Origin of the sequence: Pseudomonas sp. FGI182 (assembly GCF_000511325.1) — a bacterium.
In the GTDB taxonomy this organism is placed as follows: domain Bacteria; phylum Pseudomonadota; class Gammaproteobacteria; order Pseudomonadales; family Pseudomonadaceae; genus Aquipseudomonas; species Aquipseudomonas putida_Z.
The window spans coordinates 536304-648760 of sequence record NZ_CP007012.1; the positions used below are offsets into that span (position 1 = coordinate 536304).

114 protein-coding genes, 1 tRNA gene and 1 riboswitch (2 of these 116 cut by a window edge) are annotated in these 112457 nt (G+C 63.6%); of the genes, 63 read left to right on the forward strand and 52 right to left on the reverse strand.

The features are described from left to right. The 23 genes from rpsC to bfr all read left to right on the forward strand — a co-directional run. Positions 1-227 carry the 3' end of a 30S ribosomal protein S3 gene (gene rpsC / locus C163_RS02320; RefSeq protein WP_003255481.1) on the forward strand. It extends 460 nt beyond the left edge of the window, so the window shows 227 of its 687 coding nt (coding positions 461-687); its start codon lies off the left edge, out of view; its stop codon occupies positions 225-227. Positions 228-239: 12 nt separating this feature from the next. Next, positions 240-653: a 50S ribosomal protein L16 gene (gene rplP, locus C163_RS02325; RefSeq protein ID WP_003255479.1), complete on the forward strand. Its 414-nt coding sequence runs from the start codon at positions 240-242 to the stop codon at positions 651-653. Then, positions 653-844, forward strand: coding sequence for a 50S ribosomal protein L29 (gene rpmC, locus C163_RS02330; RefSeq protein WP_002555481.1), 192 nt, complete (start codon positions 653-655; stop codon positions 842-844). The genes rplP and rpmC overlap by 1 nt, the downstream gene beginning before the upstream one ends. A 2-nt stretch (positions 845-846) precedes the next feature. After that, a complete protein-coding gene (gene rpsQ / locus C163_RS02335; RefSeq protein ID WP_003255478.1) occupies positions 847-1113 on the forward strand; it encodes a 30S ribosomal protein S17 in 267 nt (88 codons plus the stop codon). 23 nt (positions 1114-1136) lie between these two features. Further along, entirely contained in the window at positions 1137-1505 is a 369-nt protein-coding gene (gene rplN / locus C163_RS02340) for a 50S ribosomal protein L14 (protein WP_002555479.1), read from the forward strand. An 11-nt stretch (positions 1506-1516) separates the two neighbouring features. Further along, entirely contained in the window at positions 1517-1831 is a 315-nt protein-coding gene (gene rplX, locus C163_RS02345) for a 50S ribosomal protein L24 (protein ID WP_016715319.1), read from the forward strand. Between the two features lie 20 nt (positions 1832-1851). After that, entirely contained in the window at positions 1852-2391 is a 540-nt protein-coding gene (gene rplE, locus C163_RS02350) for a 50S ribosomal protein L5 (protein ID WP_003257095.1), read from the forward strand. Positions 2392-2404: 13 nt separating this feature from the next. Continuing rightward, positions 2405-2710 carry a 30S ribosomal protein S14 gene (rpsN, locus tag C163_RS02355; RefSeq protein WP_013970638.1) on the forward strand — a complete coding sequence of 102 codons (306 nt, stop codon included), beginning with the start codon at positions 2405-2407 and terminating at the stop codon, positions 2708-2710. Between the two features lie 209 nt (positions 2711-2919). Next, positions 2920-3312: a 30S ribosomal protein S8 gene (gene rpsH / locus C163_RS02360; RefSeq protein WP_009681971.1), complete on the forward strand. Its 393-nt coding sequence runs from the start codon at positions 2920-2922 to the stop codon at positions 3310-3312. A gap of 12 nt (positions 3313-3324) precedes the next feature. Beyond that, entirely contained in the window at positions 3325-3858 is a 534-nt protein-coding gene (gene rplF / locus C163_RS02365) for a 50S ribosomal protein L6 (RefSeq protein WP_009681972.1), read from the forward strand. A gap of 10 nt (positions 3859-3868) precedes the next feature. Continuing rightward, on the forward strand, positions 3869-4219 hold the full coding sequence (rplR, locus tag C163_RS02370) for a 50S ribosomal protein L18 (RefSeq protein ID WP_009397496.1): 351 nt from the start codon (positions 3869-3871) through the stop codon (positions 4217-4219). Between the two features lie 3 nt (positions 4220-4222). Further along, positions 4223-4723 (forward strand): 30S ribosomal protein S5, encoded by a 501-nt coding sequence (gene rpsE, locus C163_RS02375; protein WP_003255465.1) that lies wholly within the window; start codon positions 4223-4225, stop codon positions 4721-4723. A gap of 2 nt (positions 4724-4725) precedes the next feature. Further along, complete coding sequence (gene rpmD / locus C163_RS02380) at positions 4726-4902, forward strand: 50S ribosomal protein L30 (RefSeq protein WP_003255463.1); 177 nt, start codon at positions 4726-4728, stop codon at positions 4900-4902. A 3-nt stretch (positions 4903-4905) separates the two neighbouring features. Then, on the forward strand, positions 4906-5340 hold the full coding sequence (rplO, locus tag C163_RS02385) for a 50S ribosomal protein L15 (RefSeq protein ID WP_003257107.1): 435 nt from the start codon (positions 4906-4908) through the stop codon (positions 5338-5340). Then, complete coding sequence (gene secY / locus C163_RS02390; protein ID WP_003257108.1) at positions 5341-6672, forward strand: preprotein translocase subunit SecY; 1332 nt, start codon at positions 5341-5343, stop codon at positions 6670-6672. A gap of 28 nt (positions 6673-6700) precedes the next feature. Beyond that, a complete protein-coding gene (rpmJ, locus tag C163_RS02395; protein ID WP_002555468.1) occupies positions 6701-6817 on the forward strand; it encodes a 50S ribosomal protein L36 in 117 nt (38 codons plus the stop codon). Positions 6818-6948: 131 nt separating this feature from the next. Further along, positions 6949-7305: a 30S ribosomal protein S13 gene (gene rpsM, locus C163_RS02400; RefSeq protein WP_003257112.1), complete on the forward strand. Its 357-nt coding sequence runs from the start codon at positions 6949-6951 to the stop codon at positions 7303-7305. Between the two features lie 18 nt (positions 7306-7323). Continuing rightward, positions 7324-7713: a 30S ribosomal protein S11 gene (rpsK, locus tag C163_RS02405; RefSeq protein WP_003255454.1), complete on the forward strand. Its 390-nt coding sequence runs from the start codon at positions 7324-7326 to the stop codon at positions 7711-7713. A 15-nt stretch (positions 7714-7728) separates the two neighbouring features. Continuing rightward, the gene (gene rpsD / locus C163_RS02410; RefSeq protein ID WP_003257114.1) at positions 7729-8349 is read left to right on the forward strand and encodes a 30S ribosomal protein S4; all 621 of its coding nucleotides are present in this window, start codon (positions 7729-7731) and stop codon (positions 8347-8349) included. A gap of 22 nt (positions 8350-8371) precedes the next feature. After that, positions 8372-9373 (forward strand): DNA-directed RNA polymerase subunit alpha, encoded by a 1002-nt coding sequence (rpoA, locus tag C163_RS02415; protein WP_003255452.1) that lies wholly within the window; start codon positions 8372-8374, stop codon positions 9371-9373. Between the two features lie 42 nt (positions 9374-9415). Beyond that, complete coding sequence (rplQ, locus tag C163_RS02420; protein ID WP_003255451.1) at positions 9416-9802, forward strand: 50S ribosomal protein L17; 387 nt, start codon at positions 9416-9418, stop codon at positions 9800-9802. A 172-nt stretch (positions 9803-9974) separates the two neighbouring features. After that, a complete protein-coding gene (locus C163_RS02425) occupies positions 9975-11414 on the forward strand; it encodes a catalase (protein WP_025337491.1) in 1440 nt (479 codons plus the stop codon). A gap of 163 nt (positions 11415-11577) precedes the next feature. Further along, a complete protein-coding gene (gene bfr / locus C163_RS02430) occupies positions 11578-12042 on the forward strand; it encodes a bacterioferritin (RefSeq protein ID WP_003257116.1) in 465 nt (154 codons plus the stop codon). Between the two features lie 135 nt (positions 12043-12177). Here the strand turns inward: bfr and uvrA are convergent, their stop codons facing one another. Next, positions 12178-15012, reverse strand: a complete 2835-nt coding sequence (gene uvrA, locus C163_RS02435) for an excinuclease ABC subunit UvrA (RefSeq protein ID WP_025337492.1) — start codon at positions 15010-15012, stop codon at positions 12178-12180. 129 nt (positions 15013-15141) lie between these two features. Here uvrA and C163_RS02440 point away from each other — a divergent pair, with 129 nt between their 5' ends. Together C163_RS02440 and C163_RS02445 are read left to right on the forward strand one after the other, a co-directional pair. Beyond that, positions 15142-16536, forward strand: a complete 1395-nt coding sequence (locus C163_RS02440; RefSeq protein WP_025337493.1) for an MFS transporter — start codon at positions 15142-15144, stop codon at positions 16534-16536. 9 nt (positions 16537-16545) lie between these two features. Further along, the gene (locus C163_RS02445; protein WP_025337494.1) at positions 16546-17091 is read left to right on the forward strand and encodes a single-stranded DNA-binding protein; all 546 of its coding nucleotides are present in this window, start codon (positions 16546-16548) and stop codon (positions 17089-17091) included. Positions 17092-17385: 294 nt separating this feature from the next. Here C163_RS02445 and C163_RS02450 read toward each other — a convergent pair whose 3' ends face one another. Further along, positions 17386-18768: a PLP-dependent aminotransferase family protein gene (locus C163_RS02450; RefSeq protein WP_025337495.1), complete on the reverse strand. Its 1383-nt coding sequence runs from the start codon at positions 18766-18768 to the stop codon at positions 17386-17388. A 199-nt stretch (positions 18769-18967) separates the two neighbouring features. On the opposite strand from C163_RS02450, the gene C163_RS02455 reads away from it, so the two are divergent. The 9 genes from C163_RS02455 (at position 18968) to C163_RS02500 (ending at position 30013) form a co-directional block, all read left to right on the forward strand. Then, on the forward strand, positions 18968-19753 hold the full coding sequence (locus C163_RS02455; protein ID WP_025337496.1) for a TSUP family transporter: 786 nt from the start codon (positions 18968-18970) through the stop codon (positions 19751-19753). Between the two features lie 21 nt (positions 19754-19774). Continuing rightward, entirely contained in the window at positions 19775-20536 is a 762-nt protein-coding gene (locus tag C163_RS02460; protein ID WP_025337497.1) for an SDR family NAD(P)-dependent oxidoreductase, read from the forward strand. Positions 20537-20808: 272 nt separating this feature from the next. Beyond that, complete coding sequence (gene fdnG, locus C163_RS02470) at positions 20809-23877, forward strand: formate dehydrogenase-N subunit alpha (protein WP_143516518.1); 3069 nt, start codon at positions 20809-20811, stop codon at positions 23875-23877. Beyond that, complete coding sequence (gene fdxH / locus C163_RS02475; protein WP_025337500.1) at positions 23877-24827, forward strand: formate dehydrogenase subunit beta; 951 nt, start codon at positions 23877-23879, stop codon at positions 24825-24827. Before fdnG ends, fdxH begins: the two co-directional genes overlap by 1 nt. Further along, entirely contained in the window at positions 24824-25480 is a 657-nt protein-coding gene (locus C163_RS02480; protein WP_025337501.1) for a formate dehydrogenase subunit gamma, read from the forward strand. The genes fdxH and C163_RS02480 overlap by 4 nt, the downstream gene beginning before the upstream one ends. Positions 25481-25484: 4 nt before the next feature. Continuing rightward, positions 25485-26405, forward strand: coding sequence for a formate dehydrogenase accessory protein FdhE (fdhE, locus tag C163_RS02485; RefSeq protein ID WP_025337502.1), 921 nt, complete (start codon positions 25485-25487; stop codon positions 26403-26405). Positions 26406-26564: 159 nt separating this feature from the next. Then, positions 26565-27992, forward strand: a complete 1428-nt coding sequence (selA, locus tag C163_RS02490; protein WP_025337503.1) for an L-seryl-tRNA(Sec) selenium transferase — start codon at positions 26565-26567, stop codon at positions 27990-27992. Beyond that, positions 27989-29911 carry a selenocysteine-specific translation elongation factor gene (gene selB, locus C163_RS02495; protein WP_025337504.1) on the forward strand — a complete coding sequence of 641 codons (1923 nt, stop codon included), beginning with the start codon at positions 27989-27991 and terminating at the stop codon, positions 29909-29911. Before selA ends, selB begins: the two co-directional genes overlap by 4 nt. A 6-nt stretch (positions 29912-29917) precedes the next feature. After that, positions 29918-30013, forward strand: a tRNA-Sec gene (locus tag C163_RS02500). Positions 30014-30134: 121 nt separating this feature from the next. Here the strand turns inward: C163_RS02500 and C163_RS02505 are convergent. Both C163_RS02505 and C163_RS02510 read right to left on the reverse strand, forming a co-directional pair. Further along, the gene (locus C163_RS02505; RefSeq protein ID WP_025337505.1) at positions 30135-31124 is read right to left on the reverse strand and encodes an asparaginase; all 990 of its coding nucleotides are present in this window, start codon (positions 31122-31124) and stop codon (positions 30135-30137) included. Between the two features lie 72 nt (positions 31125-31196). Further along, the gene (locus C163_RS02510; RefSeq protein ID WP_025337506.1) at positions 31197-32639 is read right to left on the reverse strand and encodes a sodium:alanine symporter family protein; all 1443 of its coding nucleotides are present in this window, start codon (positions 32637-32639) and stop codon (positions 31197-31199) included. Between the two features lie 178 nt (positions 32640-32817). Here C163_RS02510 and C163_RS02515 point away from each other — a divergent pair, with 178 nt between their 5' ends. After that, a complete protein-coding gene (locus tag C163_RS02515) occupies positions 32818-33627 on the forward strand; it encodes a helix-turn-helix transcriptional regulator (RefSeq protein WP_025337507.1) in 810 nt (269 codons plus the stop codon). 8 nt (positions 33628-33635) lie between these two features. On the opposite strand, the gene C163_RS02520 is transcribed toward C163_RS02515, so the two are convergent. After that, positions 33636-34430, reverse strand: coding sequence for a TSUP family transporter (locus tag C163_RS02520; RefSeq protein WP_025337508.1), 795 nt, complete (start codon positions 34428-34430; stop codon positions 33636-33638). Between the two features lie 446 nt (positions 34431-34876). On the opposite strand from C163_RS02520, the gene C163_RS02525 reads away from it, so the two are divergent. Together C163_RS02525 and C163_RS02530 are read left to right on the forward strand one after the other, a co-directional pair. Beyond that, a complete protein-coding gene (locus tag C163_RS02525) occupies positions 34877-35761 on the forward strand; it encodes a sugar nucleotide-binding protein (RefSeq protein ID WP_038407862.1) in 885 nt (294 codons plus the stop codon). Continuing rightward, complete coding sequence (locus C163_RS02530) at positions 35754-36686, forward strand: NAD-dependent epimerase/dehydratase family protein (RefSeq protein ID WP_025337510.1); 933 nt, start codon at positions 35754-35756, stop codon at positions 36684-36686. Before C163_RS02525 ends, C163_RS02530 begins: the two co-directional genes overlap by 8 nt. Before the next feature lie 129 nt (positions 36687-36815). On the opposite strand, the gene C163_RS02535 is transcribed toward C163_RS02530, so the two are convergent. Next, the gene (locus C163_RS02535) at positions 36816-37259 is read right to left on the reverse strand and encodes a helix-turn-helix domain-containing protein (RefSeq protein WP_025337511.1); all 444 of its coding nucleotides are present in this window, start codon (positions 37257-37259) and stop codon (positions 36816-36818) included. 102 nt (positions 37260-37361) lie between these two features. Between C163_RS02535 and C163_RS02540 the strand changes: the two genes are divergently transcribed. After that, on the forward strand, positions 37362-38567 hold the full coding sequence (locus tag C163_RS02540; protein ID WP_025337512.1) for an MFS transporter: 1206 nt from the start codon (positions 37362-37364) through the stop codon (positions 38565-38567). On the opposite strand, the gene C163_RS02545 is transcribed toward C163_RS02540, so the two are convergent. From C163_RS02545 to C163_RS02565, 5 genes are all read right to left on the reverse strand, one after another. Beyond that, positions 38555-39238: an OmpW family protein gene (locus C163_RS02545; RefSeq protein WP_025337513.1), complete on the reverse strand. Its 684-nt coding sequence runs from the start codon at positions 39236-39238 to the stop codon at positions 38555-38557. The genes C163_RS02540 and C163_RS02545 overlap by 13 nt on opposite strands. Positions 39239-39347: 109 nt before the next feature. Next, positions 39348-39860 (reverse strand): DUF3299 domain-containing protein, encoded by a 513-nt coding sequence (locus C163_RS02550; protein WP_025337514.1) that lies wholly within the window; start codon positions 39858-39860, stop codon positions 39348-39350. A gap of 126 nt (positions 39861-39986) precedes the next feature. Further along, positions 39987-41252 (reverse strand): ABC transporter permease, encoded by a 1266-nt coding sequence (locus C163_RS02555; protein ID WP_025337515.1) that lies wholly within the window; start codon positions 41250-41252, stop codon positions 39987-39989. Continuing rightward, entirely contained in the window at positions 41252-41962 is a 711-nt protein-coding gene (locus C163_RS02560; RefSeq protein ID WP_025337516.1) for an ABC transporter ATP-binding protein, read from the reverse strand. Before C163_RS02560 ends, C163_RS02555 begins: the two co-directional genes overlap by 1 nt. After that, the gene (locus C163_RS02565; RefSeq protein WP_025337517.1) at positions 41963-42535 is read right to left on the reverse strand and encodes a DUF2796 domain-containing protein; all 573 of its coding nucleotides are present in this window, start codon (positions 42533-42535) and stop codon (positions 41963-41965) included. It lies immediately after the preceding gene. A 130-nt stretch (positions 42536-42665) separates the two neighbouring features. On the opposite strand from C163_RS02565, the gene C163_RS02570 reads away from it, so the two are divergent. After that, positions 42666-43010, forward strand: a complete 345-nt coding sequence (locus C163_RS02570; RefSeq protein WP_025337518.1) for a hypothetical protein — start codon at positions 42666-42668, stop codon at positions 43008-43010. A 58-nt stretch (positions 43011-43068) separates the two neighbouring features. On the opposite strand, the gene trxA is transcribed toward C163_RS02570, so the two are convergent. The 3 genes from trxA to C163_RS02585 are packed head-to-tail and all read right to left on the reverse strand — an operon-like array spanning position 43069 to position 45097. Beyond that, a complete protein-coding gene (trxA, locus tag C163_RS02575; protein ID WP_025337519.1) occupies positions 43069-43941 on the reverse strand; it encodes a thioredoxin in 873 nt (290 codons plus the stop codon). A 31-nt stretch (positions 43942-43972) separates the two neighbouring features. Then, positions 43973-44644, reverse strand: a complete 672-nt coding sequence (locus C163_RS02580) for a methyltransferase (protein ID WP_025337520.1) — start codon at positions 44642-44644, stop codon at positions 43973-43975. Then, positions 44645-45097 (reverse strand): YbaY family lipoprotein, encoded by a 453-nt coding sequence (locus C163_RS02585; RefSeq protein ID WP_025337521.1) that lies wholly within the window; start codon positions 45095-45097, stop codon positions 44645-44647. A 106-nt stretch (positions 45098-45203) separates the two neighbouring features. Between C163_RS02585 and nrdR the strand changes: the two genes are divergently transcribed. The 12 genes from nrdR (at position 45204) to C163_RS02645 (ending at position 53997) form a co-directional block, all read left to right on the forward strand. After that, complete coding sequence (gene nrdR / locus C163_RS02590; RefSeq protein WP_003255402.1) at positions 45204-45668, forward strand: transcriptional regulator NrdR; 465 nt, start codon at positions 45204-45206, stop codon at positions 45666-45668. 2 nt (positions 45669-45670) lie between these two features. Then, positions 45671-46801 carry a bifunctional diaminohydroxyphosphoribosylaminopyrimidine deaminase/5-amino-6-(5-phosphoribosylamino)uracil reductase RibD gene (gene ribD / locus C163_RS02595; protein WP_025337522.1) on the forward strand — a complete coding sequence of 377 codons (1131 nt, stop codon included), beginning with the start codon at positions 45671-45673 and terminating at the stop codon, positions 46799-46801. A gap of 42 nt (positions 46802-46843) precedes the next feature. After that, on the forward strand, positions 46844-47509 hold the full coding sequence (locus tag C163_RS02600) for a riboflavin synthase (RefSeq protein WP_003255399.1): 666 nt from the start codon (positions 46844-46846) through the stop codon (positions 47507-47509). A gap of 18 nt (positions 47510-47527) precedes the next feature. After that, positions 47528-48619: a bifunctional 3,4-dihydroxy-2-butanone-4-phosphate synthase/GTP cyclohydrolase II gene (gene ribBA, locus C163_RS02605; protein ID WP_016484697.1), complete on the forward strand. Its 1092-nt coding sequence runs from the start codon at positions 47528-47530 to the stop codon at positions 48617-48619. A gap of 92 nt (positions 48620-48711) precedes the next feature. Beyond that, positions 48712-49188: a 6,7-dimethyl-8-ribityllumazine synthase gene (gene ribE, locus C163_RS02610; RefSeq protein WP_003255395.1), complete on the forward strand. Its 477-nt coding sequence runs from the start codon at positions 48712-48714 to the stop codon at positions 49186-49188. Then, on the forward strand, positions 49185-49685 hold the full coding sequence (nusB, locus tag C163_RS02615; RefSeq protein ID WP_003255393.1) for a transcription antitermination factor NusB: 501 nt from the start codon (positions 49185-49187) through the stop codon (positions 49683-49685). The genes ribE and nusB overlap by 4 nt, the downstream gene beginning before the upstream one ends. Positions 49686-49703: 18 nt before the next feature. Further along, positions 49704-50672, forward strand: coding sequence for a thiamine-phosphate kinase (thiL, locus tag C163_RS02620; RefSeq protein ID WP_025337523.1), 969 nt, complete (start codon positions 49704-49706; stop codon positions 50670-50672). Further along, positions 50669-51172 (forward strand): phosphatidylglycerophosphatase A, encoded by a 504-nt coding sequence (locus C163_RS02625; RefSeq protein ID WP_004376077.1) that lies wholly within the window; start codon positions 50669-50671, stop codon positions 51170-51172. The genes thiL and C163_RS02625 overlap by 4 nt, the downstream gene beginning before the upstream one ends. 16 nt (positions 51173-51188) lie before the next feature. Continuing rightward, complete coding sequence (locus C163_RS02630) at positions 51189-51932, forward strand: ABC transporter substrate-binding protein (RefSeq protein WP_025337524.1); 744 nt, start codon at positions 51189-51191, stop codon at positions 51930-51932. A 219-nt stretch (positions 51933-52151) separates the two neighbouring features. Beyond that, entirely contained in the window at positions 52152-52769 is a 618-nt protein-coding gene (gene ribA, locus C163_RS02635) for a GTP cyclohydrolase II (protein ID WP_003260612.1), read from the forward strand. Then, complete coding sequence (locus C163_RS02640; RefSeq protein WP_025337525.1) at positions 52766-53185, forward strand: hypothetical protein; 420 nt, start codon at positions 52766-52768, stop codon at positions 53183-53185. The genes ribA and C163_RS02640 overlap by 4 nt, the downstream gene beginning before the upstream one ends. Beyond that, positions 53185-53997 (forward strand): cobalamin-binding protein, encoded by an 813-nt coding sequence (locus C163_RS02645; protein ID WP_025337526.1) that lies wholly within the window; start codon positions 53185-53187, stop codon positions 53995-53997. The genes C163_RS02640 and C163_RS02645 overlap by 1 nt, the downstream gene beginning before the upstream one ends. Positions 53998-54112: 115 nt before the next feature. On the opposite strand, the gene dxs is transcribed toward C163_RS02645, so the two are convergent. From dxs to ribB, 4 genes are all read right to left on the reverse strand, one after another. Continuing rightward, positions 54113-56008 (reverse strand): 1-deoxy-D-xylulose-5-phosphate synthase, encoded by a 1896-nt coding sequence (gene dxs, locus C163_RS02650; RefSeq protein WP_025337527.1) that lies wholly within the window; start codon positions 56006-56008, stop codon positions 54113-54115. A 188-nt stretch (positions 56009-56196) separates the two neighbouring features. Next, positions 56197-57084: a (2E,6E)-farnesyl diphosphate synthase gene (ispA, locus tag C163_RS02655; RefSeq protein ID WP_025337528.1), complete on the reverse strand. Its 888-nt coding sequence runs from the start codon at positions 57082-57084 to the stop codon at positions 56197-56199. Then, positions 57081-57323 carry an exodeoxyribonuclease VII small subunit gene (locus C163_RS02660; RefSeq protein ID WP_003255380.1) on the reverse strand — a complete coding sequence of 81 codons (243 nt, stop codon included), beginning with the start codon at positions 57321-57323 and terminating at the stop codon, positions 57081-57083. The genes ispA and C163_RS02660 overlap by 4 nt, the downstream gene beginning before the upstream one ends. A 245-nt stretch (positions 57324-57568) precedes the next feature. Next, positions 57569-58219: a 3,4-dihydroxy-2-butanone-4-phosphate synthase gene (gene ribB / locus C163_RS02665; protein WP_025337529.1), complete on the reverse strand. Its 651-nt coding sequence runs from the start codon at positions 58217-58219 to the stop codon at positions 57569-57571. A gap of 80 nt (positions 58220-58299) precedes the next feature. Further along, positions 58300-58441, reverse strand: a riboswitch (FMN riboswitch). A gap of 91 nt (positions 58442-58532) precedes the next feature. On the opposite strand from ribB, the gene C163_RS02670 reads away from it, so the two are divergent. Further along, positions 58533-59738, forward strand: coding sequence for an RtcB family protein (locus C163_RS02670; protein ID WP_025337530.1), 1206 nt, complete (start codon positions 58533-58535; stop codon positions 59736-59738). 181 nt (positions 59739-59919) lie between these two features. On the opposite strand, the gene C163_RS02675 is transcribed toward C163_RS02670, so the two are convergent. The 3 genes from C163_RS02675 to C163_RS02685 all read right to left on the reverse strand — a co-directional run bounded on the left by C163_RS02675 (position 59920) and on the right by C163_RS02685 (position 62930). Further along, positions 59920-60810: an alpha/beta hydrolase gene (locus C163_RS02675; protein ID WP_025337531.1), complete on the reverse strand. Its 891-nt coding sequence runs from the start codon at positions 60808-60810 to the stop codon at positions 59920-59922. A 90-nt stretch (positions 60811-60900) separates the two neighbouring features. Continuing rightward, on the reverse strand, positions 60901-62238 hold the full coding sequence (locus C163_RS02680; RefSeq protein WP_025337532.1) for a sensor histidine kinase: 1338 nt from the start codon (positions 62236-62238) through the stop codon (positions 60901-60903). After that, entirely contained in the window at positions 62238-62930 is a 693-nt protein-coding gene (locus C163_RS02685; protein WP_025337533.1) for a response regulator transcription factor, read from the reverse strand. The genes C163_RS02680 and C163_RS02685 overlap by 1 nt, the downstream gene beginning before the upstream one ends. Positions 62931-63112: 182 nt before the next feature. Between C163_RS02685 and C163_RS02690 the strand changes: the two genes are divergently transcribed. Both C163_RS02690 and C163_RS02695 read left to right on the forward strand, forming a co-directional pair. Next, positions 63113-65290 (forward strand): TonB-dependent siderophore receptor, encoded by a 2178-nt coding sequence (locus C163_RS02690; protein ID WP_025337534.1) that lies wholly within the window; start codon positions 63113-63115, stop codon positions 65288-65290. Between the two features lie 327 nt (positions 65291-65617). Continuing rightward, positions 65618-65860, forward strand: coding sequence for a hypothetical protein (locus C163_RS02695; protein ID WP_025337535.1), 243 nt, complete (start codon positions 65618-65620; stop codon positions 65858-65860). 340 nt (positions 65861-66200) lie between these two features. Here the strand turns inward: C163_RS02695 and C163_RS02700 are convergent, their stop codons facing one another. After that, entirely contained in the window at positions 66201-67151 is a 951-nt protein-coding gene (locus C163_RS02700; RefSeq protein ID WP_025337292.1) for an IS110 family transposase, read from the reverse strand. Between the two features lie 272 nt (positions 67152-67423). On the opposite strand from C163_RS02700, the gene C163_RS02705 reads away from it, so the two are divergent. Both C163_RS02705 and C163_RS02710 read left to right on the forward strand, forming a co-directional pair. Next, entirely contained in the window at positions 67424-67687 is a 264-nt protein-coding gene (locus tag C163_RS02705; protein ID WP_015268787.1) for a DUF3077 domain-containing protein, read from the forward strand. A 392-nt stretch (positions 67688-68079) separates the two neighbouring features. Beyond that, entirely contained in the window at positions 68080-69189 is a 1110-nt protein-coding gene (locus tag C163_RS02710) for an NAD(P)/FAD-dependent oxidoreductase (protein ID WP_025337536.1), read from the forward strand. Between the two features lie 19 nt (positions 69190-69208). Here the strand turns inward: C163_RS02710 and C163_RS02715 are convergent, their stop codons facing one another. The 17 genes from C163_RS02715 to C163_RS02795 form a co-directional block, all read right to left on the reverse strand. Further along, positions 69209-69886 carry a c-type cytochrome gene (locus C163_RS02715; RefSeq protein ID WP_025337537.1) on the reverse strand — a complete coding sequence of 226 codons (678 nt, stop codon included), beginning with the start codon at positions 69884-69886 and terminating at the stop codon, positions 69209-69211. Positions 69887-69895: 9 nt separating this feature from the next. After that, positions 69896-70843: a copper resistance protein B gene (locus tag C163_RS02720; RefSeq protein WP_025337538.1), complete on the reverse strand. Its 948-nt coding sequence runs from the start codon at positions 70841-70843 to the stop codon at positions 69896-69898. Beyond that, positions 70833-71156 carry a hypothetical protein gene (locus tag C163_RS02725; protein ID WP_038407869.1) on the reverse strand — a complete coding sequence of 108 codons (324 nt, stop codon included), beginning with the start codon at positions 71154-71156 and terminating at the stop codon, positions 70833-70835. Before C163_RS02725 ends, C163_RS02720 begins: the two co-directional genes overlap by 11 nt. Further along, on the reverse strand, positions 71153-72898 hold the full coding sequence (locus C163_RS02730; RefSeq protein ID WP_025337540.1) for a copper resistance system multicopper oxidase: 1746 nt from the start codon (positions 72896-72898) through the stop codon (positions 71153-71155). The genes C163_RS02725 and C163_RS02730 overlap by 4 nt, the downstream gene beginning before the upstream one ends. 367 nt (positions 72899-73265) lie before the next feature. Continuing rightward, entirely contained in the window at positions 73266-74462 is a 1197-nt protein-coding gene (locus C163_RS02735; RefSeq protein WP_025337541.1) for an ABC transporter permease, read from the reverse strand. After that, on the reverse strand, positions 74462-75673 hold the full coding sequence (locus tag C163_RS02740; RefSeq protein WP_025337542.1) for an ABC transporter permease: 1212 nt from the start codon (positions 75671-75673) through the stop codon (positions 74462-74464). Before C163_RS02740 ends, C163_RS02735 begins: the two co-directional genes overlap by 1 nt. Next, positions 75673-76359 (reverse strand): ABC transporter ATP-binding protein, encoded by a 687-nt coding sequence (locus C163_RS02745; protein ID WP_025337543.1) that lies wholly within the window; start codon positions 76357-76359, stop codon positions 75673-75675. The genes C163_RS02740 and C163_RS02745 overlap by 1 nt, the downstream gene beginning before the upstream one ends. After that, a complete protein-coding gene (locus tag C163_RS02750; protein ID WP_025337544.1) occupies positions 76356-77507 on the reverse strand; it encodes an efflux RND transporter periplasmic adaptor subunit in 1152 nt (383 codons plus the stop codon). The genes C163_RS02745 and C163_RS02750 overlap by 4 nt, the downstream gene beginning before the upstream one ends. Before the next feature lie 433 nt (positions 77508-77940). Next, complete coding sequence (locus C163_RS02755) at positions 77941-78642, reverse strand: XRE family transcriptional regulator (RefSeq protein ID WP_025337545.1); 702 nt, start codon at positions 78640-78642, stop codon at positions 77941-77943. Between the two features lie 378 nt (positions 78643-79020). After that, positions 79021-79548 (reverse strand): inorganic diphosphatase, encoded by a 528-nt coding sequence (gene ppa / locus C163_RS02760; protein WP_003255365.1) that lies wholly within the window; start codon positions 79546-79548, stop codon positions 79021-79023. 93 nt (positions 79549-79641) lie between these two features. Then, positions 79642-80457 (reverse strand): zinc-dependent peptidase, encoded by an 816-nt coding sequence (locus C163_RS02765; RefSeq protein WP_025337546.1) that lies wholly within the window; start codon positions 80455-80457, stop codon positions 79642-79644. 9 nt (positions 80458-80466) lie between these two features. Then, the gene (locus C163_RS02770) at positions 80467-81114 is read right to left on the reverse strand and encodes a DedA family protein (RefSeq protein ID WP_025337547.1); all 648 of its coding nucleotides are present in this window, start codon (positions 81112-81114) and stop codon (positions 80467-80469) included. Positions 81115-81365: 251 nt separating this feature from the next. Further along, the gene (locus tag C163_RS02775; RefSeq protein ID WP_003257044.1) at positions 81366-81824 is read right to left on the reverse strand and encodes a GNAT family N-acetyltransferase; all 459 of its coding nucleotides are present in this window, start codon (positions 81822-81824) and stop codon (positions 81366-81368) included. A gap of 108 nt (positions 81825-81932) precedes the next feature. Beyond that, positions 81933-82751: an ethanolamine ammonia-lyase subunit EutC gene (gene eutC / locus C163_RS02780; protein ID WP_025337548.1), complete on the reverse strand. Its 819-nt coding sequence runs from the start codon at positions 82749-82751 to the stop codon at positions 81933-81935. Between the two features lie 8 nt (positions 82752-82759). Then, positions 82760-84154 (reverse strand): ethanolamine ammonia-lyase subunit EutB, encoded by a 1395-nt coding sequence (locus tag C163_RS02785; RefSeq protein ID WP_025337549.1) that lies wholly within the window; start codon positions 84152-84154, stop codon positions 82760-82762. Between the two features lie 46 nt (positions 84155-84200). Continuing rightward, positions 84201-85649, reverse strand: a complete 1449-nt coding sequence (gene eat / locus C163_RS02790) for an ethanolamine permease (RefSeq protein ID WP_025337550.1) — start codon at positions 85647-85649, stop codon at positions 84201-84203. A 197-nt stretch (positions 85650-85846) separates the two neighbouring features. After that, positions 85847-87367: an aldehyde dehydrogenase family protein gene (locus tag C163_RS02795; protein WP_025337551.1), complete on the reverse strand. Its 1521-nt coding sequence runs from the start codon at positions 87365-87367 to the stop codon at positions 85847-85849. Between the two features lie 255 nt (positions 87368-87622). Between C163_RS02795 and C163_RS02800 the strand changes: the two genes are divergently transcribed. The 4 genes from C163_RS02800 (at position 87623) to C163_RS02815 (ending at position 91937) form a co-directional block, all read left to right on the forward strand. Continuing rightward, positions 87623-89611, forward strand: coding sequence for a sigma-54-dependent Fis family transcriptional regulator (locus C163_RS02800; protein ID WP_025337552.1), 1989 nt, complete (start codon positions 87623-87625; stop codon positions 89609-89611). A 66-nt stretch (positions 89612-89677) separates the two neighbouring features. Continuing rightward, complete coding sequence (gene mpl / locus C163_RS02805) at positions 89678-91027, forward strand: UDP-N-acetylmuramate:L-alanyl-gamma-D-glutamyl-meso-diaminopimelate ligase (RefSeq protein ID WP_025337553.1); 1350 nt, start codon at positions 89678-89680, stop codon at positions 91025-91027. Continuing rightward, entirely contained in the window at positions 91024-91653 is a 630-nt protein-coding gene (gene ubiX, locus C163_RS02810) for a flavin prenyltransferase UbiX (protein WP_013970698.1), read from the forward strand. Before mpl ends, ubiX begins: the two co-directional genes overlap by 4 nt. Continuing rightward, positions 91650-91937, forward strand: coding sequence for a YceK/YidQ family lipoprotein (locus C163_RS02815; RefSeq protein WP_025337554.1), 288 nt, complete (start codon positions 91650-91652; stop codon positions 91935-91937). Before ubiX ends, C163_RS02815 begins: the two co-directional genes overlap by 4 nt. A gap of 109 nt (positions 91938-92046) precedes the next feature. Here the strand turns inward: C163_RS02815 and C163_RS02820 are convergent, their stop codons facing one another. The 7 genes from C163_RS02820 to C163_RS02850 all read right to left on the reverse strand — a co-directional run bounded on the left by C163_RS02820 (position 92047) and on the right by C163_RS02850 (position 100284). Then, a complete protein-coding gene (locus C163_RS02820; protein ID WP_025337555.1) occupies positions 92047-92691 on the reverse strand; it encodes an oxidoreductase in 645 nt (214 codons plus the stop codon). A 27-nt stretch (positions 92692-92718) separates the two neighbouring features. Continuing rightward, entirely contained in the window at positions 92719-94452 is a 1734-nt protein-coding gene (locus tag C163_RS02825) for a C13 family peptidase (protein ID WP_025337556.1), read from the reverse strand. Positions 94453-94952: 500 nt separating this feature from the next. Then, positions 94953-96017, reverse strand: a complete 1065-nt coding sequence (locus tag C163_RS02830) for a 2,3-butanediol dehydrogenase (RefSeq protein ID WP_230386520.1) — start codon at positions 96015-96017, stop codon at positions 94953-94955. Between the two features lie 52 nt (positions 96018-96069). Next, positions 96070-97176 carry an acetoin dehydrogenase dihydrolipoyllysine-residue acetyltransferase subunit gene (locus tag C163_RS02835; RefSeq protein WP_025337558.1) on the reverse strand — a complete coding sequence of 369 codons (1107 nt, stop codon included), beginning with the start codon at positions 97174-97176 and terminating at the stop codon, positions 96070-96072. Further along, on the reverse strand, positions 97173-98195 hold the full coding sequence (locus C163_RS02840) for an alpha-ketoacid dehydrogenase subunit beta (protein WP_013970705.1): 1023 nt from the start codon (positions 98193-98195) through the stop codon (positions 97173-97175). Before C163_RS02840 ends, C163_RS02835 begins: the two co-directional genes overlap by 4 nt. A gap of 33 nt (positions 98196-98228) precedes the next feature. Continuing rightward, the gene (locus C163_RS02845) at positions 98229-99206 is read right to left on the reverse strand and encodes a thiamine pyrophosphate-dependent dehydrogenase E1 component subunit alpha (protein WP_025337559.1); all 978 of its coding nucleotides are present in this window, start codon (positions 99204-99206) and stop codon (positions 98229-98231) included. A gap of 22 nt (positions 99207-99228) precedes the next feature. Continuing rightward, on the reverse strand, positions 99229-100284 hold the full coding sequence (locus tag C163_RS02850; protein WP_025337560.1) for an ATP-NAD kinase family protein: 1056 nt from the start codon (positions 100282-100284) through the stop codon (positions 99229-99231). 283 nt (positions 100285-100567) lie between these two features. Here C163_RS02850 and C163_RS02855 point away from each other — a divergent pair, with 283 nt between their 5' ends. Next, a complete protein-coding gene (locus C163_RS02855; protein ID WP_025337561.1) occupies positions 100568-102421 on the forward strand; it encodes a sigma-54-dependent Fis family transcriptional regulator in 1854 nt (617 codons plus the stop codon). Positions 102422-102613: 192 nt separating this feature from the next. On the opposite strand, the gene accC is transcribed toward C163_RS02855, so the two are convergent. The 6 genes from accC to C163_RS02885 form a co-directional block, all read right to left on the reverse strand. After that, positions 102614-103969, reverse strand: a complete 1356-nt coding sequence (gene accC, locus C163_RS02860; RefSeq protein ID WP_003257054.1) for an acetyl-CoA carboxylase biotin carboxylase subunit — start codon at positions 103967-103969, stop codon at positions 102614-102616. Positions 103970-103986: 17 nt separating this feature from the next. Next, positions 103987-104448, reverse strand: a complete 462-nt coding sequence (gene accB, locus C163_RS02865) for an acetyl-CoA carboxylase biotin carboxyl carrier protein (protein ID WP_025337562.1) — start codon at positions 104446-104448, stop codon at positions 103987-103989. 100 nt (positions 104449-104548) lie between these two features. Then, complete coding sequence (gene aroQ, locus C163_RS02870; RefSeq protein WP_003255330.1) at positions 104549-105004, reverse strand: type II 3-dehydroquinate dehydratase; 456 nt, start codon at positions 105002-105004, stop codon at positions 104549-104551. 179 nt (positions 105005-105183) lie between these two features. Next, positions 105184-106956 (reverse strand): protein-disulfide reductase DsbD, encoded by a 1773-nt coding sequence (locus tag C163_RS02875; protein WP_025337563.1) that lies wholly within the window; start codon positions 106954-106956, stop codon positions 105184-105186. 275 nt (positions 106957-107231) lie between these two features. Beyond that, entirely contained in the window at positions 107232-109193 is a 1962-nt protein-coding gene (locus tag C163_RS02880) for a methyl-accepting chemotaxis protein (protein ID WP_025337564.1), read from the reverse strand. Positions 109194-109436: 243 nt separating this feature from the next. Continuing rightward, positions 109437-110795 (reverse strand): diguanylate cyclase, encoded by a 1359-nt coding sequence (locus tag C163_RS02885; RefSeq protein ID WP_025337565.1) that lies wholly within the window; start codon positions 110793-110795, stop codon positions 109437-109439. A 248-nt stretch (positions 110796-111043) separates the two neighbouring features. Between C163_RS02885 and C163_RS02890 the strand changes: the two genes are divergently transcribed. Beyond that, positions 111044-112111: a DUF2333 family protein gene (locus C163_RS02890; protein WP_013970713.1), complete on the forward strand. Its 1068-nt coding sequence runs from the start codon at positions 111044-111046 to the stop codon at positions 112109-112111. 2 nt (positions 112112-112113) lie between these two features. Continuing rightward, a protein-coding gene (locus C163_RS02895; protein ID WP_025337566.1) for an NUDIX hydrolase crosses the window boundary here: on the forward strand, positions 112114-112457 show its 5' portion. The gene runs 193 nt beyond the window's last position; the window shows 344 of its 537 coding nt (coding positions 1-344); the start codon lies at positions 112114-112116; its stop codon lies off the right edge, out of view.

Below are 112457 nucleotides of genomic sequence, written 5' to 3' on the forward strand. Positions count from 1 at the left end.
GCGGTCGTCTCGGCGGTGCTGAGATTGCTCGTACCGAGTGGTATCGCGAAGGTCGTGTGCCTCTGCACACCCTGCGTGCCGATATCGACTACAACACCTACGAAGCTCACACCACTTACGGTGTGATCGGTGTGAAGGTTTGGATCTTCAAAGGCGAAGTTATTGGTGGTCGCCAAGAAGAACTGAAACCACAAGCACCAGCGCCTCGTAAAAAAGCTGCTAAGTAAGGGGTACGCCAAATGTTGCAACCAAAGCGTACAAAATTCCGCAAGCAGATGACTGGCCACAACCGTGGTCTGGCACTGCGCGGTAGCAAAGTCAGCTTCGGCGAATTCGCCCTGAAAGCTGTTGCTCGCGGTCGCCTCACCGCTCGCCAGATCGAGTCCGCACGTCGTGCGCTGACCCGTCACGTAAAACGTGGCGGTAAGATTTGGATCCGTGTGTTCCCGGACAAGCCGATCTCCAAGAAGCCTCTCGAGGTTCGTATGGGTAAAGGTAAGGGTTCCGTGGAATACTGGGTTGCCCAGATTCAGCCAGGCAAAGTCCTGTATGAAATCGAGGGTGTTTCTGAAGAGCTGGCGCGCGAAGCTTTCGCCCTGGCTGCTGCAAAGCTGCCTCTCGCCACCTCCTTTGTTAAGCGGACGGTGATGTGATGAAAGCGAATGAACTTCGTGAAAAATCGGCACAGCAACTGAATGAGCAACTGCTCGGCTTGCTGCGCGACCAGTTCAATCTGCGTATGCAGAAAGCAACTGGCCAGTTGGGGCAGTCGCACCTGCTCTCGCAAGTTAAGCGTGACATCGCTCGCGTGAAAACTGTGCTCAACCAGCAGGCAGGTAAGTGATCATGGCTGAAGCTGAAAAAACCGTCCGTACGCTGACTGGCCGTGTCGTCAGCGACAAAATGGACAAGACCATCACCGTTCTGATCGAGCGTCGCGTAAAGCACCCGATCTACGGTAAATACGTTAAGCGTTCGACTAAGCTGCACGCGCACGACGAAGCCAACCAGTGCAAGATCGGCGACAAGGTTTCCATCCGTGAAACCCGTCCGCTGGCCAAGACCAAGTCCTGGGCACTGGTTGAAGTCCTCGAACGCGCTGTTGAAGTCTAAGGGCTAGGGGTCGGAGAAATTTTATGATTCAGACTCAATCCATGCTCGATGTGGCCGATAACAGCGGCGCTCGTCGCGTCATGTGCATCAAGGTGCTCGGCGGTTCGCACCGCCGTTACGCCGGCATCGGTGACATCATCAAGGTAACCGTCAAGGAAGCAATTCCGCGCGGTAAGGTCAAGAAAGGCCAAGTGATGACCGCTGTTGTAGTGCGCACCCGTCACGGTGTTCGTCGCGCTGACGGTTCCATCATTCGTTTCGACGGCAACGCTGCTGTTCTGCTGAACAACAAGCAAGAGCCGATCGGCACTCGCATCTTCGGGCCAGTGACCCGTGAACTTCGTACTGAGAAGTTCATGAAGATCGTCTCGCTCGCCCCTGAAGTGCTGTAAGGAGATCCGACATGCAAAAGATTCGTCGTGACGACGAGATCATCGTGATCGCCGGCAAAGACAAAGGTAAGCGCGGTAAGGTGCTGAAGGTTCTGGCTGATGACCGTCTGGTCGTTGGTGGTGTGAACCTGGTCAAGCGTCATACCAAGCCTAACCCGATGGCGGGCGTACAGGGCGGTATCGTCGAAAAAGAAGCGCCTCTGCACGCTTCCAACGTTGCCATCTTCAACGGCGAAACCAACAAGGCTGACCGCGTTGGTTTCAAAGTAGAAGACGGTAAAAAAATTCGTGTCTTCAAGTCGACCCAAAAAGCGGTTGATGCTTGAACACTGCTAGGTAGAAGACCATGGCACGACTGAAAGAGATTTACCGGAACGAAATCGCTCCTAAGCTTAAGGAAGAACTTAAGCTGTCGAACGTGATGGAAGTTCCGCGCGTTACCAAGATCACCCTGAACATGGGTCTGGGCGAAGCGATCGGCGACAAGAAAGTCATCGAGCACGCTGTTGCCGACCTGGAAAAGATCACCGGTCAAAAGCCGGTCGTGACTTTCGCTCGTAAATCCATCGCGGGCTTCAAAGTCCGTGAAGGCTGGCCGATCGGTGTCAAGGTGACCCTGCGTCGCGACAAGATGTACGAATTCCTGGACCGCCTGCTGGCGATCTCCCTGCCTCGGGTTCGCGACTTCCGCGGCCTGAATGCCAAGTCCTTCGATGGCCGTGGCAACTACAGCATGGGCGTGAAAGAGCAGATCATCTTCCCGGAAATCGACTACGACAAGATCGATGCTCTGCGCGGTTTGGACATCACCCTGACCACCACTGCTCGTTCGGACGACGAAGGCCGCGCTCTGCTGCGTGCTTTCAAGTTCCCGTTCCGCAACTGATTGGAGTAGGAAAATGGCCAAGAAGAGCATGAAAAACCGCGAGCTGAAGCGTCAGCTCACGGTAGCCAAGTACGCCAAAAAGCGTGCCGAGCTGAAAGCGACCATCGTCAACCTGAACGCCTCTCCTGAAGAGCGTTTCGCTGCCGTTGTCGCCCTGCAGAAGCAGCCACGTGATGCCTCCGCTTCGCGTCTGCGCAACCGTTGCCGCCTGACCGGTCGTCCTCACGGTGTATACCGTAAGTTCGGCCTGGGCCGTAACATGCTGCGTCAAGCTGCAATGCGCGGTGACGTACCAGGTCTGGTCAAGGCCTCCTGGTAATCGCTGCAGGCTGGATCCCGGCGGAAGGGGAGCAATCTTCCGACCGCCGGTGACCTCGCCAACAAACAAGCCCCTATATGGGGCTTGTTTCGTTTCTACCTTGTGTCTAGAATGACCGGCTCACCTGAGCCTGGGTTTTTTGCCCTGTCCGCTCGGGTGGTTGTGATAGCCGCAAGGCTAATAATTCTTGTATCAGGAGCATCTAGCCCATGAGTATGCAGGACCCGTTAGCGGACATGCTAACTCGCATCCGTAATGCCCAGATGGCTGAAAAGTCCGTCGTAAGCATGCCTTCCTCCACCCTGAAGGTCGCGGTTGCCAAAGTTCTGAAAGACGAAGGTTACATCGCCGGCTACCAGGTAACTGGTGAGGCCAAGCCTTCCCTGTCGATCGAACTGAAGTACTTCGAAGGCCGTCCGGTCATCGAGGAACTGAAGCGCTCCAGCCGTCCAGGCCTGCGCCAGTACAAGTCCGTCGCAGAACTGCCGAAAGTACGTGGCGGTCTGGGCGTGTCTATCGTCTCCACCAACAAAGGTGTGATGACTGATCGCGCTGCACGCGCTGCCGGTGTCGGCGGCGAAGTTCTGTGCACAGTGTTCTAAGGGGAGATAGGCATGTCTCGCGTCGCTAAGAACCCCGTTAAGCTGCCAGCAGGCGTCGAAGTCAAATTCGCCGGCCAGCAGCTTTCGGTGAAGGGTGCCAAAGGCACTCTCGAACTGAACGTTCACTCGTCTGTTGAAGTTACCGAAGAGTCTGGCGAGCTGCGTTTCGTCGCTCGCAACGGTGACCAGCAAGCTCGCGCCATGGCCGGTACCACCCGCGCTCTGGTGAACAACATGGTCCAGGGCGTAAGCCAAGGCTTCGAGCGCAAGCTCCAGCTGGTCGGTGTTGGTTACAAGGCACAGGCCAAGGGCACCGTCCTGAACCTGGCCCTGGGCTTCTCGCACCCAGTGGACTACGAACTGCCAGCAGGTATCACCGCTGAAACCCCAAGCCAGACCGACATCCTGATCAAGGGTATCGACAAGCAGCTGGTGGGTCAGGTGGCCGCTGAAATCCGCGACTTCCGTCCGCCAGAGCCTTACAAAGGCAAGGGTGTGCGTTACGCGGACGAAGTAGTCCGTCGTAAAGAAGCCAAGAAGAAGTAGGGCCTAGCAAATGACCGACAAAAAAGTTACTCGACTGCGTCGCGCTCGCAAAGCACGTCTCAAGATGCACGAACTCGAAGTCGTGCGCCTGTGCGTGTTCCGCTCCTCGCAGCACATCTACGCCCAGGTCATTTCGGCCGACGGCAGCAAGGTTCTGGCAAGCGCCTCGACCTTGGACAAAGAACTGCGTGATGGCGCCACTGGCAACATCGACGCGGCCACTAAGGTTGGCAAGCTGGTAGCTGAGCGTGCGAAAGCCGCCGGTGTATCTCAAGTTGCCTTTGACCGTTCCGGCTTCAAGTACCATGGCCGCGTCAAAGCGCTGGCTGATGCTGCTCGTGAAGGCGGGCTGGAGTTCTAAGTTATGGCAAATAACGATCAAAAGCGCGACGAAGGCTACATCGAGAAGCTGGTTCAAGTTAACCGCGTTGCCAAAACCGTAAAAGGCGGCCGTATCTTCACCTTCACCGCGCTGACCGTGGTAGGTGATGGTAAAGGTCGTGTTGGCTTCGGCCGTGGCAAGTCGCGCGAAGTACCTGCCGCGATCCAGAAAGCCATGGAAGCTGCTCGCCGCAACATGATCCAGGTTGACCTGAAGGGCACCACCCTGCAGTACGCCACCAAGGCTGCCCACGGCGCCTCGAAGGTTTACATGCAGCCTGCCTCCGAAGGTACCGGTATCATCGCCGGTGGCGCAATGCGTGCTGTCCTGGAAGTTGCTGGTGTTCAGAACGTTCTGGCCAAGTGCTACGGTTCGACCAACCCAGTGAACGTGGTTTACGCCACCTTCAAGGGTCTGAAAGCCATGCAATCTCCTGAATCCATTGCTGCCAAGCGCGGCAAGAGCGTCGAGGAGATCTTCTGATCATGGCAACCGTAAAAGTAACGCTGATCAAGAGCGTCTCGGGCCGTCTGCCTAACCACAAGCTGTGCGTTAAGGGCCTGGGTCTGCGTCGCATCGGTCACACTGTAGAAGTCCAGGATACTCCCGAAAACCGCGGGATGATCAACAAGGCTTACTACATGCTGAAGGTCGAGGGTTAATCGATGAAACTCAATGATCTGAGTCCAGCGCCGGGTTCCCGTCGCGAGAAGCATCGTCCAGGTCGTGGTATCGGTAGCGGTCTGGGTAAGACCGGCGGCCGTGGCCACAAAGGTCAGACTTCCCGTTCGGGTGGTTCGATCGCTCCTGGCTTCGAAGGCGGTCAACAGCCGCTGCACCGTCGTCTGCCGAAGTTCGGCTTCGTTTCCCTGAAAGCCATGGACCGCGCCGAAGTGCGTCTGTCCGAGCTGGCCAAGGTGGAAGGCGACGTGATCTCCGTGCAATCCCTGAAGGATGCCAACGTGATCGGCCAGAACGTACAGCGCGTGAAAATCATGCTGTCTGGCGAAGTCACTCGCGCAGTCACCATCAAGGGTATCGCAGCCACCAAGGGTGCGCGTGCGGCTATCGAAGCAGCTGGCGGCAAGTTCGAGGAATAAATGGCTAAGCAAGGTGCTCTCTCTTCGCTCGGTAAGGGCGGGATGTCGGAACTCTGGGCTCGTCTGCGCTTTCTGTTCATGGCGATCATCGTCTATCGGATAGGTGCGCATATCCCGGTTCCTGGCATCAATCCAGACCGTCTGGCGGATCTGTTTCGGCAGAATGAGGGGACCATTCTTAGCTTGTTCAACATGTTTTCCGGTGGCGCGCTCGAGCGCATGAGCATCTTTGCACTGGGGATCATGCCGTACATCTCGGCATCGATCATCATGCAGCTGATGACGGCGGTCAGCCCGCAACTGGAGCAGTTGAAGAAGGAAGGTGAAGCTGGCCGTCGCAAGATCAGCCAGTACACCCGCTACGGCACCGTTATCCTGGCACTGGTTCAAGCCATTGGCATGTCCATTGGCCTGGCCAACCAGGGCGTGGCGTTTTCTGTAGGCCTGGGCTTCCATGTCGTCGCCGTCTCCACCTTCGTGGCGGGCGCGATGTTCATGATGTGGCTGGGCGAGCAGATCACCGAGCGCGGTGTGGGCAACGGTATCTCGATGTTGATCTTCGCGGGTATCGTTGCCGGTCTTCCGAGAGCAATCGGGCAGTCTTTCGAGTCTGCACGCACAGGCGATATCAACATTTTCGCCCTGGTCGCTATCGGTTTGCTGGCAGTAGCGATTATCGGCTTCGTGGTGTTCATTGAGCGTGGTCAGCGTCGTATCGCCGTTCACTACGCCAAGCGTCAGCAGGGCCGCAAGGTCTTCGCTGCGCAGACCAGCCACTTGCCGCTGAAGGTGAACATGGCGGGGGTTATCCCGGCCATTTTCGCGAGCAGCATTCTGCTGTTCCCGGCTTCGCTGGGTGCCTGGTTCGGTCAGTCCGAAGGTATGGGCTGGCTGCAGGACATCTCGCAGTCGATCGCTCCTGGTCAGCCGTTGAACATTCTGCTGTTTAGTGCAGGGATCATTTTCTTCTGCTTCTTCTACACAGCGCTGATGTTCAACCCGAAAGACGTAGCGGAAAACCTGAAGAAGTCCGGTGCCTTTATTCCGGGTATCCGTCCTGGTGAGCAGTCGGCACGCTACATTGATGGCGTTCTGACCCGTCTGACCATGTTCGGTGCTCTTTACATGATGGCCGTCTGCCTTCTGCCCCAGTTCCTGGTGGTGGCAGCAAATGTGCCGTTCTACCTTGGCGGGACCTCGTTGCTGATTGTGGTAGTGGTTGTGATGGACTTCATGTCCCAAGTACAATCGCACCTCGTTTCGCACCAGTACGAATCCCTGATGAAGAAAGCCAACCTGAAAGGCTACGGTGGCAGCGGTCTGCTGCGCTGATACGCCCCTAAGGTTCGAGGAGTCGGTAATGAAAGTTCGTGCATCGGTGAAAAAGCTGTGCCGTAACTGCAAGATCATCCGTCGCGAAGGCGTCGTACGAGTGATCTGCAGCGCGGAACCGCGTCACAAACAGCGCCAAGGCTGAGTGTGATCTGCGCTTCAAACCCAGCAGCTAGTGTGCTGCTGGGTTGATTATTCGTTTCTACAGCGATATTATCTCGCGCCCTATTTCTTGGCTTCCGGGGCGTAGGTAGCTGTCAATTGGAGTCCCACTGAATGGCCCGTATTGCAGGCGTCAACATTCCAGATAACAAGCATGCTGTTATCTCGCTGACCTACATCTATGGTGTCGGTCGCACTACTGCGCAGAAGATCTGTGCAGACGCTGGTGTAAACCCAGCCGCTAAGATCAAGGATCTGAGCGACGAGCAAATCGAAACCCTGCGTGGCGAAGTCGCGAAGTTCACCACCGAAGGTGACCTGCGTCGTGACATCAACATGAAGATCAAGCGCTTGATGGACCTGGGTTGCTACCGCGGCCTGCGTCATCGTAAAGGTCTGCCGGTTCGCGGTCAGCGCACCAAGACCAACGCACGCACCCGTAAGGGCCCGCGTAAGCCGATCCGCAAGTAATCGCCCAGGAATATAGACATGGCAAAACCTGCTGCTCGTCCTCGTAAGAAAGTCAAAAAGACAGTGGTTGATGGCATCGCCCACATCCATGCCTCTTTCAACAACACCATCGTGACCATCACCGACCGTCAGGGCAACGCTTTGTCCTGGGCGACCTCCGGTGGTTCGGGTTTCCGTGGTTCGCGCAAATCCACCCCGTTCGCAGCCCAGATCGCTGCTGAGCGTGCTGGTCAAGCTGCGCTGGAATACGGTCTGAAGAACCTCGACGTAAACGTCAAGGGTCCAGGTCCAGGTCGTGAGTCCGCCGTTCGTGCACTGAACAGCTGCGGCTACAAGATCGCCAGCATCACCGACGTGACGCCAATCCCGCACAACGGGTGCCGTCCGCCGAAGAAGCGTCGCGTGTAATCAGGAGACAGATAAATGGCACGTTACATTGGTCCAAAATGCAAACTGTCTCGTCGTGAAGGCACTGACCTGTTCCTGAAGAGCGGCGTTCGCGCTCTGGAATCGAAGTGCAACATCGAAGCAGCCCCAGGTATCCACGGCCAGCGCCGTGGCCGTCAGTCCGACTACGGTACCCAGCTGCGCGAGAAGCAAAAAGTTCGTCGTATCTACGGTGTTCTGGAGCGTCAGTTCCGCGGTTACTACCAGGCTGCAGCCTCGAAAAAAGGCGCAACCGGTGAAAACCTGCTGCAACTGCTCGAGTGCCGTCTGGATAACGTCGTCTACCGTATGGGCTTCGGCTCGACTCGTTCCGAGTCCCGTCAGCTGGTTTCGCACAAAGCGATCAGCGTCAACGGTAAGACTGTAAACATTCCATCCTACCAAGTTCGTCCGGGTGACGTGGTCGCGGTTCGCGAGAAGTCGCTGAACCAGCTGCGCATTGTTCAAGCCCTTGAACTGTGCGCCCAGCGTGGCCGCGTTGAGTGGGTTGACGTGGATGCTGCTAAAAAGTCGGGCGTTTTCAAGAACGTTCCTGCTCGCAGCGACCTGTCTGCCGACATCAACGAGAACCTGATTGTCGAGCTCTACTCCAAGTAAGGGCTAGAAAATAGGTGCATCCATGCAGATTTCGGTAAATGAGTTCCTGACTCCCCGCCACATTGATGTGCAGGTAGTCAGTCCGACCCGCGCCAAGATTACGCTCGAGCCTCTCGAGCGTGGTTTCGGCCATACCCTGGGCAACGCGCTGCGCCGCATCCTGTTGTCCTCCATGCCTGGCTGTGCAGTAGTCGAGGCCGAGATCGACGGCGTACTCCACGAGTACTCCGCGATCGAAGGTGTTCAGGAAGACGTCATTGAAATCCTGTTGAACCTGAAAGGCCTGGCTATCAAACTGCACGGTCGTGACGAAGTTACGCTGACCTTGTCGAAAAAGGGTTCGGGGGTGGTTACCGCTGCCGATATTCAGCTGGATCACGATGTCGAGATCGTCAACCCCGATCACGTAATCGCGAACCTGGCGTCGAACGGCGCCCTGAACATGAAGCTCACTGTAGCTCGTGGTCGTGGTTACGAGCCGGCCGACTCCCGTCAAACCGACGAAGACGAAAGCCGTAGCATTGGCCGTCTGCAGTTGGACGCTTCGTTCAGCCCGGTGCGTCGTATCGCCTATGTGGTCGAGAACGCCCGTGTTGAACAGCGTACCAACCTGGACAAGCTGGTCATTGATCTGGAAACCAACGGCACCCTGGATCCTGAAGAGGCTATCCGCCGCGCTGCGACCATCCTGCAACAGCAGCTGGCCGCGTTCGTCGACCTCAAAGGTGACAGCGAGCCTGTCGTAGTCGAGCAGGAAGACGAGATCGATCCGATCCTGCTGCGTCCGGTTGACGACCTGGAACTGACTGTACGTTCGGCCAACTGCCTCAAGGCGGAGAACATCTACTACATCGGCGACCTGATTCAGCGTACCGAAGTAGAGCTGTTGAAGACTCCTAACCTGGGCAAGAAGTCCCTGACTGAAATCAAGGACGTCCTGGCCTCTCGTGGTCTGTCTCTCGGCATGCGCCTCGACAACTGGCCGCCTGCAAGTCTTAAGAAAGACGACAAGGCGACCGCCTGATCGTCGTAATCACCGAACGTAGTGTTTGGTAAGGAATGAATCATGCGTCATCGTAAAAGTGGACGTCACCTGAGCCGTACCAGCTCTCACCGCAAGGCTATGTTCCAGAACATGGCAGTGTCGCTGATCGAGCACGAGCTGATCAAAACCACCCTGCCGAAAGCCAAGGAACTGCGCCGCGTTGCCGAGCCGCTGATCACCCTGGCCAAGGAAGACAGCGTAGCTAACCGCCGTCTGGCCTTCGATCGTACCCGTTCGAAGTCCGCTGTTGGCAAGCTGTTCAACGACCTGGGCAAGCGTTACGCCACCCGTCAGGGCGGCTACCTGCGCATCCTGAAGTGCGGTTTCCGCGCTGGCGACAACGCTCCTATGGCGTACGTCGAGCTGGTTGATCGTCCGGTCGGCGGTGCTGTAGAAGCTGCTGAGTAAGACGTTCTGTCTGCTACAAAGAACCGGGCCTAGTGCCCGGTTTTTTGTTTCAAGACGTATTGTTTATTTCTATTGATACAAGTCATGTAATGCATTTGTTCTTGTAACCTTGCTCGTCAATACTCTCTCCAGAGCCGATTAGCCGGCGCTTGAAGACCGATAAGGAGAGCCCATGAGCAAGATTCTCACCACCGCCAGCGGTGCACCTGTAGCAGACAACCAGAATTCCCGTTCCGCCGGCCCGCGCGGCCCGCTGCTGCTCGACGACTTCCACCTGATCGAGAAGCTCGCCCACTTCAACCGCGAGAACATTCCTGAGCGCCGCGTACACGCAAAAGGCTCGGGCGCCTACGGCACCTTTACCGTCACCCGCGATATCACTGAATACACCAGTGCCAAGTTGTTTGAACAGGTTGGCAAGCAGACCGAAACCTTCCTGCGCTTCTCCACCGTTGGTGGTGAGCGTGGCTCCGCTGATACCGAGCGCGACCCCCGTGGTTTTGCCGTCAAGTTCTACACCGAGGAAGGCAACTGGGACATCGTTGGCAACAACACGCCGGTGTTCTTCATCCGCGACCCACTGAAGTTCCCGGACTTTATCCACACCCAGAAGCGTCACCCGCAATCCAACCTGAAGAACGCTCAGATGATGTGGGACTTCTGGTCGCACTCTCCCGAGGCGCTGCATCAGGTCACCATTCTGTTCTCCGATCGCGGCATTCCGGACGGCTACCGCCACATGCACGGCTTCGGTAGCCATACCTACAGCCTGATCAATGCCAAGGGTGAACGCACCTGGGTCAAATGGCACTTCAAGACCCAGCAAGGCATCAAGAACCTCGCACCGGCAGATGCCGCGCGCCTGGCAGGTACTGACCCGGACTACGCCCAGCGCGACCTGTTCGAAGCCATCGAGCGGGGCGATTACCCACGCTGGACCGTATGCATCCAAGTGATGAGCGAAGCCGAGGCTGCCAGCCGCGACGAGAACCCCTTCGACGTGACCAAGACCTGGTCGCAGAAGGACTACCCGCTGATTGAAGTGGGCGTGCTGGAGCTCAACCGTAACCCGCTCAACTACTTTGCCGAGGTCGAGCAGGCTGCGTTTGGCCCGAGCAACATGGTGCCGGGTGTTGGCCTGTCGCCGGACCGCATGCTGCAAGGGCGGGTATTCGCCTACGCCGATGCGCACCGCTACCGGGTGGGTACCAACCACCAGCAGCTGCCGGTGAACGCACCACGCTGCCCGGTCAACAGCTACCAGCGTGATGGTTCCATGGCCGCTGGCAGTTACGGCAGCGCGCCGAACTATGAGCCCAACAGCTACAGCGATGCACCGAAGCAGTCGCCACGCCACGCCGAGCCTGCACTGGCCCTGAATGGTTCCGCAGACCGTTACGACCACCGCGAAGACACCGACTACTACAGCCACGCCGGCGCGCTGTTCCGCCTGATGAACGATGAGCAGAAAGCCCTGCTGATAAACAACATTGCCGGCACCATGGCAGGCGTCAGCGAAGACGTGGTCCAGCGTCAGTTGCAATACTTCTTCAAGGCCGATCCGGCCTATGGCGAAGGGGTTGCCAAGGCCTTGGGCATCAATCTCGCCTAAGTCGAAGTGATAAGAAGAACCGCCCTCATTTGGGCGGTTTTTCAATGAATATCACTACTGTTTAACCGATTTTTTGCTTCTAATTGCGCGGTTTTCAGTGACCGCAGGCAAAAGCTGGTTCACACTATGTGGCATAGACGTTTTCACATGGAGAAGCAGGGCGATGCAAGGTCACCCGGACGTAATCAACTACCTCGTTACGCTGCTGAAGGGCGAACTGGCGGCGCGTGACCAGTACTTCATTCACTCGCGTATGTACGAAGACTGGGGCCTGTCCAAGCTCTACGAGCGCATCAACCACGAAATGGAAGAAGAGACGCAGCACGCAGATGCCCTGATGCGTCGCATCCTCATGCTCGAAGGCACCCCTGACATGCGCGCGGACGACCTGGAAGTGGGCAGCACCGTGCCGGAAATGATCGAGGCTGACCTCAAGCTCGAGTACAAGGTACGCGGCGCGCTGTGCAAAGGCATCGAGCTGTGCGAGCTGCACAAGGACTACATCAGCCGCGACATCCTGCGCGCTCAGTTGGCTGATACCGAAGAAGATCACACCTACTGGCTGGAGAAGCAGCAGGGGCTGATCAAGGCCATTGGCCTCGAGAACTACCTGCAGTCGCAGATGTAAAAGCCTGGGGCTGCTTTGCAGCCCTATCGCGACACAAGGCCGCTCCTACATTTGAACGCGTCAATCCAGAGATTACGCGATCGGCTGTAGGAGCGGCCTTGTGTCGCGAAAGGGGCGCAAAGCGCCCCCAGGGCCTTACGCCCGATCCCGCTCCAGCAACGGTTTCAGGTAGTGCCCGGTGTACGACTGTTTCATCGTACTCAGTTCTTCCGGCGTACCGCAGGCAATGATCTGCCCACCTTTCGAGCCACCCTCCGGCCCCAGATCCACCAGCCAGTCCGCGGTCTTGATCACATCCAGGTTGTGCTCGATCACCACCACGGTATTGCCGTGGTCGCGCAGGCGATGCAGCACGTCCAGCAACTGCTGGATATCGGCAAAGTGCAGGCCCGTGGTCGGCTCATCGAGGATGTACAGGGTCTTGCCGGTGTCACGCTTGGACAGTTCGCGCGATAGCTTGACTCGCTGGGCCTCACCACCCGACAGGGTGGTCGCCGACTGCCCCAGCTTGATGTACGACAGCCCCACATCCATCAACGTCTGCAGCTTGCGCGCCAGCGCCGGCACTGCGTCGAAGAACTCGCGGGCATCCTCGATGGTCATCTCCAGCACCTCGTGGATGTTCTTGCCCTTGTACTTGATCTCCAGAGTTTCGCGGTTGTAGCGCTTGCTCTTGCACACGTCGCACGGCACGTAGATGTCCGGCAGGAAGTGCATCTCCACCTTGATCAGGCCATCGCCCTGGCAGGCCTCGCAACGGCCCCCCTTGACGTTGAACGAGAAACGCCCCGGACCATAGCCGCGCGAACGCGATTCCGGCACGCCGGAGAACAGCTCGCGGATCGGCGTGAAGATGCCGGTGTAGGTCGCCGGGTTCGAGCGAGGGGTGCGGCCGATCGGGCTCTGGTCGATATCCACCACCTTGTCCAGGTGCTGCAGACCATCCATGCTGGCATGCGGCGCCGCTTCCAGGCTGCTTGCGCCATTCAGGGCGGTGGCGGCCAGTGGGAACAGGGTGTTGTTGATCAGCGTCGACTTGCCCGAGCCGGACACCCCGGTCACGCAGGTCAGCAGGCCGATCGGGACTTCCAGGTCGACGTTTTGCAGGTTGTTGCCACGCGCGCCCTTGAGCTTGAGTTGCAGCTTCTTGTTGCGCGGCGTGCGCTTGGCCGGCACGACAATCTTCTTGCGCCCGGACAGGTACTTGCCGGTCAGCGAGTCGGGGTGCTCCATGACCTCCTGCGGCGAGCCCTCGGCAACGATCTGCCCACCGTGCACCCCGGCTCCCGGGCCGATGTCCACCACGTAGTCGGCCAGGCGGATGGCGTCCTCGTCGTGTTCCACCACGATCACCGTGTTGCCCAGGTCGCGCAGGTGGTTGAGGGTGGCCAGCAGGCGGTCATTGTCACGCTGATGAAGGCCGATGGACGGCTCATCGAGGATGTACATCACTCCCACCAGGCCAGCGCCGATCTGGCTGGCCAGGCGGATACGCTGCGCTTCGCCACCGGACAGGGTGTCGGCGCTGCGGTCCAGGGTGAGATAGTCGAGACCGACGTTGACCAGGAACTGCAGGCGCTCGCAGATTTCCTTGAGGATCTTCGCCGCAATCTCGCCGCGGCGACCGGTCAGGGTCAGCTCGCCGAAATAGTTGCTGGCTTCACCGATCGGCAGATTGGTCACCGCCGGCAGGGTTTTTTCGCCCACCCACACGTGCCGTGCCTCACGGCGCAGGCGGGTGCCGCGGCAATCCGGGCAGGGTTGGGTGCCGAGGAACTTGGCCAGTTCTTCGCGCACGGTGGCCGACTCGGTCTCGCGGTAGCGGCGCTCCAGGTTCGGCACGATGCCTTCGAACGGGTGCGAGCGCTTGACGATGTCGCCACGGTCGTTGAGGTACTTGAAGTCGACGCTCTGCTTGCCGCTGCCCTGAAGGATCACCTTCTGGTGCTCGGCCGAAAGCTGGCCGAATGGTTCCTCCAGGCTGAAGCCGTAATGCGCGGCCAGCGAGCCGAGCATCTGGAAGTAGTACACGTTGCGCCGGTCCCAGCCGCGGATCGCGCCTTCGGCCAAGGTGAGCTCGGCATTGACCAGGCGCTTGGTGTCGAAGAACTGCTTCACCCCCAGGCCATCGCAGGTCGGGCAGGCGCCGGCGGGGTTGTTGAAGGAGAACAGCTTCGGCTCCAGCTCGCTGATGGCATGACCACAGACCGGGCAGGCGAAACGCGCGGAGAAGATCGTCTCTTCGCCTTGTTCGTCATCCATCGGTGCCACCAGGGCGATGCCGTCGGCCAGCTTTAGCGCGGTCTCGAACGACTCGGCCAGGCGTTGTTGCAGGTCGGCGCGGACCTTGAAACGGTCCACCACCACATCGATGCTGTGTTTTTTCTGCTTGTCCAGCTTGGGCAGTTCGTCGAGTTCGTAGAGCTTGCCGTTTACCCGGGCGCGCACAAAGCCCTGGGCGCGCAGCTCGTCGAACACTGCCAGGTGCTCGCCCTTGCGCTCGCGCACCACCGGCGCCAGCAGCATCAGCTTGCTGCCTTCCGGGCGCTCCAGCACCAGGTCGACCATCTGGCTGATCGTTTGCGCTTCCAGCGGGATATCGTGATCCGGGCAGCGTGGGGTGCCGACGCGGGCGTACAGCAGGCGCAGATAGTCGTAGATTTCGGTGATGGTGCCGACCGTGGAGCGGGGGTTGTGCGAGGTCGACTTCTGCTCGATGGAAATGGCTGGCGACAGGCCTTCGATGGTATCGACGTCGGGCTTTTCCATCATCGACAGGAACTGCCGGGCGTAGGCCGACAGCGATTCCACATAGCGGCGCTGGCCTTCGGCGTACAGGGTGTCGAACGCCAGGGACGACTTGCCGGAACCGGACAGGCCGGTGATCACGATCAGCTTGTCCCGGGGCAGGGTCAGGTCGATGTTCTTCAGGTTGTGGGTACGTGCCCCACGAATCAGGATCTTGTCCACTGCGGCCTCGCTCGGCGGGCATAAACAAGGAAGTATACGGCGCGCTGCCAGTACGCGGCAAAGCGTCGCGTAGATGCCGTCAAGCTGTCGGACTGATAGAATCGCCGCCGGTTCACACGAGATTAATCCATGCACGACACCCACAACGAGCGCATGAGTGGCAGCGAAACCCGCGCCGCTGGCGGCCTGGCCCTGGTCTTTGCCTTTCGTATGCTGGGCATGTTCATGGTCTTGCCGGTGCTGGCCACCTACGGCATGGACCTGGCCGGTGCCACGCCTGCGCTGATCGGCCTGGCCATTGGTGCCTATGGCCTGACGCAGGCGGTATTGCAGATCCCGTTCGGGATGATTTCCGATCGTATCGGCCGCCGGCCGGTGATTTACCTGGGGTTGGTCATCTTTGCCCTGGGTAGTGTATTGGCGGCCCAGGCCGACTCCATCTGGGGAGTGATCGCCGGGCGTATCCTGCAGGGCGCCGGGGCGATTTCCGCTGCGGTCATGGCGCTGCTGTCCGACCTCACGCGCGAGCAGCACCGGACCAAGGCCATGGCCATGATCGGCATGAGCATCGGCCTGTCGTTTGCTGTCGCCATGGTCGTTGGCCCATTGCTGACTCGTGCCTTTGGCTTGTCAGGATTGTTCCTCGCCACGGCAGGACTTGCCCTGGTCGGCATCCTGCTGATCGCCTTTGTGGTGCCCAATACCCACAGCATCCTGCAGCACCGTGAGTCGGGTGTGGCGCGCCAAGCCATCGGCCCGACCCTGCGCCATCCGGACCTTCTGCGCCTGGATGTGGGCATTTTCATCCTCCACGCCATCCTCATGGCCAGCTTCGTCGCATTGCCACTGGCCTTTGTCGAGCGCGGCGGTCTACCGAAGGAGCAGCACTGGTGGGTGTACCTGACCGCGTTGTTCATCTCATTTTTTGCAATGGTCCCGTTCATCATCTATGGCGAAAAAAAGCGCAAGATGAAACGCGTGCTGGCCGGGGCGGTCAGTGTGTTGCTGCTGGTGGAGGTGTTCTTCTGGCAGTGGGCTGACGGTTTGCGCGGACTGGTGATCGGCACCGTGGTATTCTTTACTGCATTCAACCTGCTGGAGGCATCGCTGCCTTCGCTGGTGAGCAAGGTGTCGCCTGCAGGTGGCAAGGGGACGGCAATGGGGGTCTACTCCACCAGCCAGTTCCTCGGCGCTGCCCTGGGAGGAATCCTCGGCGGCTGGTTGTTCCAGCACGGCGGGCTGAACATGGTGTTCCTCGGTTGTGCGGTGCTGTGTGCCATCTGGTTGGTCGTCGCCTTGCGCATGAACGAGCCGCCCTATGTGACCAGCCTGCGCATGCCGCTGACGCCAGAGGCAGTCCGGGAAGCCGGCCTGACCGAGCGCCTGATGGCTGTGCCAGGTGTGACCGACGCCGTCGTGGTGGCGGAAGAAGCCGCCATCTATATCAAACTGGATACGAAAATTTTGGACCGTACGACCCTCGAGCGCCTGGTGAACCCGGCCTCTTCGGCGTGCGAAGCCTAGGAGAACGTTATGGCCCGTGGGGTTAACAAAGTCATTCTGGTCGGCACCTGTGGCCAGGATCCCGAAGTCCGCTACCTGCCCAACGGTAACGCCGTGACCAACCTGAGCCTGGCTACCAGCGAGCAGTGGACCGACAAGCAGTCGGGCCAGAAGGTCGAGCGTACCGAGTGGCACCGTGTGTCGCTGTTCGGCAAGGTTGCCGAAATCGCCGGCGAATACCTGCGCAAGGGTTCGCAGTGCTACATCGAAGGCAAGCTGCAGACCCGCGAGTGGGAAAAAGACGGCATCAAGCGCTACACCACCGAGATCATCGTCGACATCAACGGCACCATGCAGCTGCTCGGCGGTCGTCCGCAGGGCCAGCAGCAGGGCGGTGACCCGTACAACCAGGGTGGCGGCAACTACGGTGGCGGCCAGCAGCAACAGTACAACCAGGCCCCGCCACGTCAACAGGCCCCGCGCCCGCAGCAGGCCCCTCAGCGCCCGGCGCCACAGCAGCCAGCCCCGCAGCCGGCGGCTGACTTCGACAGCTTCGATGACGATATTCCGTTCTGATCGGAGCGATCAGGCGTCTAGCAAGACCAGAAGCCCAGGGCAGTTGCCCTGGGTTTTTTTGTGGGCAGTGCGGTGCCATTCTGCTGCACCTGTTTGGCTGATCCCGATAAGCTCAGGTGCTAGTGCGAACGAGTTCGCAAGCGATCCGCTTATCCTGTGGGAGCGGCTTTAGCCGCGAAGAATCCAGCGCGGTGCATGGCACCGGCTGTGCCGGTGTTCGCGGCTAAAGCCGCTCCCACAGGGTCCCTGCTAATTCACAGGGTTAGGTGAGAGCGGGTCCAATAAGCCAGCGCTTCAATAAAACAACCGCGGCTCCGGCGAGTCCAGCAAGCTGACCAGCTTGGTCAGGGCAAAGCCCAGTTCCTGGCGGCTGGGGGCCATCAGGGCGATGCGCACGCCGCAGCTGGCGTGGCTACGTTCTGGCAGGAACTGGCTGCCACTGACAACCGTGACGCCGTTGTTACGCGCCAGGTTGGCGAATTCGTCGCTGGTCCACGGCTCGGGCAACTCCAGCCAGATGTGGAAGCTGTTGGGCTGGCTGCGGATCTTGTACTTGCCAAGGATCTCCCGGGCCATTTGCTGGCGCGCGGCCGCCTCTTCCTGTTGTTCTCGCACCAACTGGTCGGCCATGCCGCTGTTGATCAGGTTGCTGGCCAGTTGTGCCATCAACGGCGATGGCATCCAGACGCTGCTGCGTACCATCGACGAAAGCCGCGAGAGGGTTTGCGGTGGGGCATACAGGTAACCGATGCGCAGTGCCGGCAGCACACTTTTGGACAGGCTGGTGAGGTACACCGAGCGTTCGGGCGCATACGCCGCCAGTGGCTGGTAATCCGGTGCGGGTTCGAGGAAACCGTAGATATCGTCATCGACGATGAACAGGTCGAACTCGCGGGCGATCTCGGCGATGGCCTGGCGCCGTGCATGGGGCATGATCGAGTTGGTCGGGTTCTGGTGGGTGGTGACGCACACCAGCAGGGAAGGGCGGTGCTCCAGGCACGCCGCGCGCAATGCCTCGGGAATCAGGCCGTGCTCGTCCATGGCCACGCCGCGCAGGCGGCGGCCCATGCTGTGGGCCAGGGAGATGATCCCTGGGTAGCAGAACGACTCGCACAGCACCACATCGTCGCTCTTCGACAGGCTGCTGATGGCCACCAATAGCCCATGCTGGGCGCCAGAGGTCAGTACAACCTGTTGCCAGCGAGCATCAGGCAGCCAGCGCTGAATCCAGGCTGCCCCTGCTTGTTTGTGGGAGGTGTGACCACCCTCTGTCACATAGTCGAGTACCTGCCCCAGGTCCGAAGAGGTGGCCAGCTCGCTGACTGCCGCACCCAGCCACTCACTCATGTGGGCGTCGTTGGGTTTGATGATCGAGAGATCGATCTGGCTGCTTTCGCCAGTAACGGGGGCGGGCGCCGAGGGGGTGGATAACCGCTGTCGCAACTGTCTGACAAATGTGCCACGGCCCACCTCTCCAACCACCAGGCCGCGCTTGGCCGCTTCGTCGTAGGCTCTTCCAACGGTGCCGGGGGTTACATTCAGTGCCTCGGCAAGGTCTTTGAGGGTGGGCAAGCGATCGCCTGCTGCAAGCCGACCACTTTCGATGTCCTGTTCAAGGGCATTAGCGATCATCAGGTAAACCGGCTGGGTTTGATCGCCGTATTGAGGGACCCACATGGAAATGGCACCAGATTCTGCAAGTGCGCGCAGCCTAGCATGAAAGCCAAGATACGGGTAATGATGGTAATCCTCGCTATTGAGTCGATTTAATTTATGATTGAATCGATTCAATTGCTGTAATTACAATCACCGCATTGATTGGGGCAAGCGCACTCGCGTTGTGCTTGGCATGACACTCCACTGGATGGACTTTGCTATGGAAATTCTGGGCGCTTTCTGGGCGGAACACTGGTTGCTGGCGATCCTCATGCTCGGGGCGATTGCCTTCGTTGCCGGCTTCGTCGACAGCATTGCCGGTGGCGGCGGGCTGTTCCTGGTTCCGGGCTTTCTGCTGGTTGGCATGCCACCCCAGGTTGCCCTTGGCCAGGAAAAACTCGTCAGTACCCTCGGCACGCTGGCGGCCATCCGCAACTTCCTGGCCAACAGCAAGATGGTCTGGAAGGTGGCGCTGGTCGGCGTGCCATTCTCGCTGCTCGGTGCCTACCTGGGGGCGCACCTGATCGTGTCGATCTCCCAGGAAACCGTAGGCAAGATCATCCTGGCGCTGATCCCCTTCGGCATCCTCATCTTCCTCACCCCCAAGGACCGCCCGGTCGAGGAGCGCGAACTGTCATCGCGCATGCTGTTCACCGTGGTCCCGCTGACCTGCCTGGCCATCGGTTTCTATGACGGCTTCTTCGGCCCCGGTACCGGCAGCATGTTCATCATCGCTTTTCATTACCTGCTGCGCATGGACCTGGTCTCCAGCTCGGCCAACTCCAAAACCTTCAACTTCGCGTCCAACATCGGCGCCCTGGTGGCCTTCGTCATTGCCGGCAAGGTCGTCTACCTGCTGGCGTTGCCGCTGGTGGCCTGCAACATCCTCGGTAACCACCTGGGCAGCGCACTGGCCCTACGCAAGGGCAACGAAGTGGTGCGCAAGGCGCTGGTGTTCTCGATGCTCTGCCTGTTCACCAGCCTGGGCGTGAAGTACCTGGCCTGACCCTTCCATAGGAGACAACTGATGAAAACCGCATTCGTAACCGGCGCCTCCTCGGGCTTTGGCCGCGCCATCTGCCGTACCTTGATCGGCAAAGGCTACCGCGTGATCGGTGGCGCCCGGCGCATGGACAAGCTGCAAGCGCTGGAGGCCGAGCTGGGCGTCAATTTCATTCCGCTGGCGCTGGACGTCACCGACCCGGTGTCGCTCGAGACGGCGGTCGAGCAGATTCGTGATGCTTCGCTGCAGATCGACCTGCTGGTCAACAATGCCGGGCTGGCGCTGGGCGTGGACCGTGCCCAGGCCAGCAGTGCGGAAAACTGGCAGCGGATGATCGACACCAACATCACCGGCCTGGCCATGGTCACCCACAAGATTCTGCCGCAGATGGTGGAAGCCGACAGTGGCATGATCATCAACATCGGCTCGATCGCCGGCACCTACCCCTACCCGGGCGGTAACGTGTATGGCGCCAGCAAGGCCTTTGTCCGCCAGTTCAGCCTCAACCTGCGCGCCGACCTGGCGGGCACCCGCGTGCGAGTGAGCAACATCGAGCCAGGGCTGTGCTCGGGGACCGATTTCTCGGTGGTGCGCCTGAACGGTGACCTGGATGCCGTGCAGGCGCTGTATCGGGATGTGGAGGCCATCCTGCCCGAGGACATCGCGGCCACGGTGGCCTGGATTGCCGAGCAGCCGGCGCATGTGAACATCAATACCATCGAGATCATGCCGGTGGCCCAGAGCAGTGCGGCGCTGAACGTGGTGCGCAACCTGCCGGCTTGCTGATCGGCTGGTGGTGGATGGCACCGGCGTTGCCGGTGTTCGCGGGCACGCCCGCTCCCACAGGAATAGCGCCCTGCTTCGGGCATGTGCAGTAACTGTGGGAGCGGGTTTACCCGCGAATCAGGCAACACAGCGCCCTCAGCTGACCCATGTCATCGCACCTTCTCGATTCTTGGCTAGTCTTAACTGTTGGCGGCCATCAATTGGCCGCCACCGTGACTACCAAGAGGCGCCGGCCATGTTCCGTGCGTCCACCACCTGATCAGGAGTGCACGATGGACCTGAACCGTCGGCAGTTCTTCAAGGTCGCCGCCGTCGGCCTTGGAGGCTCGAGCCTTGCGGCGTTGGGCATGGCCCCGACACCAGCATTCGCCGAGCAGGTGCGTCACTTCAAGCTGGCGCATACCAAAGAAACCCGTAACACCTGCCCCTACTGCTCGGTCGGCTGCGGCCTGATCATGTACAGCCAGGGCGATGCGGGCAAGAACGTCAAACAGAACATCATCCATATCGAAGGTGACGCCGACCACCCGGTCAACCGCGGCACCCTCTGCCCGAAAGGCGCTGGCCTGCTGGACTTCATCCACAGCCCGAGCCGCCTGCAGTACCCCGAGGTACGCAAGCCTGGCAGCAAGGAGTGGGTGCGGGTCAGCTGGGACGAGGCGCTCGATCGCGTCGCCGACCTGATGAAGCAGGACCGCGACGCCAACTTCATCGAAAAGAACGCCCAGGGGCAAACGGTCAACCGCTGGCTCACCACCGGTTTTCTCGCTGCTTCCGCCGCCTCCAGCGAGGCTGGCTACCTGACCCACAAGGTCGTCCGCGCAACAGGCATGCTGGGGTTCGATAACCAGGCTCGTGTCTGACATGGCCCGACGGTGGCAAGTCTTGCCCCGACGTACGGCCGTGGCGCCATGACCAACCACTGGTCCGATATCGCCAACGCGAATCTGGTCCTGGTGATGGGTGGCAACGCAGCAGAAGCGCATCCGTGCGGCTTCAAGTGGGTGACCGAGGCCAAGGCGCACAACAAGGCGCGGCTGATCGTGGTCGACCCGCGGTTTACCCGTACCGCTTCGGTGGCGGATTACTACGCACCGATCCGTACCGGTACCGACATCGCCTTCATGGGCGGGCTGATCAATTACCTGCTGAGCAACGACAAGATCCAGCACGAGTACGTGCGCAACTACACCGACGTGTCGTTCATCGTCAAAGAGAACTATGGCTTCGAGGATGGCCTGTTCAGCGGCTACGACGAGGCCAAGCGCGTGTATGCCGACAAGTCCGGCTGGGGTTACGAGCTGGGTGAGGACGGTTTTGCCAAGGTCGACCCGACACTGCAGCACCCGCGCTGCGTGTTCCAGCTGATGAAGCAGCACTACAGCCGCTATACCCCGGAACTGGCGAGCATGACCTGTGGCATGCCGCAGGACGCCATGTTGAAGATCTGGGAAGAGATCGCTACCTGCTCGGTACCGGGCAAGACCATGACGATCCTCTATGCGCTTGGCTGGACGCAGCACTCGATCGGCGCACAGATCATCCGCAGTGCGGCCATGGTGCAGTTGCTGCTGGGTAACGTCGGCATGCCGGGTGGCGGGGTCAACGCCTTGCGCGGGCACTCCAACATCCAGGGCCTGACCGACCTCGGCCTGCTGTCCAACTCGTTGCCGGGTTACCTGACCCTGGCCGGCGATGCCGAGCAGGACTATGCCGCTTATATCGACAAGCGTGCCTCCAAGCCGCTGCGCCCGGGGCAACTGTCGTACTGGCAGAACTACGGCAAGTTCCACGTCAGTCTGATGAAAGCCTGGTACGGCGCCAATGCCACCGCAGAGAACAACTGGGGCTACGACTGGCTGCCCAAGCTCGACGTGCCGGCCTACGATGTGCTGCGCATGTTCGAGATGATGGGCCAGGGCAAGGTCAACGGCTACATGTGCCAGGGCTTCAACCCGATTGCCGCGCTGCCGGACAAGAACCGCGTCACCGCGGCCCTGGGCAAGCTCAAGTGGCTGGTAATCATGGATCCGCTGGCCACCGAGACCTCGGAGTTCTGGCGCAACGCCGGGCCGTTCAATGATGTAGACACGGCCAACATCCAGACCGAAGTGATCCGCCTGCCCACCACCTGCTTCGCCGAGGAAGACGGCTCGCTGGTCAACAGCAGCCGCTGGCTGCAGTGGCACTGGAAGGGCGCCGACGGCCCGGGCGAGACCCGCACCGACGTTCACATCATGAGCGAGCTGTTCCTGCGCCTGCGCCAACGCTACCAGGCCGAGGGCGGCGCCTACCCTGATGCGCTGATGAACATCAACTGGCCATACAAGGTCCCTGAAGAGCCATCCCCGGAGGAACTGGCCAAGGAAATGAACGGCTGGGCGGTGGCCGACGTCACCGACCCGACTGGCGCAGTGCTCAAGGCCGGCCAGCAACTGGCGGGCTTTGGCCAGCTCAAGGACGACGGCAGCACCGCGTCCGGCTGCTGGATCTTCGCCGGCAGCTGGACCGAGCAGGGTAACCAGATGGCTCGCCGTGACAACAGCGACCCGTACGGCATGCACCAGGTGCAGAACTGGGCCTGGGCCTGGCCGGCCAACCGCCGCATCCTCTACAACCGTGCCTCCAGCGACCCGCAAGGCAAGCCGTGGGACCCGGAGAAGAAGCGCCTGGTGTGGTGGAACGGCAAGGCCTGGACCGGCACCGACGTGCCCGACTTCAAGGTCGACTCGCCGCCCGAGGCGGGGATGAACCCGTTCATCATGAACCCCGAAGGCGTGGCGCGCTTCTTCGCCATCGACAAGATGGCCGAAGGCCCGTTCCCCGAGCACTACGAGCCGTTCGAGACGCCGATTGGCATCAACCCGCTGCACCCGCAGAACAAGAAGGCCACCAGCAACCCGGCCGGGCGGGTATTCGACTCGGTGTGGGACAGCCTCGGCAAGCACGACGAGTTCCCGTACGCGGCGACCACGTACCGGCTGACCGAGCACTTCCACTTCTGGAGCAAGCATTGCCGGCTCAACGCGATTGCCCAGCCCGAGCAGTTCGTCGAAATCGGCGAGGTGCTGGCCAACGAGAAAGGTATCAAGGCCGGTGACCGGGTGCGGGTGTCGAGCAAGCGCGGGCACATCGAGGCGGTGGCAGTGGTGACCAAGCGGATTCGCCCGCTCAAGGTCAACAACCAGACTGTGCACCAAATCGGCATACCGCTGCACTGGGGCTTCACCGGGGCTACGCGGCATGGCTACCTGACCAACACCCTGGTGCCTTTCCTGGGTGACGGCAATACCCAGACGCCAGAGTCCAAGTCGTTCCTCGTCAAAGTGGAGAAACTCTGATGGCCAGCCAAGACATCATCGCCCGCTCGGCCACCACCACCGTACCGCCTTCGGTACGCCAGCAGCAGGAAGTCGCCAAGCTGATCGACACCACCAAGTGCATCGGCTGCAAGGCCTGCCAGGTGGCGTGTTCGGAGTGGAACGAACTGCGTGACGAGGTCGGCCACAACCACGGCACCTACGACAACCCCCAGGACCTCACCGCCGAGACCTGGACCCTGATGCGCTTCACCGAGCACGAGCGCGACGACGGCAACCTGGAGTGGTTGATTCGCAAGGACGGCTGCATGCACTGCGCCGAGCCAGGTTGCCTGAAGGCCTGCCCGAGCCCGGGGGCGATCATCAAGCACGCCAACGGCATCGTCGACTTCAACCAGGACCACTGCATCGGTTGCGGCTACTGCATCACCGGTTGCCCGTTCAACATCCCGCGCATCTCGCAGAAGGACCACAAGGCGTACAAGTGCACCCTGTGTTCCGACCGCGTGACCGTGGGCCTGGAGCCGGCCTGCGTGAAAACCTGCCCGACCGGGGCCATCGTGTTCGGCACCAAGGACGAGATGAAGGTGCATGCCGCCGAGCGCATCGTCGACCTCAAGTCGCGGGGTTACGACAAGGCCGGGCTGTACGACCCGGACGGCGTCGGCGGCACTCACGTGATGTATGTGCTGCACCATGCCGACACGCCGAAGCTGTACGCCGGCCTGCCGGACCAGCCGGTGATCAGCCCGCTGGTGGGGTTGTGGAAGGGCTTCACCAAGCCGCTGGCGCTGCTGGCCATGGGCGCGGCGGTGCTGGCCGGGTTCTTCCACTATGTGCGGGTCGGGCCACAGCGGGTGGAGGAGGACGAACACCCGGCACCTGCGGATGAAAGCGTGCACCAGGTGGACCCGTCGGTCCATGTCTATGATCCGACCAAGCCCGGTGGGCAAGGGGAGCAGCGACCATGAACGACAACAAACCCATCCTGCGCTACAACGCCAACGAGCGCAGCAACCACTGGGTCGTCGCGATCCTGTTCGTCCTGGCTGGTCTGTCGGGGCTGGCGCTGTTCCATCCGGCGCTGTTCTGGCTCAGCAACCTGTTCGGCGGTGGGCCGTGGACACGCATCCTGCACCCCTTCATCGGGGTGGCGATGTTCGTGTTCTTCCTCGGCCTGGTGCTGCGTTTCTGGCGGGCCAACTTCATCACTGCCAACGACCGCCTGTGGCTGCGCCGCGTGGACCGGGTGATGCTCAACAAGGAGGAGGGTGTGCCACCGATCGGCAAGTACAACGCCGGGCAGAAGCTGTTGTTCTGGACCCTGCTGGTGTGCATGCTGGTTCTGCTGGTCAGCGGCGTGGTGATCTGGCGCGCATACTTCAGCCATTTGTTCGGCATCGAGGTCATTCGGCTGTCCGCTCTGCTCCACGCCCTGGCGGCGTTCGTGCTGACCCTCAGCATCATCGTGCACATCTACGCCGGCATCTGGATCAAGGGCTCGATCGGCGCCATGCTGCATGGCTGGGTCAGCCGCGCCTGGGCGCGCAAGCACCATGAGTTGTGGTACCGCGAAGTGACCGGTGACAAGACGCCGGGCAATCACGGACGAAAAGAAGGATGAGCGCTTGAGCACGATACTCGAACCCGGGCAGATCGAAGCGTCGGCAGTGATGCCGCCGTTTCTGCACCTGCCCCCCGCCAACCTGTTCGAACTGCGCGCCGCGCGCCTGGAGCAGCTGGCCGAGGGCAATGCCCTTGGCGAATACCTGAAGCTGGTGGCTCGTTTGTGCCATATCCAGCAGCAGCTTGTGGATAACCCGCCCGCAGGCATGCCGGTGGCCGAGGCGCGTCAGCGCCTGTGCATAAGTCATGGTTTGCCGCCACTGGCGGCGGACAGCCTGGTGCGTGAAGGGCCGTGGCTGGTCTGGTTGCAGGCTTTGCTCGAGCACCTCGACGCGGACACCAGCGGTCCGTTGGGGGAGGCGCTGCAAGCCCTGCGCAGCAGTGACGACCATCAACGCAAGGGTTGGGGGATCGCCTTGCTCGCCGGCCAGTACGACGCAGTGCCCGCGGCACTGGTGCCGTTCATTGGCGCGGCCTTGCAGGCGGCCTGGTCCAGCTGGTTGCTGGCGCTGCCCGCGCCAGAGCTCAAGCCCGCCGGCAGCCTGGCCCAGTGCCCGGCCTGCGGTTCGCCGGCGATGGCCGGGGTGGTGCGCAACCGCGGCAAGCACAATGGCCTGCGCTACCTGGCTTGTTCGCTGTGTGCCTGCGAATGGCATGTTGTGCGGGTCAAATGCGTGTACTGCGAGTCGAGCAAGGACCTGCGCTATACCAGCCTTGACGATGACCGCCATGCACCGGGCAAGGCGCCGCTACGGGCGGAGTGCTGCCCGGAGTGCGAGAGCTACCTGAAGCAGAACTACCTGGAAAACGATGCGGCGGCCGAGCCGCTGGCCGATGACCTGGCCAGCCTGGCACTGGACATTCGCCTGGACGAGGAGGGCTTCCATCGGTTGGCACCGAACCTGATGCTCGCACCCGGGTAATGGAGAGTGTCTACACTGTAAGACCGAGTCGCCTTCTTCGCGGGTAAACCCGCTCCCACAGGGCCCGCGCAGCTTTTGAGGCTTGCGCGGCCCTTGTAGGAGCGGGTTTACCCGCGAAGAGGCCAGTACAGACAACGGATCAGTCCAAGGTAGTACCGCATGTCCTCCAGCCTAGCCAGCGACACCCCACGCCTGCCCTCCATCGACACCCTTTTGCGCCACCCGGCCTGCCTCCCGCTGATCGACCGCCACGGTCGCGACGCGGTCCTCGCCACCCTGCGGCAACTGCTCGACGACCTGCGCGACCCCGCCCGCACCGGCCAGCTCAGTGCCGCCGAACTGGCCGCTGAAGTCCTGCTGGGCCGCTCTGGCGAACGCTTGGCCACCCAGCAACGCAGCCAGGTCCGCCGTGTGTTCAACCTCACCGGCACCGTGTTGCACACCAACCTCGGCCGCGCCTTGTTGCCAGAGGAGGCCATCGAGGCCATGCAGACCGCCGCCCGCTACCCGCTCAACCTGGAATTCGACCTGGCCACCGGCAAGCGCGGCGACCGTGACGACCTGATCGAAGGCCTGATCCGCGAGCTGACCGGCGCTGAAGCCGTCACCGTGGTCAACAACAACGCCGCCGCCGTGCTGCTGGCGCTCAACAGCCTGGGCGCGCGCAAGGAGGGGATCATCTCCCGCGGTGAACTGATCGAGATCGGCGGTGCCTTCCGCATCCCAGACATCATGGCTCGCGCCGGCGTGAAGCTGCACGAAGTCGGCACCACCAACCGCACCCACGCCCGTGACTACGAGGCCGCGGTCAGCCCACGTACCGGCCTGCTGATGCGGGTGCATTGCAGCAACTACAGCATCCAGGGCTTCACTACCCAGGTGCCCACCGCCGAGCTGGCGCGCATCGCCCACCAACATGACTTGCCTCTGCTTGAAGACCTTGGCAGCGGCAGCCTGCTTGACCTTACCCGCTGGGGCCTGCCCGCCGAGCCGACCGTGCGCCAGGCCCTGGCTGACGGCGCCGATATCGTCACCTTCAGCGGCGACAAACTGCTGGGCGGGCCGCAAGCCGGAATCATCGTCGGGCGCAAGGAGCTGATCGCCAGGATCAAGAAGAACCCGCTCAAGCGCGCGCTGCGGGTCGACAAGATCACCCTGGCCGCACTCGAAGCGGTGCTGGGGCTGTACCGCAACCCCGACCGCCTGGCCGAGCGCCTGCCCAGTCTGCGCCTGCTGACCCGCAGCCAGGCCGAAATCCAGACCCAGGCCGAGCGCCTGGCGCCAGAGCTCAAGGCCCGCCTCGGCGAACAATGGGCGGTCAGCGTGGAACCGGCGTTGGGCATGATTGGCAGTGGCAGCCAACCGGTGGCCCGCCTGCCGAGCGCGGCGTTGTGCCTGCGCCCGCAGGTATCGAAGAAGCTGCGCGGGCGCAGCCTGCATGTGCTGGAGCGGGCCTTGCGTGACTTGCCGGTGCCTGTGCTCGGCCGTATCGCCGATGACGCACTGTGGCTGGACCTGCGCCAGCTGGATGACGAAGCCCAGTGGCTGGCACAGTTGCCTGCCCTGCAATTGGGGCCGGTACAGTGATCGTTGGTACCGCCGGCCACATCGACCATGGCAAGACCGCACTGCTCCAGGCCCTGACCGGCCAGGCCGGTGACCATCGCCAGGAGGAGCGCGCCCGTGGCATGACCATCGACCTTGGCTACCGCTATGCGGCGTTGACCGAGGGGGCAGCGCTGACCGGCTTCATCGATGTACCGGGCCATGAGCGCTTTATCCATAACATGCTGGCCGGCGCCCACGGCATCGACCTGGTGCTGTTGGTGGTGGCGGCCGACGACGGGGTGATGCCACAAACCCGAGAGCACCTGGCGATCATCGAGCTGCTGGGCATCCCTCAGGCCCTGGTGGCGATCAGCAAATGTGACCGGGTAGAGCCGGCCCGCCTGGTCGAAGTGCAGGCACAGGTCAGCGAGCTTCTGGCGCCGGGCCCATATGCTGGTGCACGGCAGTTTCCGTTGTCGAGTGTGACCGGCGAAGGTATCGATGCCCTGCGCCAGGCCGTGCTGGCCGCGCAACAGCGCGTGCGCCAGCGCAGCGTGCGTGGCGGTTTCCGTCTGGCCGTCGACCGCGCCTTCGCCGTTACCGGTGCGGGTGTGGTGGTCACGGGCACGGCGCTGGCTGGGCGGGTAAGTGCCGGCGACACCTTGTTGCTGGGCAAGGCCGGCAAACCGGTGCGGGTGCGTGGCCTGCATGCGCAGAACCAGGCCGCGCTGGTGGCCGAAGCGGGCCAGCGGGTGGCACTGAACATCGCTGCCGAACGGCTGGCGGTGGAGCAGGTGCGCCGGGGGGACTGGCTAGTGCCCGAGTGGCTGCACGCCCCCAGTGTGCGGGTGGATATCGAGCTGAACCTGTTGCCGGGCGAGACCCGTACCTTCGAACATTTCAGCGCTGTGCACGTGCACCTCGGCACCCAGGACGTAACCGCCCGGGTGGCCTTGCTCGAAGGTGAAACCTTGGCGGCGGGCCAGCGCATGTTCGCCCAGTTGCTGCTCAACGCGCCGCTGCAGGCGGTACACGGCGACCGTCTGGTACTGCGCGACCAGCGTGCCCAGCGCACCCTGGGGGGCGGCAAGGTGCTCGACCCGTTCGCGCCAAGCCGTCAGCGCCGCAGCGATGAGCGCCTGCGCCAATTGCATGTGCTGCGTGATGCCGAGGACCTGGAGCAGGCCTTGCCGGCACTGCTCGCCAGCGCACCAGGGGGTATCGACCCACAGCGTCTGGAGCGGCAGTTCAATCGCCTGCGCGAAACCTGGCAGTTGCCGGAAGACGTGCTGGTGGTGGCCACGCGGCAGGGCCAACTGCTGTTTGCCAGTGCCCGGTGGCAGGCGCTCAAGCGCCAGGTGCTGGAGCAGCTGGCGCGGTTCCATGAACAGGAGCCCGACCAGCTCGGCCCGGACCGCGACCGCCTGCGCCGCTTTGCTGCCTTGCCGCTGGAGCGGCCCGCTTTTGTCAGCCTGCTGGATGAGTTGCTCGAGGATGGCGCCATTGCCAGCAGCGGGCCTTGGCTGCACCTGCCCGATCACAAGGTGCAGCTGAGCGAAGCCGACAGTGCGTTATGGGCAAATCTGCAACCGAAGCTGCTGGCGGGGCAATACGATCCGCCCTGGGTCAGGACGCTGGCGAGCGAGGAAAATTGTGCCGAAGCCGATGTGCGCCTGTTGCTGCGCAAGCTGGCCCGGCTGGGCCTGGTGCACCAGGTGGTACGCGACCTGTTCTACCCCGAGGCGACGCTACAGCGCATGGCAGAGCTGCTGCTGGGGCAGGCCAGTGAAACGCCGATAGTGCAGGTTGCCGCGTTTCGCGATATGTTGGGCATCGGTCGCAAGCGCAGTGTGCAGATTCTGGAGTACTTCGACCGCATCGGCCTGACCCGGAGGGTGGCCGATCAGCGTCACATTCGCGCCGACAGCGCCCTGGCCCAGCAGCAGGCCAGGCACTGAGTTCAAGGAAGGCAATCGCGCCCGGTGGCGCGGCCGGGCTTCAAACCCGGTTGGGGACGGCAGCCGTTCCCGGGCAGGTTCGACTCCCGCTGCCTTCCGCCAATCATTTGTACAGGGGCTGCTTTGCAGCCCATCGCGACACAAGGCCGCTCCTACACAGGACTGCGCCGTACCTGTAGGAGCGGCCTTGTGTCGCGACGGGGCGCGAAGCGGCCCCAGTCGATCAGGCCCGTTCCCCACACAGATCCAGGGCAAACCACCGCTCCGCCGTGTCGACATCCAGCCCGGCCCCCAGCAACGCAACCATCTTGGCCAGCGCCGCCTCCCGGGTCATGCCACCGCCACTGACCAGCCCGGCCCCGCGCAAGCGGTTACCCGCCGCATAGGTATCGAACACCACCGCCCCCTCTGGGCACTGGCTGATAGCCGCCAGCATCACGCCCCGCTGGCGTGCCGCGCTCAGCACATCCAGCAACGCCTGGTCATCCGACGGCCCGGTACCGCTGCCGTAGCACTCCAGCAGCAACCCCTGCACGCCGCTGCCCAGCAGTGCCTGCAAGTGCCCGGCCTGCAGGCCCGGGAACACCGGCACTACCGCCAGGTTGACCGGCTGGCGCGGGTGCTTGTAGCCAAGTTCGGCTGGGATCGCCGTGGCGCGCTCACCGTCACGATGACGCGGCAGCGCGGCAAAGGCATCGAACGCCTCGCTGCGCAGCTTCGACGCCCGGCAGCCATGCAGCAGCTGCCCATGGAAGTACAGCTGCACACCATCTTCCAGCCCCTGTTCGAACTGGCGCAGTGCGCCGCACAGGTTGTCCCAAGCGTCGCTGTCCGCGGTACCCGCCGGCAGCATCGAGCCGGTCAGCAGCACCGGCACCGGCAGGCCCAGCAGCAGGAACGACAATGCCGCGGCGCTGTAGGCCAGGCTATCGGTGCCATGCAGCACCAGCACGCCATCATGGCCAGCCACCTCTACCGCTGCGACGATGGCATCGCGCATCGCCAGCCAGTTGTGCTGTTGCATGTTGGCGCTGTCGAGCAGCGGGTTCAGTTCCTGCAGGGTCCATTGCACCTGGGGCGCATCGGCCAACTGGGCGAAGTGTTCACGCATCCGCGCTTCGAAACCACCGGCCGGCGCCAGGCCTTCCGGTGTTTCGAGCATGCCGATGGTGCCACCGGTATAGAGAACGAGAAGATTCTTTACTGCACGCATGGAAAGCATCCGTAGCGATGAGCGGAGAAAGAAAAGCCGCCCGCGGACGGGGCGGCTGGGCAGGAGAGGATATCAGCGCTGCGTCTGAGCTTGGCCGACTGCTTTGTCAGTGGCTGTTTCCGCCTGCGGATTGGCAGGCCAGGCATTGCGGTCCAGGTCCAGGTCGGTGAACTTGGCCGAGTCGAACACTGGCTGGTCGACGCCCGCCTTGCGCTGGTCGTCGTAGTCGCGCATCACCCGCAGGCCGACCTTGAACAGCAGGGCCAGGGCCACCAGGTTGACGAAGGCCAGGCAGGTCATGGTGATGTCGGCGAAGGCGAACACGGTCGACAGGTCTTGCATCGAACCCCATACCACCAGCGCCAGCACCAGGCCACGGAACACCATCAGTACCACGCGGTTGCGGCTGAGGAACTGCAGGCTGTTTTCGCCCAGGTAGTAGTTGTAGAGGATGCAGGTGAAGACGAACAGCGACAGCGCCACGCTGACAAACACGCGGCCCCAGTCACCGACCACGGCGGCCAGCGAGTTCTGGGTCAGGACGATGCCGTCACCTTCGAAGCCCGGGGTGTAGAAGCCCGACAACAGGATCAGCAACGCGGTGCAGGTGCAGATCACGAAGGTGTCGAGGAACACGCTGAAGGCCTGGACAACGCCCTGGGCACCAGGGTGTTTCACGGCGGCCACGGCGGCGACGTTCGGCGCACTGCCCAGGCCCGCTTCGTTGGCGAACACACCACGCTTCACGCCCATGACGATGGCGCTGCCGAGCAGGCCGCCGAATGCCGGGTCGAGACCGAAGGCGCTCTTGAAGATGGTTTCCAGCATGGCAGGCACGTGCTCGATCTGGGTACCGATCACGTACAGGGTCACGCCGATGTAGGCCAGGGTCTTGACCGGTACCAGCAGGTCGGACACCGCGGCGATGCGCTTGATGCCGCCGATGAAGGTGATGGCCAGCAGCACGGCGAGGACGATGCCGGTGTGCTTGGGGTCGAAGGCAAAGGCGTTCTGCAGCGAGTGGGTCACGGTGTACGACTGCAGGCCGATGAAGGCGAAGCCGTAGGTGACCAGCAGCAGGATCGAGAACACGATGGCCATGCTTTTCAGCTTGAGGCCGTGCTGGATGTAGTAGGCCGGGCCACCACGGTACAGGCCGTCGCCATCGGCGCGCTTGTAGACCTGGGCCAGGGTGCATTCGAAGAAGCTGCTGGACATGCCCACCAGTGCGGTAACCCACATCCAGAACACAGCACCTGGTCCACCCAGTGTCACGGCAATGCCGACACCGGCGATGTTACCGGCGCCCACGCGGCCGGCCAGGCTCAGCATCAGGGCCTGGAAGGAGCTCAGCTGGCCTGCCTGGCCACGCAGCGATTCTTTGAACACACCGAACATGTGGCCAAAATGGCGGAACTGGACGAACCGGGAACGGATGGTGAAGTAGCTACCCAGCCCTACGATCAGCACAATGAGAAGTTTCCCCGAGAGGAAATCGTTGAGTACTTCGAGCATTGGAAAATGACCTCGATTCTTATTGTTCGTGTGGAAAGACCAGCGGACGGCAGGCGCACCGCTATTCGTGGGGCGCATGGTTGGCTATGACAAGAGCGGTTACAATTTCGCGGGTTGCTCTGATTTGGTGCAACTTGATGCTACAATCGCGCCATTCGCGTCACCTGAGTCCCGAGTCATGAGCGATCATTTCGCTACCAACCTCAAGCTGGCCTGCAGCCACTACCGCTCTATCTCCGAAGTTTGCCGCCAGCTGTCGATCAACCGCGCGCAGTTCAACAAGTACCTGAGCGGGCAGAGCCGCCCGACGGCCTACAACCTCAAGCGCATCGGCGATTTCTTCGGGGTCGAAGATTACGAATTGCATTTGCCACCCGAGCAGTTCAGCCGCCTGATCGGTGCTCGCGTGTCGACCCCGGCCGAGCAGCCTGGCGACCCGATCAGTGATCTGTTCCGTCCGTTGCACGCCCATGCGGGGAACCTGTCGCGCTATTGCGGTTACTACCTGGAGTATTCCAACTGCATGTCGGTTCCAGGCACGGTCCTGGTGTCATTGGTGCACCTGTGGGAGGAGCGCGGGCAGTTCCTTTTCGAACGCCAGGAACGCCAGGAGCGTTCCAGCGCCACCAACCCCCATGCCGAGGTGCGTTGTCGCTATCTGGGAGCGGCGTTCCAGTTGCAGGACCGGATGTTCCTGGTCGATTACGAGTCGCTGACGTTCAATGAGATGAGCCAGACTATCCTCATCCCCAGTTTCAAAAGCCGCATTACCCGCCTCAACGGCCTGAAGGCCGGCGTATCCAGCGGCGACCGGCGCAACCCGGCCTGCACTCGGGTTGTGTGGGACTACCTGGGAGAGGAGATCAATCGCATAAATGTCTACCGGCAGGTAAAACTGTACCAGCCGGATGATCCCCGCATAGATGACGATGTGCGTGAGCGCCTCAGCGTGGGGCCGTTGCGTAACAGTCTGTTCGAAATCGAGTGATGCTTTTTTCAGAGAACAAGTTGATGTAACCACTCGCCAACAGGGTTGCCTGGGTCGAGCAGCAACTTGATTGCCATGATGCAGCAAACACAGACCAGCAATGGCTTGATCAGCCGCGGGCCAAAGTGCACTGCGCAGCGTGCGCCCAATTGAGCCCCCACAAAAGCCGCGAACGCCATTGCCAGCGCCAGTGGCCAGATGATCGCCCCGCTGAGTGAAAAGACGGACAATGCGCCCAGGTTACAGGCAGCGTTCAAAAGCTTGCTGGTGCACACGGCTTGTATCAAGTGCTGGCCCAAGAGGATCACGCAGGCCAGCATGAAGAACGAGCCGACACCAGGGCCGAAGATACCGTCATAAAAGCCAATGATCGGTGCAACCACTACGCAGAACAGGCTGGTCGATACCTTTGCCTTGCGCGCTTGTTCATTCGGCTTTGGGCTGAAGGCAAAGTAGGCGGCTATCAGAATCAGCAGTGGTGGGACGCACGCCTGCAGAACGCTTTTGGGCACGTAAGTTATCGACAAGGCACCCAATGCCCCTCCGATAAATGACATGACAGCCATTGGACTGCCTCGTCTCCAGTCGATCATGCCTTTGCGGGCAAAGGCGCACGTAGCCGAAACCGTAGCCGAAGCCGCCTGGAACTTGTTGGTGGCAATTGCCGCCAAGGGTTCGATACCGGCAATGAACAACACCGGGAGTGTGATCAGGCCACCACCACCGGCGATGGCATCGAAAAAGCCGGCCATCAGTGCCACCAGTGCGAGTGTCAGAACAAGCGTTACGTCGAATTCGATCATGGGGTGTTTTCCTGTGATCAGCCACGCACGAGCAGTGGGTCTTCAGCGAGCACCAACGGTACTGCGAAGGGGGAGTATCCGAATTGACGGATGAGCAGCCGCCGGTTGTCCTGGCTTGCAAAGGTTATGGCCTTGCTTTGCTCCGGGCTGAACTCCAGGTATGCAACTTCCGAACGAGGCATTGAACGTTCCCTGTACTTGTTTTTGTAAAGCTCCCCGGCTGGCAAGTGGGGAAGTCAACTATTCAATGCAGTTGTGCTGTTGCGTGGAAGTCAGCTCGTTCCTGGTATGTCGTAGGAGATTTCTGCCTATGGTGGTATTGAACTGTGGAACTTTGGAATCAATACCGCCTGTGGCATCGAACGGGTCCGGTGTTGGACTTCCCGGGCAGGAAACCGCAAAATGGCCCCTTTCCTTCAATCAACCTCTCCGGATCTGCTGACTCTATGCGTATGCGCCTAATGCTGTTGGGTGGTGGCAATGCCCTCGGGCAAGCGCTGATTCGTCTTGGGGCCGAGGAGGACATCGCATTCCTGGCGCCGCGCCCGCCCGAGAACGGCTGGACGCCGGCCAGCCTCACCCAGCTGCTCGACGATCATCGTCCCGATGCCCTGGTCAACCTGGCCTATTACTTCGACTGGTTCCAGGCCGAGTCGGTCAGTGAGCAGCGCCTGGCCCAGCAGGAGCGGGCTGTGGAGCGCTTGGCGGAACTGTGCCAGCACCACCAGATCACCCTGGTGCAGCCTTCCAGCTACCGCGTGTTCGATGGTTCGCGGGCCACGGCCTACAGCGAAAAGGACGAGCCGGTACCGCTGGGCCTGCGTGGCCAGGCCCTGTGGCGTATCGAGCAGAGCGTGCGCGCGGCTTGCCCGCAGCACGTGCTGTTGCGCTTTGGTTGGCTACTCGACGAAAGCATCGACGGGGCGCTGGGCCGCTTCCTGACCCGCGCCGAGCAACCACAGGAGCTGCTGCTGGCCGATGACCGGCGTGGCAACCCGACGCCGGTCGACGACGCCGCCCGGGTGATCCTGTCGGTGCTCAAGCAACTCGATTGCAGTGCGCCGCTGTGGGGCACCTACCATTACGCCGGCAACGAGGCGACCACGCCGCTGGCGCTGGGCCAGGCGATCCTTACCGAAGCAGGCCAGTACCGCCAGCTGGCTGTGCAGGCACCGACGCCGCAGGCCCATGCCGCACGGCCGGATGCCAGCGAAGAGCCGCAGCACGCGGTACTGGCCTGCAAGAAAATCCTTCATACCTTCGGCATCAAGCCGCGCGCCTGGCGCGCCGGCCTGCCGCCTCTACTGGACCGGTTCTACCGCCATGGCTGACGCCCCCATCCTGATCACCGGCGGTGCCGGCTTCATTGGCTCCCACCTGTGCGATGCGTTGTTGGACAAAGGCTACGCCGTACGCATTCTCGACGACTTTTCCACAGGCCAGCGGGGCAACCTGCAGGTCGGCCACCCACGCCTGGAACTGGTTGAAGGCGATGTTGCCGATGCCGGTCTGGTCACGCAGGTTGCGGCTGGCTGCAGTGCCGTGGTGCACCTGGCAGCGGTGGCCTCGGTGCAGGCCTCGGTCGAGGACCCGGTGCGGACCCACCAGAGCAATTTCATCGGCACCCTCAACGTGTGCGAAGCCATGCGCGTGCATGGGCTGCGCCGGGTGTTGTTCGCCTCCAGTGCGGCGGTGTATGGCAACAATGGTGAAGGTGAGTCGATTGCCGAAGACACCCCCAAGGCGCCTCTGACCCCGTATGCCGTGGACAAGTTGGCCAGTGAGCAGTACCTGGACTTCTACCGTCGCCAGCATGGCCTGGAGCCGGTGGTGTTCCGCTTCTTCAATATCTTCGGGCCACGCCAGGACCCGTCCTCGCCGTATTCCGGGGTGATCAGCATCTTCTCCGAGCGCGCTGTGAAGGGTTTGCCGATTACGGTGTTCGGTGATGGCGAGCAGACCCGGGACTTTCTCTACGTGGGCGACCTGGTGCAGGTGATGGTGCAGGCGCTGGAGCAGCCGCAGGTCGAGGAGGGGGCGGTGAACATCGGCCTCAACCAGGCCACATCGCTCAACCAGTTGCTTGCAGCGCTTGAGAAGGTGGTGGGTAGCTTGCCGGCGGTCAGCTATGTGGCGGCACGTTCGGGTGACATTCGCCATTCGCGGGCGGATAACCAGCGCTTGTTGGCGCGGTTCGAGTTTCCGCAGGCAACGCCGATGGTCGAGGGCTTGTCGCGGCTTCTGGGCAAGGGCTGAATTGCTTGGGGCGCTTTGCGCCCCTATCGCGACACAAGGCCGCTCCTACAGCGATCGCGCCAGGCCGAGGTTGCGCGGTCGCTGTAGGAGCGGCCTTGTGTCGCGATGGGCTGCGCAGCAGCCCCAGAATCACTCATGCCGCACCACTTTTCGCAGGCAATCCCCTGCCGCCAGCACCCGCCCATCCCGGGCCCGCACCTGCAGTGTTTCCAGCGCCTGCCCCGTATCACCATCCACCAACTCCGAACGCACCTCGCCCGCCTCGAACAGAAACCGCTCCCCCCACTGCCTCAAGCCAACCACCACCGGGAACACCGATCGTCCTTTCTCGGTCAGCACATACTCCTTGTAGGCACTGCCATCCGACGCCGGCTGCAGCGTCAGCAGCCCGCTTTCCACCAGCCACTTCAGCCGTGAGGCGAGGATGTTCTTCGCCAGCCCCAGGTTCTTCTGGAATTCACTGAAGCGCCGCAGCCCATCGAAGGCGTCGCGCAGGATCATCAGCGCCCAGCGGTCTCCCAGCACCGCCAGGGCCCGGGCGACGGGGCATTGCGTATTGTTTTCATCGAGCATGGACGGGGCCTTTCGTGATCATCTGGTTGCAGATTAAAACCACATTTGCTAAATAGCCAGCATGTGGTTTCAATTCGAAACCAGATTGACGAGGCCAGCCCGATGAACCCTGCACTGACACGCTGGATAACCCTGCTGCTGGCCATCACCAGCGCCATGGCTGTGGCGACTGTGTATTTCGCCCAGCCTCTGCTCGAGTCGATGGCCGCTGACCTGGGCGTGGCGCAGCAGCAGATCGGTTGGGTAGTGGGCGCGACCCAGGCGGGCTATGCCCTGGGGTTGTTGCTGATCGTGCCGCTGGGTGACCTGATCGACCGCAAGCGCCTGTTGCTCGGGCAGTTGCTGTTCTCGGCCCTGGCGCTGGTTGGGGTAGGCATGGCACCCAACTGGGCGCTATTGCTGCTGGCCCTGGCCATCACCGGGCTGATGGCGGTCATGGTGCAGGTGATGGTGGCGCATGCAGCGAGCCTTGCCGCCCCCGGCCAGCAAGGGCAGGCCGTGGGCACCGTCACCAGCGGCGTAGTGCTGGGCATTCTGCTGGCGCGGCTGGTCTCGGGCGGGCTTGCCGACCTGGCTGGCTGGCGCAGCGTGTACCTGATTGCCGCAGGGCTGCTGATGCTGCTGGCCCTGGTGCTGTGGCGCAGCCTGCCCGTGGGGCAACCGGTGTCGCTGCGGTCTGGCTACCGGGCACTGATCGTTGCCCAGTTCAGGCTGTACCGGCACGACCGGCTGCTGCGTCAGCGCGGGCTGTTCGGCGTGTTGATCTTCGCTGCGTTCAGCGTGCTCTGGAGTGCCATGGTCATGCCCCTGAGTGCCGAACCACTGGCGCTGAGCCATACCGCGATCGGTCTGTTCGGCCTGGCGGGTGTTGCCGGCACATTGGCGGCAGCGCGCGCCGGTCGCCTGGCGGACCAGGGGCTGGGGGATCGCACCACCGGGGTAGCGCTGGTTCTGCTGGTGCTGTCATGGCTGCCCACAGCCTTCGTCGGGCATTCACTGATGGCCTTCGGGTTGGGTGTGCTGATGCTGGACTTTGCCGTACAGGCGGTGCATGTCACCAACCAGAGCCTGCTGCTGGCCGGGCGTGGCGCAATGGCCAGCCGGTTGATCGGCGCCTACATGTGCTGCTATTCGCTTGGAAGTGGAGTGGGGGCAGTGCTGGCGAGCTGGGTGTATGCCCATTGGGGTTGGGCAGCGGTGTGTGGGCTTGGGATGGGCATCAGCGCGGTGGCGCTGGGGTACTGGCTATGGCTGCAACGCGCGAGGGCGGCCGAAGCCGCCCTGCAGTGTTCAGGTCAGAACTTGTAGCCAAGGCCGACCATGTACACCCACGGGTCGACATCGACGTCGACCTTGGTCTTGCTGTAGCCCAGTGCGGATGGGCCATCGACGCTGGCCTTGGTGTCGATGTCGATGTACCAGACGGAGGCGTTGACCAGCAGGTTTTCGGTGAGCATGTAGTCCATGCCCAGCTGGCCGGCGAAGCCGACCGAGTCCTGCAGTTTCAGGTTGCTGAAGCCCTGCTGCTTGCGGCTGCCGCTGAGGTCTTCATCGAAGAACAGGGTGTAGTTGATGCCGACGCCGGCATACGGCTGGAACTTGGAAGTCGGTTCCATCGGGTAGTACTGCAGCGACAGGGTCGGTGGCAGCTGCTTGATGTCGGCCAGCTTGCCGTCCAGGCCGCCGCCCAGGCCTTTGACGCCGACGGTGTGCTTGAACGGGGTGGCAGCCAGCAGCTCGAGGCCGACATGGTCGGTGAGCATGTAGGCGAAGGTCAGGCCCAGCTGGGTGTCGCTGTCCAAGGTCGCCTTGGTGCCCGATACCTTGCTGCCGTCGAATTTCAGGTCGCCGCTGCTTTCGTTGGGGGCAACGGTGATGGCACCGGCACGGACGATGACATCACCCGCCTGGTGGGCGTGGGCGACAGGGGCGGCGAGTGCCAGGGCCACGAGTGAGGCACCGAGCAAGGTCTTGTTCATGGAAGCTCCCAGAGGACGTGAGTAATCGAGTAGTCCAATGGTACGGATGCGTCTGAACGGAAAGTTTGACCCAGCTCAAAGAAGCGTCGTCACGAATTCGAAACAGTTCTCATCTCAGCTCATAAGCGTATATTTTCTCGGCTTCCATCTGGTAGCCGGCATCTGCCAGTTCGCTGCTGGAGGCTCTAACCTGCAGCTTTCCCTCGATCCAGTAGGGCTGGTAGAGGTCTTCTACGCGAACGCCCATTTCACTGAAGATGTGCACGATCTGGTTCGAGGGTGGTGGGGGCACGTGTATGCACGCGCCGTAGTAAGGGACCAGCAGGAATTCGGTGGTGCGGCCTTCTTCGCTCACCTCCAGCGGCACGATGTAGCCGGGCAATTTGATCTGCTGGCCGTCGAGGCTTTTTACCACCGGGGCGTCGGGTGCCTGCTGGCGCGCCGGTGGGGCGGACTCGGCGGACAGGGCGTTGCTGAGCTGCGACATGTCGTGCAGCGGCGCGAGTTGGGGCGGGATGACCGGGGCGCCTTCGGGGATGAGGGCGGGCCAGTCAAGTTCGCGGGGTTCCGAGGCCCACAGAGGCATCGCTACTGTGAGCAGCAGGATCAGCAGCGTATGCAGTGCTGGCCTCTTCGCGGGCATGCCCGCTCCCACAGGGTTCACCACAGGCTTCGAACCTTGTGAAGAGCCTGTGGGAGCGGGCGTGCCCGCGAAGAAGGCAGTGAGGTATTGGATCATTGCACGCCCTCAGAGGTGAATGGACAAGCCATCGGCCAACGACTGCCGATAGGCCCGCCACGCCGGCACGCTGCCCATCAACAGTGCAGCTCCCAGGATGATAGCCAGCAACGTCCATTCATGAGCGCTCGGCATGGCCAGCGGCAAATACAAACCATAGTTGGCTTGCACATACCCCTGTGCCAGGGCGATTCCCGCATACAGCAAGCCAAGCCCGGCAGCGATCCCGACCGCCGCCAGCGACAGTGCCTCCAGCACCAGCAGCCCTGCGATATGCCACGGCCTGGCGCCAACCGAGCGCAATATCGCCATCTCCCTACGGCGTTCGTTGAGGCTGGTGAGAATCGCCGTAAGCATGCCGATCAGGCCGGTCAGCACCACGAACAGCGACACCACGAACAACGCCTGCTCCGCGGTGCCCATCAGGCTCCACAGCTCCTGCAGGGCTACCCCGGGCAGGATCGCCAGCAACGGCTCGCTGCGGTATTCATTGATCTCCCGCTGCAGGCTGAATGTCGCGATCTTGCTGTTCAGGCCGAGCATGAACGCAGTGATGGCGGCAGGCTGCAGGTCCATGGTCCGTGCCTGCTCGGCGCTGATACGCCCGGCGCCACGGGCCGGCACACCGTTGTGCCAGTCGATGTGGATGGCTTCCATGCCGCCCAGGCTGATATGCAGCGTGCGGTCGACCGGCGTACCGGTGCGCTTGAGCACACCGACCACGGTGAACGGTTTGTCATCGTGCTTGACCAGGCTGATCGCGGCCACGCCGTGGGCAAGCACCAGCTTGTCGCCCAGCTTGTAGTGCAACGCCTCGGCCACTTCGGCACCCAGCACCACCTCGAACGGATCATCGGCAAACGCGCGGCCCTGGCTCAATTCCAGGTGCTGGCGGCGGCCGTACTGGTAATGGCTGAAGTAGTCGCCGGTAGTGCCCATCACTCGATAACCACGGTGCGAGTCGCCCAGCGAGATGGGGATGGCCCATTTCACCCGCGTGTCCTTGGCGTAGTGCTCATAGCTGTCCCAACGGATGTTGTTGGTGGCGTTGCCGATGCGGAACACCGAGTACAGCAGCAGGTTCACCGAGCCGGAGCGGGCGCCGACGATCAGGTCGGTACCGCTGATGGTGCTGGCGAAACTGGCCCGGGCTTCGGTACGGACCCGTTCAACGGCCAGCAGCAGGCACACCGAAAGGGCGATGGCGAAGGCGGTGAGGAATGCGGTGAAGCGGCGGTTGGCCAGGCTGGCCAGGGCAAGGCGGAGCAGGTACATCAGGCCTCCCGGGGCTTGGCGGCACGGTTGAGTTCGGCCAGCGACAGGTGGCGGTCGAACAGCGGCGCCAGGCTCTGGTCGTGGCTGACGAACAGCAGGCTGGCACCGGCGGCGCGGCATTCATCGAACAGCAGGCGGATGAACGCTTCACGGGTGTCGGCATCCAGCGCCGAGGTCGGTTCGTCGGCGATCACCAGTTCGGGTTGGCCGATCAGTGCGCGGGCGGCAGCGACCCGTTGCTGCTGGCCGATCGACAGGCTGTCGGCGCGGCGGGCGAGCAGGGCGGGGTCGTCCAGGCCCAGGTGGGCCAGCAAGGTGCTGGCTGCCTGGTCGACACTGCCATGGCGCTGCTCGGCGCGGGCCTTGCGGCTGCGCGAGAAGCGGCAGGGCAGCTCGACGTTTTCGCGTACCGAGAGGAACGGCAGCAGGTTGAACTGCTGGAAGATATAACCGGTGTGGTCGACCCGGAAGCGGTCACGGGCGCCTTGGCCCAGGCGGCCGAGGTCCTGGCCGAGCAACTGGATGCGGCCCTGGCCCGGTACGTTCACCCCGCCCAGCAGGCCCAGCAATGTGGTCTTGCCACTGCCGCTGGGGCCCTTGAGAAACAGGGCCTCGCCAGCCTCCAGGCGGAATGCCGGAATATCCAGCAGCGCCGGCTGGCCGGGCCAGGCGAACACCAGGTCATGCAGTTCGATCAACGGCTGGCGCATTCAGAACGCGACCGCGGCCTTGGCCGGTGTGGTTTCCACGCCTTTCTGGCCATTGGGGCCGATCAGTTGAACGTTGATCTTCTGGGTGGCCGGGAAGGCCTTGAACAGCGGAGCGAGGTCCAACTGCGTCAGTTTGTCGGGGTTGGCGCAGGTCAGTTGGTAATGGGCGCCGATGTCGCTGTGCTGGTGCTCGTGCTCGTCCCCATCGTCGTCGGCTTTCGGGGCATCACCGAACAGCGGGCTTTCCAGTTCCTGCTGGTCTTCCTTGCAGCCTGCGGCAGCGGGCAGGCCGAACAGCTTCAGTGGCTGCTCCAGCTGCTGGCGCACCGCCGCGACCTTGGCCTTGTCGGCGTCGCTGTTGGCGGCGTGTTCGAAGCCGACCAGGTTCATTGCCGGGCTGTCCAGCTCCAGCTCCAGGGTGTTGCCATCGAGCACGGCGTTTAGCTTGGCCACGCCATGCTCGTGGGCGCCGAGGGTGCCGTGGGCGTGGTCGTGATCATGGTCATCATCGTGGGCTTGGGCCACGGCCAGGGACAGCAGGGCGAAGGGCAGGGCGAGCAACAGGCGACGCATGGACGACTCCGGAGCGGGCGGGAAGATTGGGTTATGTTATAACAACTTTTCCGGATGCTGCCAGCCTGCGTGGCGCAGGTTTCATGTTGGGGTAGGATGGTGGCATTGACTTGGGTTCAGGGAATGCAGCATGAGAATTCGTGGACAGATTGGTGACTGGCCTGTGGATCTGACCATCGAGCTGGCGCCTGAAGAGTGGGCGCAACTGGGGCGGCAGATCGAATTGCCCGCGGTGGCGCAGAATGCAGCAACGGAAACCGTGGCGACAACTCGTCAGGATGACGGGCAATGGACTGCGGCACGTGAGGTGTTGCGCTTGGCGGGGCAGATGAGCGGGCCGGAATTGCTGGATCGGCTGGAAGGGCTGGCCGGAAGTACGGCGGCGGGTAAACGGCTGCTGGTGCGCTTGCGGCATAGCAGTGAAGTTAAGGTGGAAAGTGGCGTGGACGCGCCGGTGTATCACTGGGTGGGATAAATCTGTATTGCCTGTGCTGCCCGCGAACGAGGGCAAAGCCCTCGCAATAGGCCTCAGGTCAGAACATCGCCGCCGACAACTTGCGACGATACACGCCGACCAGCGGGTGATCACCGCCCAGCAGCTCGAACACCTGCAGCAACGCCTTCTGCGGCAGCCCGTTCTCATAGCCACGGTTACGCTGGAACAGCTTCAGCAACCCTTCCAGCGCCGCTTCATACTGCTGGCGCGCCAGCTGCTGGATGCTCAGCTGATAGGCCGCCTCGTCATCCTGCGGGTTCTGCGCCAGGCGGCTTTTCAGGTCGGCCACTTCCGGCAGGCTGGCGGCCTGGCGTAGGAAGGTCAGCTGGGCCTTGGCGCCGGCCAGCGCGGCCTTGTGCTCGTCGGTCTTGACCGCATCCAGCACCACCTGGGCTTCACCCAGCTCCCCGCGCTCGGCCAGGCAACGGGCATACAGGATCAGCGCCTCGGCATTGCTGTTGTCCTCACCCAGCAGTGCTTGCAACAGTGCTTCGGCCTCGGCAAAACGGCTTTCGGCAAACAGCCCCTTGGCCTGCTCCAGCGGCGATGCGCTGGGTGCGGCGGGCAGTTGCACGTGTGGCTCGAGCATGGCGCGGATCGCCGATTCCGGCTGCGCACCGGCAAAGCCGTCCACCGGCTGGCCGTCCTTGAACAGCACCACGGTCGGCAGGCTGCGGATGCCGAACTGGGCAACCACCTGTTGCTCCACGTCACAGTTGATCTTGGCCAGCAGCAGCTCGCCCTGGTAACCCTCGGCGATCTTCGCCAGCAGCGGCATCAGTGCCTTGCACGGCGCGCACCACTCGGCCCAGAAGTCCACCAGCACCGGTTTGTGGAAGGAGTTCTCGATAACCAGTTGCTGGAAGGTGGCATCGGTAGCGTCGAAAATGTAAGGCGTGTCTTGGGTCATCGCGACTCTCGCAAACTCGTGGATAACACCACTATAAGGTGTCGCGGCTGGCGTGGTACAGGCTGACCCGGCGGAATTCGTGCGGCTCGGCCAGGTCCGGCAGGGTCAGCGCTTCCAGCACGCCCAGCTGCTGGTACAGCGGGTGGCTGAAGTCGCGTACCCGCGAGTCGGCCACCAGCGCCTGGCGCCCGCGGCCGAGGAAGGCATCCAGCAGCGGCAGGTTGGCGCGGTCGTACAGCACGTCGGCAACCAGGATCAGATCGAAGCGGTCGTCTTCGGCGAAGAAATCGCTGCTGTAACCCAGTTCCACCCCGTTCAGCGCGGCATTCGCGCGGCAGGCATCGAGTGCCAGCGGGTCGAGGTCGCAGGCCACCACTTCCAGCGCACCGGCGCGGGCGGCGGCAATACCGGCGATACCGGAGCCGGCGCCAAAGTCCAGCACACGCTTGCCGGCTACCCATTCCGGGTGCTCGGCCAGGTAACGGGCCATGGCCAGGCCGCTGGCCCAGCAGAAGCTCCAGTAGGGCGGTTCTTCAAGAATGCGCCGGGTCTCTTCGCTGCTGAAGGCGCGGTCCATGTTCTGGTCGTCGATCAGCCACAGCTTGAGGTCGCAGCCGGGCAGCTCGCTGACCACAAGACGCGCTTCGCCGATCAGGCCGCTGAGGGCCTGTTGCAGGGGCTGTTGTAGGGAGACTGGCGCCACTTACGGCGCCTTCTCGAAACGCAGCGGGCCGATGGCCTGGGTCTGGGCCTGGGTAATGCGCACCGGCGGCAGGTGCATGATCAGCTGGCCAGAGCTGCTGGCGCGGCCGCGCAGCTCGACCCGGGCACCGGCGGGGAAGGCCTCGGGGTTGAAGCGCAGCTGGTAAGGCAGGGCCTGGCCGGTGCCGGTCAGGTTGCTGCTGGCCAGCAGGCGTTGTGGGCGGTCGCGTTCATCGATGACCAGCAAGGCCAGCTCCACGTCGGCACCGGCCGGGATTGCCAGCAAGGTGCCGCTCAGCTCGCGCTGGTAGGCCGGCAGCGGGCCCAGTACTGCGGCCGGCTTGGCCGTGCGGGCTGGCGTGGGTGCCGGAGGGGTGTCGGGCTTCGGCCTGTCGCTGCCGCAGGCGGCGAGCAGGGCGGCGCAGCACAGCACGACGAGCGCTCGGTAGTGCATGGGGTAGTCCTTCACGGGCAGATTTCCCATGGATGTTAACCCCTTTGGCTTGTCTTGCCAGTGGGATGCGCTACCATGGCCCTCCCTTTTTTTGTTGCCTGCCACCATGCACTGTCCCTTTTGCGGTGCCAACGACACCAAGGTCATCGACTCTCGCCTCGTCGCCGAGGGCGAGCAGGTGCGCCGCCGCCGCGAATGCGTCGCCTGCGGCGAGCGCTTCACCACCTTCGAAACCGCCGAGCTGGTGCTGCCCCGGCTGATCAAGCAGGACGGCACGCGCCAACCCTTCGACGAAGAAAAACTGCGCGCCGGCATGCAGCGGGCACTGGAAAAACGCCCGGTCAGCGTCGAGCGCCTGGAAGCTGCGCTGGCGCATATCAAGAGCCGCCTGCGTGCCACCGGCGAGCGTGAAGTCAAATCGCTGGTGGTGGGTGAGATGGTCATGGCCGAGCTGCGCAAGCTCGACGAAGTGGCCTATATCCGTTTTGCCTCGGTTTACCGCCGCTTCCAGGACCTCGACGAGTTCCGCGAAGAAATCGACCGCCTGGCTCGCGAGCCGGCTAAAGAGTGACCATGCCCAGCCAAGCTGCCATCCTCGACGCCCACTACATGGCCCGCGCGCTGGAGCTGGCGCGCAAGGGCCTGTACACCACCCACCCGAACCCGCGCGTAGGCTGCGTGATCGTGCGCGATGGCGAGGTGGTCGGCGAAGGCTGGCATGTGCGCGCCGGCGAGCCGCATGCCGAAGTGCATGCCCTGCGACAGGCCGGTGAGCGTGCCCGTGGCGCCTGTGCCTATGTCACCCTCGAGCCGTGCAGCCACCATGGCCGCACGCCGCCGTGCGCCGAAGCGCTGGTCAAGGCCGGGGTGGCGCGGGTGGTAGCCGCCATGCAGGACCCCAACCCGCAAGTGGCGGGGCAGGGCCTGCGGCGCCTGGCCGAGGCCGGTATCGAAGTGGCCAGCGGCGTGCTCGAGGCCGAGGCCCGCGCACTCAACCCCGGTTTCCTCAAGCGTATGGAACATGGCCTGCCGTTCGTTCGCGCCAAGCTGGCCATGAGCCTGGATGGCCGCACCGCCATGGCCAGTGGCGAAAGCCAGTGGATCACCGGCCCGGCCGCCCGTTCGGCGGTGCAGCGCCTGCGCGCCCGCTCCAGCGTGGTACTGACCAGCGCCGCCAGCGTGTTGGCCGATAACGCGCGTATGACCGTGCGCGGCGCCGAGCTGGGCCTGGATGCCGAAACCACCGCCCTGGCACTCAGCCGCACACCGCTGCGCGTGCTGGTCGATGGCCGCCTGCGCCTGCCGCTGGATGCACCGTTCTTCCAGGCTGGTCCGGCACTGGTGGTGACCGCTGTCGCAGATGACCCGCGCTATGCCGCTGCCGGCCACGAACTGCTCAGCCTGCCGGGTGACAATGGCCAGGTAGACCTGCCGGCGCTGCTGCAGGCCCTGGCAACCCGTGGCGTCAACGAAATCCTGCTGGAAGCCGGTGCCGGCCTGGTCGGCGCCTTCGCCCGGCAAGGCCTGATCGACGAGTACCAGCTGTTCGTCGCCGGCACTTTCCTCGGTTCCCAGGCCCGCCCGCTGCTGGACTGGCCACTGGACAAGATGAGCGAAGCGCCGCGGCTGAAAATTACCGAAATGCGCGCAGTGGGCGATGACTGGCGGGTCACGGCCATCCCCCTGTCGGCGCCCGGCGTATAATGCCAGGCTTGCCCCGCGCAAACCGTTTTTGAGGAAGACCCCATGTTCACCGGCATCATCGAATCCATCGGCACCATCCGCAGCCTGACCCCCAAGGGTGGCGACGTGCGCGTCTACGTCGAAACCGGCAAGCTCGACCTGGGTGACGTCAAGCTCGGCGACAGCATCGCCGTCAACGGCGTGTGCCTGACCGCTGTCGAACTGCCGGGTGACGGCTTCTGGGCCGACGTCAGCGTCGAAACCCTCAAGCGCACCGCCTTCATCGACCTCAAGAGCGGCAGCAAGGTCAACCTGGAAAAAGCCCTGACCCCCACCACCCGGCTGGGCGGGCACCTGGTCAGCGGCCACGTCGACGGGGTCGGCGAAATCATCTCGCGCAGCGATAACGCCCGCGCCATCCAGTTCCGCGTGCGCGCACCGAAGGAACTGGCCAAGTACATCGCCCACAAGGGTTCGATCACCGTCGACGGCACCAGCCTGACGGTCAACGAGGTCAATGGCGCCGAGTTCGAGCTGACCATTGTCCCGCACACCCTGTCCGAAACCATCATGGCCGACTACCGTGCAGGGCGTCGGGTAAACCTTGAGGTCGACCTGCTGGCCCGATACCTGGAGCGTCTGCTGCTGGGTGACAAGGCCGCCGAACCGAGCAAGGGCAGTGGCATTACCGAAAGCTTCCTGGCCGCCAACGGCTTCTTGAAATCCTGATTGAGAAGGGGGTGCCGCGTGGCGCTCAACAGCATCGAAGAACTGGTCGAAGACATCCGCCAGGGCAAAATGGTCATCCTCATGGATGACGAAGACCGCGAAAACGAGGGCGACATCATCATGGCAGCCGAGTGCTGCCTGCCCGAGCACATCAACTTCATGGCCAAGCACGCCCGTGGCCTGATCTGCATGCCGATGACCCGCGAGCGTTGCGAAACGCTGAAGCTGCCGCTGATGGCGCCGCGCAACGGCTCGGGCTTCGGCACCAAGTTCACCGTGTCGATCGAAGCCGCCGAAGGTGTCACCACCGGCATCTCCGCCGCTGACCGCGCACGCACCGTGCAGGCGGCCGCTGCCAAGGACGCCAAGGCCGAAGACATCGTCAGCCCTGGCCACATCTTCCCGCTGATGGCCCAGCCTGGCGGTACCCTGGCCCGTGCCGGCCACACCGAGGCCGCGTGCGACCTGGCGCGCATGGCCGGTTTCGAGCCAAGCGGCGTGATCTGCGAAGTGATGAACGACGACGGCACCATGTCCCGCCGCGCCGAGCTGGAAGTGTTCGCCGCCGAGCACGGCCTGAAGATCGGCACCATTGCCGACCTGATCCACTACCGCATGATTCACGAGCGCACCGTGCAGCGCGTCTCCGAGCAACCGGTGGAGAGCGAGCTGGGCGAGTTCAACCTGGTCACCTACCGCGACGCGGTGGAAGGCGACGTGCACATGGCCCTGACCCTGGGCAAGATCTGCGCCGAAGAGCCGACCCTGGTGCGCGTGCACAACATGGACCCGCTGCGCGACCTGCTGCTGGTCAAGCAACCGGGCCGCTGGAGCCTGCGCGCCGCCATGGCCGCCGTGGCCGAGGCCGGCAGCGGCGTGGTATTGCTGCTGGGCCACCCGCTGGACGGCGACGTACTGCTGGCGCACATCCGCGAAAGCGCGGGCGATGCACCCGCCAAGGCACCGACCACCTACAGCACCGTGGGTGCCGGTTCGCAGATCCTGCGTGACCTCGGTGTGCGCAAGATGCGCCTGATGAGTTCGCCGATGAAGTTCAACGCGATATCCGGATTCGATCTGGAAGTTGTAGAATACGTGCCCTCCGAGTGACTTGAGGCGGCAGTGACGCCCTCCAGCTCGAGTCCATACCCCTGTCGAGGCCGCCAGCATGCGGCCTCGCTCTTGAAGATGAGAATATCGGAATGACCCTGAAGACCATCGAAGGTACCTTCATCGCCCCCAAAGGTCGCTATGCTTTGGTGGTTGGCCGCTTCAACAGCTTCGTCGTCGAAAGCCTGGTAAGCGGTGCCGTTGACGCCCTGGTACGCCACGGTGTCAGCGAAAGCGACATCACCATCATCCGTGCCCCGGGTGCATTCGAAATCCCGCTGGTGGCACAGAAGGTCGCCCAGCAAGGCGCCTACGACGCGATCATCGCCCTGGGCGCCGTGATCCGTGGTGGTACCCCGCACTTCGAATACGTGGCGGGCGAATGCACCAAGGGCCTGGCCCAGGTGTCCATGGAGTTCGGTGTTCCGGTGGCCTTCGGCGTACTGACCGTCGACTCCATCGAACAGGCCATCGAGCGTTCCGGCACCAAGGCCGGCAACAAAGGTGCTGAAGCTGCCCTGTCCGCTCTGGAAATGGTCAGCCTGCTGGCGCAGTTGGAGGCCAAGTGATTAGCGACGAAAGCGATCGTTTCAACCCGCGCGATCCAAAACCTGCGGATGCCGGCAAGCCATCGAAGAGCGCCAAGCGCCGCGAAGCCCGCAAGCTCGCGACCCAGGCACTGTACCAGTGGCACATGGCGCAGCATTCGCTGAACGAGATCGAAGCGCAGTTCCGGGTCGATAACGATTTCACCGATGTCGACGGTGCCTATTTCCGCGAGATCCTGCATGGGGTCCCGGCAATCAAGGGCGAAATCGACAAAGCGTTGGTGCCGTGCATGACCATCGCATTGGAAGAGCTCGACCCGGTCGAGCTGGCCGTGCTGCGCCTGTCCACCTGGGAACTGATCAAGCGCGTTGACGTGCCGTACCGCGTAGTGATCAACGAAGGCGTGGAACTGGCCAAGGTCTTCGGCGCCACCGACGGCCACAAGTTCGTCAATGGCGTGCTGGACAAGCTCGCCCCGGCCCTGCGCGAAGCAGAAGTCAAGGCGAACAAGCGCTGATCCTGGCGCTTGCGGACCATGGGTGAGTTCGAGCTGATCAGCCATTACTTCGCCGCCGCGCCCTGTGCGCAAGGCGGTGAAGGCGTGGCCCTGGGCATCGGTGACGACTGCGCCCTGCTGAGCCTTCCCCCCGGCGAGCAACTGGCGGTGTCCACCGACACCCTGGTTGCCGGGGTGCATTTTCCGGCTGTGTGCGACCCCTGGTTGCTCGGCCAGCGCTCGCTGGCCGTGGCGGCCAGCGACCTGGCTGCCATGGGCGCCACCCCCATCGGTTTCACCCTCGCCCTGACCTTGCCCGAGGTCAGCGCCGACTGGCTGCAAGCCTATGCCAGCGGCCTCAACCGCATGGCCGGCCACTGCCAGCTGAGCCTGATCGGTGGCGATACCACCCGTGGCCCGCTGAGTATCACCATGACCGTGTTCGGCCGGGTTCCGGCGGGGCAGGCGTTGCGCCGTGGCGGGGCTCGCCCGGGCGACTTGCTGTGCGTGGGCGGTGAGCTGGGCAATGCGGCGGGTGCCTTGCCGCTGGTGCTGGGCCAGCGCCAGGCCGATGCCGCGCTGGCGCAACCGTTGCTCGATCATTACTGGTCGCCATCGCCACAGTTCGCTCTGGGCCAGCTGCTGCGCGGGCGTGCCACCTCGGCGCTGGATATTTCCGACGGCTTGCTGGCCGACTGCGGGCATATCGCCAAGGCCTCCCGTGTGGCGCTCGAGGTGAACCTGGAGCAGGTACCGGTGTCAGCCGCTCTGCAGGGGTTCCTCGGTGCCGAGGCCGCCGTGCAGGCGGCGCTGACCGGTGGCGACGACTATGTGCTGGCGTTCACCTTGCCGCCAGCCGAGCTTCCATCCCTGCAGGCACAAGGCCTGGCTGCGTTCCATGTCATCGGGCGGGTGCTCGAAGGGCAGGGTGTCAGCCTGCGCGACCGGCAGGGCCAGGACATCACCCCGCGGCAACGCGGCTATCAACACTTTAGGGAGACACCGTGACCGACCACCCCAACCAGGTGCCTGCGGAGTTCGTTCCGCCTTCGGTCTGGCGCAACCCGTGGCACTTCATCGCCTTCGGTTTCGGTTCCGGCACCTTGCCCAAGGCGCCGGGCACCTGGGGCTCGCTGGTGGCCATACCGTTCATCCCGCTGTGGCAGATGCTGCCCGACTGGGGCTACTGGCTGTTGCTGGGCGTGAGCATGCTGTTCGGCTTCTGGCTCTGCGGCAAGGTCGCCAATGACTTGCGCGTGCACGACCATGAAGGCATTGTCTGGGACGAGATCGTCGGCATGTGGATAACCCTCTGGCTGGTGCCGGAAGGCTGGCAGTGGCTGCTGGCGGGGTTCCTGATGTTCCGCTTCTTCGACATCCTCAAGCCGTGGCCGATCCGCTGGGTCGACCGCCATGTGCATGGGGGCGTCGGGATCATGCTCGACGATATCCTGGCCGGCGTGTTTGCCTGGCTGGGGATGCAGGTTCTGGTGTGGGCGGTTGCCTGATACAGGGAGCGTGTGAATGGCCATGAGGACGGTGCTGCTGGCAATGCTGTTGAGCCTTGCCCCGTGGGCGGCTGCTGCCGAAGGTGTGCCGAAGCAGATCCACCTGGTCAGCGAAGAGTGGCTCGACTACACCAACGCCGACGGCACCGGGGTGGCCTGGGACGTGCTGCGCAAGGTGTTCGAGCCGGCCGGGGTCAAGGTGGTGACCCAGAGCGCGCCTTACAGCCGTGCGATCGGGCTGGTCAAGCGTGGCGAGGCTGACGCCTGGGTAGGCTCGTACAAGGACGAGAACGACGACAACCTGTACCCGCGCTGGCACTTCGACATGGACCACATCTACGCCCTGGGGCTGGTCAGCAAGCCCGTGCCTACCCAGCAGACCATAGGCCATTACCGCCTGGCCTGGGTGCGTGGCTACGACTTCGGCAGCTACCTGCCCAATGTGCATGACTTTCGCGAAGTCCAGCGCCGCGAAGGCATTTTGCCAATGCTCGAGCATGACCGCGTGGACTACTACATCGATGCGCTGACCGAGGTCGACTACGTGCTCGGCCAGACCTCCCAACCCGAGCGCTTCCGCCGCACCCATGTGGCCGAGCTGCCGCTGTACCTGGCCTTTGCCCGCAACGCACAGGCCAAGGCCCTGCGCGACCTGTTCGACAAGCGCATGGCCGAGCTGGTGCGCAGTGGCGAGTTGAAGCCGATCTTCGAGCACTGGCAGCAGCCGTATCCGTTCAGCCCGGATAGCAAGCCGCATTGACCTGTGGGAGCGGGCGTGCCCGCGAAGAATCCACCGCGGTGTGAGGCACCGGCTACGCCGGTGTTCGCGGGCATGCCCGCTCCCACAGGATTGAGTACAGACCTCTGCTAAGCATCGAACTTTTCGATCTTAAGCCACGGTATTCAGCCAGCCCACATCCCCCAACCTGCTGATACAATCGGCCCACGAGAAATTTTCAACTTATTCCAGGAGCACAACGTGCCCGTCGTCTTTGTTGCCGCCTCTAAACTCCCGACTCCCTTCGCGACCTTCACCATGCATGGCTTCCTCGACGAAGCCACTGGCCGTGAGCACGTGGTGCTCAGCCTGGGTGACATCGCGGACGGCCAGCCGGTGCTGGGGCGCCTGCACTCCGAGTGCCTGACCGGCGATGCCCTGTTCAGCCAGCGCTGCGACTGCGGCTCGCAGCTGGAAGCCGCGCTGCAGGCCATCGCCCGTGAAGGCCGTGGCGTGCTGCTGTACCTGCGTCAGGAAGGCCGTGGCATCGGCCTGCTGAACAAGATTCGCGCCTACGAGCTGCAGGATGGTGGCGCCGATACCGTCGAGGCCAACGAGCGCCTGGGCTTTGCCGCCGACCAGCGCGACTACGCCATGTGCCTGCCGATGCTGGAGCACCTGGGCGTGAAGTCGCTGCGCCTGATGACCAACAACCCGCGCAAGGTCAAAGCCCTGACCGACATGAACATCGTCGTCGCCGAGCGCGTACCGCTGCACACCGGGCACAATCCGCACAACCGCTACTACCTGGCAACCAAGGCCGGCAAGCTGGGCCACATGCTGGGTAACGAGCACCAGGGCGAGGTGCCTCAGGCGTGACCCGCGCCGAGGTCAAGCGGCGCCTGGCGCTGGCCTGGTGGCAGTACCTGGCGGTGGGCCTGGTGCCGCTGCCAGTGATGGCCTGGGCCTTCGGTGGCGGTGATGCGCTGGCCTCGGTGCTGGCCATGCCACTGTTCATTGCCGGTGCGGCGACCATGTTCCTCAGCCTGCCGCGCTTCGGTGCCTACAAGCGCGCCCTCATCGCCACGTCCAAGGTGCTCGGCACTGGCGAAGAGCCCTCCGCCTGGATCGAGCTGGCGCGGGTGCGGCGCCTGGCCATGCTGTATGCCTGCTTCCCGGCCTGGGTCGCCGCCTTGTCGGTGCTGGTCGGCCTTGAGGCGGTGCCGCAGATCCTGCTGGCGTTGTCCACCGCAGTGGTGCTGTACCTCTATCGCATTCCACGCCAGCTCGGCTGATGCGCCTGCTGCCCGGCCTGCTGGTGCTGTTCGTCTGTTCCGCACTGGCCGCCGAACCCCTGCGGGTGGTCAGCCTGGCCCCGTCGATGAGCGAGATCATGCTCGAACTGCAGGCCGATGACCTGCTGGTCGGTGTGCTCGACGGTGGCGAACGGCCGGCGGCGCTGCGCGAGCTGCCCTCGGTGGGGCGCCAGGGGCAACTGGACCTCGAACGCCTGCTCAGCCTGCGCCCCGACCTGTTGCTGCTGTGGCCGGGCAGCGTGCCGCCGGCCCAACGCGACCAGCTCAAGCGCCTGGGTATCGCAACGTACAGCGCAGAACCCCATGACATCGACCAGCTGATCGAGCAGATCGAAGCCATCGCCGAACGTATCGGCCGTGCCGAACAGGGCCATCGGTATGCCCAGGCCCTGCGTGACCGGCTGCGGCAGCTGCGCCAGCAGTATCGACGGGACGAGCCCCTGCAGGTGTTCTACCAGGTCTGGGATCGACCGCTGTATACGCTCGGTGGCCGGCAGGTGGTCAGCGATGCCCTGGCCGTTTGCGGCGCGCGTAATGTCTTCGCCGATCTCACCCAGCCGGCACCGCAGGTGAATGTGGAGTCTGTGCTGCTGCGCAACCCGCAAGTCATTCTGGCGGGTGATGAGGCGCAGCTGGAGAGTTGGAAGGCCTGGCCGCAACTGCGCGCGGTTGCCGATGATCGTTTACTGGTGGTGCCAGACAAAGGCCTGGAGCGGCCTAGTGGGCAGATGATCGAAGCTACGGCGCGTTTGTGTGCGCTGCTCGAGGCTAACGCGCCAGTATCCAAGTGAGCTTTTGCGAGGGCTGCGCCCTCGATCGCGACGCAAGGCCGCTCCTACAAATAACTGCGCGGTCCCTGTAGGAGCGGCCTTGTGTCGCGATGGGCCGCAAAGCGGCCCCAAAATCTCAAAGCCCGAGCCTGGCCATGCGGGCCTTCACCGAAGCCCCGATCCCGGCCGCATCAAGCCCACACTCAGCCAGCATCTGCGCAGGCTTGGCATGCTCGACATAGATGTCCGGCAACCCCAGGTGCAGCAGTGGTTTCACGATCGCCTGGCTGGCCAGGAACTCACCCACAGCCGCACCGGCACCGCCCATGATGGCGTTTTCTTCGATGGTCACCAGCAGCTCATGGTTTGCGGCCAGTTCCAGCACCAGTGCCTCGTCCAGCGGTTTGACGAAGCGCATGTCGACCACGGTAGCGTTGATCTGCTCAGCCACCTGCATGGCCTCGGCCAGTTGCACGCCGAACACCAGCAAGGCGACTTTCTCGCCCTGGCGACGGACCACGCCCTTGCCGATTTCCAGCGGTTTCAGGTCACCACTGATCGGCGCGTTCGGGCCGGTGCCACGCGGGTAGCGCACAGCCGCCGGGCCGTTGTACAGGTGGCCGGTGCTGAGCATCTTGCGCAGCTCGTTCTCGTCGCTCGGGGTCATCACCAGCATGCCCGGGATGCAGCGCAGGTACGACAGGTCGTAGCTGCCCGCATGGGTCGGGCCGTCTTCGCCGACTAGGCCGGCGCGGTCGATGGCGAACAGCACGTCGAGGTTCTGTACCGCCACGTCGTGGATCAGCTGGTCGTAGGCGCGCTGCAGGAAGGTAGAGTAGATCGCCACCACCGGCTTGCTGCCCTCGCAGGCCATGCCGGCCGCCAGGGTCACGGCATGCTGCTCGGCGATCGCCACGTCGAAGTAACGCTCCGGGTAGCGCTCGCTGAAGTCGACCAGGTCGGAGCCTTCCTTCATCGCCGGGGTAATGCCCACCAGGCGGTTGTCGGCGGCAGCCATGTCGCACAGCCACTGGCCGAACACCGCCGAGTATTTCGGGCCGCTGGCTTTCTTCGGTGCGGCGGGTTTGTCGGCCGGCTCCAGCTTGGTGATGGCGTGGTAGCCGATCGGGTCGATCTCGGCCGGGGCGAAGCCCTTGCCCTTCTTGGTCACCACGTGCAGGAACTGCGGGCCCTTGAGGTCACGCATGTTGCGCAGGGTGGCGATCATGGTCGGCAGGTCGTGGCCGTCGATCGGGCCGATGTAGTTCCAGCCCAGTTCTTCGAACAGTGTGCCCGGCACCAGCATGCCTTTGGCGTACTCCTCGGTGCGGCGGGCGATTTCCCAGGCGCCCGGCAGGCGCGACAGCACTTTCTTGCTGCCTTCGCGCATGCTCGCGTAGGTGCGGCTGGAGAGGATCTTGGCCAGGTAGTTGGACAGGCCGCCGACATTGCGCGAAATCGACATGTCGTTGTCGTTGAGGATCACCAGCATGTCGGCGTTGACTTCCTGGGCGTGGTTCAACGCCTCGAAGGCCATGCCGGCGGTCAGCGCGCCGTCGCCGATCACCGCGATCGACTTGCGGTCGCTGTTCTGCAGGCGGGCGGCAATGGCCATGCCCAGTGCGGCGCTGATCGAGGTGCTGGAGTGGCCGACGCCGAAGGTGTCGTACTCGCTCTCGCTGCGGCGCGGGAAGGCGGCGATGCCGTCCTTCTGGCGCAGGCTGAGCATGCGGTTACGGCGCCCGGTGAGGATCTTGTGCGGGTAGGCCTGGTGGCCCACGTCCCACACCAGCCGGTCGTCGGGGGTGTCGAAGACGTAGTGCAGGGCGATGGTCAGCTCGATGACACCCAGGCCGGCACCAAAATGCCCACCGGTCTGACCCACGGTGTAGAGCAGTTCCTGGCGCAGTTCGTCGGCCAGGGTCTCCAGGTCGGCTTCGGCCAGCCGGCGCAGGCCGGCAGGCGTGTCAGCGCGGTCGAGCAACGGCGTGACCGGGCGTTCGCGGGGGATCTCTTGAAACGTCGTGGGCATCAGGCGAGTCGTTATAGGTGTGTGAAGACGCGGCAGTTTACCCCATTGTAGGAAATACTGCCCATTCAGACGGGTGTCGCATGGGGCTGCTGTGCAGCCCTTCGCGGGCAAGCCCGCTCCCACAGGTGCAGCGCTGTCCTGTAGGAGCGGGCGTGCCCGCGAAGGGCCGCATAGCGGCCCCAGTCAAATCAGTTGCGGCGTTCGACGATGTAACGCGCCAACGCCCGCAGCGGTTCGGCCTTTTCGCCGAACCCTTGCAGTGCGACCAGCGCCTGGTCGCGCAGTTCGATCGCGTAGGCCTTCGCCGCTTCCAGGCCCAGCAGTGCCGGGTAGGTCGGTTTGTCACGGGCGATATCGGCCCCCTGGCGTTTGCCCAGGGTGGCGGTGTCGCTTTCCACGTCGAGGATGTCGTCCTGCACCTGGAACGCCAGGCCGATGGCCTGTGCATAGGTCTGCAGGGCATCCAGTTGCGTCTGTTCGGCGCGGGCGCTGGCCAGGGCGCCGAGGCGCACGCTGGCTTCGATCAGCGCACCGGTCTTGTGCCGGTGCATGAACTCCAGCGCTTGCTGGTCCAGCTTCAGGCCAACCGAGCCCAGGTCGATGGCCTGGCCACCGACCATGCCTGCCGGGCCGGCAGCCTTGGCCAGGGCCTGGACCATGGCCAGGCGAATGCTGTCGGCCTGCGGGCTCAGGCGCGGGTCGAGCAGGGCGCTGAAGGCCAGGCTCTGCAAACCGTCGCCGGCGAGGATCGCGCAGGCTTCATCGAAGGCTTTGTGGGTGGTCGGCTGGCCGCGGCGCAGGTCGTCGTCATCCATGGCCGGCAGGTCGTCATGCACCAGCGAGTACGCGTGGATCAGTTCCACCGCACAGGCTGCGCCGTTGGCCTGTTCGGCCGGGGCGCCCAAGGCTTCGCAGGCCGCGTAGGCCAGCAGCGGACGAACGCGTTTGCCGCCGTTCATCACGCTGTAGCGCATGGCGGCGTAAAGGCGTTCGAGTTCCTTGGTCGGGGCGACGAACAACGGTTCGAGGGCGGCGTCGACCCGCGCCTGGCAGCTGGCCTGGTAGGTGCCGATCATGCTTCCGGCTCCGCGTCGAAGGGCTGTGCTGCCAGTTCGCCATCGCGTTCCAGCAGGATTTGCACCTTCTGTTCGGCCTGGGCCAGGGCGCCCTGGCAATCGCGGGTCAGGGCGATGCCTTGCTCGAAGGCGGCCAGCGACTCTTCCAGCGACAACTCGCCGTTCTCCAGGCGCTCGACCAGTGCTTGCAGGTCTGCGAGGGATTGCTCGAAATCGAGGGAGGCTTTTTTGCGGGCCATGGCGACTGTCTCGGTGGCATTCAGAACGGCGCGACACTAGCAGAGCGGGGCGGGGGGAGCAAACTTCCGGCCACCCGATCGCTTAACGCGGTCAATTGTAGGAGCGGCCTTGTGTCGCGAAAGGGCCGCAAAGCGGCCCCAGGGTTTCAGCGCAGACGCACAAATTGCTGGGGCTGCTTTGCAGCCCTATCGCGACACAAGGCCGCTCCTACAGACACTGTGTCAGTTTTGAACCCGGTGCGGGATCAGGCTGGCTCTGCTTCCAGCTCCAGCATGGCCTCACGGTACCGCGCCAGTTCCTCGATGGTCAGCACCGGCAGATTGTATTGCCGCGCATACACCGCCACCTGCTCGCCACGGGCCATCGTGCCATCGGGGTTCATCAGTTCGCACAGCACTGCCGCCGGGCGCAACCCGGCCAGGCGTGCCAGGTCCACCGAGCCTTCGGTGTGGCCACGGCGGGTCAGCACCCCGCCATTGCGGGCGCGCAGCGGGAACACATGCCCCGGGCTGACGATATGGCGCTGGTCCGCGGTGGAGCGCAGTGCCGCGCCAATGGTGGTGATGCGGTCCTGGGCGGACACCCCGGTGGTAATGCCTTCCGCCGCCTCGATGGTGACGGTGAAGCCGGTGCCATGGCGGGCCTGGTTGTTCTGCACCATGGGTGCCAGTTGCAGTTCGTCGACGGTGGCCTCGTCCAGGCACAGGCAGACGATGCCGCTGCAATCGCGAATCATCATGGCCATGGTCTGCAGCGAGATGTTCTCGGCGGCGGCGATGATGTCCGCTTCGTCCTCGCGGTCGTCGTCGTCGAGCAGCAGTACAGGGCGCCCGGCCTGGAAGGCGGCGATGGCGGCGCTGACATTGGGGAATTGCGGGTGGTGCCTGGTGGACATGAAACGCTCCTCGTGAATGATCGATGAACGTCTCGGGGCGAACAAAATGCGCGCGCAGGGGCGCCCGGATGGCCCCTGCCTGACGCCTTCTTTCATCCGGACTATGACCGTCGGCTCTGGAGTCTCACCAGATCTGCTGACCCCCGGCATGGCCGGGGCGCTCGCGGGCTCATCTTTCGATTTACCGCCGGTGGGGACTTTCACCCCGCCCTGAAGACCCGCCAAGCATACAGCACATTGCCACCTCGCTGGCAACCCACGGCTCTACGACCTTTGGCGGTATCATTCGGCTATGCATTCGAGGAACAACCCCATGGACATTCTCCAGGTCGCCGGCGGCAAGCCGGTCAAGTTGTGGACCGACGGCGTACCGGTGGAAGACGACGCCCGCAAGCAACTGCTCAACACGGCCAGGATGCCGTTCATCTTCAAGCACCTGGCAGTGATGCCGGACGTGCACCTGGGCAAGGGATCGACCATCGGCAGCGTCATTCCCACGGTTGGCGCGATCATCCCCGCCGCGGTGGGGGTGGATATCGGCTGCGGCATGATCGCCGCGCGCACGTCGCTGCACGCCCGCGACCTGCCGGACAACCTGCATGGCCTGCGCAATGCCATCGAGCACGCCGTGCCGCATGGCAAGACCTTCGGCAAACATGACCAGGGCGCCTGGGCCGATGTGCCGGCCAAGGCGGACAAGGCCTGGGGGCAGTTGGCCGGGCGCTTCAAGGCCATCACCGACAAGTACCCGCGCCTGGAGAGGACCAATAACCGCCATCACCTGGGGACGCTGGGCGGCGGCAACCACTTCATCGAGGTGTGCCTGGACGAGGCCGACCGCGTCTGGTTCATGCTGCACAGCGGCTCCCGGGGCGTGGGCAATGCCATCGGCAACCTGTTCATCGAACTGGCCCAGGCCGACATGCGCCAGCACCTGGCCAACCTGCCGGACAAGGACCTGGCGTATTTCGAGGAAGGCAGCCGCCATTTCGCCGACTACGTCGAAGCGGTGGAGTGGGCGCAGGACTACGCCAGGCAGAACCGCGAACTGATGATGCTGGCGGTGGTCGGTGCGGCTCGCAAGGCGCTGGGCAAACCGTTCGAGGCCAGCCTGGAAGCGGTGAACTGCCACCATAACTATGTGCAGCGCGAGCAGCATTTTGGCCGAGAGGTGCTGGTGACGCGCAAGGGGGCGGTGTCGGCGCAGAAAGGGCAGTTGGGCATCATTCCCGGCTCGATGGGGGCCAAGAGCTTCATTGTGCGAGGGCTGGGCAACGAGGAATCTTTCTGTTCCTGCAGCCATGGTGCCGGCCGGGTGATGAGCCGGACCAAGGCCAAGAGCCGCTTCACCGTGGAAGACCAGCGGCGGGCCACGGCGCATGTAGAATGCCGCAAGGACAAGGAGGTGATCGACGAGATCCCCATGGCCTACAAGGACATCGATGCGGTGATGCGCGCGCAGCAGGAATTGGTGGAGGTGGTGCACACCTTGCGGCAGGTGGTGTGTGTGAAGGGCTGACCGGGGGGCTGCCTGTGCCGGCCTCTTCGCGGGTAAACCCGCTCCCACAGGGATCGAGTGAACCTATGGGGCACAGGTTGCCATGAAAAGATGAAGCCTGTGATGGCGCAGGTTGCAACTGAAGGTGAAGCCTGTGGGGGCTCTGTGGGAGCGGGTTTACCCGCGAAGAGGCCAGTGCAGGTTATCGGGACATCCCTTCAATTACCCGCTTCAGCGAAGCCGGTAACATCGGCCCATGCCCCAGCCCGTCAATCCGCTCGAACCGTGCCTGCAGCCCCGGCACCTTGGCCAGGTCTGCCACCAGCTCCCGCGTCGCCCGTTCTCCATCTCCTTGCACCGGCATGCGCGGGTTAGCCGGCTCCTCACTCCCGCGCATCAGCAACAATCGAGGCCGGCTGCTACCCAAGCGCTGGTCAAGCCCCTGCGCCTCACGCACGATCGCACCGTCATGCCACCACAGCGAAGGGCTGGCCGCCACATAGTCACTGAAAGCCCCAGGCCGGGTGAACAGCGCATGCAGCACGGCCAACCCACCGTAGGAATGCCCCCACAACGTCTGCCGCTGCAGGTCGATCGGTGCCACACCCGCCACCAGCGGCCGCATGCGCTCGCTCAGCAGATCGAGGAACTCGTCCACGCCACCGCTCGGTTGCCCGGTCAACGGGTCCAGTTGCTCAGCCTGCCCAGGCAACGCCGGGGTGTAGTCATAGGTACGCCCGACCCGCTCGATCCGCTGATCGGTCTGGTACCCCACGGCCACCAGCAATGGCGCCTGGCCGGCGGCAAGCTTGCCCAGCAGCAGGCTGTCCAGCGTCCCCAGCGCGGCATTGCCATCGAGCATCCACAGCACCGGGTAACCCGCCGCTGGCGCCGGGCGGTCTGGTTTGCCTACCCACAAGCGGTAATGACGCTGGCCATCGGCCGAGTCCAGGTCGAGCTGGCTGAAGCGGTAGGCCAGGTCCTGGCGCTGCAGCAGCGAGGTATCCATCCTCTGTTGATGCTCGGGCTGCGCCAGGGCAGCAGGGGCCGCAAGGGCCAGTGCCAAAGCCAGCGTCAGGGTCATCTTGCTCATCAGGTGTCTCATCAGGGCTTTGCAAGGAGCGCAAGGCAGAAACGCCAAGATGATAATCAGTCCTGATTGAGCGTAAAGCGCATTAACTTTCTAAACAGTCCCGGCCATCGGCAAAGTCATGTGCAGGCACAGGCCTGGGTGACCGTTGCTGGCCCATAAGCGACCGCCTTGCAGTTCGATGGCGCGGCGGGCGATGGCCAGGCCCAGGCCGAAGCCCGCGCCGCTGTCGGCCAGCCGCTGGTAGGGCTTGAAGATGCGTTCGAGCTCGGCGTGCGGCACCCCGGGCCCCTGGTCACTCAGGCGCAGGTGCCAGCAGTCGCCCTCCAACCAGCCATCCAGGCTGACCCGGCCCTCGGCCGGCGAGTGGCGGATGGCATTGCGCATCAGGTTTTCCAGGGCTTGGGCCAGGCTGTCCAGGTGGGCTTGCACCACGCAGTCGGGGCCGAGCGAGCAGGGCAGGCGGGCGCGGTCCCAGCCGCTTTCGAAGCAGATGTCCTGGCACAAGGCTTCCCACACCGAAACCATCAACACCGGTTCGGTCGGCAAGCTGGGCTGTTCGGTGTCCATCCAGGCGAGGTCCAGCGTGTCCTCCAGAAGCTTCTGCATGTCGGCGACCTCGCGGTCCAGGCGCTCGCGCAACTGGGCCGGCGGCAAGCCGCTGTCATGGGCGATGCGCAGCCGCGCCAGCGGCGTGCGCAGTTCGTGAGACAGCGTGCGCAGCAACAGGCGCTGCTGCTCCAGGCTCTGGCGCAGGCGCCCGGCCATGTGCTCGAAGGCCTGCGCCAGTTCGCCAAGCTCATCGCGCCGCTCCTGCAGGGGCAGGGCCGGGCTGTCGAGGTCGTCGGCACGCAGGGCGTCGGCGCGGTCGCGCAGGCGGTTCAGTGGCACCACAAGGTGGCGGTACAGCGCCAGAACCAGCAGCAGGGCGAGTAGCGTGGGGGCAACGCCATGGGTGATTACATGGGTCCATGGGGTCAGGCCGGTAGGCAACAGGTGTTCGGGCAGTTGCATTACCAGGCGACCGTGCTCGGGGTGTTGCGGGAACTCGATGCTGACGTAGGGCAGTTCATCCTGCAGGCGCCGGCTCATCGGCCAGTCGAGCTTGCGCATGAAAGTCAGGTGGCTAGCTTCCTCAGCGCTCAGTGGGGTGCTGCCAAGGCTCTGCAGGTGCGGCCCGACCAGCGCCACCCAAGTGCCCTCGGCCTGTTCCAGTTGCCTGCGCCAGGCCTCGGCGCCCTCCGCGCCGCCTTGCTCCCAGGCCTGTTCGGCTTGCTGTGCAAAGCGCGCCAGGTAGTCCTGGTCGGCTTGGGACAGGAAGTAGGTACTGCGCTCCACCGACAGGCCCCAGGTCCAGATCAGCCAGGTCAGCAACAGGCAGAAGCCAACCTGCAGTACGGCCAGTTTCCATAGCAGGGGATGACGGCGCATCAGGCTTTTTCCGTGTCGACCAGGATGTACCCCTGGCCGCGTACGGCCTGGATCTGCAGGTGCTGGGCATCGATGTCGGCCAGCTTGCGGCGCAGGTTGCACACATGCACATCCAGGCCGCGATCCAGGCGGGTGTAGGCCCGGTGCAGCACGGTCTGGTAGAGAAATGGTTTGCTCAAGGCTTCGGAAGGGTGGGCCCGCAGGGTGGCCAGCAAGCGGAATTCGGACGCGGTGAGGCCGGCAGCCTTGCCGTTGTGGATAACGTCCTGGCGGTCCTGGTCGAGCATCACCTCGCCGACGTCGGCACGCAGCGCCGTACCACGATCGAACGCCACACGCCGCAGCAATGCATCGACCCGGGCGTCCAGCTCGGCCAGGCTGAAGGGCTTGGGCAGGTAATCGTCCGCGCCCCGGGTAAAGCCACTGATGCGATCCTGCTCGGCCCCCAACGCCGACATCAGCATGACCGGCACCGCCTGCTGCTGGCGCAACTCGTCGAGCAGGCTGAGGCCGTCGATGCCTGGCAGCATGATATCCAGCAGCACCAGCTCGAACTGTGATTGCTGTATGGCATTCAGGGCCTGGACGCCGGTGGCGCATGCGTGCACTCGGAAACCCCGGTTAAGGAAATGGCGTTCCAGGTCCTGACGCAGGCTTGCGTCGTCTTCGGCTAGGAGGAGTGAGGTGGGCACGGCGAGCCTTGAATGAGAATTCGTATCAGTTACGAATCATCCCATTGCCGGCAGGGCGAGGGCAACGCCTGGATGTGTTAAGAAGGTTAATCCTGCTGCACCCCCGATTTCCCTTCGGTATCGTTCGCAAAAAGCAACTTGTTTCGTTTGCGAATTACTACCATTTGGGGAAAGGGTGTGTCATGAGCAGTTTCAAAAGTTTGGGGGACTCGCGACGGGTTCGGGGCTGGCTGGTGCTGGGGCTGTTGGCGCCGTTTTCGTTGTCGGCACTGGCCGAGACGGTAGCGACTCAGGCGTCTGCCGAGGACAGCGCGCTTGACCTGCCGGCATTGACCATCGAAGGCAACCGCCTGTATGACATGCTGCCGTCGGAAGAAACTGGCGGCTACAGCGTGGATGCCGCCACCGTGGGCACCAAGACCCCCGCAGCGCTCAAGGACATCCCGCAATCGATCACCGTCTACACCCAGGACTACGTCAAGGACCGCCAGTTCGTGCACCTCGATGACCTGGCCAAGTACACCGCCGGCCTGCGAACCCTGACCAACGACAGTGGCCGTTCGTCGATCTACGCCCGTGGCTACGAGTACAGCGAGTTCAATATCGACGGCCTGCCGGCGCCCATGGCCAGCATCTTCGGTACAGTACCGTCGCTGGCGGCATTCGACCGTGTCGAGATCATGCGTGGCCCGGCCGGGCTGTTCAGCAGCACCAGCGAACTGGGCGGTATCGTCAACATGGTGCGCAAGCGCCCGACCGCCGAGTTCCAGGGGCACGTCGAAGGCAGCTATGGCACCTGGGACACCAACCACGAAGAAATCGACCTGAGCGGGCCGCTGGATGATGCCGGCCGCGTGCGCGGGCGCTTCATCGCCTCGCGTGACGACACCAATGGCGAGGTCGACTACAACGCCAACACCAGCAACAGCTACTACGGTGCGCTGGACGTCGACCTGGACGACGCCACCACCCTGTCGTTCGGCCTGATTCATGAAGTGAAGAACATCACCCCGCACAATGGCTATCCGGCAACGCTGTCCGGCGAAGTGCCCGACTTCAGCCATTCGAAGTTCCTGGGGGCCGACTGGAATTACTTCGACGGCAAGACCACCGACCTGGTCGCCGAGCTGACCCACCGCTTCGACAACGGCGGCTATGGCCGTGTCGCAGCCCGTGGCTCGCATCGCGACACCAATTACCTGTACGCCTTCACCGCGACCAACGCCACCACTGGCGCAAACTCCGAGCGCGCCAGCGCCCGCGATTTCACCCAGGACACCTACTCGCTGGACGCCAGCTACAGCCAGCCGTTCGAAACCTTCGGCCAGGTCAGCGAATTCGTGGTCGGCAGCGACTACAAGAACTACGACACCGAGTACCTCAACGGCACAACCAACCTGGGCGCCATCAACGTCAACACATACTCGCCCAAGCAGTTCGCCAAGCCATCGCCCAACTACAGCACCGAGACCGGTATGCAGGAAGAGGAATACGGCCTGTACTCCAAGGTCACCTTCCGCCCGGTCGAGCGTCTGGCGCTGATCGCCGGGGGCCGCTTCAGCTGGTATCGCGGTGATTTCTACACCACTACCCTCAGCAGCGGCGCCACCACCAACGACAGCAAGCGCGTGGATGGCCACTTCACCCCGTATGGCGGCCTGGTCTACGACCTGACCGAGAACCATGCGCTGTACGCCAGCTATTCGCAGGTTTTCAAGCCGCAGTCCGACACCGACAGCAATGGCCGGGTGCTCAAGCCGCGTGAGGGCGAGCAGTACGAGTTCGGTCTCAAGAGCAGCTACTTCGGCGGCGACCTGAATACGCGCTTTTCGGTGTTCCGCCTGACGGACAAGAACCGCGCGACCACCGTGTATGACGCCGACGGTGTCGCTACCACTGACTCTGTGGCATCCGGCAAGACCCGTGTGAAAGGCGCCGAAGTGGAAGTGAGCGGCAAGCTGACGCCGAACTGGGAAGTGCTGGCCGGCTACACCTGGATGGAAACCGAAACCCTCAAGGGCGATGCCGAAACCACCTTCTTCATCATGCCGCGCAACCAGGCATCGCTGTGGAGCAAGTACACCATCAGCCAAGGGCCGCTGAACGGCCTGGCCATTGGTGGCGGTATTTCGGCGATGAGCAACTTCTATTCCGAGAACGGCGGTGTGCGCATCGACGCGCCAGGCTATGCGACGGTGGATGCAATGCTGTCTTATCCGGTTACCTCGAAGCTGACGGCCACCTTCAACATCAACAACCTGTTCGACCGGGACTACCTGTCGCGGGTGGGGTCGACCTCGACGTTCAACTTCTACGGGCCGTCGCGGAGCATGATGGTTGGGGCGCGGTATGACTTCTGATAATCAGATTTTTCCCGTTGCGCGTAGGCCATTTCTGAAATAGCTTCCTAGCGCCCTTGAGCCATTGCGGTGGTGTTCCTGGCGGACTAGTGTGGCCCAGTCGTTGCCAAATCAGCGACCGGGCCTGCAAGCCCGCTCAGAGAACGATTACCGATCACCAATAGCCAATGGCATGCCATTGCGCGCGCTTTATGGTGGCTGCGTACGGGAGGTTTTCGAACCTGCCGGTTTCGTTCTCTGCCGGTCTTGCAGACCTGTACGTGGCCGCCCCCCATCACACTGCAAGTAATGAGTGGCGGTTCTAGCCAATCAATTGAGAACCTCACCATGCTTAAGATTGTCCCCGATCCACCCCACGATATTCATTCCCTTGAAGACACCCTGATCCAGGCCACGGACTATGCGCTGTGCGCTGCGACCGTTGTGCATCAGGCCATGCTGCTGCAGCCCAAGTCGCCGGCGTCGGTTTTGATGATGACGTCGATGCATGAACTGGAGACGCTGCGGGCTTTGCTGGAGTCGGCATTGATTCAGGTGCAGATGCCCACTGGGCCCAGGACTTTGCACTGAGGCTTGAGTGATGTGTTGTCTGGGCGGGCCCTTTCGCGGGTAAACCCGCTCCCACAGGATCACCACAGTCTTCAAGACTTGCACAGTACCTGTGGGAGCAACTGTCTTGTGTTGCCTGTACTGGCCTCATCGCCGGCAAGCCAGCTCCCACAGGGATAGCGCCTGGCTCGAGGCCGATGCGGTCGAGGTGGGAGCAACTGTCTTGCTCAATTTCAAAAAGCTGGCGCGATCCCTGTGGGAGCGGGCTTGCCCGCGAACACGGGCGAAGCCCGTGCCATCCACCACGGTGTTGGCTTCGCGGGCAAGCCCGCTTCCAGGCGGCTCACGCTGCGTTCTGGATTTACGTTGTACCTTCAGGCTGCGGTAGCACTAGATCGAGCCATGATGTACCCGTTCTGAGCATGGCATTTAACCGCACGATGAACGTTCTCATGCAGGCCACGATAGCGACTTTGGGAAGTTTTCCGCGCTCCCGCAGTGACTGATAACGAGCCTTGAGTGCTGGGTTGTATTTCATCGCCACAAGGCATGCCATGTACAGCGATCGCCTGACCGCAAATCGCCCGCCAGAGATAGAGCGCTTGCCCATGAATTTCCCGCTGTCGTGGTTGAAGGGCGCCACCCCAACCAGGGAGGCAATTTCTCTGGACTCAACCCGACCTAGCTCCGGCAGCAGCGCTATTAGTTTGCCCGCTGTCACCATCCCAATGCCTTTCACTTTGATCAGCTGGGCAACCCGTTCGTCGTTCAGCATCGCGATTTGCTGTTCGATCTCACACTCAACCCGTTTGATCTGCGCCTTGAAGTGTTTCAGGTTGGCATTCAGGTAGTTAGCAACTGCAGTCGATTGCACCTGCTTCAGGCGCCGCAGGTCGTCATCTCGCTGTTGAACCATCCGATCACGTTGCTGAAGCAACTCTCGCAGAAGCGCTCGTTCGGGGCTGACTCGCAGAGAGGGTTGATCTGGAATGACTTCGGCATAGTGCGCCAGAACCTCGGCGTCGATGGCGTCAGTCTTGGCCTTGATGCCTAAAGAGTCAGCGAATGACCTGGCTCGCCTGGGATTGACGCGTATGACCTTGTAGCCAGCGTCCTGTAGAAAACACATGACATCTCGCTCGTAGCCACCCGTCGCCTCTAACAGGACGCGCTTGATACTGAGCTTGCGAAGGCTCTCCAGTAGCGCCTCAAACCCTGTTGGATCATTGCTTAAATGCATTTTGATGCCCTGTGGCCGCACCGCAGCATCAAGGGAGAGACTGGAAACATCGATACCCAAGAAGGAAGCCATCACCAAAACCTCCTAAACTCAACACAGTGAGAGGACTTTGGCTTGGCCCACGCTTGTGATTCGAGATCAGAGCCGCATCCAACTGTTCGGGCTCTCGCCAAAGTGGAACGGTGAATGGCAGCTTTTGCTCCCACACGTGCTCAAGGCACCTACGGCATTCAGCTTGCCATTCACCGCTCTCACTCCAAATTCTAATCCCCCATCAAGACACAAGCGGGTTTACCCGCGAAAGGGCCCGTCCAGGCAGTCGAGAACTTTCAGGGGATTCAAAAATGACCACAGAAGACACCCAATTCACTGTCGGCAAGACCACGTTCTACCAAGGCGAACATGGCACCCACCCACTGTTCCGCATCGAGCCCGGCATCCCCTGCCGCGATGCCCGCGAGCAGTCCTCAGAGTTGATGGGCTATGTCCGCGAACTGACCATCACCGGCCTGATGGATGAGAAGCCGATGATGATCTGGGCTGCACACTACCTGAGTGCGATGGCCAAGGCGCTGATGGATGATGCTGAGTTGGGCATGGGGCAGTGAGCGTTTGCCTTTAGGTCGCATGAGGGCCGCAAGGTGTTCGCCGCGGCAGTTTCAGCGCCTGTCAGACCGAGCGCCGCCCGCGCGGCGCTTCGCAGCACAAGGCTGCTCCTACATCTGTTTCGGGCCAGTCCTTCCTGTGTAATTCGCGCGCGAACGCCTTGGCGCATGCCGTGATATCGCGTCGCACAAACAAGGCGACCGCGCGCCCCTGGCACAGGCGATATTGGCCCGAAACAAATGTAGGAGCAGCCTTGTGCTGCGAAGCGCCGCGCGGGCGGCGCTCGGTCTCACAGGCGCTGCAAACCTGTCGGTATACACCTGATCGCCCGCTTGATTAGAGTGGCGCCTGGGGTAATACAGGCCAGTCAAGCCTTTCGACAAGCGAGGTGCAGGTGAGCGTTGATATCGAGTGTGTGGTGGTCGGGGCCGGTGTGGTCGGCCTGGCGGTGGCGCGTGCCTTGGCCCAGGCTGGCCATGAAGTGCTGGTGGTGGAGGCGGGCGAGGGCATTGGCGTCGGGGTCAGCTCGCGCAACTCCGAGGTGATCCACGCCGGCCTGTATTACCCCGATGGCAGCCTCAAGGCGCAGCTGTGTGTCGAGGGCAAGCAACGCCTGTATGCCTATTGCGACAGCAGAGGCGTTGAATACCAACGCCTCGGCAAATTGATCGTCGCCACCGATGCGGCCCAGGTCGAAGGCTTGCAGCGCCTGCTGGAGCAGGGCCGGCGCAATGGTGTCGATGACCTGCAATGGCTCGACGCCGACCAGGCGCGTGAGTTGGAGCCGGCGCTGTCATGTGTCGCCGCGCTGTGGTCGCCGTCCACCGGCATCATCGACTCCCATGGCTTGATGCTCGCCCTGCTGGGTGACGCCGAGGCTGCGGGCGCCACCTTGGTACTGCATACCCCACTGCTTGCCGTGCGGGTGATCGAGGCCGGTTTCAGCCTGGACATGGGCGGTGCCGACCCGATGAGCCTGACCTGCCAGCGGCTGGTCAACTGCGCTGGGTTATCGGCAGTTGAAGTCGCTGGGCACATCACCGGCCTCGACCCGGCCCATGTGCCCAAAGCCTATCTATGCAAAGGCAGCTATTTCAGCCTGAGCGGTCGTGCGCCATTTCGGCACCTGGTGTACCCCGCACCGGAACACGCCGGCCTGGGCGTGCACATGACCCTCGACCTGGGCGGCCAGGCGCGCTTCGGCCCGGATGTGGAGTGGGTGGAACATATCGACTACCCGGTAGACCCCCGGCGCGGCGACAGCTTCTATGCCGCCGTACGGCGCTATTGGCCCGACCTGCCCGACGCCAGCCTGCAACCGGCCTACAGCGGCATCCGCCCGAAAATCAGCGGCCCGCTGGACCCGGCGGCGGACTTTGTCATCAGTACGCCCGCCGAGCATGGTGTGCCGGGGCTGGTGAACCTGTTTGGCATCGAGTCACCGGGGTTGACCAGTTGCCTGGCATTGGCGGATCGCGTGCTGCGTACCCTGCGTGACAACTGAAGGCAGTGCGAAGCTGCCTTCAGTCTTTATGCATGTGCTGCTTGCCATCGCGATGAGTATGGGCCTTTGAATGCCCCTCATCGTGCTGGCCTGCGCCCGAGGCCTGCTCACCGTGGTGGCCAGGCACGTTGCCGCGGTGCTGGCCTTCATGGTTGTGCATTTCACTTTCGCCACCACCATGCTGGTGGCCGCCACTGGCCGCGACCATCGTTTTGTATTGTTCGGCGTTCAACTGGGGTAACTGGTCCAGGAAGGCGACGATGCCCCAGATGTATTCATCGCCCATGCTCTTGCCCCAGGCCGGCATGCCGGAGGCCTTGATGCCGTGCTTGATGATCCAGAACGCCGCAGCGGGGTCGCCACCAATCCCGCTTTTGGCTAGGTTGGGGGGCGATGGATACAGAGCCTGGCTGAGCTCGGTCTTCTCGACGCCAGGGGCAAGGTGACAACCGATGCACATGGCATTGTAGTTACCGGCGCCGGTACCAATCAGCGCTTCATTTTTCAGGTCCGGCACCTCGATGTCCCTGGCCCGTACTGCGATCGAGCGGTCCCGTGCCATGGCCAGAAAGGCATGCACGGCGGGGAAATGGGGATCATCGGCCCCGACGTTGACCAGGCCGGAGTACGCAGCACCCAGCACGGCCACGCTGGCCACCGCGCCTGCTGCAACAAGCGTTGTTATTGTTCTTTTCATGTCTGATTCTCAAAACCACATGCGGATACCGGCCACGAAACGCGCTTCATCCACATCACCACCCTCGTCGCGGATGAAATCGGCGGTTTTGCCGTAGGAGCGGTTCCAGGTGATGCCGATGTAAGGGGCGAACTGGCGGACTATTTCATAGCGCAGGCGCAGCCCGACTTCGGTATTTGCCAGGCCGGAACCGACGCCGCGCACAGGGTCGTTCTTGCCGTAGAAATTGGCTTCAGCGGTCGGCTGCAGGATCAGGCGGTTGGTCAGCAGAATGTCGTAGTCGCCTTCCAGGCGCGCGGCAGTCTGGCCGTTCTCGCCAATGAACGCGGTGGCTTCGGCTTCGAAGTCGTAAAGCGCCATGCCCTGGATACCGAACGCCGCCCAGGTCTGGGGGGATTCAGGCTTGAAGTCCTGTCGCACCCCGGCAACCACATCCCACCATGGGCTGATCGAGCGGCCGTACAGCAGCTGCAATTCGGCATCCTCGGTGACACCGTTGGTACGTTCACCTTCGGAGCGGATCCACAGCCGGTTGATATCGCCGCCTACCCAGCCAGAAGCATCCCAGGCCAGCGTGCTGCCTTCATCGGCATCCTGGTACTCGAGCTGGTCCAGCAGGAAGAAACTGTTGATAGCACTGTCGTGCATCTGATGCCCGCCCAATGGGGGGAAGGCTGCCTGGCGGTCGGCATCGGTCAGCACCGGGATCGGGGTACGGCTGGTCGTCGGCGTATCCGTCGAGCCGTGGTTCATTTTCGAATGGTCCATCGCTTCATGGTTCATGGCTCCATGATCCATGGCGCCGTGGTCCATGCCCGGCATGCTGCCATGATCCATCTTGCCGTGGTCCATCATCGAATGGTCCATTTCTTCAGCGGCGAAGCTGGGCGCAGCGCCCAGCACACCGAGCGAAACGGTCAATGCCAGCAGCGATGGTCGTGCCAGGCTATTGAGCATCTTTCCCTGCCTTGGCTTTGTCGCTGCCATGGGATTCCATCATCTTGCCGTGGTCCATGCCTTGCATCGAGCCATGGTCCATACCCTTCATCGAACCGTGGTCCATGCCCTTCATGGCGCCATGATCCATGCCCTTCATCGAACCATGGTCCATGCCTTGGGCACCCTTGGCTTTTGCGGCATCGGCAGGCTGCTGATTGTTGTCGCCGGACCACGACGACGGGGCATAAACGGCAAACAGGCCGGCCATTGCAGCAGAGAGGAAAAACGCGCTTCGTTTCATTGGTTTGCTCATCTCGGATCTCCAGTTCATTCGTCCACACGGACTTCGCGGAACATGCCCATTTCCATGTGGAACAGCAGGTGACAGTGATAGGCCCAACGCCCCAGGGCATCTGCCGTGACGCGATAGCTTCGTTTTGAGCCAGGCGGCATGTCGATTGTGTGTTTGCGCACCATGAAGTTGCCGTTTTCATCCTCCAGGTCGCTCCACATGCCATGCAGGTGGATGGGGTGGGTCATCATGGTGTCGTTGACCAGGGTGATGCGCAGGCGCTCGCCATACTTGAGGCGCAGTGGCTCGGCATCGGAAAACTTGATGCCGTCGAAGGACCAGGCGAACTTTTCCATGTGGCCGGTAAGGTGCAGCTCGATTGTGCGACCAGGCGCGCGGCCGTCCGGGTCCGGGAAGGTGCTGCGCAGGTCCGCATAGGTCAGCACACGGCGGCCGTTGTCACGCAGGCCGATGCCCGGATCGTCCAGTTTTGGTGTCGGGGTCATGGTCTGCATGTCGACCAGCGGGTTGTCGCTCTCGGAGTCTGGGTGGCTCTGCATGGGCGCGCTGGTACCAGCCATGTCGCCATGGTCCATGCCGGCCATGTTGCCGTGGTCCATGCCTGCCATGCTGCCGTGGTCCATGCCAGCCATGTCGCCGTGATCCATGCCCATATCGCTCATGGAAATGATTGGCCGTGGATCGACAGCTGGAACAGGGGCTTGCAAGCCTTCGCGAACAGCCAGGGTGCCCCTGGAATACCCGGTACGGTCCATGGATTGAGCGAAGATGGTGTAAGCCTGCTCGCTTTCGGGCTCGACGATGACATCGTAGGTTTCGGCAACGGCGATGCGGAACTCGTCGACCGCAACGGGTTTGACATGCTGCCCATCCGCCGCGACAACCGTCATCTTCAGGCCGGGAATTCGCACATCGAAATACGTCATGGCCGAGCCGTTGATGAAGCGCAGGCGGATTTTCTCGCCCGGCTTGAACACGCCCGTCCAGTTACCGTCCGGGGCCTGGCCGTTCATCAGGTACGTGTAGGTGTAGCCGCTCACGTCAGCGAGATCGGTGGGGCTCATTTTCATCTCGGCCCACATCTTGCGGTCGGCTACCGCGGCGGACCAGCCCATTTCGCTCACATCGTTGACGAAATCGCCCACCGTGCGCTTGTGGTAGTTGTAGTAGTCGGACTGCTTCTTGAGCTTGGACAGCACCCGTGCAGGGTCTTCATCCGTCCAGTCGCTGAGCATGACCACGTAGTCCCGGTCATAGGTGAACGGCTCAGGCTCCTTCGCATCGATGACCAAGGCGCCATAAACCCCGACCTGCTCCTGGAAACCGGAGTGGCTGTGGTACCAGTAGGTGCCGTTTTGCTGGACCTTGAACTTGTACTCATACATGCCGTCGGGGGCGATGCCATGGAAGCTCAGGCCCGGCACGCCGTCCATGTTCGCCGGCAGGATGATGCCGTGCCAGTGGATGGAGGTGTCCTGCTGCAAGCGGTTGCGCACACGCAGCGTGACGGTATCGCCTTCGCGCCAGCGCAGGATGGGCCCGGGAATGGAGCCGTTGATGGCCATCGCTGTACGTGCAGTGCCGGTAATGTTGACCGGCAGCTCACCGATGTAGAGGTCGAAGTCGGTGCCGCTCAGCACATTCGGTTGGCCGGGGCTGGTCACGGCCCAGACCGGCGCGCGCCACATGCCCAGCCCGCCAAGCAGTCCGGTAGCGGCCAGGCCTTTGACGAAGGAGCGTCTGGTGGTTTTGCTTTGCATGCCGTTGCGTCCAGTCAGTCGAAAAGTTGCTGGTGTTCAGGCGGTTGAACGCCCCAGCCCGTGGGTCGAGAAGCCCCACAATCTTCCTTAACGCTAGCGGACCTGCGCTGTCAGCTGGCTGAGCTTCAGATTACTTTTCTGTCAGCTTGCGGTGGGTCAAATTCAGTAAGCGCGCCGCGCACCCTGTGGGAGCGGGTTCACCCGCGAAGAATGCGACGCGGTGTATGGCACCGGCTTTGCCGGTGTTCGCGGGTAAACCCGCTCCCACAAGGCCCTGCGAAATCTTTGGGCTATGTATTCTGTGGGAGCGGGCGTGCCCGCGAAGGGCTGCAAAGCAGCCCCATCAAGCGGCTCTTTGGCCTGGCCGCTACTCGATGCGCAGCGCCGCCACCGGATGCAAGCGGGCCGCCCGCACGGCCGGAGCAAGGCCGGCGAGAATGCCGAGCATCGCCGCCAGCAGCAGCGCCAGCAGCAGAAACAGCGGTTGCAGCGCCAAGGGCAGGCTCGGCATGGCCAGGTGCAGTAGCCCCAGCAGCATGCCCATCAACAGCAGGCCAAGCAGGCCACCGGCCAGGGACAGCAGTGTCGCTTCAGCGAGAAACAACCCAAGTACCTGCCGCGGACTGGCGCCAATCGCCCGCAACAGGCCGATTTCTGCCGTGCGCTCGCCCACAGTGGTCGTCATGATGGTGAGAATGCCGACGGCGCCGACCAGCAGCGAAATGCCCCCCAAGGCACCAATGGCCAGGCTCAGGGTGCCGAGAACGCGGTTGAAGCTGCGCAGCATGTCGTCCTGGGTGGTCAGGCTGAAATCCTCCGCACCGTGTCGTTCGCCGAGCACCTCGCGAATCTGCCGGCTCAATGCCCGTGACGTGGTACCTGCGCCGAACACCACATGGGCTTTGACCACTCCGGTGCGGTTGAACAGGCTTTCCGCCCAGTCCACCGGGATGTAGGCAATATCGTCGAGATTGAAACCGAGCAACTGGCCTTTCTCCGCCATCACGCCGATCACCCGGAAACGCACGCCGCCGACGCGGACCAGCTCACCCAGCGGGTTGCGCGCCCCGAACAGCTCGGTACGCAGCTGATGGCCGAGCACCACATAGGGCGGCGAACGGCCGTCACGGGCCGGGGGCAGGAACTCGCCCAGGCTCAGTTGCATGCGCCAGGCCTGCGCCATCTGATGGCCGCCACCGAGAATGTCGCTGCGCCGGCTCAGTTGACCGAACTGGATATTCCCGCTGCCCTGAATGATCGGCACCGCCGCCTCGACATGCGGCAAGCGCCGCAGGGCGTCGGTGTCACTGATGGTCAGTGGGCGCACGCTGCCAAGCAGGCCGCCGAGGCCGCTGGTCTGGGTCTTGCCCGGGCGCACGGTGATGATCCGCGTACCAAACTGCGAGAAGTTCTCCAGCACATAGCCGCGCACGCCTTCGCCTATGGCCGTGAGCAGCGCCACGGCGGCTATGCCGATCGCTACCCCGAGCAGGGTCAGCAGGCTGCGCAGCGGGCGGCAGGTCAGCGCCGAGCTGGTCAGCCGGAAACCATCTTGCCAGCGCATCAGTGCGCCCCCGGTGGGCGTAGCGCCGCCACCGGCTCCAGCGCCGAGGCCCGAGCGGCCGGCAGCCAGGCGAACAACAGCGCCGTGCCGAGTGCCAGCAGCACTGCGCCAGCCCGCGCCCACCAGGGGGCATAGAGCGGCAGATCGAACGCCAAGCGCCCCAGCCAGAGCAAGGTTTCGGCCAGCAGCAGCCCTGCCAGTGCCCCTGTCAGGGCCAGCAGCGCCGCCTCGCCGAGGAACAGCAGGCGCAGCTGCGCCGCTGTCACGCCTATGGCTTTGAGCAGGCCGATCTCGGCGCTGCGCTGGCTCACCGCAATCCAGGTCACGTTCATGATCAGGATGCCTGCCACCAGCAGGCTGATCGCGGCAATGCCGGCCACCGCCAGGGTCAGCACCGCGAGTATCTGGTCGAAGGCGCTGAGCAGGCTGTCCTGGCTGACCAGGGTGACGTCCTCCTCACCCTCGTGGCGCTCCTTGAGCGCGGCGAGTATCAGCTGCTTGCTACGGTCGAGAAAGCTCGGACCATGCACCTCGACAAACACCCGCGACAACCCCTCGCTATTGAACATGGCCTGGGCGCTGGCCACCGGGATGATCAACATCTCGGCGAAATCCATCCCCAGCGATTCGCCCCGCTCACCGAGAATGCCGACCACCCGGAAGCGCCGGTCGCCAGCGCGCAACCATTCACCCAGGGCCGGGCGAGCTCCGAACAGCTCGCGCCGGAGTTTGCCGCCGATCACGCAGACGGCCTCGGCCTGCTCAGGGTCCAGCGTCGGCAGGGGTTGGCCTTGTACGACGGTCAGTTGGCGAATGGCGAAGAAGTCCCGGGTGGTGCCCAGCGTCAGCACTTCACGATTGCGGTTGCCGACTATCACCTCCATCTGCCCGGCCTGCTGCGGCGCGACCCGGCGGATGCCAGGCAACCGGGTGATGGCCTGGACATCCTGCAAGGTCAACTCGTGTGGCGTCAGCCCGGTGAGCGGCGGCATTCGCCCGGTGGTTTCCTTGCGCCCCGGGAAAACGATGAGGATGTCGCGCCCGAGCAGCGAGAATTCGTTCAGGACGAAGGCCCGCGCGCCCGCGCCAAGACCGGTGAGCAGGTTGACCGCGACCACCCCGATAGCGATGGCCAGCAGTAGCATCAGGCTGCGTGAGCGATGCCCACGCAAGGCACCTAGCCAGAAACCCAGGGCATCGGCAGCGCGCATCAGGCCAGCGCCCACTGCGGCGCAATACTGTGGATCCGCCCGTCACGCATGTGCAGCTGGCGCTGTGCGCGGGCGCCCAGGCTGGCATCGTGGGTCACCACTATCAGGGTCAGCCCCTCGCCGTTGAGCTCTTCCAGCAGGCTGAAGACCTCTGCGCCGGCCTGGCTATCGAGATTGCCGGTGGGTTCGTCGGCCAACAGCAGCGCCGGTTGCATGACCATCGCCCGGGCGATCGCCACGCGCTGGCGCTGGCCACCGGATAGCTCGGCCGGGCGGTGGGCAATGCGCTCGCCCAGCCCCAGGCGTGCCACCAATTGGCTGCTGCGCTTGCGCCGTTGCGCCGCACCAATGCCGGCGAGGACCATCGGCAGCTCGATGTTTTCCAGCACCGTCAGCCGTGCGATCAGGTGGTAGGACTGGAACACGAAACCTATCAGCCGGCTGCGCAACTGGGCGCGGCGCGCCTCGCTCAGCGCCGCCGTGGCCTCGCCCTGCAGCCAGTATTCGCCGGCGCTCGGCGCGTCGAGCAGGCCGAGGATGTTCAGCAAGGTCGACTTGCCCGAGCCCGACGGGCCCATCACCGCCATGTAGTCACCGGCGGCGATGTCCAGGTCCAGGCCATCCAGCCCCATCACCTGCTGTTCGCCCAACTGGAAGCTGCGGCTGCCGCCGCGCAGGCGGATCATTTCTCGCTCTCCGCGGCATCCACCGGGATCACCGCCACGGTATCCTTGAGCCCTTCCTGCTCGTGGCTGGCGACTATGCGTGCGTCCTCGTCCAGCCCTGCAAGCACCTCGGTCCAGCGCCAGTTGCTCAGCCCGGTTTGCACCTGCACCTCGCGCAACACCCGGGCGCTCGGGTCATATCGCAGCACACGCTGCCCCTCCAGCAGGGTCTCGGTGGGGATGCGCAAGGCGCCCGCGTGCTGCTCCAGGAGGATCTCGACATCGGCGCTATAGCCGGTGAGCAGGGCCAGGTCTGCCGGCGGCTGGTCGAAGCGCACCTCGACATCGACGGTGCGCGCCTGCTTCTCCAGTTCGCGCACATAGGACGCGATGCGGCTGACGCGGCCGGTGAAATGCTGACCACGGAAGGCATCCAGGCTGATCCGTACGGCGGTTCCCGGGTGAACCCGGGCAGCGTCCACCTCATCGATCGGTGCTTCTACATACAGGCAACTGTCGTCGATCAGGTCGACTGCCGGCGGCGTGGGAATACCTGGCGGCGAAGGGGTGACGAACTCGCCGAGTTCGCCGTTGATTTCTGCGACGATGCCGGCGAATGGTGCACGCAGGGTTGTCTGTTCCAGCAGTGAACGCTGCAACTGCAGGCTGGCGTCGGCCTCGCGGATCAGCACGGCACTGGCACTGCACATCAACTTCGCCAGGTTGGCCTTGGTCGTGGCCTGATCGAGGCGATCGGCGGCAATCAACTTGCGGTCGGCCAACTGGCCGAGGCGATCAAGGTCGCGCCGGTCCAGCAGAGCTTGCTGGCAGCGCTGTTCGCGGGTGTTGCGCTGGGCCTCCAGCCGCGCCTCGGCTTCCTGCAGCCTGGCCTGTTGCTCGTCCTGCCGCAGGCGCATGAGCACCTGACCCGGCTGGACCCGCTGGCCCTCACTGACCAGCAACTCGGCAACCTGGCCACCGACATTGAAGGACAGGTGCGAGCGTCGACAGGACTTCAGCGTACCCGCGCGCGTGTTGGCCACCACCGTCTCCACCGGCCCCCGCTCAACTTCCAGCAGCCTGACCGGCAACGGCTGCGGTCGACTCAACCAGCCGCCCAACACCACAAGACAAGCCAGGATCGACGAGCCAATCAATAATTTGCGCATGGACTACACCTCCTCCCATATGGCTTGAGCCTAGATCAGGAGGGTGAAAGCTCCACGCGAAACGTCATTTATCCGACGATTTTCGGATAAGCGTTAGTATAGTGTCAGATAAATGGCGAATGAGATTTTTTTCGCTCATGCAGCGGCGATTCCCCGGCGATGGAAAGGCCGCAGAAAGTTTCAGAGGATGAGAATGGCGGGCATTAAAAAGCCGGCTTGTGGCCGGCTTCTCGGGGACGCTTCCGACTAATTTATGGTAAGCCGCAATCGCCTTAACTGTGTGGCCATCAAGGGCCTGAAAGAGATGGCAGATGCCCGTGTGGGATATCGCCGAGCCCTCTGGACCGCGGCTCGCGCCGGTCGGGGGCTGAATGTGCGGCGTAGCATACAAGGGCGCGCGCAGGATGCCCAGCAAAAAATGGCACAGGTTGTTTCAGTCGGGCCGTTGCTGGCGGAAATGCGACCAGTGGAACACCCAGCCCAGAACCTCCAGCCCTTGTGTCTGGCGCTGGGCGGTGGTGTAGCGTTCGACCGCATAGTTGCGCCGATCATGGCTGTGCAGGTACAGCGTGCCGTGCTGGCCGAGGCTGAGGTTGTTCACCCTGAGCACGCCGTTGTGCAGCAGGGCATAGGTTTCGCCCTCGAACACCTGGGTCATGCCCAGGTCGATGGCCAGGGTGGCCTGCAGCGGAATCAGCGGTGTCATGTTGCTGGCGGGCATCGCCAGGCAGATGGCGTTGTCGGCGTGCACTCCCAACCCTTTCAGGGCTTTTGCGGGCAGGCACATGTGCTTGCCCGCCACGGGCGACAGCAGGCCGTTGTGCAGTTCGTAAAAGGGCACCTTCAGTGCCCGGCCGCCTTGCGCCGACAGCGGCGTGCGCGGGTTGGCGGGCGCCGGCCCTGGCGGGCAGGTGCGCAGGATCGGGTTGTGGTGTTTGGGGCCTTCGCCCGTGCGCAACCAGCGACGATGCACGCAGAACAGGTCGGCCATTTCGTCCAGCCGGGCCAAAGGCACGCCGCGCTTGAGCCAGTTGTTGACGTGCTGGGGGGTGACGCTGCGCTGGGCGGCGAAATCGGAAGAGGTCAGGCCACATTCGTGGAGGAGGGCTTTGAGTCGGTCGCCGGATGTGTTCATGGCGGCGAGTGTAGCGGCGGGGTGCCAGCAAGGATATGAACCGGATGTTGATGGGGCTTGTGTGAAAAGCGCCTGTTTGTAGGGCGTTGGAGTAGGACTGCGTAGGATTTATTACCGCATCAGACGTTGGCGCGGTAGCTGTAGGAGCGGCCTTGTGTCGCGACGGGGCGCGACGCGGCCCCAAAACCATCCCGAACGATTTACCTGAGAGACCGCATTTGCTGGTTTTACGGCCGCTTCGCGCCCGATCGCGACACAAGGCCGCTCCTACAACCGACCGCGAAGGCAGGTCATTCAACAAGAAGGCTGCGAACGAAGGTCGCTGACGAATGGCCATAAAAAAACCCCGCCGAGGCGGGGTTCTTCATGCAACCGGCATCAGCCCTTGTAGGCAGCAACCGATTTGGTGATCGCGGCGCGGGCGGCGTCAGCGCCTTCCCAGCCTTCGATCTTGACCCACTTGCCCTTCTCGAGATCTTTGTAGTTGGCAAAGAAGTGCTCGATCTGCTGGATCAGCAGGGCTGGCAGGTCGGTGTATTCCTTCACGTCGACGTACAGCTGCGACAGCTTGTCGTGAGGAACAGCGATGACCTTGGCGTCGCCGCCGCCGTCGTCGGTCATGTTCAGCACGCCGACCGGACGGGCGCGGATAACCGAACCTGGGGCTACCGGGTAAGGGGTAACGACCAGCACGTCCAGCGGATCACCGTCATCGGCCAGGGTGTTCGGGATGAAGCCGTAGTTGGCTGGGTAGAACATCGGGGTAGCCATGAAACGGTCGACGAACAGGGTATCGCTGTCCTTGTCGATCTCGTATTTGATCGGCGCGTGGTTGGCCGGGATCTCGATGGCGACGTAGATGTCGTTCGGCAGGTCTTTGCCCGCCGGAATCTTGCTGTAGCTCATTGGGCAGTGCCCCCGTGTTTGACCAAAAAAGTGGCGGCGATTATAGGCACATTCTGCATGGGCATGCCACGCCTGGCCTGATGTGCGGCCCCGTCAGGCGTGGCTTTCGCGGTATTCCGGGTGTTCGGCCTGCAGCCGGCACAGGCGCGCCAGTGGGTCCTGGCGGTAGAACAGCGACAACTGGCGGTAGACCTGTGGATAAGCCTGTTGCAGCAGGTCGGGGGCACTAAAGAAGTACTCGCTGGTGACGGCAAAGAACTCCGCGGGGTTCTCCGCGGCATACGGGTCGATGGCGGTTTCGGCGTCGGGGTTGGCGTCCAGCTGGCGGTTGAGGTCGTCATAGGCCTGTTGCATGGCGGTTGCCCATTCATCCACGGGCATGCCGCTGTGCAGCGGCGGCAGGCCGTTGGCATCGCCATTGAGCATGTCGAGCTTGTGCGCCAGTTCATGGATGACCAGGTTGTAGGCCTCCCAGCCACCACTGGCCAGCACGCCGTTCCAGGCGAGGATGATCGGGCCCTGCTGCCAGGCCTCGCCGCTGTGCTCGCCGTCCCATACATGCTCCACGCCACTGGCATCGCGGTGGCGCTGGGGGCTCTTGAAGTCGTCGGGGTAGAGGATGATTTCGTGGAAACCCTGGTACCAGTTCAGCTCGCCCAGGTGCAGCAGCGGCAACTGCGCCTGGGCCGCCAGCAACAGGCGCTGCTCGTCGTCCGGCTCGACGCCGGGCAGGCAGGTGAGGTGCTTGTCGAGCAGGAACAGGATGCAGGCTTCACGCAGCCAGCGATCTTCTTCGTCCGTGATGCCGTCCAGCATCGGCAGGCGCTCGCGCACGGCCTGCCATTGCTGGGGGGTGATGGGGTAGCGCGCCAGGGTGCGCTTGCGCCGCCAGGCGCTGAACGACCACATCTGCAGGTTTCAGTGGGCCTTGGCCGTGCGGCCCAGGCGGCCACGCAGCAGGCCGAGGATCATCGGCACCAGCGACAGGATGATGATGCCCACCACCATCAGCGACAGGTGCTGCTTGATGAATGGCACGTTGCCGAAGAAGTAGCCCAGGGTCACCAGGCCGCCGACCCACAGCAGCGAACCGGCGACGCTGAAACCGAGGAAGCGCGGGTAGTGCATGTGGGCGATGCCGGCGACGAACGGTGCAAAGGTGCGCAGGATGGGCAGGAAGCGCGCCATGGTCACGGTCTTGCCGCCGTGGCGTTCATAGAAGTCGTGGGTACGCTGCAGGTAGTCGCGACGGAAGATTTTCGAGTTGGGGTTGTTGAACAACCGCTCGCCGGCCGTGCGGCCGATCACGTAGTTGGTGCTGTCGCCGAGGATTGCGGCGGCCATCAGCAGGCCGGCCAGCAGCAACGGGTCCATGCCGCCACCGGCGGCCACGGCGCCGGCAATGAACAGCAGCGAATCGCCGGGCAGGAAGGGCATGACCACCAGCCCGGTTTCACAGAAGATCACGGTGAAGAGGATGGCGTAGATCCAGGGACCGTAGTTGGTGACCAGCAGATCGAGGTAGGCATCGAGATGCAGGATAAGGTCCAGCGGGTTGAAATCCATGTACAGCACCTGTGTTCTTGGGCGTAGGCTCGGTTACCTGGGGATGGGTAAATTTTCACACATGACAGGTGGGCCATTATACGGCTAAGTCAGGAACATGCCCGGCGAGTTTGTAGCGGGGGGTTACGGCAGGGGTGTATTCCTGTACCGGCCCTTTCGCGGGCATGCCCGCTCCCACAGGGATATCACTGCTTCCTAAGGCTGTGCTGTACCTGTGGGAGCGGGCGAGCCCGCGAAGAGGCCGGTGCAGGTCAATCCTGGCTGATCGGCAGGATATAGCTCTTGAACTCGTTATCCTCACGAAACCCGATGGATTCGTAAGTCTTGTGCGCTACCTCATTGTCCGCACTGGTCGACACCCGCATGCGCACGGCGTTGGTTTCCTTGGCCATTTTCTTCGCCTCGCGCATCAGGTGGTCGGCCACCAGCATGCGCCGCGAGTCCTCGGCCACATAGATATCGTTGAGAATCCATACCCGCTTCAATGACAGCGATGAGTAGCTTGGGTACAGCTGGCAGAATCCCAGCAGTTTGCCGTCGTCATCATCGGGTAGCGCCAGGTAGATCACCGACTCATCCCGCTTCAGGCGCTTCTCCAGGAAACTGCGCGAGCTGTCAGGGTAGGGTAGCTGCCCATAGAACTCACGGTATTTGACGAACATCGGCGTGAGCAGGTCGAGGTGTTCCAGGGTTGCCTTGATGATGCGCATGTGCGGCCCTCAGAGTCCATTAGGGGAAACAGCGGATTGCCATCAGCCTTCAAGGGCATGCTGCCCAATGCGCGGTGCAAGTGCAATCCGCCTTCCGTGACATGTTTTTTACCCTTTGCCGAGCAGGAAGTTACCTTTCTGGCCGGTGCTGTGTTCACTCTCCAGGCTATGGACCTCGGCTTCGTCCTTCAGATTCACCCCGGAAAGCTGGCGTCGGCAGGCTTCGCGCATCAAGTACAGCAAGCGGTGCGCCGCCATGCCATAACTCAGGCCCTCCAGGCGGATGTTGGAAATGCAGTTGCGGTAGGCATCGGTCAGGCCGACCTTCGGTGCATAGGTGAAGTACAGGCCAAGGCTGTCGGGCGAGCTGAGCCCCGGGCGTTCGCCGATCAGCATCACCGTCATCCGTGCGCCCAGCAGCTCACCAACCTCGTCGGCCACTGCCACGCGGCCCTGCTGCACCAGCACCACCGGGGCGCTGGTCCAGCCATCGGCGGCGGCCTGTTCCTCGAAACGCGCCAGGAATGGCAGGGTGTGGCGGTGCACGGCCAGTGCCGACAGGCCGTCAGCGACGACGATGGCCAGGTCGACCCCGCCGGGGTTGGCCTGGGCGTGCTGGCGCAGCGCGGCAACCGAATCTTCGTTCAGCCGTCGCCCCAGGTCCGGGCGTTGCAGGTACTGGTTGCGGTCGCTGGCGGCGCTGTGCAGCACCAGGCTTTCGCGCCCGCGGTCACTCAGCTGGGTAGCCAGGCCGGCATGGTCGAAGGCCAGGTGCACGGCGTCGCGGGCCTGGGCGTGGGCAAACTGGAAGTCCAGCTGCGCACCGGTCGGCAGGCTGGTGCCGGTGCGGCCCAGGGCTATGCGCGCCGGGGTCAGGTTGCGCAGGGCCAGCCAAGGGTTGTCGGGGGTAGGCGTGCGGTGGTCCATGGTCATCCCTATGCAAGCTGTGCCAAGGCCTGGCGGAAGGCCGGCGGCAGGTTGTCACCAAAGCGCACCCGGCCATCGGCCTGGGTGAAGATGCCGGTGCGGGCCAGCCATGCCTCGAATTCCGGCCCGGGCTTCAGGCCCAGGGTCTGGCGCGCGTACAGCGCGTCGTGGAACGAGGTGGTCTGGTAGTTGAGCATGATGTCGTCGGAGCCGGGGATGCCCATGATGAAGTTGATCCCGGCCACGCCCAGCAGGGTCAGCAGGGTGTCCATGTCGTCCTGGTCGGCTTCGGCGTGGTTGGTGTAGCAGATGTCGCAACCCATCGGCACTCCCAGCAGCTTGCCGCAGAAGTGGTCTTCGAGGCCGGCGCGGATGATCTGCTTGCCGTTGTACAGGTACTCCGGGCCGATGAAACCGACCACGGTGTTGACCAGGAACGGCTTGAAGTGGCGGGCCACGGCATAGGCGCGGGTTTCACAGGTCTGCTGGTCGACGCCGTGGTGGGCGTTGGCCGACAGCGCGCTGCCCTGGCCGGTTTCGAAATACATCAGGTTCTGCCCGAGGGTGCCGCGTTTCAGTGAAAGGCCCGCTTCGTAGCCTTCCTGCAGCACGTTCAGGTTGATGCCGAACCCGGCGTTGGCCGCCTCGGTGCCGGCGATGGACTGGAACACCAGGTCCAGTGGCACGCCACGGTTGATCGCCTCGATCGAGGTGGTGACGTGGGTCAGCACGCAAGCCTGGGTGGGGATGTCGTAGCGCTGGATGATGGCGTCGAGCATTTCCAGCAGGGCGCAGATCGAGGCGATGCTGTCGGTGGCCGGGTTGATGCCGATCATGGCGTCGCCGTTACCGTACAGCAGGCCGTCGAGAATGCTGGCGGCGATGCCGGCTGGCTCGTCGGTGGGGTGGTTGGGCTGCAGCCGGGTCGACAGGCGCCCGCGCAGGCCCATGGTGCCACGGAACCGGGTGACCACGCGGATCTTCTGTGCCACCAGCACCAGGTCCTGCACGCGCATGATCTTCGACACCGCGGCGGCCATTTCCGGCGTCAGCCCGGGTGCCAGGTTGCGCAGGCTGTCCTCGTTGGCTTCTTCGCTCAGCAGCCAGTCGCGCAGGCCACCCACGGTCAGGTGGCTGACCGGGGCGAAGGCCTGGGCATCGTGGGTGTCGATGATCAGGCGCGTGACTTCATCATCTTCGTAAGGGATCAGCGCTTCGTTGAGGAAATGCGTCAGCGGGATATTGGCCAGGGCCATCTGCGCGGCGACCCGTTCGCCGTCGTTGCTGGCCGCGACGCCCGCCAGGTAGTCCCCCGAGCGGGCGGGGCTGGCCTTGGCCATCACTTCCTTGAGGCTGTCGAAGCGGTAGACCAGGTGGCCGACCGTGTGTACGAAACTTGCCATACAGACTCTCCAGAGCCGCGGGTTGCCCCGCGGCGGGTGGCGGCGATCAGTGCAAGGCCTCTTCGGCCTTCTGGATCGCGGCGAATTCCTCTTCCGGTGTACCCGCGACCAGGTGGTGGCGGCTGTAGAAAGCAAAGTAGGCAATTAATACCGCATAGATCACTGCGGCGCCAATCACCACCCGTGGGTCGACCAGGAAACCGGCGACCACGGCGATGCAGGCCAGTACCAGTGCCAGGCCCGAGGTGAAGATGCCACCGGGGGTACGGTATGGGCGCTCCATTTTCGGCCGGCGGATGCGCAGGGTGATGTGCGCGGCCATCATCAGCACGTACGACAGGGTAGCGCCGAACACCGCCACCAGGATCAGCAGGTCACCCTGGCCGGTCAGCGACAGGGCAAAGCCGATGATCCCGGGAATGACCAAGGCCAGTACCGGGGCCTTGCTCTTGTTGGTTTCCGACAGCTTGCGCGGCAGGTAGCCGGCGCGGGACAGGGCGAAGATCTGCCGGGAGTAGGCGTAGATGATCGAGAAGAAGCTGGCGATCAGCCCGGCCAGGCCGACCAGGTTGACGAAGCCACCCATCCAGGTGCTGCCGCCGTAGGCTTTGGACAAGGCTTCTACCAGCGGGTTGCCGGACGCTTTCAGTGCTTCGGAGCCTGCGCCGCCGGGGCCGACCACCAGGATCAGCAGGGCGAAGGCCAGCAGCACCAGCATGGCGCCTATCAGGCCGCGTGGCAGGTCACGCTTGGGGTTCTTGGTTTCTTCGGCAGCCAGCGGCACGCCCTCTACGGCGAGGAAGAACCAGATGGCATAGGGGATGGCCGCCCACACGCCGACATAGCCGAACGGCAGGAAGCTGCTGGCGCCCACGGCGTCCGTTTTGGCGATGTCGAACAGGTTGGCTGCATCAAAATGGGGCACCATGCTCACCAGGAACACGGCCAGGGCGATGGCGGCGATGGCGGTGATGATGAACATCAGCTTCAACGCCTCACCCACGCCAAAGATGTGGATGCCGATGAACACGATGTAGAACGCCAGGTAGATCATCCAGCCGCCGATGCCGAACAGTGACTGGCAGTAGGCGCCGATGAACACCGCGATGGCGGCGGGGGCGATGGCGTACTCGATGAGGATCGCCGTCCCGGTGAGGAAGCCGCCCCAGGGGCCGAAGGCACTGCGGGCAAAGCCGTAGCCGCCGCCTGCGGTGGGGATCATCGACGACAGTTCGGCCAGCGAGAAGCACATGCACAGGTACATGGTGGCCATCAGCAGGGTGGCGAGGAACATGCCGCCCCAGCCGCCCTGGGCCAGGCCGAAGTTCCAGCCGGCATAGTCGCCGGAGATGACATAGGCCACGCCCAGGCCGACCAGCAGGACCCAGCCGGCGGCACCTTTTTTCAGTTCACGTTGCTGGAAATAGTCCGAGCCGACTTTTTCGAAGTCGACGGAAGAGCCTGCCGGCGAGCCGGCGGAATGATCGCTTGGCATAGATTCACCTGTTGTTTTTCTTGGTGGCCGGACGGGTTCCGGGCCGATGGTGATGGGTACTGCAGGAAGCGAGCCAGTGGCTTTGGGGCCGCTTTGCGGCCCATCGCGACACAAGGCCGCTCCTACAAGGGGACGCGGTTCCTGTAGGAGCGGCCTTGTGTCGCGATGGGCTGCGCAGCAGCCCCAAATGCGCCGGTTTAGAAGAAGCCCAACGGATTGATGTCGTAGCTCACCAGCAGGTTCTTGGTCTGCTGATAGTGGTCGAGCATCATCTTGTGGGTCTCACGCCCGACCCCCGACTTCTTGTAGCCACCGAACGCAGCATGCGCCGGGTACAGGTGGTAGCAGTTGGTCCACACGCGGCCAGCCTTGATCCCACGGCCCATGCGGTAGGCACGGTTGATGTCGCGGGTCCACACGCCGGCACCCAGGCCGAACTCGGTGTCGTTGGCGATTGCCAGGGCTTCGGCTTCGTCCTTGAAGGTGGTGACGCTGACCACCGGGCCGAAGATTTCTTCCTGGAACACGCGCATCTTGTTGTTGCCCTTGAGCAGGGTCGGCTGGATGTAGTAACCGGTGGCCAGCGAGCCTTCCAGTTTTTCCACCTTGCCGCCGGTCAGCAACTCGGCGCCTTCCTTCTGGGCGATGTCGAGGTACGACAGGATCTTCTCGAACTGCTGTTGCGAGGCCTGGGCGCCGACCATGGTGTCGGTGTCCAGCGGGTCGCCGCGCTTGATCTGCAGCACCTTCTTCATCACCACTTCCATGAACTGCGGGTAGATCGACTCCTGTACCAGTGCCCGTGACGGGCAGGTGCATACCTCGCCCTGGTTGAAGAACGCCAGCACCATGCCTTCGGCCGCCTTCTCGATGAAGCTTGGCTCGGCTTGCATGATGTCTTCGAAATACACGTTCGGCGACTTGCCGCCGAGTTCGACGGTGGACGGGATGATGTTCTCGGCGGCGCATTTCATGATGTGCGAGCCGACCGGGGTCGAGCCGGTGAAGGCGATCTTGGCGATGCGCTTGCTGGTGGCCAATGCTTCACCGGCTTCGCGGCCAAAGCCTTGCACCACGTTGAGCACGCCTTTTGGCAGCAGGTCACCGATCACTTCCAGCAGCACGGTGATGCCCAGCGGGGTCTGCTCGGCCGGCTTGAGCACCACGCAGTTGCCGGCGGCCAGTGCCGGGGCAAGCTTCCAGGCGGCCATCAGGATCGGGAAGTTCCACGGGATGATCTGCCCGACCACGCCCAGCGGCTCGTGGATGTGGTACGCCACGGTGCCTTCGTTGATTTCCGCGGCGCCGCCTTCCTGGGCGCGGATGCAGCCAGCGAAGTAGCGGAAGTGGTCGACCGCCAGCGGAATGTCGGCATTGAGGGTTTCGCGGATCGGCTTGCCGTTGTCCCAGGTTTCGGTGATTGCCAGCAGTTCGAGGTTCTGCTCGATACGGTCGGCGATCTTCAGCAGAACGTTGGAGCGGTCCTGCACTGAAGTGCGGCCCCAGGCGTCGGCCGCAGCGTGGGCGGCATCCAGGGCTTTATCGATGTCTTCGGCAGTGGAGCGAGGGAATTCAGCGATCAGCTTGCCATTCACCGGGGAGGTATTTTCGAAGTACTGCCCCTTTACCGGAGGAACGAACTCACCACCGATGTAGTTGCCGTAGCGGCTCTTGAAGGAAACCTTCGCGCCTTCGGTACCGGGATGTGCGTAACGCATGGTGTGTCTCCTGGCTATTGTGTTTGTTAGGGAGTTGGAAAGCGTAGAGCAAAGGTTGGGCCAGCGTTTCGAGTACCAGGCAAATCAATGACTTGGCTCGGCTCTTTGGGCCTGGCCCACGGTCGCTGTGCCAGCGCCGGTACGCGCGGGGGTGACACTTTGTGCCATTTGCGACACGTAACCGGAGGGTGCATTGCAAAGCCTTCCCGGGTGGAGGATGCTGGCGGGACTCTCTATCTGCGGAGAACTACAACAATGCAGAGCAATCATTTCAGTCGCCATGCCCAGCAAGTCCATACCGTCGCGCATGGTGGGGCCGGGGAGGGCGGCAGTGACCCCTCCATCGCCCGCTCCTGGCTGCGCTGCCTGGAGGACTACCACCTCGACCCGTCGGTGATCGAGGCCCCGGTGGTGCTCGAGCATGGGCGCCTGCTGGAAAGCCGCGAGCGCCTGCGCCAGGTGCTGCAGATTGCCGACCATGAAATGAACAGCCTGCACCAGCAGCTTTCCGGTGCCGGCCATGCGGTGCTGCTGACCGATGCCCGTGGGGTGATCCTGAATTGCGTCAGCGCGCCGACCGAGCGGCGCAGCTTCGAGCGCGCCGGGCTGTGGCTGGGCGCTGACTGGAGCGAGGCGCGCGAGGGCACCAACGGCATCGGCACCTGCCTGGTCGAACGCCAGGCACTGACCATTCACCAGAACGAGCACTTCCGTGGTCGCCACACCGGCCTGACCTGCTCGGCCAGCCCGGTGTTCGACCCGCATGGCGAGTTGCTGGCAGTGCTGGATGTGTCTTCGGCGCGGCCCGACGTTTCCCGCCAAAGCCAGTTCCACACCATGGCCCTGGTCAACCTGTCGGCGAAGATGATCGAAAGCTGCTACTTCCTGCGCCATTTCGAACAGCAATGGCTGCTGCGTTTTCACCTGCAGGCCGAGTCGGTCGGCCTGTTCAGCGAAGGCCTGCTGGCGTTCGACGGTGACGGGCGCATCTGCGCCGCCAACCAGAGCGCGCTTAACCTGCTGGGCACGGTGCGTGGTGGCGTGCTGGGCAAACCGCTGGAACGCTTTTTCGCTTGCAGCCACGACGAACTGTTCAGCCGCGCCACGCCCGGTGGCAGCACGGCCTGGCCGCTGCATACCCTGGACGGGCGCCAGGTGTTCGCCAGCCTGCGTGGCAAGGCGCGCGCACCGGTGTGGTCGGTGCCGGCCGCCCAGCCGCGACCCGCGCGAGAAGTGGAGCCGCTTATCTGCCTGCTCGACCCGGCCTTGCAGAACGACTTCCGCCGCAGCGTGCGGGTGTTCGAGCGCGATGTGCCGCTGTTGCTGCGCGGCGAGACCGGCTGTGGCAAGGAGGCCTTTGCCCAGGCTGTGCACCAGGCCAGCGAGCGGCGCGGCAAGCGGTTCGTCGCCATCAACTGCGCCTCGATCCCGGAAAGCCTGATCGAGAGCGAACTGTTCGGCTACCGCGGCGGCAGCTTTACCGGTGCGCGCAAGGAAGGCATGCGCGGCAAGCTGCTGCAGGCCGATGGCGGCACCTTGCTGCTGGACGAGATTGGCGACATGCCACTGGCCCTACAAACCCGCCTGCTGCGCGTGCTGGAGGAGCGCCAGGTGGTGCCGATCGGTGGCGAGCCGCAGGCGGTCGACGTGCGCATTGTCAGCGCTACTCACCGTGACCTGCTGGAACGGGTGGAGCAGGGCAGTTTCCGCGAGGACCTGTATTACCGGCTTAATGGCCTGGAAGTGGCATTGCCTGCGGTGCGCGAGCGCAGTGACAAGGCGCAGTTGCTGGACTTTCTGCTGCGTCAGGAGGCGCAGGGAGAACCGATCGATATCGAGCCCAGGGCGCGGCAGGCACTGCTCGACTTCGCCTGGCCGGGCAACGTGCGGCAGATGCGCAACGTGCTGCGTACCCTGGTGGCACTTTGCGAAGACTCCCGGATCATGTTCCCTGATCTCCCCGCCATTCTCCGCAACGGCACCGTCCCTGTAGGAGCGGCCTTATGTCGCGAAAGGGCCGCAGAGCGGCCCCAGGGTCCCAGCCGCGCCGACCAATTTGCAGGGGCTGCTTCGCAGCCCGATCGCGACACAAGGCCGCTCCTACAGGATGCGGAGCGGCAAGCATTGTTGGAGACGCTAGAGGCAAAACACTGGCACCTCACCCGTGTCGCCGAGCACTTGGGCATCAGCCGTAATACCTTGTATCGAAAACTGCGCAAACACGGCATCACCAGGGCCGACTGAGCGAAACATCTGGTGCGATTTGTCGCGCCCTGGGCTACCCTGCCTCGATGTTTTGCGAGGTCGACCATGCATATTCACATTCTCGGTATTTGCGGCACTTTCATGGGCTCGCTGGCGGTGCTGGCCAAGGAACTTGGCCACCGCGTCACCGGCTCGGACGCCAACGTCTATCCCCCGATGAGCACCCAGCTCGAAGCCCAGGGCATCGAACTGACCCAAGGCTATGACCCGGCCCAGCTGGACCCGGCGCCAGACCTGGTGGTGATCGGCAACGCCATGTCGCGTGGCAACCCGGCGGTGGAATACGTGCTGAACAAGGGCCTGCCCTATGTTTCCGGCCCGCAGTGGCTGGCCGACCACGTGTTGCAGGGCCGCTGGGTGCTGGCCGTTGCCGGTACCCACGGCAAGACCACTACCAGCAGCATGCTGGCCTGGGTGCTGGAACATGCCGGCATGAGCCCAGGCTTCCTGATTGGCGGTGTGCCGCAGAACTTCTCGGTGTCGGCGCGCCTGGGCGATACGCCGTTCTTCGTGGTCGAAGCCGACGAGTACGACAGCGCCTTCTTCGACAAGCGTTCGAAGTTCGTCCACTACCACCCGCGCACGGCGATCCTCAACAACCTTGAGTTCGACCATGCGGACATTTTCCCCGACCTGGCCTCGATCGAGCGGCAGTTCCACCACCTGGTGCGCACCATCCCCAGCGAAGGCCTGGTCATCCACCCCACCACCGAGCTGGCGCTGGAACGGGTGATCGGCATGGGTTGCTGGACCCCGGTGCAGACCACCGGCGAAGGTGGCCAGTGGCAAGCCCGCCTGCTCAGCCCCGACGGCTCGCGCTTCGAAGTGCTGTTCGACGGCGAAGCGCAGGGCGTGGTGGACTGGGCGCTGACTGGCCAGCACAACGTCGCCAACGCCCTGGCCACCCTGGCAGCGGCACGCCATGTAGGCGTAGTGCCAGCCATGGGTATCGAAGGCCTGAGCGCCTTCAAGAGCGTCAAGCGGCGCATGGAGAAGGTTGCCGAAGTGCAGGGCGTGACCATCTACGATGACTTCGCCCACCACCCGACCGCCATCGCCACCACCCTCGACGGCCTGCGCAAGCGCGTCGGCGAGGCCTCGGTGATCGCCGTGATCGAGCCGCGTTCCAACTCGATGAAGCTCGGTGCCCACCGTGACGGCCTGCCGGAAAGCGTCAACGACGCCGACCAGGTGATCTGGTACGCCCCGGCCAACCTTGGCTGGGACCTGGCTGCAACCGCCGCGCAATGCAAAGTGCCCAGCGTGGTGGCCGACAGCCTCGAAGCGATCATCGAGCGGGTCAAGGGCCAGGCCCGTCCAGGCACCCATGTAGTGATCATGAGCAACGGCGGCTTCGGCGGCCTGCACGGCAAGCTGGCCGAGGCACTGAAGTGAGCGGGCCGGAACGCATCACCCTGGCCATGACGGGTGCCTCTGGCGCCCAGTATGGCCTGCGCCTGCTCGACTGCCTGGTGCGTGAGGACCGCGAGGTGCACTTCCTGATCTCCAAGGCCGCGCAACTGGTGATGGCTACCGAGACGGACGTGGTGCTGCCGGCCAAGCCACAGGCGATGCAAGCCTTCCTCACCGAATATACCGGTGCTGCCGACGGGCAGATCCGCGTGTATGGCAAGGAGGACTGGATGTCGCCGGTGGCCTCCGGCTCCGGCGCCCCGGCGGCAATGGTGGTGGTGCCCTGTTCCACCGGCACCTTGTCGGCGATTGCCACCGGTGCCTGCAACAACCTGATCGAACGTGCTGCCGACGTTACCCTCAAGGAGCGCCGCCAGCTGATCCTGGTGCCGCGCGAGGCGCCCTTCTCCACCATCCACCTGGAGAACATGCTCAAGCTGTCGCAGATGGGCGCGGTGATCCTGCCGGCGGCGCCTGGCTTTTATCATCAGCCGCAGACCATCGACGACCTGGTCGACTTCGTGGTGGCGCGCATTCTCAACCTGCTGAACATTCCCCAGGACATGTTGCCGCGCTGGGGTGAGCACCACTTCGGGGTGGATGATTGAAGCGAGCGCTGGCGGGTTTGCTGGCGCTGGTGCTGCTTGGTGGCTGCGCCACGGTGCGCACGCTGGATGCCAACAAGCCCGGGGCACCGGTGGTGTATGCCGGTACCCGGTTGGACTTGTATGTGATCAATGGCGGGTGCTGCCCGCGGGATCATTACGGGGCTGATGCGCCGGCGTATCCGGGGCTGGACCTGCCGGGGAGCATGTTGCTCGATACCCTGTTGTTACCGTTGTCGCTGCTCACGGCAGCCGGTGTAGGCTTCCAGGCCACCGGCGGCCTGTAAGGGCCCTTTCGCGGGTAAACCCGCTCCCACAGGTACTGCACCAGGCCTGAGATCGGTGCAACTCCTGTGGGAGCGGGTTTACCCGCGAAGAGGCCCTGGCAGGTAAAGCCTACTTCTTGCCCAACCTGCGCAACTCATCCGACTCCACAATCCGCACCCCGTCCTCTTCCTCCAGCGCCAGCCGCCACAGCGCCCGGGCCAAGGTACAAGCCTCGATCCCCCGATACTTTCCGGGTATCAGCTTGGCAAACGGCGAAGCCAACTGTTCGCTGAGCCGCGGCTCGACCCGCTCGCCCAGCAGCAACGATGGCCGCACGATGGTCAGCTGCGGCCAATCCTGGGCCTTGAGTGCCTCTTCCATCTCGCCCTTGACCCGGTTGTAGAAAACCGACGATTTCGGGTCGGCGCCCAGGGCACTGACCACCAGCAGATGCCGTGCGCCCAACTCCCGGGCGCGCTTGCTGAACGCCACCACCATGTCCAGGTCCACCGCGCGGAAGGCCGATTCGGAACCGGCCTGCTTCAGCGTGGTGCCCAGGCAGCAGTAGGCGATATCGACCCGCCCTGCCAGCTGTGGAAGGAACACCGCCGGGTCGCCTACCGGGTTTTCCAGGTGCGGGTGCTCGGCCAGTGGCCGGCGGGTTGGCGCCAGTACGCGGGTGATGGTGGGCTCGTTGAGCAGGCGGTCGAGCAGGTGTTCACCTGTCAGACCCGTGGCACCGGCAAGCAGGACATGCTGAGGCGTCAAATACATGATGTCTCTCCCTTGTTACACACAAGCTTAGTGGTTGCCGGGCGTTTGCGCCTGTTCCCCCACGTTGGCCTGTGCGGCGTTACGCAATGCTTCTTCGGCCTGTTGCCGGCGCAGGTGCTGCCAGTGCTCAAGCACATTCGGCGGCGCCCACAGCTGCGGTTCAGAGGCCTCGAAACCTTCCCTTTGTTCTCTTTCGGCAACGCTGGCGCGCGCCAGTTCAAACGCCTGTTTCAGGTCGTCGGTCTGGTTCAGCGCTTCGGCGAACAGGGCATCGCCGAAGTAGGTGAAATCGGCTTCTTCCGAGCAACCGAAGGACACGCGGTCGGCCCGGGCGGCGGTCATGATCAGCGTGCGCTCATCCTTGAGCGGGGCGATATACCCCCCTGAATAGCACGCGGATATGACAATGACCTTGTCGCGGTCCTTCAGCGGTGCCAGGGCGCTGGCGAGTTCGTCGGCGGACAGGTCGGCCAGTTGCAGGCGCGGTTGGTCGAACACCAGCTGGTGGTCGTGGCTGCCATGGCTGGTGAGGTAGATGAACACCAGGTCTTCGGGGCCGCTGCGCTCGGCCAGGGTGCGGGCGGCGCGGGTAAGGTTTTCACGCGTGGCCATGGGGCGGGTGGTCATGTGATCGCGGTGGTTGACCAAGGTCACCTGGCCACGGGCGCCAAAGCGCACCTTGAGCATGTTGCTGACGTAGTCGGCTTCGCGCATGAACACGCTCTGCTGGCCATCGCCGCCCACCACCAGGCTGTACAGCTGGACTGCTGGCGCCGACCGCGGTACCCGGGCCAGCGCTTCGTCCAGCAAACGGCCCTGGTTGAGCAGCGCCAGGTCCAGCGGGTCGGGCAACAGTTTGCCGTTCTGGTCCCGTACGCGCACGCCGTTGCTCCAGGTGCCGCTTTCGACCTTGCCGTTGGTCATGATCAGCCGACCCTGGCCGTGGTAGGCATCGTTGAGGAAGCCACCGATGTACTTGCTGCCGTCGGCCAGTTGCAGGCTGCCCTGGCCCGACAGGCGCCAGTCGGCGAAGGTGCCCTTGTAGTGGCTGCCATCGCTGCCCAGCAGTTCGCCTTCGCCGACCAGCGAGCCGTCCTTGAATTCGCCGATCCACACATCACCATCGGCATTTTCGTAGCGGCCACGGCCTTCCAGGCGGTTGTCCTTGAACTCACCGATGTACTGCTCGCCGTCGACGCTGTCGTAGGTGCCGCTGCCTTCCAGCTGGCCGTTGATGAAGTGGCCGCTGAACTGGTTGCCGCTGGCATCGCTGCGCACCCCGGCACCGTTGGGCTTGCCCTTGGCGAACAGGCCCTGGTAGCGGCTGCCGTCGGCCAGTTCCAGCTCGCCGGCGCCTTCGTACAGGTCGTCCTTGAACTGGCCGCGGTAGGTCTGGTCGGCTTGCTTGAGGGTGCCTTCGCCGTCGCGGCGGCCGTGGCTGAAGGTGCCGGCATAGTGGCTGCCCGGGGTATTCAGCTCACCCAGCCCCTGGAACAGCCCTGCGGCGAACTGGCCGCGGTACACCTCGCCGTTGCGGCCGTGCCATTCGCCCTGGCCGTGCCATTGGCCGTCCTTGAAGGTACCGGCGTACCAGCTGCCGTTGGGGTAGTCGATCCGTCCCTCGCCTTGCAGCAGGCCATCGACCACCTGCCCCCGATACCGCCCACCGTCAGGCAGGCGCGCGTCCGGCGGGAGCAGCGATTCGCCATCGCCGCAGGCGGCGAGCAGCAGGACCAGGGTGACGGGGAGCAGTGAACGCATGGCGAGAACCGGGCAATAGGTCTGCCGAGTATGACGCAGAATGGGATCCTGAAACAGCGAAGGCATGTGCTGGCGCAGCTCTCGAGCCTGCACTGCATCCAAAGCTGGCACGGAACCTGTGGGAGCGGTGACTTTCAGTTTTGCGCAATACCTGTGGGAGCGGCTTTAGCCGCGAACACCGGCGGAGCCGGTGCCATGCACCGCGTCGCCTGCTTCGCGGGTGAACCCGCTCCCACAGGTTTTGCGGGGACTTTCAACTTTGCGCAATACCTGTGGGAGCGGCTTTAGCCGCGAACACCGGCGAAGCCGGTGCCAGGCACCGCGTCGCCTGCTTCGCGGGTGAACCCGCTCCCACAGGTTTTGCGGGGACTTTCAACTTTGCGCAATACCTGTGGGAGCGGCTTTAGCCGCGAACACCGGCGAAGCCGGTGCCATCCACCGCGTCGCCTGCTCGCGGGCACGCCCGCTCCCACAGGTTCCGTGTTGCCTTTGAGGTGCAATCAGCGCACTCCCGGCGAAACGATGATCTTCACGTTCTCCTCCTTGTTGTTGACCAACTCCTCGAAGCCCAGCTCGACAATCTGCTCCAGCCCGATCCGCCCGGTCACCAGCGGGCGAATGTCCAGCCTGCCGTCAGCGATGAAGGCAATCACATCGGCAAACTCGCCGTTGTACGCCAACGCTCCCAGCACCTGCTTTTCGGTGGACACCAGTTCGAAGAAGTTGAACTCGCTAGGCTCCTCGAATATCCCCACCAACACGCACTTGCCCGCCTTGCGGATGGTGTCGATGGCCAGCTTGGCCGTGTGCTTGTTGCCGATGCATTCAAAGCTTACATCCGCCCCCAGCCCGGCAGTCAGCTTGCGGATTTCCGCCAGGGCGTCGCACTGGCTGGGGTCCAGCACCACGCTGGCGCCAACCTCTTTGGCCTTGGCCTTGCGTGCCGAGGACATTTCCAGGGCGATCACCTGCGCCGCGCCTGCCGCCTTGGCACACATGATGGTGCATAGGCCGATGGTGCCGGCGCCGACCACCACCACCGTCTGGCCAAGCAGGCTACCGGCCTTCTTTACCGCATGCATGCCCACCGCCAGCGGTTCGATCAGCGCCCCGGCCTCTGCCGGGAAACCCTGCGGCAGCCGGTACAGCAGGTTGGCGGGCACGTTGACCAGTTCGGCAAAGGCGCCGTTGTTCATCAGGCCGGTGAAGGCCAGGCGCTCGCAGATGTTGTACAGGCCGTGGGTGCAGTAGTAGCAGGTGCCGCAATGCTGGCAGGCGTCCGCAGCCACCGGGTCACCGACGGCAAAACCTTCCACGCCTTCACCCAGCTTGGCGATCTGGCCGCAGAACTCGTGGCCGAGGATGCACTGGCCCTGGATGCCGGTCAGCGGGTGTGGTGCCTCCACCGGGATGAATACCGGGCCGGCGACGTATTCGTGCAGGTCGGAGCCGCAGATGCCGCACCAGTCCACCTTGATCTGTACCCAGCCGGGCGCAGGGTCGGCCGGCAGGGGCACCTGTTCGACGCGAATATCATTGCGGCCATGCCAGACGGCGGCACGCATGTGGGTGTGGCTCAGGTCATTCATTGTTGTTCTCCAGGCTCACGGAAAGGGCTTAGTGCTTGCGCAGGAACGCGAGCAGTTGCTGGTTGACCTGTTCGGCCGCCTCCATCTGCACCATGTGCCCAGCCTCGGGCAGCACCAGCACTTCAGCCTCCAGCCCTTCGGCATGGCTAGCCGGGATGATCGCGTCCTTGCCGCCCCACACCACCAGGGCCGGGTGCTGCCCGAGCACCCCGCGCAGGTCGTGGCGCTGCCGGTCGCCGTCGGCGATGGCCGATGCCAACAGGCGCAACGCGTCGTCCACCCCTTCCAGGCGCTTGAACTTGAGCATGTCCTCCAGCATCTGCCGGGTGACCAGTGCCGGGTCGGCAAACAGCTGCACCATCTGCGGCTTGAGGGCATTGCGGTTGGCGGCAGCGACGAAGCCTTGCAGGTACTGCCCGTTTATCGCCTCGCCCAGCCCGGCACTGGCCACCAGGCTCAGGCTGGCCACCCGCTGCGACGCCAGGCGCGCCACGTTCAGGCTGACCGCGCCGCCCATGGAGTGGCCGGCCAGGTGGGCCTTGGCGATGTCCAGGTGGTCGAGCAGGGCCAGCACGGTTTCGCTCAACTCATCCAGGTCGCCCCGTTGCAGGGCCTTGGCCGACTCGCCATGGCCCGGCAGGTCGAGGGCGATCACCCGTCGCTCGGCAGCCAGCGCCGGGTGGTTGAACAGCCAGTTGTTGAGGTCGCCGCCAAAACCATGCACCAACACCAGTGGCGTGCCACCTTCGCCCAGCTCGAACCAGCGCAGCAGGCGGCCCCCCACTTGCGCCTTCTGCGGGGCCGGCCCCTGGGCCTGGTCGGCGCCACCCTCGGCGACGAACTCGGCCTGGAAGCGCTGCACCACGGCATCGATTTCAGCTTCTTCGGCTTCGCCTTCCACCACCACCGCCAGCAGGGCACCGACCGGCAGGGTTTCATCCGGTTTGGCCACCTGGCGGCGCAACACTCCGCTGAACGGGGCTTCGACGCTGCTGCTGATCTTGTCGGTCTCGACGTCCAGCACCTCGTCGCCCTTGTTGATTTCGTCACCTTCCTGTTTCAGCCAGGTGTCCACCCGGCCCTCGGTCATCGACAGGCCCCACTTGGGCATGGTCAGGGTATGGATCTGGCTCATGCGGCACTCCTTGCGGCTTCGATCACTTTGCGTACCGCAGCCTCGATCTTCGCCGCGTCAGGGATGTACAGGTCTTCCAATGCATCGGAGAACGGCACGGGAGTATGCGGGGCGGTGACCATTTCGATCGGGCCCTTGAGCGCGCCGAAGGCCTTCTGTGCCACCAGCGCGCTGATGTCGGTGGCCATGGAGCAACGCGGGTTGGCTTCGTCGATCACCACCAGGCGGCCGGTCTTTTCCACGCTTTCCAGGATGCTGTCCTCGTCCAGCGGGCTGGTGGTGCGCAGGTCCAGCACCTCGCAGTCGATACCCTGGCGGGCCAGGTTGTTGGCTGCTTCCAGCGCCACATGCACCATGCGGCCATAGGTGACCAGGGTCACGTCGTCACCATCGCGCAGGAAGTTGGCTTCGCCAAACGGCACGGTGTAGACCTCTTCCGGCACCTCGCCTTGCATGCTGTAGAGCAGCTTGTGCTCGCAGAAGATCACCGGGTCGTTGTCGCGGATCGCCTGAATCAACAGGCCCTTGGCATCGTACGGCGAGGACGGGCAGACCACCTTCAGGCCGGGAATGTGCGTCCACAGCGAGGTGAGCATCTGCGAGTGCTGGGCCGCCGCGCGCAGGCCGGCGCCGTACATGGTGCGCATCACCAGCGGGGTGACCGCCTTGCCGCCGAACATGTAGCGGAACTTGGCGGCCTGGTTGAGGATCTGGTCCAGGCAGCAGCCGGCGAAGTCGACGAACATCAGCTCGCACACCGGGCGCAGGCCCTGGGTGGCAGCACCGACGGCGGCGCCGACGTAGCCGATTTCCGACAGCGGCGCGTCGAGCACGCGCCCCGGGAACTGATGGTAAAGGCCCTTGGTCACGCCCAGCACGCCACCCCAGGCGTCATCCTCGCCGGGGGCACCGGCGCCGCCGGCAACGTCTTCGCCAATGATGAACACCGTATTGTCGCGGCGCATTTCCTGGGCCAGGGCTTCGTTGATGGCCTGCTGGTAGCTGATCTTTCTTGCCATGGTGATTCTCCTGTTGTTCTTGTAATCCGCGGCTCAGGGGTAGGCGACGTAGACGTCGGTGAGCAGGTCGGCGGGCTGTGGCTTGGGATCGGACTTGGCGCGGCGCACGGCGTCTTCGATCAGGTCCTCGACGCGAGCGTCGATGGCGTCCAGTTGCGCAGCCGTGAGCAGGCCGGCGCGGGTGGTCTTGTTGCGGAACTGCATGAGGCAGTCGCGGGATTCGCGCAGGTTCTTGACTTCGTCCGGCGCGCGGTAGGTTTGTGCATCGCCTTCGAAATGGCCGTAGTAGCGGCTGAGCTTGACCTCGATCAGCGACGGGCCTTGCCCGGAGCGGGCGCGTTCGATGGCAGCACCGGCGGCCTCGTACACGGCAAAGAAGTCGAAACCGTCGATGGTGACACCGGGCATGCCGAACCCGGCCGCGCGGTCGGCGATATGGTCGCAGGCAACCGACCAGGTCGAGGCGGTGGCTTCGGCGTAGCCGTTGTTCTCGGCCACGAAGATGCACGGCAGGTTCATGATCGAGGCCATGTTCATGGCTTCGAACACGGCGCCTTCGTTGGAAGCGCCATCGCCGAAGAAGGCCACCGACACATCGTCGTTGCCCTTGATCTTGGCAGCCAGCCCGGCCCCGGCTACCAGCGGTGCACCGGCACCGACGATGCCGTTGGCGCCGAGCATGCCTTTTTCCAGGTCGGCGATATGCATCGAACCGCCCTTGCCACCGCACACGCCGGTCTTCTTGCCGTAGATTTCGGCCATCATGCCGTACACATCCACGCCCTTGGCGATGCAGTGGCCATGGCCACGGTGGGTCGAGGCGATGCAGTCGCTGTCGCGCAGGTGGGCCATCACCCCGGCCGCGGAAGCCTCTTCGCCGGCATACAGGTGGACGAAGCCGGGGATCTCGCCGGTGGCGAACTCCACGTGCAGGCGTTCTTCGAAGGCGCGGATGGTGCGCATCACTTCATAGGCATGCAGCAATTGTTCAGTACTGAGTTGATTGGACATCTTGTTGTTCTCCAGGGTTGTCTCAACACGGGTTTGCAGGGTGCAACCGGTGGCCGCGCGGTACGGCCAGCAGGTGATGGCGGGCGGCATGCGCCAGCACGGCCTCGACATCCACGCTCAACGGGCCTTGGTGATCGAGGGTGATGGTTGGGGTGTCGTGCTCGGCGAATTCGATTTCGCGCTCGCCGTCCAATGCCAGGGTGCCGCTGGCCAGGCTCAGGCGATGGGCTACGCCGGGCGTCAGTGGGCCGCTGGCGGTGATGCCGCAGCCTTGCAGCAGGCCGGGTGCCAGCGGCGCCAGCAGCGCCTGCTCGGCGCCGGGGTTCAGGCGTACCCAGGCGCCGTGCGGGTCCTGGCGCGAGACCGGGCACCACAGGCCGCACAGCGCCGAGAGGCCGATGGCATGGGGTTCGGCGAAACAGGCGAAGACTTCGCAAAGGTCCTCGCTGCGGCTCAGTGCCCGAGCGCCGATGAAGCGCTGGGGCGACACCGCCACCTCCACCAGGGCCCATTCGGCAAGCTGTTGTTCGGGCACCTTAACCAGCAGGCGCTTGTTGCGGCGCAGGCCGATGCTGGCCGGTACCCGGCCGCTGGCAAGCAGGCCACCGGCCAGGCCGGCGCTGGTGGCTTCGCGCAGTTCGGGGAAGGCATTGTTGGTGCCGGTGGACAAAGTCAGCAGCGGTACGTCACCGGCCTCGGCAGCAACTGCCTTGTGGGTGCCGTCGCCGCCAAGCACGGCGATCATCGCCACACCGCGTTCGACCATGCGGCGGGTGGCCAGGCGGGTATCGGCAACGGTCTGGGTCAGCGGCAGGTCGAGTATTTCGATGGCCGGCCAGTGCTGGTCACGGGCGACCGGGCCCTGGCTGGCCTTGAGCACGGCGGCGGCAATGCCGGTCATGTCACTGGGCAGCAGCACCTGGCCGATGCCGGTGGCACCGAAGGCGGCCAGCAGGCGCTGGATCGCCGAAGCCTTGTCGGTGCTCGAATAGAGCCCGGCGTTGGCGGTCAGGCGGCGCAGGTCGCGGCCAGAGGCAGGGTTGGCAATGATCCCGACGATCGGGGCGGGTAGCGGCATGGCGCACCTCGTATTCTTGTTTGCCAGGGCAGGAGCAAGCACGGTGCCAGCTTCTTTTGAATTGGCTGAAATGCCTGTAATAGAGCGGTTTTACTACGCTCAGGCAGGTGCTGATGGTTCTGCTGGCGAGACGCCCGGTGCCAGTGCGGGGCCGACCTTGCCGAGACGCTGAGACGCTGCGTCTCAAGCGGGCCGGTAATCACGCAGTGCTTGTCGGGGCATGCCCGGAAGCGCTTAATGGCCGGACAACGATAAAAACAGCAACGAGAACCGGAGGGCCTGAATGCTTGCCGCGAACTCCCGAGCCCATGTCGACTGCGTCAGCAGGGTGCTGAAGAATGCCGACCGCCTGCCGCAGGCGCCGGTGCCACCGCTGATCCTCGATTCATGGCGCCGTTCCATGGAGCTGTACCGCCTCGACCCCGGGTCCCAGCAGGGGCCGCGCATCCTGTCCCAAAGCCTGCTCAACGAATGCCGCGAGCGCGCCGAACTGTTCCTGCGTATCGCCAGCGATGCCGTGGCCCGCCTGCATGAGCGGGTGCGCGGTGCCGACTACTGCGTGCTCCTCACCGATGCCTTGGGGCGCACCATCGATTACCGGGTCGAGTCGGCCATCCGCAACGACTGCCGCAAGGCCGGGCTGTACCTGGGCACGTGCTGGTCGGAGGGCGAGGAGGGCACCTGCGGCGTGGCGGCGGTGTTGACCAGCAAGGCGCCGGTCACGGTGCACAAGCGCGACCACTTCCGCGCTGCGTTCATTGGCCTGACCTGTACGGCGGCACCGGTGTTCGACCCGCTGGGCGAGTTGCTGGGCGTGGTGGATGTCTCGGCCTTGCAGTCGCCGGACGACCGCCGCAGCCAGCACCTGATCCGCCAACTGGTCGAGCAGACTGCCCGCGAGATCGAAAATGCCTTCTTCATGCACAGTGCCCAGGGCCATTGGGTGATGCGTGCCCATGGCACGCCGGGTTATGTGGAAAGCCAGCCCGACTACCTGCTGGCCTGGGATGGCGATGGCCTCCTGCAGGCGATCAACAGCCTGGCGCGCCAGCGGCTGGTGGAGCACCTGGGGCGTTTGCCCGAGCACATTGGCGAGCTGTTCGACATGGACCAGCTGCGCCGCGTGAACGCATCGTCTGCCCAGCGCCTGCCGGGCCTGGGTGGGCTGTACGGCCGGGTCAGCGCACCCCGCCAGCGCCAGCGTGCGCAGCCGTTGCGCCAGGCCCAGGACGCCCGCATCGAGCAGCATTTGCGCCTGGCCACGCGGGTCAAGGACTGCAACCTGGCGGTGCTTGTGCAAGGCGAGACGGGGGCCGGCAAAGAGGTGTTCGCCCGCCAGTTGCATCAGCAAAGCCTGCGTCGCGCTGGCCCGTTCGTCACCCTGAACTGTGCGGCCATTCCGGAAAGCCTGATCGAGAGCGAGCTGTTCGGCTATGTGGCCGGGGCCTTCACCGGGGCTTCCAGCAAAGGCATGCAGGGGCTGTTGCAGCAGGCCGATGGCGGCACGCTGTTCCTTGACGAAATCGGCGACATGCCGCTGAACCTGCAAACCCGGTTGCTGCGCGTGCTGGCCGAGGGTGAAGTGGCGCCGCTGGGCGCGGCGCGGCGGGAGCGGGTGGATATCCAGGTGATTTGCGCGACCCACCGCGATTTGGCGGCGATGGTGGAGGATGGGCGTTTTCGTGAGGACCTGTACTTCCGCCTGGCCAATGCCCGCTTCGAGTTGCCGCCGCTGCGCGAGCGTGAGGACCGCTTGGGATTGATTCACCAGTTGCTGGCCGAGGAGGCCGAGGCCTGCGGGGTCGAGGTGGTGTTGGCGGATGATGCGCTGCAGGCGCTGCTGGTTTACCGCTGGCCGGGGAATTTGCGCCAGCTGCGGCAGGTGTTGCGCTATGCCTGTGCGGTGAGTGAGGGCGGGCGGGTACAGGTGCAGGACCTGCCGCAGGAAGTACGTGGCGAGGTGGTCGCTTCGGCGGAAAGCAGCATGTCTTGTCCGGCCCGGCAGTTGCTGCTGGATGCGCTGATCCGCCATCGCTGGAAGCCGGCCGATGCGGCGCGGGCTTTGGGGATATCGCGGGCGACCTTGTACCGGCGGGTGCATGAGCACCACATCGAGATGCCGCGGATGAAGGGGTAGGGTCCTGGGGGCGCGTTGCGCCCCTTTCGCGACACAAGGCCGCTCCTACAGGCACAGCGCCAGCCCAAGGATTGCGCGATCTCCTGTAGGAGCGGCCTTGTGTCGCGATGGGCCGCAACGCGCCCCCAGGATCCCCCAGGCAATAAAAAACCCCGGCACAAGTCCGGGGTTTCGGTACATCACACTACGCGATCACTCCTGGCTAGCCAGTTTGTGCTCGAGGTAGTGAATGTTGACGCCGCCTTTGCAGAAACCTTCATCACGCACCAGGTCGCGGTGCAGCGGGATGTTGGTCTTGATGCCGTCGACGACGATCTCGTCCAGGGCATTGCGCATGCGCGCCATGGCTTCGTCGCGGTCCTTGCCGTAGGTGATCAGCTTGCCGATCAGCGAGTCGTAGTTCGGCGGAACCGAGTAACCGCTGTACAGGTGCGAATCCACACGCACGCCGTTGCCGCCCGGGGCGTGGAAGTGCTTCACCTTGCCTGGGCTCGGAATGAACTTCTTCGGGTCTTCGGCGTTGATACGGCATTCCAGCGCATGGCCACGGATGACCACGTCTTCCTGGCGGAACGACAGCTTGTTGCCAGCGGCGATGCTCAGCATCTCCTTGACGATGTCGATACCGGTCACCATCTCCGACACCGGGTGCTCAACCTGCACGCGGGTGTTCATCTCGATGAAGTAGAAGCGGCCGTTCTCGTACAGGAACTCGAAAGTACCCGCACCACGGTAGCCGATCTCGATGCACGCATCGACGCAGCGCTTGAACACTTCCTGACGGGCTTTCTCGTCGATGCCCGGGGCTGGCGCTTCTTCCAGTACCTTCTGGTGACGGCGCTGCAGCGAGCAGTCACGGTCGCCCAGGTGGATGGCGTTGCCCTGGCCGTCGGACAGTACCTGTACTTCCACGTGACGTGGGTTGGTCAGGAACTTCTCCAGGTAGACCATCGGGTTGCCGAAGGCTGCACCGGCTTCGGTACGGGTGAGCTTGGCCGAGGAAATCAGGTCCTCTTCCTTGTGCACCACGCGCATGCCGCGACCACCACCGCCACCGGCGGCCTTGATGATCACCGGGTAGCCGACGTCACGGGCAATCGCCAGGGCGACTTCTTCATCTTCCGGCAGCGGGCCATCGGAGCCCGGCACGGTCGGTACGCCCGACTTGATCATCGCGTCCTTGGCCGAAACCTTGTCGCCCATCAGGCGAATGGTGTCGGCTTTCGGGCCGATGAAGGCGAAACCGGATTTTTCCACCTGCTCGGCGAAATCGGCGTTTTCCGCCAGGAAGCCGTAGCCCGGGTGGATCGCGGTGGCGCCGGTCACTTCGGCGGCAGCGATGATCGCCGGGATATGCAGGTAGGAATCCTTGGACGATGCAGGGCCGATGCAGACCGACTCGTCTGCCAGGCCCAGGTGCATCAGTTCACGGTCGGCAGTGGAGTGCACGGCGACGGTCTTGATACCCAGCTCTTTGCAGGCACGCAGGATCCGCAGGGCAATTTCCCCGCGGTTGGCGATCAGGACTTTTTCGAGCTTCCCAGACATCGTTGGCTCTCCGCGATTCAAACGACGGTGAACAGCGGCTGGTCGAACTCAACCGGCTGGCCGTCTTCTACCAGGATGGCGTCGATGACACCGCCAACATCGGCTTCGATGTGGTTCATCATCTTCATGGCTTCGACGATGCACAGGGTGTCGCCTTTCTTCACGGTCTGGCCAACTTCAGCGAAGTTCGGCGAGGTCGGCGAAGGCTTGCGGTAGAAGGTACCTACCATCGGCGAGCGGATCACGGTGCCTTTCAGGGCCGGGGCAGCGGCAACGGCTTCAGCGGCCGGAGCGGCAGCGGCGACCGGGGCAGCAACAGGGGCAGCGGCTACCGGAGCCGGTGCGAAGTACTGCTGGGCAGCTGGGGTCTTGCTGTGACGGCTGATACGGACCGACTCTTCGCCTTCCTTGATCTCCAGTTCGTCGATGCCAGACTCTTCCAGCAGCTCGATCAGTTTCTTGACTTTACGGATATCCATTAATCATCAACTCCCAAAGGTTCGGTCAGGGGGCGAAATACAAAAAAACGTATCTGAAACGTTTCTCTCGAACCCTGGCCCACTGAGGCCAGGGTTTTCATCATTTGGGCTGTGCGTTGGCAGCCAGTTGTTCCAGCGCGGACTCCAGGGCCAGGCGATAACCGCTGGCGCCCAGGCCGCAAATCACCCCTACGGCAACATCGGAAAAGTAGGAGTGGTGGCGGAACGGTTCGCGTTTGTGCACGTTGGACAAGTGCACTTCGATGAATGGGATGCTCACCGCAAGCAATGCGTCACGTAATGCGACGCTTGTGTGGGTGAAAGCAGCCGGATTGATCAGGATGAAGTCCACACCCTCGTTGCGTGCGGCGTGAATGCGGTCGATCAGTTCGTATTCGGCGTTGCTCTGCAGGTACTGCAGATGGTGGCCTGCGGCGCGGGCACGTTGCTCCAGGTCCTGGTTGATCTGGGCCAGGGTCACGGCGCCGTAGTGGCCAGGCTCGCGGGTACCGAGCAGGTTGAGGTTGGGGCCGTGGAGCACCAGTAGCGTTGCCATCTGCGGATTCCTTGGATTTGTAGGGCAATTCGACACAGCGCGGCGAGTGTGCCGTAAAGCGACGGCAAGTGTCCAGTTCCCGGCAATAGCCAGCACGATGTCCGAGGTTCGCGCGAAGTATGTGACCAAATAATTAAATTTGGTCACTGATTACAGGATTTTTCACAGCTCGCGGGAAGTTATAGACCGACTTTGCCGCGCACGCGTGTCAGAATTTGCGCGAATTCACCGGCATTTATCTCGCCAATGACCCGATCAGCGGTTATTTCGCTACCGTTCGCGGCAAAGAACAACAGGGCGGGAGGGCCGAACAGCTGGTAGCGGTCGAGCAGGCTGCGTTGTTCGGCATTGCTTTCGGTGATGTCGAAACGCAGCAGCTTGAAGCCAGCCAGTTGCGCTTGCACCTGTGGGGCGGTGAGCACCTCGCGCTCGATCACCTTGCAGCTGATGCACCAGTCGGCGTACCAGTCCAGCAGTACCGGCTGGCCGGCCGCCTTGGCCTGGGCCAGGGCTGCGTCCAGTGCGGCGGGGGTAGTGATGGTCTGCCAGCTATCCGCCTGCACCGCCGGCCCGTTGCCGGTGGCCACAAGGGTTGCCGGCGGCAGCGGGCGCAGTGGGTCGCCGTGGCCGCTGAGGGCGCCGTACCAGCAGGCCAGGGCGTACACCAGCAAGGCCAGGCCGAGCAGTTGGGCCAGGCGCTGGCGCGCGGTCTTGACGACAAATTCGAGGGCACCGAGGAACAGCGCCACGCCAGCGGCGAGGAAACCGACCAGCAGCAAGGTCAGCGGGCCTGGCAGCACACGGCTGAGCAAACCGATGGCCAAGCCCAGCAGCAGGACGCCTATGGCGTTCTTCACCGAGTTCAGCCAAGGGCCGCTTTTCGGCAGCCAGGCCGCGCCACCGGTAGCCACCAGCAGCAATGGTGCGCCCATGCCCAGGCCCAGGGCGAACAGCTTGAATGCGCCGCCCAGGGCATCGCCGCTGGCGCTGATGTACAGCAACGCACCGGCCAGCGGCGCCGACACACAGGGCGAAACCAGCAGGCTGGAGAGTACGCCCAGTATTGCCGCGCCCAGCAGCGAGCCGCCCCGGGTGTGGCTGGCGACATTGTTCAGGCGGTTGCTCAGGGCTTGCGGCAGTTTCAGTTCGAACAGGCCGAACATGGCCAGGGCGAACACCACGAAGAACAGCGCGAAGGGCACCAGCACCCAGGCCGATTGCAGGCGCGCCTGCAGGTTCAGGCCGGCGCCGAACAACCCCATCAACGCACCGAGTACCGCGAAGCTGGCCGCCATCGGCAGCACATAGGCCAGCGACAACGCCAAACCGCGCAGGCCGCCAGCCTGGCCGCGCAGCACCACGCCGGAAAGGATCGGCAGCATCGGCAGCACGCAGGGGGTGAACGTCAGGCCGACCCCGGCGAGGAAGAACAGCAGCAGCGACCTCCAGGTCCAGGCGTGTTCAGCGCTGGCCGGGGTGCTTGCGCCGCCTTCGCCATCGATGCTCAGGCGTTCGGTTTCCGGCGGGTAGCACAGGCCTTTGTCGGCGCAGCCCTGGTAGCCCACCAGCAGGGTGAAGGCACGCGAGTCGTTGCGCGGCAGTTCGATATCGAGCACGCCGTGGTATACCTCGACATCACCGAAGAACTCATCGTGCTTGGCCTCGCCCTTGGGGATGCTTGGTGTGCCCAGGGCAATGTCGGCCGGTTCGGTGCGGAACTGGAAGCGGTGGCGATAGAGGTAGTAGCCGTCGGTAGCGACGAAGCGCAGCTTGATGGTTTGCGCATCGGCCTGGACCAGGCTGAGCTTGAAGGCCTCGTGTACCGGCAGGAAGTCGGCGTTGTTGGCCAGCGAAGCTGCGCCGAGGGTGGCGCTGGGGCGGTTGTCGAGCAGGCCCGTGGCGAAGGCAGGGCTGGCCAGCAGCAGGAACAGCAGGAAAAACAGGCGGCGCATGGCGGACTCGCGAGGTGGAACGTGCTGGGCATGATAGCGGAGTTGGTGCAGGTTGGGGCCATGCTGGTGGCGGGGGCGACACATGGCCGCTGGCTCATGTGCTGCCTGTGCCGGCCTCTTCGCGGGCATGCCCGCTCCCACAAGGACCGCGCTGCTGCTGGGTTCGATGGGATGCCTGTACCGGCGATAGGGCCGGTACATGTCAACGAAAAGCCTGAAGCAGCGAGGTTCCTGTGGGAGCGGGCATGCCCGCGAAGAGGCCGGTACAGGCCAACCTAGACTCTGAAGGCCCGCACCGCCCGGTTCAGTTCACCACCCAGGCTCAGCAGCTGCTCGCCTTGCTCGCGCCCCTCGCCAATGCGCTGCAGGTTGTCCTCACCCAGCTCATGAATCCGCTCGCTGTGGTCGCGAATCTCGCTCACGGCACCACTCTGCTGCGCCGTGACATCGGCAATCCGCACCGCAGTGTCCGAAATGGTGCGAATGGCACAGACGATCTCGTCCAGCGCCCCGTCCGCCGCCTGGGCCTGGTTGGCCGTGGCCTCGGCATGCTCAAGCTGCGCACGCATCCCGGCCACCGAACTTCTGGCTGCCTGCTGCAAGCGGTCGATCAGTGCCTGAATCTCGCCGGTCGCTCCGGTGGTGCGCTGTGCCAGCGAACGCACCTCATCGGCTACCACGGCGAAACCACGGCCCATCTCACCGGCGCGGGCCGCTTCGATCGCGGCATTCAGCGCCAGCAGGTTGGTCTGCTCGGCAATCGAGCGGATCACCGTCAGCACACCACCGATGGTGGCCGACTCCTCCGCCAGTTGTTCGATCATGCGGGCGTTGCCCTGCACCTCGTCGACCAACTCACGCAAGCCCGACAGGCTCTGGCCGATCACCGCCTGGCCCTGCTCCACTGCACGCCCGGCATCGCGGCTGGCGTCGGCTGCGGCACTGGCGTCGCCGGCCACTTGCTGGATGGTTGCTTCCAGCTCACCCAAGGCATCGCGGATCTGCCCGGTGTCGCCGGCCTGGCGTTCGGCGCCGTCATGCAGGGCGGCGCTCATGCCGGCCAGGGCGTGGCTGCTGCCAGCCACCTGCTCGGCGTTGTGGCGGATGGTGCCGACCAATTCCACCAGGTATTGGCGCAGGCGGTTGAGCGATTCCTGGATGTCGCGCAGTTCGCGGTTGGTCCTGCCCAGGGCGATGGCCTCGGCGAAGTCACCCTCGGCCCAGCGCGAAAGGGCCGGGGCCAGGCCGGTCAGGGTGCGCGCCAGGCGGCGTTGCAAGGTGTCGATCAGCAGGGCGATAAGCAGGATCAGGCCGATCATCAGGCCCTGGATGATGCGCACTTCGCCGGCAATTTTCCCATGCTGGGCGCGTACCTCGGGCTCCAGCGCCGCAATGGCCTGTTGCACGGCCTCCAGGCGTTGGCCGGTGCTGGCCGCCAGGGCGACGCGGCGCTCGATCTGTTCGCGGGTGCGCTGCAGTTCGGCCGGGTAACGGCCGAGCAGGCTCTGCAGTTCGCGCTTGAGGCCGACGGCAATGTCTTCCTGCTGGGCGCTGGCCTGGGTTTCCAGGCCCATCATCGCGGCGAAGTCGTCGGCACCGGATTCGGCGCTACGGGTTACGCCCAGCAAGGGCAAGGCGTCGATCGCCTGGGCCTGTGCACGGATCAGTTGCAGCTCGCGCTCCACTTCGTCGGCCAGCTCCGGGCGGCCGCTGCTGACCAGCTTGTCCCGGGCCAGCGACAGGCGACCGAGGTGCACGGTGGCGTCGAGCAGTGGCACCAGGTAGCGGTTGGCGTCGGCGCTGCCGCTGTCGCGGGCGTAGCCGGCCAGTTGTTCGAAGTTGGCACCCAGTTCCCGCTCGGCCTGCAGCAGCAGGGCTTGCGGGTCACCGGCCAGCTTGCCGGCGGCCAGCAGCTCCTCGGCGGTAAAGGCTTGCAGGCTGTCCAGGCTGGGGCGCAGTTTGTCGGCCAGTTCGCTGGGCCATTCGGCCAGCGCGGCCTGCAGTTGCTGGTTGGCCTCCATCGCCGCGGCGTGGCGCAGGGCATCGCCACTGCCCAGGTACGCCTGGATGTTGCGGGCCGCCTGGTTCTGGAACTGCTGGGACAGGCCCAGGTAGCGCTCCATCAACTGGTAGGGGCGCTCAAGGGCCCGCTGCGACCACCAAAGGGTGGCGCCCAGGGCGATACACACGGTTACCAGCAAGAGGGTGTTGAAATTGGTCAGCCACTTCAGGCGCATAGCCGCGAGCTTCCTGCGGGGAGGGGAGAGGTCGGTGGCTGAAGTTATTGCGATTTTGTGACGGGGTGATGACGACAGGGGGTTGGCGCCATAAAAAAAGTGGCACAGTGCCTGTATCTGTATTGCCTGTACTGGCCTCTTCGCGGGCTCGCCCGCTCCCACAGGATATCTACCAGACCTGAATGCAGCGTAATCCCTGTGGGAGCGGGCAAGCCCGCGAAGAGGCCGGTACAGGCGAAGAACTCAGGGCTCTACACGCACCACGCAATTACGCCCGGCATGCTTGGCCCGATACAGCGCCTCGTCCGCCGCACTGGCCATGGTCAGCGCATCCAACCCCTCATCCATTTGCACCACCCCGGCACTGAAAGTGCACTGCAAGTCCCGCGGCTGCGCCGGGTAGAGAATCTCGGCAAAGCGCCGGCGGATTTCGTCCAGCACCTTGTGCGCCGCGTCCAGCGCGGTATTGGGCATGACAATGGCGAACTCTTCACCACCGTAACGGCCAATGAAATCGGTCTTGCGCAAGCGCTGCTTGAGAAACAGCGCCAGGCTCTTGATCACCCGGTCGCCCATGGGGTGGCCGTGGCGGTCGTTGATCTTCTTGAAGTGGTCGATGTCGAGCATGGCAAAGCTCAACGGCTGCTGCTCGCGACGGGCGCGGAAGCTGCAGTCTTCCAGCAGTTGCAGGATGTGGGTGTGGTTGTACAACCCGGTCAGGCTGTCGCGCACCATGCGCGCCTTCAGGTGCCGGGCGCGGGCGGCGCGGTTGCGCACGGTGGTGATCAGGTGGCGTGAGCGAAATGGTTTGGTCAGGAAGTCATCACCGCCTTCGCTCATGGCATCCAGTTGCTTGTCCAGGTCGTCCTCGGCAGACAGGTAGATGATTGGCACGCTTACATAACGGTCGCTGTGGCGGATCACCTTGGCCAGCTCAGGGCCGGTGCAGGCCGGCATGTACAGGTCGAGGATGATCAGGTCGGGCTGGAAGTCGGCCAGCTCGGCCATGGTGCGGATCGGGTCGGTCAGGCTGCGGGTGAGCATGCCGGCGCCGGCCAGCACGCGCTCGGTGTACAGCGCCTGGGTGCGCGAGTCGTCGATGATCAGCACGCGCAACGGGTCGTGCTGGGTGGCATTGGTCAGCAGTTCGACCTTTTCCAGCAGGCTGGAGGCTTCCAGGGTGCCGGTGAGGAAGTCCTGGCCACCGGCGCGCACGGCGGCCAGGCGGGTCGGGGTGTCGGTTTCGTGGTGGCTGAAGAACAGCAGCGGTATATGCCGGGCCAGCCCCTGCTGCACCTGGGCAGCCAGCAGCAGGCCTTGGCCAGCACCGTTGAAGTCGACATCCATGATGATGGCCGAAGGCGGGTATTCGCCGATCGAGGCCAGAAACGCCGCGGCACTGGCCAGCGCCTGCGCCACCAGGCCAAAGAATTCCAGTTGCTGGGCCAGGCGCTGGGCACGTTCGTGGTCCTGCAGCAGGATGTACACCGGCTTGCGCAGGGGCGGCAGCAGCACCTGGTCGAGCGGGTCGTCCTTGCGCAGGCCGCTACGCGTCAGCTGTTGGGCGGGGCACAGCGGGCTCGGCTCGGCTGCTTGGCTCATGTCCTGGCTACTTGTAGGTTGGGGTGTGCAGGGGCAATGATGGCTCTATGCTAGCAGTTCTTTTCAGGCGCGTGAGTGCGCTGCATCAACAAAGCGGCCAGAACGAATATTCAGTTGCTGACCGATTGGTCGCTTATGCGTAAGGCGGTGTCTGCTTTATAGTGCTGCCACGCGGGCTTGCCGTGGCACCCTGGCGCAGGCCTGTGGTCCAAGCCCCTGAACCGTCGTGACTGATTAAGGACAAAGCCATGCTGGACTGGAAAAACCGCGAGGCCAAAGCCGAGCCCCGCGAGCGTGTCGACGGCCGTGGCGCCGCCGCCCGTAGCTACCTTGGCGGCCTCTGGAGCCGTGCCCTGGGGACCCTGATCGGGTTGTACCTGCTGGTGTGTATCGGCCTGGGCTGGTACTGGAGCCAGGAGCCGGAGCTGTTCCCGGTGCAGCAGAACGCCCAGGCCGCAGCCGAGCGTACCGGCCAGCAGATGGTGGTGGGCTACACCACTATCGAAACCCTCAAGACAGTGGCCGGCACCTTGCTGAACAAGCCCGGTGGCTACATTTCCAACGACCGCTTCCCGCCAGGGCTGTGGATGGACAACATGCCGAGCTGGGAATATGGCGTGCTGGTCCAGGTGCGCGACCTGTCCCGTGCCCTGCGCAAGGACTTCGCCCGTTCGCAGTCGCAGTCGACCGAAGACGCCGACCTGGCCAAGGCCGAGCCGCGTTTCAACTTCGACAACAAGAGCTGGATCCTGCCATCGAGCGAGTCGGAGTTCGAAGAGGGCATCAAGTCGCTGACCCGCTACCAGACCCGTCTGGCTGCCGGCGACAAGGGCGCGATCTTCTACACCCGTGCCGACAACCTGAACAACTGGCTGGGTGATGTGGCCACCCGCCTGGGCTCGCTGTCGCAGCGCCTGTCGGCCAGCGTTGGCCGGGTCAAGCTCAATACCACGCTGAAGACCGAGTCGCTGGTCGCCGGCCAGGCGCCGCAGGTGGACGAGGAGCTGGTAGAAACCCCATGGCTGCAGATCGACAACGTGTTCTACGAAGCCCGTGGCCAGGCCTGGGCGCTGTCGCACCTGCTGCGCGCCATCGAGGTGGACTTTGCCGACGTGCTGGCGAAGAAGAACGCCACGGTCAGCGTGCGTCAGATCATCCGTGAGCTGGAAGCCTCGCAGGAAGCCCTGTGGAGCCCGATGGTGCTCAACGGCAGCGGCTTCGGCATGTGGGCCAACCACTCGCTGGTCATGGCCAACTACATTTCCCGGGCCAACGCGGCGGTCATCGACCTGCGTCAGCTGCTGTCGCAGGGTTGATGATGGCGATCAGCCCGAACGAGGCCGCCCACCGGGCGGCTTCCGACCGAGAACTGGTCACCTGGGTGGACGAAGCCGACCAGGTGCTGGGGGCCTTGCCCCGCGCCGAACTGCGCGAGCGCGGCCTGATCGGGCGTTGCACGTTCATTCTGCTGTTCAACAGTGCCGGTGAGCTGTGCGTGCACCGGCGCACCCTGAGCAAGGCGCTGTACCCGGGGTACTGGGATGTGGCGGCAGGCGGAATGGTGACGGCCGGGGAGGCGTATGCCGATTCGGCGGCGCGGGAGCTGGCCGAGGAGCTGGGGATCGACGGTGTGGAGCTGCGTTTTCATGAGCGGTTCTACTT

Bases quoted from the DNA above. Each gene is read 5' to 3' on its own strand.
- ispA (WP_025337528.1), bottom strand. From the start codon at position 57,084: ATGATCGGCACCTACCAGGCCAGCTGCCAGGCGCGGGTCGACGCCGCC.
- rpsE (WP_003255465.1), top strand. From the start codon at position 4,223: ATGGCAAATAACGATCAAAAGCGCGACGAAGGCTACATCGAGAAGCTG.
- rplR (WP_009397496.1), top strand. From the start codon at position 3,869: ATGACCGACAAAAAAGTTACTCGACTGCGTCGCGCTCGCAAAGCACGT.
- C163_RS02845 (WP_025337559.1), bottom strand. From the start codon at position 99,206: ATGTCCAATCAACTCAGTACTGAACAATTGCTGCATGCCTATGAAGTG.
- C163_RS02785 (WP_025337549.1), bottom strand. From the start codon at position 84,154: ATGGCAAGTTTCGTACACACGGTCGGCCACCTGGTCTACCGCTTCGAC.
- C163_RS02740 (WP_025337542.1), bottom strand. From the start codon at position 75,673: ATGCGCGCTGCCGATGCCCTGGGTTTCTGGCTAGGTGCCTTGCGTGGG.
- C163_RS02800 (WP_025337552.1), top strand. From the start codon at position 87,623: ATGCAGAGCAATCATTTCAGTCGCCATGCCCAGCAAGTCCATACCGTC.
- C163_RS02545 (WP_025337513.1), bottom strand. From the start codon at position 39,238: ATGAACAAGACCTTGCTCGGTGCCTCACTCGTGGCCCTGGCACTCGCC.
- ribD (WP_025337522.1), top strand. From the start codon at position 45,671: ATGCCCAGCCAAGCTGCCATCCTCGACGCCCACTACATGGCCCGCGCG.
- mpl (WP_025337553.1), top strand. From the start codon at position 89,678: ATGCATATTCACATTCTCGGTATTTGCGGCACTTTCATGGGCTCGCTG.
- C163_RS02755 (WP_025337545.1), bottom strand. From the start codon at position 78,642: ATGAACACATCCGGCGACCGACTCAAAGCCCTCCTCCACGAATGTGGC.
- C163_RS02765 (WP_025337546.1), bottom strand. From the start codon at position 80,457: ATGTGGTCGTTCAGCGCCTGGCGGCGCAAGCGCACCCTGGCGCGCTAC.
- rpmJ (WP_002555468.1), top strand. From the start codon at position 6,701: ATGAAAGTTCGTGCATCGGTGAAAAAGCTGTGCCGTAACTGCAAGATC.
- rpsD (WP_003257114.1), top strand. From the start codon at position 7,729: ATGGCACGTTACATTGGTCCAAAATGCAAACTGTCTCGTCGTGAAGGC.
- C163_RS02530 (WP_025337510.1), top strand. From the start codon at position 35,754: ATGGCTGACGCCCCCATCCTGATCACCGGCGGTGCCGGCTTCATTGGC.
- C163_RS02715 (WP_025337537.1), bottom strand. From the start codon at position 69,886: ATGAAAAGAACAATAACAACGCTTGTTGCAGCAGGCGCGGTGGCCAGC.
- ribE (WP_003255395.1), top strand. From the start codon at position 48,712: ATGACCCTGAAGACCATCGAAGGTACCTTCATCGCCCCCAAAGGTCGC.
- C163_RS02890 (WP_013970713.1), top strand. From the start codon at position 111,044: ATGCTGGACTGGAAAAACCGCGAGGCCAAAGCCGAGCCCCGCGAGCGT.
- secY (WP_003257108.1), top strand. From the start codon at position 5,341: ATGGCTAAGCAAGGTGCTCTCTCTTCGCTCGGTAAGGGCGGGATGTCG.
- C163_RS02690 (WP_025337534.1), top strand. From the start codon at position 63,113: ATGAGCAGTTTCAAAAGTTTGGGGGACTCGCGACGGGTTCGGGGCTGG.
- C163_RS02510 (WP_025337506.1), bottom strand. From the start codon at position 32,639: ATGCTCGAAGTACTCAACGATTTCCTCTCGGGGAAACTTCTCATTGTG.
- rpsM (WP_003257112.1), top strand. From the start codon at position 6,949: ATGGCCCGTATTGCAGGCGTCAACATTCCAGATAACAAGCATGCTGTT.
- C163_RS02645 (WP_025337526.1), top strand. From the start codon at position 53,185: ATGCGCCTGCTGCCCGGCCTGCTGGTGCTGTTCGTCTGTTCCGCACTG.
- rpmD (WP_003255463.1), top strand. From the start codon at position 4,726: ATGGCAACCGTAAAAGTAACGCTGATCAAGAGCGTCTCGGGCCGTCTG.
- C163_RS02775 (WP_003257044.1), bottom strand. From the start codon at position 81,824: ATGCGCATCATCAAGGCAACCCTGGAACACCTCGACCTGCTCACGCCG.
- C163_RS02600 (WP_003255399.1), top strand. From the start codon at position 46,844: ATGTTCACCGGCATCATCGAATCCATCGGCACCATCCGCAGCCTGACC.
- C163_RS02825 (WP_025337556.1), bottom strand. From the start codon at position 94,452: ATGCGTTCACTGCTCCCCGTCACCCTGGTCCTGCTGCTCGCCGCCTGC.
- rpsH (WP_009681971.1), top strand. From the start codon at position 2,920: ATGAGTATGCAGGACCCGTTAGCGGACATGCTAACTCGCATCCGTAAT.
- C163_RS02670 (WP_025337530.1), top strand. From the start codon at position 58,533: ATGGACATTCTCCAGGTCGCCGGCGGCAAGCCGGTCAAGTTGTGGACC.
- C163_RS02450 (WP_025337495.1), bottom strand. From the start codon at position 18,768: ATGTGGGTCCCTCAATACGGCGATCAAACCCAGCCGGTTTACCTGATG.
- eat (WP_025337550.1), bottom strand. From the start codon at position 85,649: ATGCCAAGCGATCATTCCGCCGGCTCGCCGGCAGGCTCTTCCGTCGAC.
- C163_RS02540 (WP_025337512.1), top strand. From the start codon at position 37,362: ATGAACCCTGCACTGACACGCTGGATAACCCTGCTGCTGGCCATCACC.
- rplF (WP_009681972.1), top strand. From the start codon at position 3,325: ATGTCTCGCGTCGCTAAGAACCCCGTTAAGCTGCCAGCAGGCGTCGAA.
- C163_RS02770 (WP_025337547.1), bottom strand. From the start codon at position 81,114: ATGGATTTCAACCCGCTGGACCTTATCCTGCATCTCGATGCCTACCTC.
- C163_RS02675 (WP_025337531.1), bottom strand. From the start codon at position 60,810: ATGAGCAAGATGACCCTGACGCTGGCTTTGGCACTGGCCCTTGCGGCC.
- bfr (WP_003257116.1), top strand. From the start codon at position 11,578: ATGCAAGGTCACCCGGACGTAATCAACTACCTCGTTACGCTGCTGAAG.
- C163_RS02525 (WP_038407862.1), top strand. From the start codon at position 34,877: ATGCGTATGCGCCTAATGCTGTTGGGTGGTGGCAATGCCCTCGGGCAA.
- C163_RS02520 (WP_025337508.1), bottom strand. From the start codon at position 34,430: ATGATCGAATTCGACGTAACGCTTGTTCTGACACTCGCACTGGTGGCA.
- C163_RS02885 (WP_025337565.1), bottom strand. From the start codon at position 110,795: ATGAGCCAAGCAGCCGAGCCGAGCCCGCTGTGCCCCGCCCAACAGCTG.
- C163_RS02515 (WP_025337507.1), top strand. From the start codon at position 32,818: ATGAGCGATCATTTCGCTACCAACCTCAAGCTGGCCTGCAGCCACTAC.
- C163_RS02880 (WP_025337564.1), bottom strand. From the start codon at position 109,193: ATGCGCCTGAAGTGGCTGACCAATTTCAACACCCTCTTGCTGGTAACC.
- C163_RS02700 (WP_025337292.1), bottom strand. From the start codon at position 67,151: ATGGCTTCCTTCTTGGGTATCGATGTTTCCAGTCTCTCCCTTGATGCT.
- C163_RS02505 (WP_025337505.1), bottom strand. From the start codon at position 31,124: ATGCGTGCAGTAAAGAATCTTCTCGTTCTCTATACCGGTGGCACCATC.
- rplP (WP_003255479.1), top strand. From the start codon at position 240: ATGTTGCAACCAAAGCGTACAAAATTCCGCAAGCAGATGACTGGCCAC.
- dxs (WP_025337527.1), bottom strand. From the start codon at position 56,008: ATGCCCACGACGTTTCAAGAGATCCCCCGCGAACGCCCGGTCACGCCG.
- C163_RS02795 (WP_025337551.1), bottom strand. From the start codon at position 87,367: ATGCGTTACGCACATCCCGGTACCGAAGGCGCGAAGGTTTCCTTCAAG.
- accB (WP_025337562.1), bottom strand. From the start codon at position 104,448: ATGGATATCCGTAAAGTCAAGAAACTGATCGAGCTGCTGGAAGAGTCT.
- C163_RS02455 (WP_025337496.1), top strand. From the start codon at position 18,968: ATGGAAATTCTGGGCGCTTTCTGGGCGGAACACTGGTTGCTGGCGATC.
- nrdR (WP_003255402.1), top strand. From the start codon at position 45,204: ATGCACTGTCCCTTTTGCGGTGCCAACGACACCAAGGTCATCGACTCT.
- rpsQ (WP_003255478.1), top strand. From the start codon at position 847: ATGGCTGAAGCTGAAAAAACCGTCCGTACGCTGACTGGCCGTGTCGTC.
- rplE (WP_003257095.1), top strand. From the start codon at position 1,852: ATGGCACGACTGAAAGAGATTTACCGGAACGAAATCGCTCCTAAGCTT.
- C163_RS02480 (WP_025337501.1), top strand. From the start codon at position 24,824: ATGAACGACAACAAACCCATCCTGCGCTACAACGCCAACGAGCGCAGC.
- C163_RS02735 (WP_025337541.1), bottom strand. From the start codon at position 74,462: ATGCGCTGGCAAGATGGTTTCCGGCTGACCAGCTCGGCGCTGACCTGC.
- C163_RS02460 (WP_025337497.1), top strand. From the start codon at position 19,775: ATGAAAACCGCATTCGTAACCGGCGCCTCCTCGGGCTTTGGCCGCGCC.
- C163_RS02850 (WP_025337560.1), bottom strand. From the start codon at position 100,284: ATGCCGCTACCCGCCCCGATCGTCGGGATCATTGCCAACCCTGCCTCT.
- eutC (WP_025337548.1), bottom strand. From the start codon at position 82,751: ATGGACCACCGCACGCCTACCCCCGACAACCCTTGGCTGGCCCTGCGC.
- rplX (WP_016715319.1), top strand. From the start codon at position 1,517: ATGCAAAAGATTCGTCGTGACGACGAGATCATCGTGATCGCCGGCAAA.
- C163_RS02730 (WP_025337540.1), bottom strand. From the start codon at position 72,898: ATGCAAAGCAAAACCACCAGACGCTCCTTCGTCAAAGGCCTGGCCGCT.
- trxA (WP_025337519.1), bottom strand. From the start codon at position 43,941: ATGACCCAAGACACGCCTTACATTTTCGACGCTACCGATGCCACCTTC.
- thiL (WP_025337523.1), top strand. From the start codon at position 49,704: ATGGGTGAGTTCGAGCTGATCAGCCATTACTTCGCCGCCGCGCCCTGT.
- C163_RS02830 (WP_230386520.1), bottom strand. From the start codon at position 96,017: ATGCGTGCCGCCGTCTGGCATGGCCGCAATGATATTCGCGTCGAACAG.
- C163_RS02660 (WP_003255380.1), bottom strand. From the start codon at position 57,323: ATGGCCCGCAAAAAAGCCTCCCTCGATTTCGAGCAATCCCTCGCAGAC.
- C163_RS02630 (WP_025337524.1), top strand. From the start codon at position 51,189: ATGGCCATGAGGACGGTGCTGCTGGCAATGCTGTTGAGCCTTGCCCCG.
- rplO (WP_003257107.1), top strand. From the start codon at position 4,906: ATGAAACTCAATGATCTGAGTCCAGCGCCGGGTTCCCGTCGCGAGAAG.
- rpoA (WP_003255452.1), top strand. From the start codon at position 8,372: ATGCAGATTTCGGTAAATGAGTTCCTGACTCCCCGCCACATTGATGTG.
- selA (WP_025337503.1), top strand. From the start codon at position 26,565: ATGTCCTCCAGCCTAGCCAGCGACACCCCACGCCTGCCCTCCATCGAC.
- C163_RS02875 (WP_025337563.1), bottom strand. From the start codon at position 106,956: ATGCGCCGCCTGTTTTTCCTGCTGTTCCTGCTGCTGGCCAGCCCTGCC.
- C163_RS02425 (WP_025337491.1), top strand. From the start codon at position 9,975: ATGAGCAAGATTCTCACCACCGCCAGCGGTGCACCTGTAGCAGACAAC.
- fdxH (WP_025337500.1), top strand. From the start codon at position 23,877: ATGGCCAGCCAAGACATCATCGCCCGCTCGGCCACCACCACCGTACCG.
- ribB (WP_025337529.1), bottom strand. From the start codon at position 58,219: ATGTCCACCAGGCACCACCCGCAATTCCCCAATGTCAGCGCCGCCATC.
- rpsN (WP_013970638.1), top strand. From the start codon at position 2,405: ATGGCCAAGAAGAGCATGAAAAACCGCGAGCTGAAGCGTCAGCTCACG.
- C163_RS02695 (WP_025337535.1), top strand. From the start codon at position 65,618: ATGCTTAAGATTGTCCCCGATCCACCCCACGATATTCATTCCCTTGAA.
- C163_RS02555 (WP_025337515.1), bottom strand. From the start codon at position 41,252: ATGTACCTGCTCCGCCTTGCCCTGGCCAGCCTGGCCAACCGCCGCTTC.
- ppa (WP_003255365.1), bottom strand. From the start codon at position 79,548: ATGAGCTACAGCAAGATTCCGGCGGGCAAAGACCTGCCGAACGACATC.
- C163_RS02855 (WP_025337561.1), top strand. From the start codon at position 100,568: ATGCTTGCCGCGAACTCCCGAGCCCATGTCGACTGCGTCAGCAGGGTG.
- C163_RS02585 (WP_025337521.1), bottom strand. From the start codon at position 45,097: ATGCACTACCGAGCGCTCGTCGTGCTGTGCTGCGCCGCCCTGCTCGCC.
- C163_RS02560 (WP_025337516.1), bottom strand. From the start codon at position 41,962: ATGCGCCAGCCGTTGATCGAACTGCATGACCTGGTGTTCGCCTGGCCC.
- C163_RS02820 (WP_025337555.1), bottom strand. From the start codon at position 92,691: ATGTATTTGACGCCTCAGCATGTCCTGCTTGCCGGTGCCACGGGTCTG.
- C163_RS02565 (WP_025337517.1), bottom strand. From the start codon at position 42,535: ATGCGTCGCCTGTTGCTCGCCCTGCCCTTCGCCCTGCTGTCCCTGGCC.
- C163_RS02745 (WP_025337543.1), bottom strand. From the start codon at position 76,359: ATGATCCGCCTGCGCGGCGGCAGCCGCAGCTTCCAGTTGGGCGAACAG.
- C163_RS02750 (WP_025337544.1), bottom strand. From the start codon at position 77,507: ATGCGCAAATTATTGATTGGCTCGTCGATCCTGGCTTGTCTTGTGGTG.
- rplQ (WP_003255451.1), top strand. From the start codon at position 9,416: ATGCGTCATCGTAAAAGTGGACGTCACCTGAGCCGTACCAGCTCTCAC.
- C163_RS02680 (WP_025337532.1), bottom strand. From the start codon at position 62,238: ATGCGCCGTCATCCCCTGCTATGGAAACTGGCCGTACTGCAGGTTGGC.
- C163_RS02705 (WP_015268787.1), top strand. From the start codon at position 67,424: ATGACCACAGAAGACACCCAATTCACTGTCGGCAAGACCACGTTCTAC.
- C163_RS02720 (WP_025337538.1), bottom strand. From the start codon at position 70,843: ATGCTCAATAGCCTGGCACGACCATCGCTGCTGGCATTGACCGTTTCG.
- C163_RS02535 (WP_025337511.1), bottom strand. From the start codon at position 37,259: ATGCTCGATGAAAACAATACGCAATGCCCCGTCGCCCGGGCCCTGGCG.
- C163_RS02570 (WP_025337518.1), top strand. From the start codon at position 42,666: ATGAGAATTCGTGGACAGATTGGTGACTGGCCTGTGGATCTGACCATC.
- C163_RS02840 (WP_013970705.1), bottom strand. From the start codon at position 98,195: ATGGCAAGAAAGATCAGCTACCAGCAGGCCATCAACGAAGCCCTGGCC.
- C163_RS02835 (WP_025337558.1), bottom strand. From the start codon at position 97,176: ATGAGCCAGATCCATACCCTGACCATGCCCAAGTGGGGCCTGTCGATG.
- rpsK (WP_003255454.1), top strand. From the start codon at position 7,324: ATGGCAAAACCTGCTGCTCGTCCTCGTAAGAAAGTCAAAAAGACAGTG.
- aroQ (WP_003255330.1), bottom strand. From the start codon at position 105,004: ATGGCAACGCTACTGGTGCTCCACGGCCCCAACCTCAACCTGCTCGGT.
- accC (WP_003257054.1), bottom strand. From the start codon at position 103,969: ATGTCTGGGAAGCTCGAAAAAGTCCTGATCGCCAACCGCGGGGAAATT.
- rplN (WP_002555479.1), top strand. From the start codon at position 1,137: ATGATTCAGACTCAATCCATGCTCGATGTGGCCGATAACAGCGGCGCT.
- C163_RS02440 (WP_025337493.1), top strand. From the start codon at position 15,142: ATGCACGACACCCACAACGAGCGCATGAGTGGCAGCGAAACCCGCGCC.
- rpmC (WP_002555481.1), top strand. From the start codon at position 653: ATGAAAGCGAATGAACTTCGTGAAAAATCGGCACAGCAACTGAATGAG.
- C163_RS02725 (WP_038407869.1), bottom strand. From the start codon at position 71,156: ATGAACTGGAGATCCGAGATGAGCAAACCAATGAAACGAAGCGCGTTT.
- C163_RS02445 (WP_025337494.1), top strand. From the start codon at position 16,546: ATGGCCCGTGGGGTTAACAAAGTCATTCTGGTCGGCACCTGTGGCCAG.